The following is a 114002-nucleotide window of genomic DNA, read 5'->3' as shown; positions in this document are numbered from 1 at the left end:
GCGGGCGCCACGCGCGACCCGGCAGCTCACGGTTACGTCGTCGCTGTGGACGCGCAGCCGACCTTCCACATACAGCACGTTGCCGCGGTCGCGATACGAAGCGGCCCATTGATAGGGCGTCATTCCCAGTCCGATATAGCGGGCCTCGGCTTCCCGCCTGCACCACGGCACCAGTTCGCTGGCCTGGTGGAAGACCCGTTCGTCGTCGTGAGCGAGCGCGGCGGGCGCCGGCAGCAGCAGGGCCGCGAGCAGGGCTGGGATTGGCAAGCGTCTCATCGTCGACCTCCATGTGATTCCAGGACATCGGCAATCTAACCGAATCGCCGCGCTTGCCGGCGCCGGACCGCCGCCGTCGTTCAGGCTGGGTAGGCGTCCAGTCGCGGGGCACCGTCGATGCGATCTTCCCAGTCCGCCCGGCTGGCCATGAACAGGTGGGCATCGGGCGTATTGGGGAGCGCAGTGTCGAGGCTGCCGGCCGGTACCACCAGCAGGGTGCCGTCGCCCTGGAGGCTGGGCAGGGCAGAACCGCAGGTCGAACAGAACGCCCGGCCGTGCCGGGTCGAGGGCAGGTTGAAGAACCTCACCCGCTCCTCGCCGCAGCGCCACTTCAATGTCGCCTGCGAGGAGAACAGGTTGGCGGCGTGCGCCGAGCCGGTGTCCTTGCGGCAGTGCTGGCAGTGGCAGAGGTAGAAGCGTTCGAAGTCGCCGATCACCTCGTAGCGCACAGCGCCGCAAAGGCATGAGCCGACGTGGGTCTGGGGCATCCGGGCAGTCCTCCTTGATCGTGGGTCTTGGCCGCGTTTCGCGGTTGCTCGCCGTTTCCGCGGATCCCAATCAATAACAGTTCGATACGCGCCTTGCATCCGCAGGCGATTCGTCCGCGCCGATGCTGCCGTACTCGGCGAGGGCCTGATGGAAAAGGCGGTTCAACACAGCGGTGATGTCCGGCGTCTCGGGCTTGGGTGGGACATCGCCAGGGCCGCCCTCCAGCTCGGCTTCGATGAAGGCGTTGAGCAAGGGCACGGCCGGTGCCAGTCCCAGTTCCGGAGCGTTCCGCTTCTGTTCGAGCAGGTGCCGGATCTCGGCCAGTACCTCGGGCTCGTTCCGAAGCAGCGTGAGCAGGGTCTCGAACTCGATCGGCGCAGCGCCGGCGTTCGCCATGATCCAGCGTGCCGCCAGCAAGGGGCGCAGTACGTAGAAGTACTTCTTCAGGCGCACCATGGGCTCGCGCAGGTATCCGCGATAGTTGGTCTTGGCCATGCTCCGGTAGTGGTAGATGCCTTTCGTCGGCGTGTAGACATGCGGCAGCGCCTCCAGTGCGCTCTGGCGGAACCGGCCCCGGTCAAGATAGGTGATCGGAGACTGTATCCATTCGACGAATGCCGGGTTGGACTTCCAGAACAGGCGCAGCGCCTTTCTGAGGTCCCAACCGTTGAGATCGATCTCGTCGACGATCGGGTACTCGATGACGTCGCGACGTTCCTCCAGATCGACCGCCTGATACCAGCCGGGTTCGCGCATGTAGATGAAGCGGACGTCGTAGTCGCTGTTGGGCGAGGCGAAGCCCCAGGCTCGGCTGCCGGACTCGATCGCGAGCAGTATTCGCACGCCATGCTCGGCTTCGGCGCGGCGCAGGCGCAACAGGATTTCGGAGCGCACGTCTTCGGGGATCACAGGTTCGTTCATGTGGGAGGCTGCCGTACGAGGCTGGGTCGAGGTGACGAGCCGAGGAGTGTCCATGTGCGGTGGGGGTGCGTCCAGCCTGGAGTCAGCTACCGATTACCGCCGGGCGACGGACGATGTGTGCGTGGTGAGCGCGATTGGGGTGGCTGTACTGAGCACCCGGCTTGCCGGGGCGGCGCCTGGCTGCCATCAGCCATCGGCGAAGGAGCCAGCAGCCAACTGCAATCAGACGCGCAGGCCGATGGCGGCGGGCCAGCCAGAATGCACGTGGACGGCCGTGCCGGAAGCTGTTGGCACGATCGCGCATCAGTCGTCCGGTTCATCGCGGTCGACGGGTGAGGGTTGTTGCCGGTGTCTCAGTCGCTGCCGGATCTGGCTCAATGGCGGAGCCTCGTTTGCCGGGACAGGATGCGTTGGGGCGGCGGAGGGGCGACATGTTGTTCGCCATGAGCGGCTGCGGCAATCATGGCCCGGACATCCCGTCCCCGATCAATGCCGCTCCGGCAACGATGGCGGCAACGACCAGCAGCGCGATCAGCAATCTGCGTCGGGCTGCGCGTATTCCTGCCGCATCGATGCTGCGAAGCGCGAACATCGATCCGAGCACACGGCCGCAGATCCATATGCCGACCGGGAACAGAAGCAGGGCCCACCATGACCTGAGGACCAGGGCCACGACGATCGATCCCCAGAACAGCACCTCCCAGGACAGGGCATTGAGCCATTGCGACCATGCGGACGCGTACGAGCGCGTGCCGCATTTCGGGCAGACCGCCGGCGAGATCGGTGTGGCGTTCATTTTCGCCAGCGTGCCGATGGTGTCGCGATCGCAGTTCGGGCATCGGTGCATTGTGGAAACTCTCGTTCTGTGCGCTGCTCGGTGTCGTGTCGGAACACTGACGACTGTGGAGCGCCGCGCCTATTCGCCCGGGAATACCTCGGCCTCGTGGGAGCGTCTGTCGACAACCACGAGGAAGTGGCGACCGTACCCACCGTCCTGTGGACGGGCACGATACAGAAAGCGCCAAGTCTGGCCATCATCGCTGACCGGGTCGCCGAACGTATCCAGTTCGTAGTTGGCCTGGTCATAGCCGTATTGCCGTGCGGCTGTCCGGCTGATCTCCAGCCCTTGGCTTCTGTCGAGGAGGGTGGCTCGATTGAGGGTGTCCGGAGCATCCCGGGGGCAGGCGGGCAACGACAGCAGAGTCGCCGTCACTGTTACGAGCCAGATGGGTCGTACGAGCGGCATCGTTCACGACTTCCATGGGACGGACCGGTCTTTCGATCATAGCTTGTGCCCCGGCTCGGGGGCTTCGTGCACTTCATGGATGGGAGCGGGGCGATTTCGGCTGCAATGGCCATGCGCGTGGGGTCTCGCCGGCTTCGGTACCTGTCCCCGGGATGCTCCACCTCAGCGTCGCGGGACCGGAAGAAAACGGGGCACCTTCCGCTGAAGCAGTTGGATCAACACCGGGTCCATGTAGTCGTAGTCGTCGGGGATGTCCAGGCAGATCAGTCGTTTGCCGTTGAGGTGGGCGCGGAACTTTCTGCGCAGCTTGTTGAGATGACTCTTTTCCATCACGAACACGAGGTCGGCGCGCGCCAGCAGTTCGGGCGACACCGGGGTGTCGGCGCCGTTGCCGATCCCGGCCGACTCGGTCTCGATGCCGGGCCAGTCGGCGAACACCTGCTCGGCGGTGGGGCTGCGAAGCCGGTTCTGCGCGCAGATGAAGAGTACGTGGTGCACCGGGCGGGTTCCCTGTCGGATGTGTTCAGTCGGCGGCCGGGGCCGCCGGGTGTGCATCGGGTGCGACCAGGCCCAGCGCAAAGTCGGCGACGGCCTGGGCGCACGCTGCGGTCGCGGTCTGCAGCAGCAGGTGGGGTCCCTCGATCACCCGCGTGCGGCAATCGCCCCATTGTTCCGTGAGCTGCCGGCCGGCGGAGCGGGTGAGAAGCCGGTCGCGACCGCCGATCAGATTGAGCACCGGCAACGCCATATCGCGCAACGACGGTGTTGCGTCGACACGCAGCGCGGCGATGGCGCGGGCGCGCAGGGTTGCCGGCGCGACCTGGCACAGGGCGTCGCGCAGGACCGCCCGCAGGGAGGGCGTCGTCCAGCGACCGAGCAGCCACCAGGACAACAGGGGCATGGGCGGCCGGCCCGGTGCGAAGCGGACCAGTCCGGCCAGGGATTTCGGCACCAGCACCGGCGAGCGGGCGAAGGTGGTCGAGAGCACCAGTCCGACGAGGTTGGGCGGCGGTACGGCGGCCAGCCGGATCGCGAGCGGCCCGGAGAACGACTCGCCCAGCAGGATGAAGGGCCTGGATGCGGGTAGCTGCGGCCGGACCAGGGCTTCGAGTTCGCGATAGCCCAGCGGCCGATCGGGCGGGTAGGCGATCACGGTCGCGGCCAGGCCCCGCCGTTCGAGCTGGGCCCGGAACCCCTCCAGCAGCCTGCCGGTGCCGTCCAGTCCGGGGAGGATGACGATGGCGGGTGCGGTCATCTGTCCGTTGATTGGCCGATCACATCGGTCATGCCGGCGCCAGCTGGGTTTGGATGACGACCACCACTGCGATCAGCAGCAGCCAGAAAATTATCCCGACCAGTCCACAGATGTCGTCGTCCGGCGTCGCCCTCGGCCTGAACAGCTTGATCAGCACGTAGCCGGGAGCCTTGAGCACCAGTTCGACGATGAGATCGACGACGATATAGCGAGCCAGGCGCAGCGCGCCCCTGAGCATGTCGCCTGCAATATCGTCCAATGGCATGCAGCGGTTCTCCGGATAGGGACGGTCGTTCCACGGAATCGTGGCGAACCAGGCGTCGTCCGCAATGCCTTGTCGGGGGACGTTATCCCGGCGGCGCCGCCGTGGCAGATCAGGGTGACAGGGGGTTGGGTTCGTACGTCACTTTCGAGTATGAGGCACGATCGATGTCCGAAACCTCGGCGCAGAGCTGTACGTGTGGACAGTCGGGCAGGCAGATGTCGCGCAGCACCTCCAGCAGGGCCTGGGACAGTGCCTTCTTGATCTCAGGGGAGCGCCCGTCCAGGATCGCCAGCCTGGCGTGAACGAACCCTCGATCGGCGATTTGCGTGCCGACCGCGAAGGTTCCGATCGGGATCGCACGGCTCTTGATGTCGGATTCCCCGAACTGTCCGGATGCCACCAGCGCTTCGTTGAGGGCGCGCAGCGCAGCGACCGTGCCAACGCCCTGCACGTTGTCCGTGTATTCGATGGTCAGGTGGGGCATGGGGTAGCGATCCGTGTCGACATGCGCAGTGGATACCGCGATCATCGCAGGTCCAGCGATCATTGGGCCAGTCCGTGCGTACGACGGGATGTTCAGTGTCTGGCGTACCTACCATTCCCGCCACGGCTCGGTGATGTCCTCGCCAGACCCCACACCGGACGCGGCCGCCGCCTGGATGATCAGTTCGCAGATCAACTCGCGCTGGTCGGTTTCGATCAGACCGTGGTCGCAACTTTCGTTGAGGGCATTGAACGCCAGGACGGCCTCCTTGACCGCAGCCATCACGGCATCGCTGTCGTTGGCATGGGCCGAAGCGACCTTCGCCAGGAAGACGTTCAGAATCGTCTCGCATCGGAGGATGTCCGTTTCGGCATAGCCCGGGTCGCCGCCGTCGCTGGAAACATCGTGCATGTACGTGCGCATTCCATCGAGTAGCTCCAGTTTGATCTGGGGCAGGTCTGCCTGGACTTCCGGTTCCATTCTTGCTTCCTGTGGGTGTTGCCTGGGTGTGTCCGCATGCCGGACGTCCGGCTCGGAACGCCTCTCGGGTGATCCGGGGCCGCGTGCGCCATCAGCGCATGTCGGGATGATGGCGAAGGTACTCGCGATTGATTTCGGTTACCGGCGCGAGCGTCATGATGAGATTTCTCGCCATGTCGCGAATCGGCTCCCAGGCCGGGTGCCGCATGGCGGCCAGGTTCACCGCCCGCCCCGAGCCGGCTGGCATGTCGTTGACGGGGATGGGGCGCACGGCGGCGAGGAGTTCGAGCACCGCGGACTCCTGGGGTGCGCTGAAGAATCCGGTACCCATCAGGTAGTGGCCTGCCAGTGCATCGTCCCGTATCTCCCAGGCGGTATTGAAGTCGCCCATCAATTCGCACTGCGTCTCGGGGGCGGCCGCGAGCGCTTCGAGCGTATGGAGGAAGGTCCGGTAGGTGATGTGTCGTGCTTCTTCTTCGGAACTGGGGAGCATGTCGGTTGCGGGAATGTTCAATGTGCGTTGCCGGCTGGATGGCCGATGCAGGTGCAGGCTCAGTGCCGGCAGGGTACGGGTGCTTGAGTGTCGCAGGGGGGCGCGACGATCATCACGTCTGAATTCGGCTGCTTCGGAGCTGTTCCGAAAGCCGCACTTTGCAGTAGCGCATCCGGGAGAGGTTACCCCGAGCTTCCAGTACGCCCTTTGCGATGAGTTGATGGACGCGTTCAGCGTAGTAGACATCGGGGATGCCGCGAGCACGGGCCGGGCCGGTCATTGCGTGGGCAACGAGGAAGGCAAGCTTGCGCCAGTCGGCGGAGGCTGCCGCCAGCAGGGCGGCAGCGATGGCCCTGATCCGGGCTTCGCTCAGTGCCGCGATCAGCTTCAGTTCTTCCGCGTCGGGAAGGCGATCCTCATCCGAGTCGATGGTCATCGTGTCATTGCGACCGCTTTGGTCCATGCAGGACGGGTGCCAATCGCGTTCCGCGTCCTGCGTGCTTTTCTCTACCCGTCCTGATCCAGACCGCAGGTGGCCGCTAACGTCGCCTCCAGATCGGGGACGAACTCGTTGTCGGGGGGAATGCGGGCCTGCCAGGCGCGCTCCAGCAATCTGCGGAACAGTGCCTCGTCCGTCAGCGAGCGGACCAGCGAATCGCCGAACAGGGAGACGGAGCCGGTCTCCGGGGTCATCGGAACCTCCGATTGCGGGCTGGAGTTGCGTTGCAGCAAGTCGGCGACCTCGGCGAAGTCGAAGGTGCCCGGCTCGATGTCGATCATGTGGGGGAGGGCGGCAAAGGCGATCGTGCCGCCGCCGCTTTCGCGCACATTCACGCGGCAGTGGCCATGCGGGAAGTCGACCGATACCACGTCGCCGGCGACGTCTCCGCCGGAGGCGAGCATCAGTGATAGCAGCAGTGATGGTACGTCCATGTGCGGATTCATCCCGATTGGAGATCGCCGAGGCGGGGTATGGCGGAGATTGGCAGCGGTGAGCTGCTGGCGACAGGATACCTCCGTATCGTCCGGACATGATGGCGTCGGGCAAGTCAGACGGATTTCGCCGGGGTGGCGACGCTAGCCCGTGATCTTGATTGTCACACTTCTGACACCAAGGTCATGGCGGCTATCTGTGAGGAAGCCTTTCAGGTAGGCGAGGTCCTGAGACAGCACGAACTCGATTCGTGGCGATAGCCGTAGCCATCGCAGTAGCGCATGCCGCTGGGACTGGAGCTTCCCGATGGCATGGAGCAGGAGCGAACACGCTAGTTGCCGATGCCTCTGCGTCTCCGGGGCTGAGTCGAGCGGTGTGTACATCCTATCTGTGGGTGAAGCAGCGCTACTGTCCGTCCCGATGGAGGTGATCGTGTCGTCGTCGTTTACGGTAAGACAGGGGGGAAGCACAAGCTCCTGTCCGTGGCGAGATCCCGGATTTCGAGCCGTTTCCGCGTGAGCCGGATTCTGAAGCTGGGCGCGAACATACGATTCCTTGTATTGGTGGGATAGCCGGCAAGGAGGGCGTGTTGGCTCACCCATCAGGCGCGCCGGCCACGCCGCATCGAAAAAGCCCGCCAGTGGCGGGCTTTCCAGCTGAAGCGGGCGTCGGGCCGTGGCCCGCGACGCCGCTCAGGTGTTGTCTTCGATATCGGTGGTGGTGCCGTTGTTCTTCACCGACTCGATGCCGGCATCGCGCGAGGCGGCGCTGGCGTACATCTGGCTCTGGCCGATGACCTGGTGGTTGCCGGCCTTGAGGGTGAAGTAGTGCTTGCCATTGCTGGACTCGGCCCTCTCGTAGCGGTCGTCGTCGCCGCAGTTCTTCTGCACCGAGGCAATGCCGTTCTTGGCCGAGTCCTTGGACTCGTACATCTCGCTGCTCAGGATGATCTCGCCGTTGCCGGCCTTGAGGTTGAAGTGGAACTGGCCGTTCGTGGCCTTCTTGAGTTCGAACTTGCCTGCCATCGGGCTTCTCCTGTTTTCTTCTCGGTTCTGGCGGATGTACGTCGGTTGATGTACGTCGGCGGATGCGGGTCACCTGCCGGCGGAGGCCGGCGCGGTCCCTCGCTGCCATAACGGCGCGGGGCGTCACCTGTGAACGGAGGCGGGCGGTCAAGCCGGGCCCGCGACCGATCCGGTCCGAGTCTGGTCCGCCGATGTTTCACTTGCAACCCGGCGGCGGTTGCCTGGTGGCCTCCGAGCCGGTTGCCAGCACCATCGCAATGCGGCGAAGTGCGTCCTGGTCCGGGTTCGGCCAGGGGCGAATCGCGATAGAGTGAGCGCCAGTTTTGGAGGGGTACGGGCCTGCATGCAGTCGATCGAGGATGTCCGCCTGGCCGTGGTCGGGCTGGGTTACGTGGGGTTGCCGCTGGCGGTGGCGTTCGGCCGTCATTTCGATACCGTCGGCTACGACATCGATCAGCGCCGCGTCGGGGAGTTGAAGCAGGGCCGCGACCGCACGCTGGAAACCTCGGCGGAGGAGATCGCGGCCGCCGGGCGTCTGTCGTTCGCCTCCGCACCGGCCGATATCGCCGGCTGCAACGTCTACATCGTCACCGTGCCAACCCCGGTCGATGAGGCGAACCGACCGGCGCTGGATGCGGTCGAGGCCGCCAGCCGCATGGTGGGCGGGATGCTGAAGCGCGGCGATACGGTCATCTACGAATCGACCGTCTATCCGGGCACCACCGAGGAGGTCTGCGTGCCGATCCTGGAGCAGGCGTCGGGTCTGCGTTTCAACGAGGACTTCTTCTGCGGCTACAGCCCCGAACGCATCAATCCCGGCGACCGCCAGCGCCGGCTGGAGACGATCACCAAGGTCACCTCGGGTTCGACCGCCGAGGCCGCGGATTTCGTCGACCGCCTGTACGCGAGGATCATCGAGGCCGGCACCCACCGTGCGCCGAGCATCAAGGTGGCCGAGGCCGCCAAGGTCATCGAGAACACCCAGCGCGACGTCAATATCGCTCTGGTCAACGAGCTGGCGATGATCTTCAACATGATGGGGGTCGATACCCGCGACGTGCTCGATGCGGCGGGAACCAAGTGGAACTTCCTGCCGTTCACGCCAGGCCTGGTCGGCGGCCACTGCATCGGCGTCGATCCGTACTACCTGACCCACAAGGCGACCGTGCTCGGTTACCACCCCGAGCTGATCCTGACCGCGCGGCGGATCAACAGCCGGATGGGGCTGCACGTGGCCCATCAGGTGTTGAGGCTGATGGCCGGCAAGCGCATCCACGTGGTCGATTCCAGGATCCTGGTGCTGGGCCTGACCTTCAAGGAGGATTGCCCGGACCTGCGCAACACCCGGGTCGGCGAGATCATCCGCGAACTGCAGGCCTCGCATGCGCATGTCGACGTGTACGATCCGCTCGCCGATGCGGACGAGGCGCAGGCCGAGCTCGGCATCCGCCTGATCGATGCGCCGCGGGCCGGCGACTACGACGCGGTGATCCTCGCCGTGCCGCACCGTGCGTTCGTCGAGGGTGGGATCGGGACGGTGCGCGGTTACGGCAAGCCCGGCTGCGTGGTCTACGACGTGAAGTCGGTGCTGGGCGCGGAGGGCGTCGACGGCCGGCTGTAGGGCGGATACCGGCGGTGTCGTCCGTTTCAAGGGCGCCGTTGCCGGTCTCACGGCCTGCGACCGGGCCCGGGTACAGTACCCGTCTGTGGCCGTCGCATTCCGGGGGCGCTCCGTGGCCGGGATGACCGCGGAGGCGCTTCGATCCGCGCGGTCGGTTTCCATCGCCTGACCCGGTGCACCCTGAATGGCCATCAGCTCGTCCAAACCCGCCCGATCCTCCAAGCCGAAGGCCCGCACCGCCTATGTCTGCGCCGAGTGCGGTGCCGATCACAACAAGTGGCAGGGGCAGTGCGCCGAGTGCGGGGCCTGGAACTCGCTCAGCGAATTCGTCGTCGAGCCGGCGGCGACGGCGGCCAAGGGCGCGGCCTCCCGGCGCAGCGGCTGGGCCGGCAAGGTCGATCCGCCGAAGGTCACCGCGCTCAAGGACGTGACCCATACCGAGGCCGAGCGGGTCTCCACCGGCATCGGCGAGCTCGACCGCGTGCTTGGCGGCGGTCTGGTCCACGGCGCGGTGGTGCTGGTCGGCGGCGATCCGGGCATCGGCAAGTCGACCCTGTTGTTGCAGGCGGTCGCGAAGATGGCCGGCGAGCTGCCTTCGTTGTATGTGACCGGCGAGGAGTCGCTGGCCCAGGTCGCCGGCCGCGGCGCGCGACTCGGACTGCCATTGGATGGCGTGCATGCGCTGGCCGAGACCGGGATCGAGAAGATCCTCGAGCAGGCCGCCGAGATGCGCCCGCGGCTGATCGTCGCCGACTCGGTGCAGACCTTGTGGACCGAGTCGCTGGGGGCCGCGCCGGGCTCGGTCAGCCAGGTACGCGAGAGCGCCGCGCGATTGGTCCGCTACGCCAAGGAGACCGGCACCGCGGTGTTCCTGGTCGGCCACGTGACCAAGGAGGGGGGCATCGCCGGGCCGCGCGTGCTCGAGCACATGGTCGACGCGGTGTTGTATTTCGAAGGCGAGAGCGGCAGCCGGTTCCGGGTACTGCGCGCGTTCAAGAACCGTTTCGGCGCGGTCAACGAGCTGGGCGTGTTCGCGATGGGCGACAAGGGCCTGCGCGAAGTGCCCAACCCCTCGGCGATCTTCCTGTCCGGCAGTCGCGAGCCGCAGCCGGGCAGTTGCGTGATGGTGACCCGCGAGGGGACCCGTCCGCTGCTGGTCGAGGTGCAGGCGCTGGTCGACTCATCGCCGCTGTCGAATCCGCGCCGGGTCGCGGTCGGCATGGAGGGCAACCGTCTGGCGATGTTGCTGGCGGTGCTGCACCGGCACGGCGGCGTGGGTGTCGGCGACCAGGACGTGTTCGTCAACGTGGTCGGCGGCATCCGCGTGCAGGAGACCGCGGCCGACCTGCCGGTGCTGCTGTCGGTGTTGTCCAGCCTGCGCGACGCGCCGTTGGCCGAACGCACGATCGCCTTTGGCGAGGTCGGGCTGTCGGGCGAGATCCGCCCGGTGCCCAATGGTGAGGAGCGGCTGAAGGAGGCCGCCACCCACGGTTTCAAGCGGGCGATCGTGCCCAAGGCCAACGCGCCGCGTTCCGGGCAGGTCGGCGAGATGCAGGTGGTCGCGGTGGAGCGCCTGGCCGATGCGGTGGACGCCGCCATCTGAGCGGCTCCCTGGCCGGGGCGGCGGCGCCCCGGAGCCCGGTTCGATGCGACAGGCCGGGCACGCCCGGCCTCTTGAGTTCGCGAATCGCCCGTTCCGGCGGCGATGGCGCGAAGCGCTGTTTCACTTCAGCGGCACGCAGATCGCGGTCCTCCACTCGGCGGGCGGCAGCGCTTGCGGGTCGTTGAGGTATTCCTCGAACACCGGTGTGTCGGCGGCCTCCTCGCCGCTGGCCGGCAACCATTCGCCGAACAGCCAACGATACGGGCGCTCCAGCTCGGCGTAGGGGCCAGTGTGGACCAGCACCGCATGGCGGCCGCCGGCGATCGTGGCCGTGCGCACGTCGCCGTCCACCGTCTGCTCCGTCGCCACCTCGATGCAGGCATCGGCGACCAGTTCGCCGGCGGGCTTGCTCTCCGGATCGTCGTAGTAGATGCCGAAGCTGCGCTGTTGACCGGGGCGCATGCCCTGGCCGGCGGCCCAGGCGGCGAGCCGGCCGAAGGCGCCGCCGATCTGGTGATAGGGACCGACGTGCCGCAGCGCGGCGACATGGCGGGATGGCAGGGTTTCGATCCGGACCTCGTACATGATGGCGTCCTCGGGAATGGCGTGATCGGGACAGGACGGCGCCTGGATGGCGTGGTCCTGGCGGCGACGGAACGCCCCCGGCGGCATGCCGTAGGCCTGCGCGAACGCGCGGTTGAACGCCGCGCCGCTGCCGTAGCCGCAGCGGTAGGCGATCGTCTCCAGCGTGTGGCGGCCGTGCACGAGTTCGACCGCGGCCCGGTGCAGGCGCATCCGGCGCAGGGTGTCGGCCACGGTCTCGCCCATCAGTCCACGGTAGATGCGATGGAAGTGGAACGGCGAGAAGTGGCCGATCGCGGCGAGCTGCTCCAGGGGCAGCGGCTGGTCGAGGTGGTCGGCCAGGTGCGCGACCACCCTTTCCACGCGGGTCGCATAGCTGCGCCGTGTCGCGGGTCGGTTCATGCGGGTCTCCGTCGTTTCCGCCCGATCATCCTGCCGGGACCGGATTGATGGAGGTTGCTAAGTATCGGACCGCGGCGCAATCGCGGCGGCTCAGTGCCCGCCGGATGCGGCGCCGCCGACCTTGGCCGCGAACGGCGGCCGCGCGAACCAGACGAAGACGATCACCAGCAGGAACAGGATGCCGAGCAGGTGGAATATCTCGTTGAAGCCGATCTGCATCGCCTGTTGCGAGATCATCTGGTTCAGCGCCATTGCCCCGCGCTGCGGATCGCCTTGCCCCAGCGTGCTCACGGTCTGCTGGATCGCCGGGTCGGCGGCCTGGATGTGCTCGGTCAGGCGCGCGTGGTGGATGGTGCCGCGCTGGTTCCAGGCCCAGGTGGTCAGCGAGGCGGCGAAGCTGCCGCCGAGCGTGCGCACGAAGGTGGCCAGGCCGGAGCCGGCGGCGATCTCGTGCGGTTCCAGGTCCGACAGCAGGATCGTCAGCACCGGCATGAAGAACAGCGCCACGCCCAGGCCCTGGATCAACTGCACCATGGCGACCCGCTGGAAGTCGACGTCGAGGTTGAAGCCGGCGCGGATGAAGCTGGTGAAGGCCATCGCGATGAAGGCGAAGGTCGCCAGCCAGCGCAGGTCGAAGCGGGTCGCGTACTTGCCGACCAGCGGGGTCAGCAGCACCGGCAGGATGCCGATCGGCGCGGTCGCGAAGCCGGCCCAGATCGCGGTGTAGCCGAGATTGCGCTGCAGCCACAGCGGCACCAGCAGGCCGACGGCGAAGAATGCCGAGTAGGCCAGCACCATCGCGATCGTGCCGCTGGTGAAGTTGCGGTGGCGGAACAGGCGCAGGTCGACGATCGGGTCCTTCTCGGTCAGTTCCCAGATCACGAACACCGCCAGCGCGATCACCGCGACGATGGTCAGCCACACGATCAGGGTGGAGTTGAACCAGTCCTCGTCGTTGCCCAGGTCGAGCATGATCTGCAGCGCACCGACGCCCAGCACCAGGGTGGCCAGGCCGATGTAGTCCATCTTCGGCTTTTCCAGGCGTTCCGGACGGCCCTTGAGCTGGCGGCCGACGACGATGCTGGAGAAGATGCCGATCGGCACGTTGATGAAGAAGATCCATTCCCAGCTGTAGTTGTCGGTGATCCAGCCGCCGAGGATCGGTCCGGCGATCGGCGCGACCACGGTGACCATCGCCAGCAGCGCGATCGCCTGGCCGCGCTTGTGCGGCGGGTAGATCGAGATCAGCAGCGCCTGGGTGACCGGGTACATCGGGCCGGCGACGAAGCCCTGCAGCGCACGCGCGCCGACCAGGAACTCCATGCTGCCGGCCAGGCCGCACAGCAGCGAGGCGATCACGAACGCCAGCGTCGCCCAGGTGAACAGCTTGCGCTCGCCGAAGCGGCGGGTCATGAAGCCGGTCAGCGGCAGCGCGATCGCGTTGCTGACCGCGAACGAGGTGATCACCCAGGTCGCCTGGTTGGCGCTGGCGCCGAGGTTGCCGGAGATGGTCGGCAGCGAGACGTTGGCGATCGTGGTGTCGAGCACCTGCATGAACGAAGCCAGTGCCAGACCGATCGTGGTCAGCGCCTGGTTCGGCGGCGCGAACGCCTTGGGCGGCGCGGGTGTGGCCGGCAGCCCGTAGCTCTCTTCCTGTTCGACGAGGCTGGACATGGAATTCGATCAGCCCTTGTCGCGGGTGCCGTCGTCGCGACGCGCGCCGGCCGGCAGGTTGTCCTCGATCACCGACTGGATCAGCGCATCGGCCTCGGCCAGTTGCTGGGCGTAGCTGTCGGTCGACAGCACCGGTTCCTCGGCCTGGTCCGGGGCGGCGCCCGGGTCCAGCACCGCGCCGTCCTGATCATGGATGTCGACGTCGACATGGGTGCTCAGGCCCAGTCGCAGCGGGTGCTCGGCCAGCTGCGCGGCGTCGATCTCGATGCGCACCGGTACCCGCTGGACGATCTTGATCCAGTTGCCGCTGGCGTTCTGCGCCGGCAGCAGCGAGAACGCGCTGCCGGTGCCCATGCCGAGGCTGGCGATGCGGCCGTCGTACTCGACGTCGCCGCCGTACAGGTCGGCGTGGACCTTGACCGGCTGGCCGATGCGCATGCCGTCCAGCTGGGTTTCCTTGAAGTTGGCCTCGATCCAGACCTTGTCCAGCGGCACCACGGTCATCAGCGGGGTGCCCGGCTGCACGCGCTGGCCCAGCTGCACGCTGCGCCGGGCGGTGTAGCCGTCGATCGGGGCGAGGATCGCCGAGCGCTGCTTGTCGAGCCAGGCGCGACGCAACTGCGCGGCGGCAGCCTGGACCTGCGGCTGGCTGGCGACCTCGGTGGCGTCGACCAGGGCGCGGTTGCGCGCCAGTTCGCCGTGCGAGGCCGACAACGCCGCCTCGGCGGCGGCGAGCTGGTCGCGGGCGTGGGCGAGTTCCTCGCTGGAGACCGCGCCGCTGGCGACCAGGCCCTGACGGCGGCGGACATCGGCGCGGGCCTTGGCGACCGCGACCTGGCGGGCCTTGAGATCGGCCTGGCCGGCATCGACCGCGCTGTACAGACCGCGCACCTGGCGCACGGTGCCGGCGAGGTTGGCCAGCGCCGCCTGGTAGGCGACATCGGCATCGTTGGGGTCGAGCTGGACCAGCACCTGGCCGGCGGCGACCTTCATGCCCTCGTCGGCGTTGATGCCGATCACCGTGCCGGCGGTCTGCGGGGTGATGCTGACCACGTCGCCCTGGACGTAGGCGTCCTCGGTGCTCTGGTGCCAGCGGGCGACCAGCAGGTACCAGGCGGCCCAGGCGGCGCCGGCGATCAGCGCGGTGGCGGCGAGCGCGGCCAGTGCCTTGCGGCGCCTGCCATTGCCCGATCGCGTGGGAGCGGACGGAGCGGTCGTGGCGGTGGGATTGGGTTCGGTCGTCATGGCGGGGCCTTGTCGTTCGATGTTGCCTGCCGGCACCGGGCCGGCAGCGGGAAAGAGGTCGTGGAGGCGCCGGCTTCAGTCGGCGGTGGCTGCCAGCGGCGTGTCCGGCGACTGCAGTGCCAGGCCGCCGCCCAGGGCGGTGTCCAGGTCGACGCAGGCGATCAGCCGCTGTGCGCGCAGCGCGGCCCGCAGCTGGTCCAGTTGCAGCAGCGGCTGCTGTGCGGCGAGCACGTCGAGCTGGGTGCCGATGCCGGCCCGATAGCGGTCTACCGCGATGCGCCAGGCATCGTCGGCGGCGTCGCGGGCGATGGTCGCGGCGGCGATCCGGGCGTCCAGCGAACGCGCGCCCTGGAGGGCATCGGCGACCTCGCGCAGGCTGGCGACCAGGCGTTCGTTGTAGCCGGCGACGGCGAGGTCGTAGTCGGCGTCGCTGGCATCGAGCTGGCTGCGCAGACGGCCGCCGTCGAAGATCGGCAGGCTGATCGCGGGGCCGCCCTGGACCAGCGCGGCGTCGCTGTCGAACAGGTCCGACAGGCCCGCCGAGGCCAGCCCGACCATCGCCGAGAGGTTCACGGTCGGATAGAACGCGGCGCGGCTGGCGTCGATGCCGTGGCGGGCGGCTTCGACCCGCCAGCGCGCCGCGACCACGTCGGGGCGGTGGCCGAGCAACTCGCTGGGCAGCACGTCGGGAATCGCCGGCGCCGGTGCCTGCAGCAGCGCCGGGCGCCGCACGGCGAGGCCGCGGTCCGGCCCCTGGCCGAGCAGGGCGGCCAGGGCATTGCGCGCGGCGTCGACCTGCTGGCGGGCGGCCTGGGCCTGTTCGTCGGCGGAGGCGACCGCACTCTCGGCGCGGCGCAGCTGCATGCGGTTGTCGAGTCCGGCGGCGACGCGCTGTTCGCCCAGTTCGAGCAGGCGCTCGGCGCGTTCGCGCTCGGCCTCGGCGACATCGAGGGCATCGAAGGCCTGGGCCAGCCCGACATAGGTGCGGGCGACGTTGGCCGACAACATCAATCGCGCCGCCTGCAGGTCGGCCTCGGCGGCGCGGACCTGGCCGATCGCGGCCTGCCACTGGGCGCGCTTGCCGCCCCAGAAGTCGAAGCTGTGGTTGAAGCTCAGATCGATCAGCTCGACCCCGCTGTACTCGCCGCCGAGCGGCTCGGGGGCGACGGTGGAAGGGATCCTCAGCCCGGAATACTGCGCGCCGGCGCCGACGGTGGGCCTGCGCTGGGCGTCGGCCAGGCCGGCACGGGCGCCGGCCTGGCGCAGCCGCGCATTGGCGGTGTCCAGGCCCGGGTTGCCGGCCAGGGCCTCGTCGATCAGCGCATCCAGCTGCGGATCGCCGAGGGCGCTCCACCAGCGCAGCTCGGGAAATCCGGCAGCGGAGCCGGCGAATGCCTCGAACGTGCGGCCGCTGGCCAGCGCATCGGCTTCCAGCGCGGTGCCGGCCGGGGTCAGGCCGCCGGTACTTGCGCAGCCGGCGGCGACCAGCAGGGCGCCGAGCAGGGCGGCGGCGGACAGGGACTTGAGCGGGGGCGTCCGCAGCGGACGCCGGGGGGCGGGGGAGGGAGCCATCGATCAGTTGCCGGGAAAGGAAAGGTTGTCGCGGACCCGCGCCAGCAGCGACAGCAGCTGGTCGCGCTCGTCGTCGCTCATGCCGTCGAGCGCGCGTTCGCGCACCCGCCGGCCGCACTCGTTGATGTCCAGCCACATGCGCTGGCCGAGTCCGGTCAGTTGCACGGTCAGGGCGCGGCGGTCGTCGGGGTCGGTGACCCGTTCGACGAAGCCACGCGCCTGCAGCTTGTCGACCAGGCGGGTCATCGCGCCGGGGTTGAGCTCGGCGGCGCGGGCCAGCTCGGTCGCGCCCCGGGGCCCCTCGGAAAGCTTCTTGAGGGTGATGTACTGGCTGAAGGTCAGGTCGTGGCCGGCCTGGGCCAGTTCGTCGGCCATGCGGGCCCACATCGCATCGCGGACCTGGCGGAACAGCAGGCCGAGACTGGACCCGGTGCAAGCGAGCGAAGGCGGTTGTGCGTTCATGGGGCGCATGTTGATAGCCTCTGCAATATTTGTCAATGCAAATATTGCACGTGAAACAGAGCCCGTTCAGCCGGTTGCCGGCCGAAGGACGCGATCGGGGAAGGGCGCGGTCGGAGGGGAGCGGGTCGCGGCGCGGCGTCGGCCGCGCTCAGACGACCCGGTTCAGGACCAGTTCCAGCACCGTTTTGCTGCCGAAGAAGGCCAGCACCAGCAGGGCCATCGCCACCAGGGTCCAGTGCACCGCCTTGGCGCCGCGCCAGCCGCGGCGCCAGCGCCCGACCAGCAGGCCGCCGAACACCAGCCAGGACAGCACGCTGAGCACGGTCTTGTGGACCAGGTGCTGGGCCAGCAGGTTCTCGACGAACAGCATCCCGGTCAGCAGGGTCGCGCTGAGCAGGACGAAGCCGACGGTGATGCTGCGGAACAACAGGGTTTCCAGTTCGACCAGCGGCGGCAGGGCGCGCAACCAGCCGTGGATGCGGTGACGGCGCAGCGCCCGCTCCTGCAGCCACAGCATCACCGCGAGCAGGGCCGCGATCGCCAGCGTGGCGTAGGCGAGCAGGGCCAGCCAGGCGTGCAGTTGCAGGCGCCAGTCCAGCGCCTCCGGCGTCCGCGGTGTGTGCAGGGCGAACGCCAGCAGGGTCGCGGCGGCGATCGGGAACACGATCACGCCCAGTGCCGCCATCCGACCGCGTGCGCCGAACAGCGTGGTCAGCGCGGCCATTCCCAGTCCGACCAGGGACAGCGCGGCGAACAGGTGCAGGTCGGCGGCGCCGCTGTGCTGCCAGGCGATCAGGTGGCGTCCACCGTGCAGCAGGAACCCGCCCAGCGCCAGCCACCACCACGGACGCAGGCCCGGCGCGCGGTCGCGGCCGAGGTCGGCCGCCAGCCAGATGGCGGCGGCGAGGTAGGCGGCGACGGCGATGAGAACGATTGTCATCGACGCAGTGTCGCACACGCGTGCGGCGCCAGTAAGCGTCCCGGGGTCGCATTCCCGGGCGCCGCTGCCGGCACGCGGGCGGTGGCCGCGTGGGCCGGCGTCGGCGGGAGGCTATAATCCGCGCCCATCTTCCGATTTGGCTGTTCCGCGATGTTCGAATCCCTGACCCAGCGCCTGTCCGGCACCATCGAGCGCCTGCGCGGCCGTGGCCGCCTGACCGAGGAGAACATCCGCGAGTCGTTGCGCGAGGTGCGCATCGCCCTGCTGGAGGCCGACGTCGCCCTGCCGGTGGTGCAGGCGCTGATCGAGCGCATCAAGGTGCGCGCGGTCGGTCAGGAGGTGCTCAAGTCGCTGACCCCGGGCCAGGCCCTGATCAAGGTCGTGCGCGACGAGATGACCACGGTGATGGGCTCGGCCGCGGCCGACCTGGACCTCAACACCTCGCCGCCGGCGGTGATCCTGATGGCCGGCCTGCAGGGCGCCGGCAAGACCACCACCGTCGGCAAGCTCGCCAAGCACCTGAAGGAACGCCGCAAGAAGAAGGTGATGGTGGTGTCGGCCGACGTCTACCGGCCGGCCGCGATCGAACAGCTCAAGACCCTGGCCGAACAGGTCGGCGTGCAGTTCTTCCCGTCCAGCGCCGAACAGAAGCCCGAGGCGATCGTGCGCGCGGCGATCGAGGACGCGAAGAAGTCCTACGTCGACGTGCTGCTGGTCGATACCGCCGGCCGCACCAGCATCGACGACGCGATGATGGCCGAGATCAAGGCCCTGCACGCGGCGGTCGATCCGGTCGAGACCCTGTTCGTGGTCGACTCGATGACCGGCCAGGACGCCGCGGTCACCGCCAAGCATTTCAGCGAGGCGCTGCCGCTGACCGGCGTGGTGCTGACCAAGACCGACGGCGACGCCCGCGGCGGCGCCGCGCTGAGCGTGCGCTACATCACCGGGCGGCCGATCAAGTTCATCGGCGTCGGCGAGAAGCCCGACGGCCTGGACGTGTTCCATCCCGACCGCATCGCCAGCCGCATCCTCGACATGGGCGACGTGCTGTCGCTGGTCGAGCAGGTCGAACAGCAGGTCGATCAGGACAAGGCGCGCAAGCTGGCCGAGAAGGTCGCCAAGGGCAAGCGCTTCGACCTCAACGACATGCGCGAGCAGCTCGAGCAGATGCAGAACATGGGCGGCCTGTCGGGACTGATGGACAAGCTGCCGGGCGTCGGCAGGATTCCCGACCACGTCAAGAACCAGGTCACCGGCAAGGAAGTGCCGCGACTGATCGCGATCATCAATTCGATGACGCTGAAGGAGCGCCGCAACCCGGCCCTGCTCAACGGCTCGCGCCGCAAGCGCATCGCCGCCGGCGCCGGCGTCACCCCGGCCGAGGTCAACAAGCTGATGAAGCAGTATCAGCAGATGGAAAAGATGATGGGCAAGCTCGGCCGCGGCGGCATGAAGGGCATGATGCGCGGCATGCGCGGGATGATGGGCGGCCGCGGCGGCATGCCGTTCGGTTGAGGCCTGCTCGTGGGCGGGCACCGGTCGGACCGGTGCCGCGACGCGTCGACCCGCGTCATTGCGTTCCGCGCGCAAGACCGCTTCGCGATGACGGCTGGAGCGGTCTGGACGGGCGATGGGAACGGTCCGGTACTGCATGCGCCGCCGCATGGTTCGTCGGCATGGAACCGGGCGCGAAGCTGGGGGGCGACAGGCCGGTACGACCGCCCTTGAAACAGTGACTTCAGGTAGTGGTGTTTCCTTTCGGTAGCTGATCGACCGACGGTTGCCGGTGCTGTCCGGCAGAGGCTACATTCGGCATCGTTGCGCGTGCTTCGGCGCAATGCCCCGCGCCGGCCGGCAGGCCGGCGCATGGGCGAACAGACAGGGGAGAAGCGGCAAGTTCGCAGTCCCGCAGGGCGCGCGGAGTTCCGCGCGCGTCCGACCGTCCGTTTGCCACTTGAGGGGATTTCCATGAAGTACTTCGATTCAGGATTCGGGGTCGTGCTCGGCACGGCGCTGGTCGTGGCGGTGTCCGGCGCTTCGGCGCAATCGATGCCGGGAGGCGCCGGAGGCGGGACGCCACCGGGGCTGGCCGAACAGGAGCAGGGGCCGAAGGAGATCTACATCGTCGGCTATGCCGAGCCGGCCCTGGCGAGTTACCAGGGCGACCGGTCCGGGCTGGCCAAGCCGGCCCGCAAGGGCGGCCGGGTCGATGTCGCCAGCGCCGAGGCGCGTGCCTACGTGGCCGATCTCGGCCGTCGCCAGGTCGCCCACGAGGCGCGCGCGGCGCGCGTGCTGGGGCGCCAGCTCAAGGTCCGCCAGCGCATGCAGCATGCGCTCAATGCGGTGGTCACCGAGCTGAGCGACCGCGAGGCCGCGGCGCTGGCCAACATGAGCGATGTCGCCTTCGTCGAGCCCTACCGCGAGTACGAGATCGAGACCGACGCCGGCCCGCAGCGGATCGGCGCCGACACCGTCTGGAACCAGGGCAGCGGCCTGCCGCCGGGTCAGTTGATGGACGGTTCGCCGCTGTCGGCCGGTGCCCGCGGCGAGGGCATCGTGTTCGGCATCATCGATTCGGGCATCAATTTCGGCAGCCCGTCGTTCAGCGCGGTCGCCAGCGACGGCTACCAGCACGTCAATCCGCTGGGCTCGGGCAACTACCTGGGCACCTGCGCGCCGGGCGGTGTCGACGAGGGACGTTGCAACGACAAGCTGATCGGCGGCTACGACTTCGTCTGCGAGGCGCCGGGCAATCGCTGCGGCGTGGCCGGCATCCGCGAGGAGCCCGGTTTCGGTGACACCAGCGGCCATGGCTCGCACACCGCCTCGACCGCCGCCGGCAACCCGCGCACGGTCGAGTTCCGCGGCGCCCAGGTCCATATCTCCGGCGTCGCCCCGCGCGGCAACATCATTGCCTACGACGTCTGTTACACCAATATCAGCGACGGTCGCGGACTGTGTCCGAACGTGTCCTCGGCCGCGGCCGTCGACCAGGCGGTCGCCGACGGCGTCGACGTCATCAACTTCTCGATCGGCGGCGGCAGCAGCCCGTGGAGCGAGGCGGTGTCGCAGGCCTTCCTCGGCGCCTCCGATGCCGGCGTGTTCGTCTCCGCGTCGGCCGGCAACTCCGGTCCCGGTCCGGCCACCCTCGGCCATCACGAGCCGTGGGTGACCACGGTTGCGGCGGCGACCCACGGCCGCCAGGGCTATGAGTTCCTGCTCAGCATGACCGGTCCCGGCACGCCGCCGGATCCGCTGCAGTCGGTGGTGCTGACCCCGGGCAGCAACGGCGTCGAGCACTCCGCCGCGATCGCCGGCACCACCGCGTTCGTGGTCGCGCCCGACTTCGACAGCGGCAGCGATGGCTGCGCGGCCTATCCGGGCGGCACCTTCCAGGGCGCGATCGCCTTCGTCCGTCGCGGCGGCTGTTCGTTCTCGATCAAGACCAACAATGCGACCGCGGCCGGCGCGATCGCGGTGGTGATCGCCAACAATGCCGCCGGCGGGCTGATCCCGTCGGTGCCCGGGACCACGATCCCGGCATTCGCGATCACCCAGTCCGACGGCGATGCGGTGCGCGATTTCGCCGCCGGCGTGTCGGCGACCGCGGCGATCGGCTATCCGGCGGTGCAGGTGGCCAATACCCCCGACGTACTCGGCGACTTCAGTTCGCGCGGGCCGGCCAACTATGAGCTGGTCAAGCCCGACGTCACCGCGCCGGGCGTGGCGGTGCTGGCGGTCGACGCCGGCGACACCATCGAGGGCTTCGAGGAACTGGTGGGCCTGAAGAACGGCACCTCGATGGCGGCGCCGCACGTGGCCGGCGCGGCCGGCCTGCTCAAGCAGTTGCATCCGACCTGGACCCCGGCCCAGGTCAAGTCGGCGCTGATGATGACCGCCGACACCGGCGTATTGATCGAGGATGGCGTGACGCCGGCCGATCCGTTCGCGATGGGCAGCGGCCGCGTCGACGTGCCGGCCGCGGCGCGCGCGGCCCTGGTGATGGACGAAAGCACCGCCAACTACCAGGCCGCCAACCCGGCCGAGGGCGGCGACACCAGCAGCCTGAACCTGGCGAGCATGGCCGAGGGCCGTTGCATCGACACCTGCGTGTTCACCCGCACCCTGCGCAGCGTGCGGCGTCCGAACGTGAAGTGGAACGCGCGACTGGAAGGGCTGCCGGGTGCGGTCTCGCCGGCCAGCTTCAAGGTCAGGGGCGGCGGCGAGGTGACCCTGACGGTGAGCGTCGACGCCGCCAGCCTGCCGGCCGACGGCGGCTGGAGCTTCGGCACGGTGGTGCTGGAGCCGAACACGTCCTCGCCGCACGTCGCCCCGCTGCATCTGCCGGTCGCGGTTTCGGTGCCGGCGCCGCAGGCGTCGCTGGATCCGTCCGACGCCATCGAGGTCAGCCTGCCGGCCGGCGGCAGCGGCCAGGCCTCGGTCGACATCGCCAACGTCGGTGGCGGCGTGCTGGACTGGAGCTACCAGGCCAGCGGCTCGATCAGCGCGGTGGTGTTCGCGTCCAGCAACGGTTCGATCGGCTCGGGCACCCGCAGCGCCTACTTCACCGATCTGGGCACCGGCACCTACACCGCCGACGACTTCGTGATGAACGAAACCGGCACGATCGACTTCCTGGCCGCGCGCGGCTTCGTGGTCGGCGCCAGCGACGCCGATCCGATGAGCATCGCCAGCAGCGTGACCTGGGCGATCTACGCCGACGACGGCGGCAAGCCGGCCGGCTACCCGAACCTGGCGCCGGATACCGCGCTGTGGAGCTACACGGCGACGCCGGGCACCCCGGGGCTGGGCTTCAGCGACCGCTGGGTGCAGTTCGATCCGACCCTGGCCGGCGAGAACGTGGTGCTGCCGCCGGGGACCTATTGGCTGCACGTGCGCTTCGACATCCCGTTCGCCAATCGCTGGGCGTGGTACCAGTCGGCCCAGGGCGTCGGCAGCCAGGCCCAGGTGGTGACCTCGCCGGAGCTGGGCGGGGTCTGGGGCGCGACCTCCTCGAGCAACCCGGGCATGGCCTTCGAGGTCAATGCCGCCAGCAGCTGCGGTGCGGCGTGGATGAGCTCGGCGGCGCCGTCGGCCGGGCAGGTCGATGCCGGTCAGCAGCAGTCGGTCGCGCTCAACCTGAACGCGGCCGGGCTGGCGCCGGGCCAGTATGATGCCCGCGCCTGTTTCGCCAGCAACGACCCGGGTATGCCGGTGTCGAGCGTGCCGGTGAGGCTGACGGTCACGCCCTGAGCGTGCGCTCAGCCTGGGGGCCCGCTGCGGCGGGTACCCGACCGGGCGGCCGGGCCCTGTGAGGGGCCCGGTTCCGGGGCGAGCGGGCAGGGGAGGCGGTCGCAGCGGCCGGGGCGAGACGGATCGGGTCGGGCCCTGCCCGGACTTCCACCGATGCCGCCAAGCGGCTACAATCGCCGGCTTACCCCGCCATTCCGGCGGCTGGGCAACACAGGAAAGCAAGCAATGGTCAAGATCCGTCTGGCACGTGGTGGCGCCAAGAAGCGTCCCTTCTACCACATCATCGTCACCGACAGCCGCAACGCCCGCGACGGCCGCAACATCGAGCGCGTGGGTTACTACAACCCGGTCGCGACCGGCGGCGAGAAGCGCGTCGAGCTCAACACCGAGCGCGTCAAGCACTGGGTCGACAACGGCGCGCAGCTGACCGACAAGGTCGCCGTGCTGTACAAGGACGCGGTGAAGTCGGCCGACGCGCCGGCAGCGGCTTCGGCCTGATCGTCTGCGGTCGCGTCGACGCGCGGCCAGCGGCCGAAACGCCACAGATGAGCGAGCAAGGGCGCCGCATCCTGTTGGGCAGGGTGCTTGGCGCCTTTGGTCTGCGTGGCGAACTGAAATTCGAATCCTGGACCGAGCCGCGCGCGGCGATCTTCCGCTACCAGCCGTGGATCCTGGTCGATCCCGCCGGCGGCGAGCGCGAGCTGCGCGGGGCGAAGGGACGTGAGAGCGGCAAGTACCTGATCGGGCATCTGCCCGAGGTCACCGACCGCGACGCCGCCGAGGCGCTGCGCGGCACCGAGATCCACGTGCCGCGCGAGGTGCTGCCGCCGCCCAAGCCCGGCGAGTACTACTGGGTCGACCTGGAAGGCCTGCGCGTGGTCACCACCGACGGGGTGGCGCTGGGCACGGTCTCGCACCTGTTCTCGACCGGCGCCAACGACGTGCTGGTCGCCCGCGACGACGAGCGCGAGCGGATGATTCCCTTCGTGCAGCCGCAGTACGTGACCGCCGTCGATTTCGACAACGGCGTGGTCACGGTCGACTGGGACTCGGATTTCTAGTCCGCCGGCCGCGGCCGCCAAGGCCGTATCCTGCCGGTCTCGATCCGGCCCCGCTTCCTGGACCCTCCATGCGCATCGACGTCGTCAGCCTGTTTCCGGAATTCATCGACCAGTGCGCCGCGTTCGGCGTCACCGGACGGGCCGGCGAGCGCGGGCTGCTGTCGCTGCACGGCTGGAACCCGCGCGACTACGCCGAGGGCAACTACCGGCGGGTCGACGACCGCCCGTTCGGCGGCGGTCCGGGCATGGTGATGCTGATCGACCCGTTGCGGGCGGCGATCCGTGCCGCCCGCGCCGCCGCGCCGATGCCGGCGCGGGTGATCTACATGAGCCCGCAGGGCGCGCCGCTGACCCAGGCGAAGGTCCGCGAGCTGGCGGCGATGGATCGGCTGATCCTGCTGTGCGGCCGCTACGAGGGCGTCGACGAGCGCCTGATCCGGGCCGAGGTCGACGAGGAGCTGTCGATCGGCGACTACGTGCTGTCCGGCGGTGAGTTGGCCGCGGCGGTGGTGGTCGACGCGGTCGCGCGGCTGCAGGACGGCGCGCTCAACGATGCCGAATCCGCGGCCCAGGACAGCTTCGAGGCCGACGGCCTGCTGGATTGCCCGCATTACACCCGTCCGGTCGAGCACGAGCTGGGCGGGGTGCCGGAGGTGCTGATGTCCGGCAATCACGCCCATATCGCGCGTTGGCGGCGGATGCAGTCGCTGGGCCGGACCTGGCTGCGACGTCCGGACCTGATCGACGAGGCGGCGCTGTCGCCGGCCGATCGCCGGCTGCTGGATGAATGGCGGGCCAGCGACGAGGGCGTGCAGCCCTTGCCGCCGACGGATCCCGGCAGCGACCGCTAGCATCTGCGGCGGAAAGACCGCTATAATGCGCGGCTTAGCTCCACCCATGCCATGACGCGGGTCCACGTGCACTCGCGCAACAACGTGCCTTCCGGCCCGACCGGACGGCCTAGAAAAGCGACATCAACCAGGCTACGACCATGACCCTCAATACGCTCCTGCAGGAATTCGAAGCCGAACAGGTCCAGCGCAAGCTGCCCCAGTTCAGCCCCGGCGACACCGTCGTCGTCAACGTCAAGGTGAAGGAAGGCAACCGCGAGCGCGTCCAGGCCTACGAAGGCGTGGTCATCGCGATCAAGAACGCCGGCCTGAACTCCTCGTTCACCGTCCGCAAGATCTCGCACGGTTACGGCGTCGAGCGCGTGTTCCAGAACCACAGCGCGATCATCGATTCGGTCCAGGTCAAGCGCCGCGGCAAGGTCCGCGCCGGCAAGCTGTACTACCTGCGCGGCCTGGAAGGCAAGAAGGCCCGCATCAAGGAAGATCTGTCGGCCTACGCCAAGTCCGCCGACTGATCCGCCGCATCCTCCGGGATGCTCCGCGACGGCCGCCTCCGGGCGGCCGTTTGCGTTTCCGACGCCCCGCCCGCATGCGCGCCGCGCGCTAGACTGACGCCATGACCCGCAACGCCCGTTCCAATCCGGCCCAGGCCGTCGAGGCCGTTGCCGGCGTGCGCCTGGACCTGTGGTTGTGGGCCGCGCGCTTCTTCAAGACCCGCAGTCTGGCCAAACACGCCATCGAGCACGGTCGGATCGAGGTCGGCGGCCAGCGCGCCAAGGCCTCGCGCACCTTGCGCGAGGGCGACCGGCTGAAGATCGAGCGCGGCGAGGAGGCGTTCGTGGTCGAGGTGCTGGCGCTCAGCGACCAGCGCGGGCCGGCCACGGTCGCACGCACCCTGTATCGGGAGGACGAGGCCTCGCGCGAGGCGCGCGAACGGCAGCGCGCCCTGCGCGCCGCCGCGCGTACCGGTTACCGGCCGCCGTCCAGCAAGCCCGACAAGCGGGCTCGCCGGTTGATCCGCGCCCTGGGCGATATCGACGCGACCTAGGCGCGGCCGCGGCTCAGCGGCCGCCGCCCAGCAGCGAGCCGCCCAGGCGCATCAGGTCGCCCATGTCCAGGTCGCCGTCGCCGTCCTGGTCGAGCACCGCGCCGAGCAGGCCGCCCTGCATGCCGCCGGCCTGGCGCATGTCGCGGCCTTCCTGGCCGAGCACGTCGCCCAGCGACTGCGGGGTCAGCGCACGGGTGCCGGCCGGAGCCGGTTCGGACGAGAACACCCGCCGCGCCAGATAGGCCATCACGATCGGCGCCAGCATCTTCAGCAGGGCGCCGGCGCGGTCGTTGTCCAGCCCGGTCGCCGCGCCCAGGCCGTTGGTGGCGTTGCGTTGCTGGCCGCCAAGCAGGTGGTCGAGGATGCCGCCGCCCTGGCCGCCGCCGCCGAGGACCGCGCCGAGCACGCCGGCCAGGTCGTTGCCGGAATGGTCGCGTTGCAGCGCCCCAAGCAGGGCTTGCGCGCCCTGAGGCTGGCTGGCGTTGCGTCCCATCGCGCCGACCAGCAGGGGCAGGGCGGCGGAGATCGCCGATTCGGTCTGCGCCGCCGGGATGCCCAGCGACTGCGCCATTTCGGCGGCGGGACGGCCCTGCAACTGGGCGAACAGGTCCTGGACGAGAGGTGTGGTCATGACGGGTCCCGCGATCTGTGGAAACGGCCATCCTAGCCGAGAGATGTTTGCAGACGGTGGAGGGGCTCAGCCGGGCGACTGCAGATCGGGTGACTGCAGGTAGACGGGCAATTCGGTGTTGCGGTGGAAGTCGAATATCAGGTGGGTCTGGATATGCGCGACCTCCTCGCGCTCGGTGAACGCGGTCAGCGCGAACTCGCGCAGGTGCGCGCTGTCGCGCACGCCGACATGGACGAGGAAGTCGTCGGCGCCGGCCAGGTGGTAGAACGCCAGCACTTCGCGCAGCCCCTGCAGGTGGTCCAGAAAGCCGTCGACCATCGGCCGCGAATGGCGCGCCAGCCGCACCGCGACCATCGCCTGCAGACCGATCCCGATCGCCGCCGGGGCGACCTCGGCGTGGTAGCCCTGGATCGTGCGCGACTCGTGCAGGCGACGGATCCGCTCCAGCGCGGTCGAGGGGGCGACCCCGGTCTTTTCGGCCAGGGTCTTGTTCGGTAGCCGCGCATTCTTCCGCAACATCCGCAACAGGGCGACGTCGATTCGGTCAAGCATCGGAACTGCGCCTTTAGATGAAATATCCTTCGGATCATAAGTCAGGGGTCGCATGATCTTCTAGCATCGGCAAATATTCCGATCAGGAGCCTGCGGTGACCCGACTCGAAACCCGTCTTGTCCATGCCGGCCGCGATGGCCTGCGCGAGGCCTGTGTGCACGCGCCGCCGATCGATCTGTCGACCACCTATCCGGTCGCCGATCTCGAGGCCGGCACCGCCAGCTTCGATGCCCTGGTCGCCGGCGAGGCCAGTGCGGCCAATCCGATCTATGCGCGCCTGCACAATCCGACCGTGGCACGGACCGAGAGCGCACTGGCGCGCCTGGAAGGCAGCGAGGCCTGCGTGGCCTTCGGTTCCGGCATGGCGGCGCTGACCGCGGTGCTGATGGCGCGACGCGCGCATGGCGGCCATGTGCTGGTGGTACGGCCGCTGTACGGCACCTCCGACCACCTGCTGGCCAGCGGCCTGTGCGGGCTGGAGGCCGAGTTCGTCACCGCCGACCGCATCGCCGCCTCGATCCGTCCCGATACCGCCCTGGTCATCGTCGAGACCCCGGCCAACCCGACCGTCGACCTGGTCGACATCCGCGCCGCGGTGGCCGCCGCCGGCAGCGTGCCGGTACTGGTCGATTCGACCTTCGCCACCCCGGTGCTGCAGAACCCGCTGGCGCTGGGCGCACGCTACGTGTTGCACAGCGCGACCAAGTTCCTCGGCGGCCACGGCGACGTGATCGCCGGCGTGGTCTGCTGCGAGGACGCACTGGCGCAACCGCTGCGCACGGTGCGCGCGGCGACCGGCGGGCTGCTGCATCCGCTGGCCGCCTACCTGCTGCACCGTGGCCTGCCGACGTTGTCGCTGCGGGTCGAGCGCGCGCAGGCCAACGCGCAGACGCTCGCCGAGCGGCTGGCCGCGCATCCGAGGGTCGCGCGGGTGTTCCATCCGGGGCTGGGCACGGTCCGCAACGCGCACCTGGTCGGCAGCCAGATGGCCGGGCCGGGATCGCTGATGGCCTTCGAACTGGCCGGCGGTTACGACGCCGCGGCGGCGGTGATGCGGGCGGTGCGGTTGATGACGCCGGCGGTCAGCCTGGGCTCGGTCGATACCCTGATCCAGCACCCCTCGGGACTGACCCATCGCGTCGTCGGTGCCGCCGACAAGGCCGCCAACGGCATCACCGACGGCCTGCTGCGGCTGTCGGTCGGCATCGAGCACGTCGACGATCTGTGGAGCGATCTGGCGCAGGCGCTGGACGCCGCGGCGACGGTGCCGGCCGCGCAGGCGGCCTGAACCCCGCCGCCACGAACGAAGAAGCCCGGCTTGCGCCGGGCTTCTTCATTGGGGCCGGGAGCCGTTCGCTCAGACCAGGTCGAAGCGGTCCAGGTTCATCACCTTGTTCCAGGCGGCGACGAAATCCTTGACGAACTTGTCCTGGCCGTCGGTGCTGGCGTAGACCTCGGCCAGTGCGCGCAGCACCGAGTTGGAGCCGAACACCAGGTCGACCCGGGTGCCGGTCCACTTCGCCTTGCCGCTGTTGCGGTCGCGACCCTCGAAGGTCTCGGCGGCCTTCGAGGTCGGCTTCCACTCGGTGCCCATGTCGAGCAGGTTGCGGAAGAAGTCGTTGCTCAGCACGCCCGGACGCTCGGTGAACACGCCGTGGCCGGAACCGCCGTGGTTGCCGCCGAGCACGCGCAGGCCGCCGACCAGGGCGGTCATTTCCGGCGCGGTCAGGGTCAGCAACTGCGCGCGGTCGATCAGCAGATGCTCGGCCGGGATCGAGAACGCACCCTGGCTGTAGTTGCGGAAGCCGTCGGCGACCGGCTCCAGCGGCGCGAACGAGTCGACGTCGGTCTGCTCCTGGGAGGCGTCGGTACGCCCCGGCGAGAACGGCACCTGGATCGACACGCCGGCATCGGCCGCCGCCTTCTCGACCGCGGCGCAGCCGCCGAGCACGATCAGGTCGGCGAGCGAGACCCGCTTGCCGTCGGACTGGGCGCCGTTGAAGTCGGACTGGATGCCTTCCAGCGTCTTGAGCACCTTCGCCAGCTGCGCGGGCTGGTTGGCGTCCCAGTCCTTCTGCGGGGCCAGGCGGATGCGCGCGCCATTGGCGCCGCCGCGCTTGTCGCCGCCGCGGAAGGTCGAGGCCGAGGCCCAGGCGGTGGACACCAGCTCGGACACCGTCAGCCCGGAGGCCAGGAGCTTCTTCTTCAGCGCGGCGATGTCGCCGGCGTCGATCGCCGGGTAGTCGGCGGCCGGCACCGGGTCCTGCCAGATCAGCGCCTCGTCCGGGACTTCCGGACCGAGGTAGCGCGCGCGCGGCCCCATGTCGCGGTGGGTGAGCTTGAACCAGGCGCGGGCGAAGGCGTCGGCGAACTGGTCAGGGTGCTCCAGAAAGCGGCGCGAGATCTTCTCGTAGGCCGGATCGAAGCGCAGCGACAGGTCGGTGGTCAGCATCGTCGGCAGGATCTTCTTCGACGCGTCGAACGCGTGCGGGATCGAGGCTTCAGCGTCCTTGGCGACCCACTGGTGGGCACCGGCCGGGCTCTTGGACAGCTCCCACTCATGGCCGAACAGGATCTCGAAGAAGCTGTTGCCCCATTGGGTCGGGGTCTTCGACCAGGTCACCTCCAGGCCGCTGGTGATCGCGTCGGCGCCCTTGCCGCTGCCGAAGCGGTTGTGCCAGCCCAGACCCTGTTCCTCCAGCCCCGCGCCCTCGGGCTCGGTGCCGACATTGTCGGCCGGGCCGGCGCCGTGGGTCTTGCCGAAGCTGTGACCGCCGGCGATCAGGGCCACGGTCTCCTCGTCGTCCATCGCCATGCGGCCGAAGGTGTCGCGGATGTCCTTGGCCGCGGCGAGCGGGTCGGGGTTGCCGTTGGGGCCTTCGGGATTGACGTAGATCAGGCCCATCTGCACCGCCGCCAGCGGGTTCTCGAGATCGCGCTTGCCGCTGTAGCGCTCGTCGCCGAGCCAGGTGGTCTCGTTGCCCCAGTAGACGTCCTGGTCGGGCTCCCAGGTGTCCTCGCGGCCGCCGCCGAAGCCGAAGGTCTCAAAGCCCATCGTCTCCAGCGCGACGTTCCCGGCGAGGATCATCAGGTCGGCCCAGGAGATCTTCTGGCCGTACTTCTGCTTGATCGGCCACAGCAGCCGACGCGCCTTGTCCAGGCTGACGTTGTCGGGCCAGCTGTTGAGCGGGGCGAAGCGCTGCTGGCCGCGGCCGCCGCCGCCACGACCGTCGCCGATGCGGTAGGTGCCGGCGCTGTGCCAGGCCATGCGGATCATCAGGCCGCCGTAGTGGCCGAAGTCGGCCGGCCACCAGTCCTGCGAGTCGGTCATCAGGGCGGCCAGGTCCTGCTTCAGCGCCGCATAGTCGAGGCTGTTGAAGGCGCTGGCGTAGTCGAAGTCGCCGTCCAGCGGGTTGGAGCGGGACGAGTGCTGGTTGAGCAGGTCCAGGCGCAGCCGCTTGGGCCACCAGTCCTGGTTCTGGGTGCCGCCACCGGCGGTGGCGTGGAAGGGGCATTTTGTTTCGTTGCTGGACATCGGCACTCTCCTTGGGCTGCTTGCGCTGGCTGGCTGTGGTGCGGTCCGGACCGGCCGCGGGGGAGCGCGGCGACGCAACGGCGTCGGTGGCGCCGGCACGGACCATTGACGGGGCCGGTCGCGTTCCGCCGTTGCCGATCGCGGGGCCACCGGATCACGGTACGCCCGTGCTATTGATTTCTGAAATCGAATGTTCTGTATGAATCAATAGGTTTTTGCTATTGACTGCGGCGGTCGCCCCGAGCGTGCGGGACCGGGCCATCGGGCGACCCATCATGCGCCGGGGCCGATGACGAAATCGTGGGGGCGGACATCGGGGGCCGGCATCGGGACGCTGCGGTTACCATGAGGCTCCGTCCTCACCCGCCTGTCCGTCCATGAGTACGTCCCAAACGCTCGCCGCCGCGCCTTCCGATCTACTCGGCCAGTGCGCCGGGCACTTCCGCGATCGCGGCTTCAGCGTGCTGCGCGGGGTGCTGGCGCCGGCCGAGGCCGAGTTGTGCGCCAACTACGCGGTGATGCAGACCGGCGTGCCCGGCTACTTCACCCGCGAGGACAGCCTCGGTTCGCAGGGACGCTACGCCGACACCCTCGGCGAGTGCCTGCTGCTGCGCCTGCTGCCGCTGATGGAGCGGGTCGCCGACGGCCCACTGCATCCGTGCTACTCGTATCTGCGCGTCTACATGCCCGGTGCCGAACTGCCGCGCCATCTCGACCGGCCGTCGTGCGAGATCAGCACCTCGTTGACCCTGGGCTTCGACGCCGCGTGTCCGTGGACGCTGGGGATCCAGTCCGAGGGCGAGGACCTCGAACTGCCGCTGGGGCCGGGCGACATGCTGGCCTATCGCGGCGCCGATCTGCCGCACTGGCGCGGGCGTTTCGACGGCCGCTACTGGGTGCAACTGTTCCTGCACTACGTGCGCGCCGACGGCCAGTTCGCCGAATACCGCTTCGACGGCCGCGAGCGGATCGGGCCGTTCGATCCCAGCCGCCAGACCCGCCGTTTCGACGCCGCCCACGCAACCGGTGCCGGTGCGACGGGCGAGGGCGCCTAGGCGCTGTCGCCGAGCTCGCCGTAGCGGCTGGCCAGCACCACCACGTAGCCGTCGGGATCGCGCAACCAGCACTCGCGGTGGTTCGCGCGCGGATTCACCTGCGGCGGTTCGATGATCTCGGCCCGCAGCTGCCGCGCCCGGGCCACCGCGGCATCGAAGTCGTCGACCCGGAACCACAGCAGGGTGCCGTAGCCGTGCGCGGCGGCGTCGGGATCGCCGAGGTTGGCGTGGCCGTGTTCGCCCCAGGCGTGCAACTGCATGAAGAACTCGTCCTCGCCGTGGGCGAGCAGCTGTTCGTAGTGGTCGCCGCCGTGGCCGCTGCGGCAGTCCAGCAGGGTGCGGTACCAGGCGCTGCTGGCGGCGACATCGCGCACCGCGATCAGGGTCTGCATCTTCATGGCCGGCGTCCTTTGCTCTGCATCGTGAAGGGGACTACTCGCGCTGCAGCTGCTTGAGCCGGTACAGCGCTTCCAGCGCCTGCTTGGGCGTCAGTTCGTCCGGGTCGAGCCCGGCCAGTGCCTCCATCGCCGCCGACGGCGCCGAGAACAGACTGGCCTGGCGTGGCGCGTCGAGGGTGTCGGGCACCATCGGCGCTGGCGTCGGCGCATCGTGGCCGCGCTGCTCCAGTTCGGCCAGGCGCGCCTTGGCCTGCTGCACGACCGCTCTCGGCAGTCCGGCCAGCGCCGCGACCTGCAGGCCGAAGCTGCGATTGGCCGGGCCGTCCTTGACCGCGTGCATGAACACCAGGCGGTCGCCATGGACCTTGTCGTGATGCTCGACCGCGTCCAGGTGCACGTTGGCGATGCCGTTGTCCTCGGCCAGCGCGGTCAGCTCGAAGTAGTGGGTCGCGAACAGGGTCCAGGCGCGGTTGTTCGCGGCCAGGTGGCGCGCGCAGGCCTCGGCCAGGGCGAGGCCGTCGTAGGTCGAGGTGCCGCGGCCGATCTCGTCCATCAGCACCAGCGAGCGATCGGTCGCGTGGTGGAGGATGTAGCTGGTCTCGCTCATCTCGACCATGAAGGTCGACTGGCCGCGGGCGAGGTCGTCGCCGGCGCCGATGCGGGTCAGGATGCGGTCGATCGGTCCGATCTGCGCGCGCGCCGCCGGCACGAAGCTGCCGATGTGCGCGAGCAGCACGATCAGCGCGTTCTGCCGCATGTAGGTGCTCTTGCCGCCCATGTTGGGACCGGTGATCACCAGCATCCTGCGACCGTTGCCGTCGGCGCTGTCGTCGAGGATCAGGTCGTTGGGCTCGAACGGGTCCTCGCGCACCGCTTCGACCACCGGGTGGCGGCCGCGCTCGATGCACAGCTTCGGTTCGTCGGTCAGTTCCGGGCGCGACCAGTCCAGCACCTGCGCGCGTTCGGCCAGTCCGGCCAGCACGTCCAGTTCCGACAGCGCGGCGGCGCAGGTCTTCAGCTGCGGCAGGCGCTCGTTGAGCGCGTCCAGCAATTGCTCGTAGAGCAGGCGTTCGCGGGCGAGGGCGCGTTCGCGCGCCGACAGCACCTTGTCCTCGAACGTCTTCAGCTCCTCGGTGATGTAGCGCTCGGCGTTGGTCAGGGTCTGGCGACGGGTGTAGTGGGTCGGCGCCTTGCCGGCCTGCGCTTTGCTGATCTCCAGGTAGTAGCCGTGCACGCGGTTGTAGCCGACCTTGAGGGTCGGAATGCCGGTGGCCTCGCGCTCGCGGGTCTCCAGGTCGACCAGGAACTGGTCGGCGTTCTCCGACAGCCGCCGCAGCTCGTCCAGCTCGGCATCGTGGCCCTCGGCGAACACGCCGCCGTCGCGCGCCAGCACCGGCGGCTGCTCGACGATGGCCGAGGCCAGCAGCGCGGCATGGTCGTCGTGCTGGCCGAGCTCCTCGACCAGGGCGGACAGGCGCGGCGCGTCCAGCGCCTGCAAGCGTTCGCGCACCGCCGGCAGCAGGCCGAGGCCGTCGCGCAGGGTCGACAGGTCGCGCGGGCGCGCGCTGCGCAGGGCGATCCGCGACAGGATGCGCTCGAGGTCGCCGAGCGCGCGGAACTGTTCGCGCAGGTCGTCGCCGGCGCCGGATTCGATCAGGGTCTCGACCGCCTGGTGGCGCAGCCGCAACGGCGCGCGCTCGCGCAGCGGCCGGTGCAGCCAGCGTCGCAGCAGCCGTCCCCCCATCGGGGTGACCGTGCTGTCGAGCACGCCGAGCAGGGTGTGGCGGGTGTCGCCGTCGACCCGGGTATCGAGTTCGAGGTGACGCCGGGTCGCGGCGTTCATCGCGATCGCGCCGTCGCCGGACTCGACCGCGATCGAACTCAGGTGCGGCAGGCGCTGCTTCTGGGTCTCCTCGACATAGCCGAGCAGGGCGGCGGCGGCGGCGATCGACAGCGGTTTGTCGTCGATGCCGAAGCCCGACAGGTCGTGCAGCTTGAAGAAGCGCAGCAGCTGGCGGCGGCCGCTGTCGGCGTCGAACAGCCACGGTGCGCGCCGGCGCAGGCCGCCGCGCTCGAGCACGAAGGCCGGCCAGCCTTCCTCGTCGGCGACCAGGGTCTCGGCCGGCTCCAGGCGGGCCAGCTCGGCTTCCAGCGCGTCCTCGCTGGCGACCTCGTTGACCATGAAGCGGCCGGCGGCGAGGTCGGCCCAGGCCAGACCATAGCGCTCCTTGCCGCGCGCGACCGCCAGCAGCAGGGTGTCGCGGCGCTCGTTGAGCAGCGCTTCGTCGGTGACCGTGCCCGGGGTGATGATCCGCACCACCTTGCGCTCGACCAGGCCCTTGCTCGCGGCCGGGTCGCCGATCTGCTCGCAGATCGCGACCGACTCGCCCAGCGCCACCAGCCGCGCCAGGTAACTCTCGGCCGAGTGGTGCGGCACGCCCGCCATCGGGATCGGCGCGCCGCCGGAGCTGCCGCGCTGGGTCAGGGTGATGTCGAGCAGGCGCGCGGCCTTGCGCGCGTCGTCGTAGAACAGTTCGTAGAAATCGCCCATCCGGAAGAACAGCAGCACGTCCGGATGCTCCGCCTTGGCGGCGAAGAACTGTTTCATCAGGGGGGTGTGTTCGGGCGTCTTGTCGGCGCTCTTGGGCATTCGGTTCGCTGCGGTCGGTCTGTCGGGGGGCGCGGATGGGGCGCGGACGCCGATTGTAGCGGTTGCGGGGTGGGCGCCGTCGTCGTCCGGGATGGGCCACGGCGGCCGGTTCGCCGCCGACGCCCGCGACCGTGGCCGCTCAGCGCAGCAGCAGGACCGGGATCGCGCAGGTGCGCAGGACCTCGGTGGTGGTGCTGCCGACGATCAACTGGCGGATCCGCGAGTGGCCGTAGGCACCCATCACCAACAGGTCGATCCCGCGTTCGGCGACCTGCGCGGCGATGACCGCGTCGGCGGTGCCCGGCACCGTCGCGGTCTCGATCGCGAAACCGGCTTCGCGCAGTTGCGCCGCCGCGTCGTCCATGCCCGCGGCAGCGTCGCCGGCGGCGAGCAATACCCCGGGCAGGCCCTTCAGCAACGGACTGGCGGCGACCATGTCCACGCACTTGCGGGTGGTGGCGCTGCCGTCGAAGGCGATCATGAACCGTTGCACCGGCCGGAACGCCCGCGAGGCCACCAGCACCGGGCGTCGTACCGCGCGGACCACGCGCTCCAGGTTGCTGCCCAGGTGTCCCTTGGCGAAGTCGGCATGCTCGCCGCGCTTGCCGATCACGAACAGCCGCACCTGTTCCTCGGCGTCGAGCAGGTTGTCGACCAGGGCGCCGTGGCGGAGCCGGGTGTCGGCTTCCAGGTCGAAGCGCTCCCTGACCTGCGAGGCCGCGTGTTCGAGCAGGCTCCGGCCCTGTTCCTGGGCCAGCCTCGCGCGCTCGGCATCGAGCGTCGCGAGCTGCTCGAGCAACGCCTCGCGGCTGTCGAGCGCCAGGTTGCCGCTGAGGTCCCGGCTGGACCCGGTGCCGTTGCGGTCCAGCGCGTGCATCAGCGCCAGCGGCGCCCGCATCCGCGATGCGGCCCAGCCGGCGTGATCGGCGACGCTGTCGGCGTAACCGGAGGGGTCGAGTGCGGCGAGCACCTGGCCGTCGTTCCTGATCAATGAATTCATCGCATCGGCTCCTCGGTCAGTGGCCGCCCATCAGGCGTTCGGCATCGGGTTTGTCGTGCACGCCGAGGCGGTCGACGATGGTCCGGCTGGCCTGGTTCAGACCGACGATATCGACCTGGGCGCCCTCGCGCCGGAACCGGATCACCACCTTGTCCAGCGCGCCGACCGCGCTCAGGTCCCAGAAGTGCGCGTCGGAGACGTCGATGACCACCCGGTCCAGCGCCTCCCTGAAATCGAACGAGGCGGCGAAGCGCTCGGCCGAAGCGAAGAATACCTGGCCGGTCACCGTGTAGGTCCGCTCGCGGCCGTCGGCGCTCGCGCTCGAGGCCACGTGCAGGACCTGGCCGACCTTGCGGGCGAAGAACAGCGCCGACAGCAGTACCCCGGTCAGCACGCCCTTGGCCAGGTCGTGGGTGAACACGGTGACCACCACCGTGCCGATCATCACCACGCTGGAGCTGCGCGGGTGGGTGCGCAGGTTCCGGATCGAGCCCCAGCTGAAGGTGCCGATCGAGACCATCACCATGACCGCGACCAGCGCGGCCATCGGAATCTGCTTGACCCAGGGGCCGGCGAACACGACCAGGATCAGCAGCACCACGCCGGCGATCAGGGTCGACAGGCGCCCGCGTCCACCGGACTTCACGTTGATCACCGACTGGCCGATCATCGCGCAGCCGGCCATGCCGCCGATGAAGCCGGTGGCGATGTTGGCCACGCCCTGGCCGGCGCATTCGCGGTTACGGTCGCTGGGCGTGTCGGTCAGCTCGTCGACGATCTGCGCGGTCAGCAGCGATTCCAGCAGGCCGACCACCGCCAGGGTCGCCGAGACCGGCGCGATGATCCGCAGCGTCTCCAGGTTCCACGGCACCTCCGGCAGCAGGAACACCGGCAGGCTGTCGGGCAGTTCGCCCATGTCGCCGACCGTGCGGATGTCCAGCCCCAGCCAGATCGCCACCGCGGTCAGCACCACGATTGCGACCAGCGGCGACGGGATCGCCTTCGTCAGCCGCGGGAACAGGTAGATGATCGCCAGCCCGGCCGCGGTCATCGCGTACACCTGCCAGCTCACCCCGGTCAGTTCCGGCAGCTGGGCCATGAAGATCAGGATCGCCAGCGCATTGACGAAGCCGGTGACCACCGAGCGCGAGACGAAGCGCATCAGCGAGCCGAGTTTCAGCGCCCCGGCGAGGATCTGGAACACGCCGGTCAGCAGGGTCGCGGCGAGCAGATACTGCAGGCCGTGGTCCTTGACCAGGTCGACCATCACCAGCGCCATCGCGCCGGTCGCCGCCGAGATCATGCCCGGGCGGCCGCCGGTGAAGGCGATCACCACCGCGATCGAGAACGAGGCGTACAGGCCGACCTTGGGGTCGACGCCGGCGATGATCGAGAACGCGATCGCCTCGGGGATCAGGGCCAGGGCGACGACGAGTCCGGCAAGGACGTCGCCGCGGATGTTGGAGAACCATTGCTGGCGGAGGGTATGGGACATGAGCGGAGTCCGCCGCACCGAGGCGCAGCATTTGAGAGGCGGAGGGGGTGCGGGGGCCGGTCAGCCGGGAGGACGGCTGGGTGCGCGGAGGTCGGGACGGGGCGACCGGAACACCGTCGGCGAACACGGCGCGCAATGATACCGGAAGCCGGTCACGGCCGGGGCGGGACCGGCGTCTGTTGCGATGCGGCATGCGCGGGCCGGCGGACGTGTTAGTTTCGGCACCGTTCCAGGCCGTACGGAAGGCGTTCGGGGGGTACTGGGGTACCCTGGCGCCGCCGGGGCGATTGCCGCGGCATCGCCGGGCTTGACGCAACGCAAGAGACCACGCTTCTGGTTTCACGCCACGGAAGGGGTGAGTGTTGGCTGACCATCGATCCATGCACTTCAGGGGAGGAGTGTGATGAATGTCCGCAAGCCCGTGACTCGCAAGCCCGCAATTCGCAAGCCCGCAATTCGCAAGCCCGCCCCCCGTCTGCTGGTCCTGTCCATCGCCTGCGCGCTGGCGACGGTGCCGGTGGCGCAGGCGCGCGCGCAGGACGCCGTCGCCACGGATGCCGACCCGCAGGACGAGGCGCGGACGACCACCCTCTCGGGCCTGGTCGTCACCGCGCAGAAGCGCGAGGAGATCCTGCAGGACGTGCCGATCGCGATCACCGCGCTGCCCGAGCAGTTGCTGCAGGACACCGGCGTGCGCGACATCAAGGATGTCCAGTTGCTGGTGCCGGGGCTGACCGTCAGCAGCACCCAGAGCGAGGTGCAGACCGTGGCCCGCATCCGCGGCATCGGCACGGTCGGCGACAACGCCGGCCTGGAGTCGTCGGTCGGTGTGGTGATCGACGGCGTCTACCGGCCGCGCAATGGCGTCGGTTTCGGCGATCTGGGCGAGATCGAGCGGATCGAGGTGCTCAAGGGCCCGCAGGGCACGGTGTTCGGCAAGAACACCTCGGCCGGCGTGATCAATGTCATCACCCGCCGCCCCGACTACAACACCTATGTCGACGGCGAGCTGACTGTCGGCAACTACGGCGCGCTCGGCGTGGCCGGAACCTTCAACAGCGCGCTGGGCGAGAACTCGGCGCTGCGCGTCTACGCCGCCAAGCGTCAACGCGACGGCTGGGTCGACGTGCATACCGGCGGCGGCCCCCGGCGCGAGGACGAGGACTACGACCAGAACTTCCATTCGCTGCGCGGCCAGTTGCTGCTGGAGCCGACCGACACCCTCGACATCAACTTCATCGCCGACTTCACCAGCCGCGAGGAGAACTGCTGCACCGCGGTGACCCTGGTTCGCGGCGCGACCGCCCCGATCATCGACGCGCTGGCGCCGGACGAGGGTGTGATCCCGGTCGCCGATCCGTCCAGGCGCGAGGTCTGGAGCAACCGCAGCACCGAGCAGGACCTGAAGGACAAGGGCCTGTCGATGGAGGTGAACTGGGAGACGCCGTGGTTCGGCGGCGCGACCCTGACCTCGATCACCGCCAGCCGCGACTGGGAGGCGATCAATGGCCTGGATTTCGACTTCAGCACCGCCGACCTGATCTACCGCAATGCCGACCGCGACGAGTCCTTCACCGGCTTCGAGACCCTGACCCAGGAGCTGCGCCTGACCGGATCGACCGACGCCTTCGACTGGATGGTCGGCGCGTTCTATTCCGACGAGGACCTCAAGCGCAACGATTCCTACCGGGTCGGCGCCGGCTACGAGCCCTACGTCTCGACCCTGGTGTTCCAGCGGGTCGCCGCGGGGGTGACCGGCTTGGGCCTGCCGATCGACACCAGCAATCCGGCGGCGTTCTTCTCGCAGGTCACCGGACAGCCGTTCGGCACCGGTTTCTCGGGCCTCGGCGCGCTCGACCGCTATCAGCAGAATGCCAAGAGCTACGCGTTGTTCACCAACAACACCTGGCATGCGACCGATGCGCTCGATCTGACCCTGGGCCTGCGCTACACGCGCGAGGACAAGGAGCTGGATTCGGTCTACAGCAATCCCAACGGCAGCCCCGGCTGCGCGGCGGCGCTGGCCGATCCCGCCGGCGGCGTGGCCCAGGCCCTGCTGGCGCGCGGGGTCCCGCTGGGCGCGCTGACCCCCGAACAGCAGGCCGCGTTGCTGGGCCAGCTGGCGCCGCAGGTGGTGGGGTTCATGTGCCTGCCGTGGGCGAACGCCCTGCACAACGGCCGGAGCAGCCACCAGGAGCGCGAGGAAAAGGAATGGTCGGGCACGCTCAAGGCGGCCTACCGCTGGAACGATTCGGTGATGACCTACGTGTCGGCCGCGCGCGGCTACAAGGCCGGCGGCTTCAACCTTGACCGGGTGCAGTCGGCCGACGGCCAGTCCAGCAGCGGCGCCGGCATCGTTCCGGTCGCCGACACCTCGTTCCCGGGCGAGTTCGTCGACAGCTACGAGCTGGGCGCCAAGACCACCTGGATGGACGGCAACCTGCTGCTCAACGCGACCCTGTTCCACCAGACCTACGAGGACTTCCAGCTCAACAGCTTCCTCGGCACCAGCTTCGTGGTGCGCTCGATCCCCGAGGTCGTCTCGCAGGGCATCGATACCGAGGTGCTGTGGCAGACGCCGATCGAGGGCCTGATGGTGCAGGGCGGCCTGACCTACGCCGACACCCGCTACGGCGACGAGACCCCGACCGCCGAATTCGTGTTCCCGGGGCCGCTTTACAAGCTGCCCGGCAGCCGCGCCAGCTTCGCGCCGCTGTGGTCGGGTTCGGCCTCGGTGACCTACCAGTGGGAGTTCGGCGGCAACCTGATGGGCCGCTTCAACATCGGCGGCAAGTACATGTCCGACTTCAACACCGGCTCGGACCTGGACGCGGAGAAGGTGCAGGAAGGGTACGCGGTGTTCAATGCGCGCCTGGGCATCGGCTCGCGCGACCGCCGCTGGATGGTTGAGTTGTGGGGCCAGAACATTTTCGACGAGGACTACATCCAGGTCGCCTTCGACGCGCCGTTGCAGGCGCCGGGGTCGCCGGCGCCGGGCGATCCGCTCAACTCCTACAACGGCTTCCCGGGCGCGCCGGCGATGTACGGGGTGACCCTGCGCGTCCATTACTGAGTCGCCGCCAACGGTGCGGCGAAGCCCGCGCGGACGGCGCTAGAACCGCCGTCCGCGACCGGTATAGTTGGAGCCATGAACGCAGACATCACCGACATCGCCCTGCGCCAGCTCGCCGAGCAGGTGGCGCAGACCGCGATCGCCCAGCACCACCGACTGGTCAGCGCCGAGAGCTGCACCGGCGGCTGGATCGCCAAGTCGCTGACCGACGTGTCCGGCGCCTCCGACTGGTTCGAATGCGGCATGACCGCCTACAGCTACGAGGCCAAGCAGGCCCTGCTCGGGGTCCAGCCTCACACCCTGGAAGAGCACGGCGCGGTCAGCCGCGAGACGGTGATGGAGATGGTCTCCGGCGCGCTGGTGCATTCCGGTGCCACCGCCGCGGTCGCGGTGACCGGCATCGCCGGACCCACCGGCGGCACCGAGGACAAGCCGGTTGGCACGGTCTGGATCGCCTGGAAGCGTCGCGGCGGCTATCCGACCGCGGTGGTGTTCCACTTCGACGGCGACCGCGACGCGATCCGCCGGCAGACCGTCGCCGCGGCCCTGCACGGCATGATCGAGCTGATGAGCTGAGTGGACTCGGGACTCGGGAGAGGGTCTTCGTAGGAGCGGCGCAAGCCGCGATTCCCAGGCTGCGCCCGGGAATCCCCAAGGTTTGCTGTGCAAACCTCGGGCCCCGCCGTTGCGCTGCCACACCCCCATTCGCATCTGCGATGCGAATCGCCCCCTGACTCAGGGGGGAACGATATCCGGCTGCGCGCGGATATCTCCCAAAGTTTGCTGCGCAAACCTTGGGCCCCGCCGTTGCGCTGCCACACCCCCATTCGCGCTGCGCGCGAATCGCCCCCTGACTCAGGGGGGAACGATATCCGGCTGCGTGCGGATATCTCCCAAAGTTTGCTGCGCAAACCTCGGGCCCCGCCGCTGCGCTGCCACACCCCCATTCACGCTGCGCGCGAATCGCCCCCTGACTCAGGGGGCTGGGTCACCTGCCCTGATATCGTAGGAGCGGCGTAAGCCGCGATGGGCCTTTCGCGTCGGACCCAATCGCGGCCTACGGGAGCCCACGTCCGGCGGCGCTGGGGCGGGGGCTTGACTTGGCGGGAACCGGGTTAGTAGCATTGCTACTAACATGAATGTCACCGACACCCAGCGCGCCATCTGGCAATTGATCGCCGAGCGGATCGAGGCCGAGGGCATGCCGCCCTCGCAGACCGAGATCGCCCGCGCGATGGGCTTCAACAGCGTGCGCGCGGCCCAGTACCACCTGGAGGCGCTGGAGCTGGCCGGGGTGATCGAGCGCGTGCCCGGGCGCGCCCGCGGCATCCGCCTGTGCCGTCTGCCGGAAGGAATGGACGCGGCCTCGCCGGCGCAAGCGGCCGCCAACGACGATGCGCTGCGCCTGCCGGTGCTGGGTCAGGTCGCCGCCGGCGTGCCGATCGGCGCCGACATCGGTTCCGACCAGGTGCTGCTGCTGGACCGCAACTTCTTCTCGCCGGCGCCGGACTACCTGCTGCGGGTCAAGGGCGACTCCATGCGCGACGAGGGCATCTTCGACGGCGACCTGATCGGCGTGCACCGCACCCGCGATGCACGCTCCGGGCAGATCGTGGTCGCCCGGATCGACGACGAGATCACCGTCAAGCTGCTCAAGCTGGGCAAGGAGAAGATCCGGCTGCTGCCGCGCAATCCCGACTTCGCGCCGATCGAGGTCCAGCCCGGCCAGGACTTCGCCATCGAGGGGCTGTACTGCGGGCTGGTGAGGCCGAGCCGCTGATGGCCGTCCTCGCTGCCTGCGCGGCCGGGTCGAGATCGGAAGCTTCCTATCCCTTCGCAGGTCGTGCCCCGATCCGGCGCGGCCGGTTTTACCGAGCGATCCACGGCGGATCGGCGAGCAATCTGATGGCCGGGCGGGGAATCTCAGTCTCTGCGAACGCCGCCCCCTAGACTCATCCCATACCCCTCAGCGACCTACAAGGATTCCACGATGGACGAGAACAAGAAGCGCGCCCTCTCAGCCGCCCTGGGCCAGATCGAAAAGCAGTTCGGCAAAGGCTCGGTCATGCGCATGGGCGACCGGGTGGTCGAGGCGGCCGAGGTGATCGGGACCGGTTCGCTGATGCTGGACATCGCGCTGGGCATCGGTGGCCTGCCCAAGGGTCGCGTGGTCGAGATCTACGGACCGGAGTCCTCCGGCAAGACCACCCTGACCCTGCAGGCGATCGCGCAGTGTCAGAAGGCCGGCGGCACCGCCGCCTTCATCGATGCCGAGCATGCGCTGGACCCGATCTATGCGGCCAAGCTCGGCGTCAACGTCGACGAGCTGCTGCTGTCGCAGCCCGATACCGGCGAGCAGGCGCTGGAGATCGCCGACATGCTGGTGCGCTCGGGCGCGGTCGACATGGTCGTGGTCGACTCGGTCGCCGCGCTGACCCCCAAGGCCGAGATCGAGGGCGAGATGGGCGACCAACTGCCCGGCCTGCAGGCCCGCCTGATGAGCCAGGCGCTGCGCAAGCTGACCGGCAACATCAAGCGCAGCAACTGCCTGGTGATCTTCATCAACCAGCTGCGCATGAAGATCGGCATCATGATGCCCGGCCAGAGCCCCGAGACCACCACCGGCGGCAATGCGCTGAAGTTCTATGCCTCGGTGCGCCTGGACATCCGCCGTATCGGCGCGATCAAGAAGGGCGACGAGATCATCGGCAACCAGACCCGGATCAAGGTGGTCAAGAACAAGATGGCGCCGCCGTTCAAGCAGGTCATCACCGAGATCCTGTACGGCGAAGGCATCTCGCGCGAAGGCGAGCTGATCGACATGGGCGTGAACGCCAAGATCGTCGACAAGGCGGGCGCCTGGTACAGCTACGGTGACGAGCGGATCGGGCAGGGCAAGGAAAACGCCCGCAACTACCTGAAGGAGAACCCCGAGGTCGCGACCAGGCTCGAGAACGCCCTGCGCGAGCAGTTCGTGCCGGCCGAGGCCAACCGCGACGAGGACGGTGGTGACGAGGATTGATTCATGCGTCTGCCGACGGTCACGGCGGCGGACGATGGCATCGGTGCGGTCCGGCGACAGGTGCCGGGCCCAACGGCGCTGAGCGGGATGGACGAGGACAAGGACAATCCGGACCGGGCGAAGGACGCCCATGGGGTCGGGCGGCGCAGGACGCGGCCGCACCGTACCCCGATCCAGCGGGCCCTGGGCCTGCTGGTGCGGCGCGAACACTCGCGGCGCGAGTTGATCGACAAGCTTGCCACGCGCGGGCTGGAGCGCGACGAGGCCGAGGCGGCGGTCGACCGGCTGGCCGAGCAAGGCTGGCAGGACGATGGCCGCTTCGCCGAGCAACTGGTGCGCAGTCGCGCCGGCACCGGCTACGGCCCGATCAGGATCCGTGCCGAGCTGGCGATGCACGGTCTCGACGGCGAGGCGGTCGAGGCCGCGATGGCGACATTCGACGGCGACTGGTACGAGCTTGCCCGGGCCCTGGTCGAGCGTCGCCACGGCGGCGGCGAGGCGCTCAGGGACCTCTCGACCCGGCGCAAGGCCGCCGACATGCTCGCCCGTCGCGGCTTCGCCGGCGACCAGATCCGCGCGGCCACACGTTTCGACCCGGATGAAATGATCTGAGTCCGGTGTCGTCCGCGACCTTGGCCGGCGCGACCGGGAAGGACAGGACGGGAAGGACGCGAGTGCGTCCCGTTGCCGGTGCGGGCGCCGCGCCGTGTCGCCGCGGCAGCGGCTTTGAGGCGGGCCGGACCCGTGTCGGCGGCCGTTCAGCGGCGCGGCCGTGCCGGCCATACGCGAAAGCGCCCTGGCACAGGACACATCGCCCGTGCCGGCCTGTTAGGCTATCGAGCTTTCCGACTGGTTGCCTGACCCGGCCGTCGACCCCATCCTGAGGGCGGCAACGGGGCCCGGCGGCCCCGGCCCAGCCCCCGATAGCGCCAGGCATGAGCACTTCTTCCGACACCGCCCGCAAGATCAGCACCAATCAGGTCCGTAGCGACTTCCTCGAGTTTTTCCGTGGCAAGGCCCACACCATCGTGCCGTCGGCGCCGCTGGTGCCGGCCAACGACCCGACCCTGCTGTTCACCAATTCGGGCATGGTGCAGTTCAAGAACGTGTTCCTCGGCAGCGAGAAGCCCGGCTACGTGCGCGCGGCCGACGTGCAGCGCTGCCTGCGTGCCGGCGGCAAGCACAACGATCTCGACCAGGTCGGCTACACCGCCCGCCACCACACCTTTTTCGAGATGCTGGGCAACTGGTCGTTCGGCGACTATTTCAAGGAAGAGGCGATCCAGTGGTCCTGGGAGCTGCTGACCGGGCTCTGGAAACTAGACGCGCAGCGACTGACTGTCACCGTCTACCACGACGACGACGAAGCCTATGCGATCTGGCACGACCGGATCGGAGTGCCGGCCGAGCGGATCATCCGCATCGGCGACAACAAGGGTGCGCCGTACGCGTCGGACAACTTCTGGCAGATGGCCGACACCGGCCCCTGCGGCCCCTGCACCGAGATCTTCTACGACCACGGCCCGCAGATCCCGGGCGGCCCGCCCGGCTCGCCCGACGAGGACGGCGACCGTTTCATCGAGATCTGGAACCTGGTCTTCATGCAGTTCGACCGCCAGCCCGACGGCACCCTGGTGCCGCTGCCGGCACCCTGCGTCGACACCGGCATGGGCCTGGAGCGGATCGCCGCGGTCCTGCAGGGCGTGCATGGCAACTACGAGATCGACCTGTTCCAGCACCTGATCGCCGCCGCCGGCCGGTTGACGTCCACCGCCGACCTGGACAACAAGTCGCTGCGGGTGATCGCCGACCATATCCGCGCCTGCGCCTTCCTGGTCGTCGACGGCGTGCTGCCCAGCAACGAGGGCCGCGGCTACGTACTGCGCCGGATCATCCGTCGCGCGCTGCGCCACGGCTGGATGCTCGGTCAGAAACAGCCGTTCTTCCACCGCATGCTGACGCCGCTGATCGAGGTGATGGGTTTGGCTTATCCCGAACTGGTCGACAAGCGCGAGCTGATCGAGCGCGCACTGCTGGCCGAGGAGGAGCGCTTCGCCGAAACCCTCGACGCCGGCATGCGCATCTTCGACGAGGTCGCGGCCCGCGCCGACGGCACCATCCCCGGTGCCGACGCGTTCCGCCTCTACGATACCTACGGCTTCCCGGCCGACCTGACCGCCGACATCGCCCGCGAGCGCGGCCTGTCGGTGGACATGGACGGCTTCGAGGCCGCGATGGAGCAGCAGCGCGAGACCGCGCGTGCCGCCGGCAAGTTCGGCAATGCGACCCGTCTGCCGGCCGAGCTGGCGACGCAGCTGCCGGCGACCGCCTTCCTCGGCTACGACCGCCTGACCGAAGGGGGGCTGGAAGTGCTGGCGCTGCTGCGCGACGGCGTTCCGGTCGAGCGCCTGGAGGCGGGCGAGGCCGGGGTGGTGATCCTCGACCGCACCCCGTTCTACGCCGAAAGCGGCGGTCAGGTCGGCGATGCCGGCGAGCTCGACGAGGCCGGGACCCGTTTCGTGGTCGAGGACACGCTGAAGTTCGCCGGCCAGTTCCATGGCCACGTCGGCCGCTTGCTGGCCGGCAGCCTCAAGCGCGGCGATCGCATCCTCGGCGCGGTCGACGCGACGCGCCGCCAGGCCACCGTCCTCAACCATTCCGCGACCCACCTGCTGCACGCCGCGCTGCGTGCAGTGCTGGGCGAGCACGTGACCCAGAAGGGCTCGCTGGTCGCGCCCGACCGCCTGCGCTTCGACTTCGCCCACTTCCAGCCGGTATCGGCCGACGAGCTGGCCGAGATCGAGCGTCGGGTCAATGCCGAGATCCGCGGCAACCATGCCGCCGAGGTCCATCACATGGGCATGCAGGAGGCGTTGGAGTTCGGCGCCCTGGCCCTGTTCGGCGAGAAGTACGGCGACGAGGTGCGGGTGCTGCGCATGGGCGAGGCCTCGACCGAGCTGTGCGGCGGCACCCACGTCGCCCGCACCGGCGATATCGGCTTGTTCAAGATCGTCTCCGAGGGGGGCGTTTCCGCCGGCGTGCGCCGGATCGAGGCCTTGACCGGGCAGGGCGCGCTCGACCATGTCGCCCTCGAGGAGGCGCGGCTGGGCGAGGCGGCCGGCCTGCTTGGCGGCCAGGCGGCCGATGTCGGCGACAAGCTGCGGGCCCTGATCGAGCGCCAGAAGAAGCTCGAGCGCGAGCTGGAAGCCCTCAAGGCCAAGGCGGCGGCGGGTGCGACCTCCGATCTGGCCGGGTCCGCGGTTGAAATCCGTGGAATACGAGTAGTGTCAGAACGTCTGGAAGGATTTGACGCCAAGGCGCTGCGCGAGGCGGTGGACCGCCTCAAGCAGCAGCTCGGAGATGCGGTTATCGTTCTTGCGGGGGCCGCCGGGGGCAAGGCCGCCCTCGTGGCCGGAGTCAGCGGCAGCGCGGCTGGCCGGGTCAAGGCGGGGGAACTGATCGGCTTCGTGGCCGGTCAGATCAACGGCAAGGGCGGTGGTCGTGCCGACATGGCCCAGGGCGGTGGCGACGACGCTCCGCAGCTGGGGGCGGTCCTGGCCGGGGTGCCGGCCTGGGTTGAACAGCGCCTGAGTTGAGTACGGCTGTGAGTGTTTTGCCGCTTGTGGCGAGCTCCGTGCGATAGGATAATTGTGAATTGTGTTTTTCACCGGAAGCGTCACCTGTTCTTGGCGGCAGTGACGCAATCGTCGGCGCGGAAGCGCCGGCATGAGGAGATTTCTCGATGCTAATCCTGACGCGTCGCGTCGGTGAGACCCTGATGATCGGCGACACGGTGACCGTCACCGTGCTCGGCGTGAAGGGCAACCAGGTGCGTATCGGTATCACGGCCCCGAAAGATGTGGCGGTGCACCGCGAAGAGATTTATCAGCGTATCCAGCGCGGCGAAAACGCGCCGGACGATGCTGGCAAGGCGGCAGGCTAAGAAAAAGTTTGCCGTGGGAGAGGTGAGCCGTTATGCTTTCCGCCCCGCACAGGCTTGCGTGTGTCGCGGAGAGTTGCCCGAGAGGCTGAAGGGGCTCCCCTGCTAAGGGAGTATAGGGTCAAAAGCTCTATCGAGGGTTCGAATCCCTCACTCTCCGCCAGTTCTTCCCGCCCGGGATCCATGGCTGCCATGGTCGCCCCCGGGACCGCCATTTCCGGCAAGAGAGGAACACGCGACGGACCCAGGTTCACCGACCTGATCGTCGTGGCGACGGCTTGCCCGGATCGCATCGTTTCACGCGATTCCTTCATCGTTGTCGATGATCGGGCGGGCTTGATGTCGTGTTGGGCATCGCTTGCGACCGGATGAATTTCTTCTGATGGACGCACGACGATGACGGTGAAAAAGTTGGACGAAAATTGTTGACGAAGTGGTTATCTGCAGTCATAATTTTCCGACTACGCGCCCGTAGCTCAGCTGGATAGAGCACCAGGCTACGAACTTGGGGGTCGGAGGTTCGAATCCTTCCGGGCGCGCCATACAAGACGCAAAAGGGCCGACGAGAAAATCGTCGGCCCTTTTGTTTTGCGCGCATGCGCATTGTCATGTCCGCGCTCGCATGCGGCGATGGACGACGGCTGTGCCGCTCAGGTGGAGGGGAACATCTGGGTGCGCAGTCGCGTGTAGCCGCTGCCGAGCGCGCCGAGCACGCGTGCGCAGGCGCGCTTGAGGGCGCCCCCGTAGCGACGCTCGATCTGCACGTGCACCAGGTGCGAAAGCAGCAGTACCAGGGCCAGGGTACCCCAGAACACCAGATGCGGATTGAGGGTGGGGTAGGCGATGTTGAACGCCATGTAGCCGATGTTCTGGTGGATCAGGTACAGCGGGTAGGTCAGCGCGCCGGCGGTCACCCAGCGGCGCCTGCCGAAGCGGCCGGTCCGGCGGGTGGCGATCAGCAGCATCACCACGAAATAGCCGGCGATGATCGCGGCCACCACGATCTCGTTCATGTCGGTATTGAAGTGGCGCTCGAATCCGGCGATGCCGCCGAGCGATTCGCGCATCGCCAGCACGAAACAGATGGCGATCATGCCGTAGCGGAACCACGAGCCGCCGCGCGACCAGATCAGGAAACAAGCCGCGCCGGCGATGAAGTAGGCCGAGTAGTCGGCGATCAGCAAGCGGCGCAGCGGGCCGACCGGGAACAGCTCCAGCACGATCGTCGCCAGCAGCCACAGCGCCAGGAAGATCTGCGCCTGCCCGATCCTGCCCAGCATCAGCACCGCGCCGACCAGGGCATAGAACTGCAGCTCGACGAACAACGACCAGTAGACCCCGTCGATGGACGGCACGCCGACGAAGCCGCTCAGCATCGTCATGTTGACCAGGTACTGGGGCAGCGAAGCCGAGAAGCGGTCGCCTCCGAACAGCAGGATCGCGACGAAGGTCAGCGTGCAGCAGGCCCAGAACGCCGGATACAGGCGGGCGATCCGCGAGGCCACGAACTTGCGCAGGTCGCCGTTCGCGGCGGTCATCAGGATGACGAAGCCGCTGATCATGAAGAACAGCTCGACGCCCTTGAAACCGTATTTTGCGATCGGTTCCAGCAGCGGGTAGGGCATGAGGGTGCGATCGCCGCCGGCGTAGCCGCGGAACGCGTAGTGAAAGAACACCACCGCCAGCGCCGCGATGAAGCGCAGCAGGTCGATCTCGTTGACCCGCTGCCGCGCAGACGCGGACGGGCGCTCGGGCACCGGTCCGGCGAGCGTCGCCGCGGACGTGGATTCGGTGGGGCGCTCGGACTCGGCCATCGGCTGCCTCAACCGGTGGCCTGGAGGCCCTCATCGGGCAGGCTTTCCCCATGCGCGCCCGCCTGCGCCGCCTCTCGCGTCCCTGCCGACACCGCATCGTTGGCCAGCCTGAAGTAGAAGCCGTGGTAACACTCCACGTCGTGTTCGGGCGAGAACGGCACGCGCAGGTTGCGCTCGTGCGATTCCCAATGGTCCTCCAGCCTGTAGCCCAGGCGCTCCATGCTGGACACGAAGTCCGGCACCGCGGAAACCCGGTACGGGCAGATCGCGAATCCGATGTTCTGCAGGGTGAAGTAGTTGAGCCGGCGGTGCATCGGCGTCAGGTTGATCAGCACGTGCGCCGGCCGCTTGCGCAGCGGCTCCAGCAGCTCGGCCAGGGTGTATTCCAGATACTGCAGCGCGCCGCAGGAGATCATCACGTCGTTGCCGTCGACCTGTTCGCGGGCGTCGGTGAAGTGGAGCAGGCCGCGTTCATCGCGGCGTCCGGCCAGGTCGCGGCCGGCGACGACCACCGAATGGACATCGTGGACGGTCCAGCGCATGTCAGGCGGATAGTCGATGTAGCGCGAGAAGCCGTAGTAGCTGATGCCGATATGGCCGCCCAGGTCGAAGACGCTGCGGCTGCCCTGGGCCAGCAGGCGCGAGATCCAGTGGATCATCGGAAAGTCGCTGACCCTGACCTGGTCGAGCCGGTCGTGGTACATGCGTCCGGACGCGTTCACGTCATACGACTTGGGCAGGGTCGCCGGGGCCGCGGCGGCCGCTTCCGCATAGCTGCCGTAGATGCCGTAGTAGCAGGCCTCCTCCTGGAACGGTCGCTGGAACATGCGCCGGTACACCGGTGCGGCCAGCCGCCGCACGCCCGGCAACTGGGCCGCTTCGGCGGCGATCCTGCGCAATCCGCTGCGGGTTTCGGCGAGAGTGTCGTGCGCCACCTTCGGACCTGCCTGTGCTGGGGTTCACTGCCGTGGTGAACGTGACGAGGGGCGCGGCGAGGACAGCTTGTGCCGGCGACGCGACCGGTCCCGGGCGCCGATGCGGTCCGGCGCATGCGCATGGCCGGATCGCCGCCGCATTGCGTTGAACATCCGATGTGGCGTCCGGCGCTGCGAGCCGACGCCCATCGTGAGCGTTGCCGCGAGGACGACAGGGATATCGACGGTGGCGGCCGGCTGGGGCGGGGAAGGCCCGCCGGCGGGCACCGGGATCCCGGCAGCGTCTGACCCGATTGACGACCGTCCGCGGTGGGAGAAGCATCAGGTGACAGCGGTTTCGAAAAGCCGGACCAGCCGGGCGGTGCGCCTGCTGTGGTTGCTGGAGACGCTGGTGATCGTGGCCGCCGGCAAGCTCGCGGTGTGGCTGCGCTTCCACGACGACCCCCAGGGCCTGGGGATATTCCTCGAGCACGCACCGTTCAGACTGTGGCTGGTGGCGGCCTTCGTCGTCCTGGCGATGGCCTGTTTCGGGCTCTACCAGGCCTATCTGCGCCATCGGCGTTCGGAGTTCCTGCTGCGCCTGTTGCTGGCGTTCTCGTTCGCTGGAATCGGCCTGCTGGTCCTGTACTACCTGGTGCCGTCGACCTATGTCGGACGCAGCGTGCTGCTGATGACCATGGGGTTGGGGTTCGTCGGCGTGGTCGTGCTGCGCTCGCTGGCGCGGCGGGTGGTCGGGGCGGATATCTTCAAGAGCCGGGTGCTGGTGTTCGGCGCCGGCGAGAATGCCGCCCAGATCAACAGCAGCCTGCGCCGGGCGGCGGACCGGCAGTCGTTCGTGGTGGCCGGGTTCGTCGCCGTTCCCGGGCAGCCGGTGAAGGTGCCCGATGCATTGTCGGTGCCCGACTCGCGTGGCCTGGTCGAGTTGGCCGAACGCCTTGGCGTCAACGAGATCGTGGTCGCGCCGGACGAGCGGCGTGGCTGCCTGCCGATGGAGGGCATGCTCGCTTGCGCGCAGCGCGGCATCGTGGTCTCCGACCTGTCGACATTCTTCGAGCGCGAGGCGGGCGTAGTGAAGCCGAACGTCGCCGACCCGTCGTGGCTGGTGTTCTCCGGCGGCTTCGACCACTCGCTCGTCCGCCGCCTCAGCAAGCGCCTGTTCGACCTGGTCGCCGCCAGCTCGTTGTTGCTGGTGGCGTGGCCGGCGATGCTGCTGGTGGCCCTGGCGGTGTGGCTGGAGTCGGGTCTGCCGGTGCTCTACCGGCAGACCCGGGTCGGCGAGAACGGCACCACCTTCGAGCTGGTCAAGTTCCGCAGCATGCGGGTCGACGCGGAATCCGACGGCGTCGCCCGCTGGGCCTGCCGCGAGGACGATCGCAGTACCCGGGTCGGCCGCTGGATCCGGATGACCCGTCTGGACGAGCTGCCGCAATTGTTCAATGTCCTGCGCGGGGAGATGAGCTTCGTCGGTCCGCGTCCGGAGCGGCCGCAGTTCGTCGAGATGCTCAATCGCGAGATCCGCTACTACCACCTGCGCCACAGTGTGAAGCCGGGCCTGACCGGTTGGGCGCAGTTGCGCTACCCCTACGGCGCCTCGGTGGCCGATGCCGAGAAGAAGCTCACCTTCGACCTGTTCTATGTCAAGAATCAGGGCCTGCTGTTCGACATGATGATCCTGCTGCAGACGGTCGAGGTGGTGCTGTTCCGACGCGGCGCGAGGTAAGCGCGGCCAGGACCGTGGCGCCGGAATGCAGGTCGGCCGATGCGCCCCTGCCGCTGCCCGCGCGCGAACTCAGCCAGCTCCATGACGCCAGCAGCGCGATCAGCGCGATGAACAATGCAGCCAGGGTCAGTGTGGTGCGCAACGGCCGGGAGCGTTTAGGCGCGCGCTCCTGCTGCGGCCACTCGGGCGCGACGACGACCGGCAACTGTTCGGGCCCGGGCGCGGGCAGCGCGCCGGGCATCCGCCCATGGCGGCGGTGGAAGTCGCAGACGCTGGCATGCAGGGCAATCAGGGTTCCCAGCGTGTCCTGCATCTCGGGCGGCAACTGGCCGCCATGACGGTCCGGATGCAGTTGCGCGACCCGGCGCCGGTACGCGTACTGGAATTCCTCCAGGCTGCAGTCCGGTCGCAGGTCGAGCTGCGCATAGATGTCGGCCAGGTCCGCCTTCATGGACTCCCCTGATCTAGGGCATCGCCACTGGCATTGCATCCACATCCTACTCCGTTGCGGTGCCGCCCCGGAACCGCCGCGACTGGCCGCGTTCGCGGCTGGAGACCGTTGTGGAATAAGAGTCGCCGGATGCGCGACAGCCGCAATGCAGGGCCTGTTCCATGCCAGAAAACGGACGCTTCCGTCATACGCGTGCCCGCTCGACAGGACCGGTGACGGTCCCGTGCGCCGTGTGCATGACCGGCGCACCGGGGAGAGGTTTCGGCCGCCATGAATGAACCCATCGCGCCTGTCGGCGCTTCTCCGGAGGCGTCGACGCTGCTCGAGGTGTTGCCCGGTCGGGCGGGATCCGCGTCGTCGCAACGGCAGCGCATCGAGGTGCCGCTGGCCGACACGTTGCGCGCCGCGCTGGAGTCGATCGACGCCGCCGGCCGTGCCGATCTGCTCGTCGCCGCGCTGGCGCTGTCCGAGTCCCGGTTGACCGGCGCCGACCGGATCCTGGCGACGCGGTTCGATCGCGACGGCGGTCACCAGGGCGACGTCGAGATCGTGGGCGAAGACGATCCCGATGCCTGGTGCCGACGGGTCGCCTCGCAGTTGCAACCGATGGCGCCGGCGCAGATGCGCGACTGCATCTGGGCGGTGGCGACACGCGATTGCGATCGCAGCGCGGCGGCTGCGGCATCGCTCTGGGGCCTGTCCGGGGATGTGCTTGCGGTGCTGGAGGTCGGATTCCAGGCCCCGCTGAGCTCGACGGCCGTCGAGACGATGGCGGTCGCGCTGACGCGGGTGCTGGAAGCCTTGCTTCGCGAGCCTCGTGTCGAGGCCATCGATGTCGCAACGGCCGAGGAATGTCACTGGGCGACGCCGTTGGGGGCCGGCGCCGACCCGGCTGCCGGTGGCCATCGGTCGGTGGTGTCGGCCTTCATGGCGATGGTCGCGCGTTATCCCGATGCGACCGCCGTCGTCGACAGGACTGCGGCCCTGAGCTATGGCCAACTCGACGCACGCGCGAACGCGCTTGCCGCGCGCCTTGGTGACGCCGGCGTCGCCCCGGGCGCGGTGGTGGCGATCGCGATGCGGCGTTCGATCGATGCGATCGTCGCCGTGCTCGGCATACTCAAGTCCGGCGCGGCCTACCTGCCGCTCGACGATGCCTATCCGTCGGAACGGCTGGCCTTCATGCTGGAGGATGCCGCTGCCAGCGCCGTCGTCGTCGACGCGGACGGCGACGGCGGGAGCATCGCCCAGGACCTGCCGCGCGTGGTCTGCGAAGCCTTCGATCCGCCCGCAGAGGGCGCCGCCGTCCCGCTTGAGGCGCCTGTTGCGACGCCCGCTGCCGGGCCGGACGACCGGCGTGATCGCCAGTCGCTGGCCTACGTCATGTACACGTCCGGCTCCACCGGAACGCCGAAGGGCGTGGAGATTCCCGATGGCGCGATCCTGCGCCTGGTCTGCGACGTCGACTACATCGGCCTCGGCCCCAGCACCCGGATGCTGCATGCGGCGCCACTGGGCTTCGACGCTTCGACCCTGGAGATCTGGGGACCGCTGCTCAACGGTGGATGCGTGGTCGTCCACGACGAGCGGATGCCCACCGCCAGCGGTCTGGCCGATGCGATCGAGCGTCATGCGGTCACTACCGCCTGGCTGACCGCGGCGCTGTTCAACACCGTGGTCGACGACGATCCGCGTCACCTGGCCGGCCTGGAGGAACTGTTCACCGGTGGCGAAGCGCTGTCGGTGCCGCACGTGCGGCGGATGCTCGCGGCCGCGCCCGGCACCCGTTTGCGCAACGGTTACGGGCCGACCGAGTGCACCACCTTCGCCTGCACCCACGCGATCGAGCCCGGGCTGGACGCGGATGCGGCATCGATTCCCATCGGCAGGCCCATCGCCGGCACCTGCCTCCGGGTGCTGAGCCGGCAGCGGCGGCCGCTGCCGCTCGGAGTGGTCGGCGAGTTGTACATCGGTGGAGCGGGCCTGGCGAACGGCTATCTGAATCGCGAATCGCTTACCGCCGAGCGCTTCGTCGCGGATCCGTTCGCGGCTCAGCCGGCGCGGCTCTACAGGACCGGCGACCTGGTCCGTGCACGTCCCGACGGCGCGATCGAGTTCGTCGGACGCGCCGATACCCAGGTCAAGATACGCGGCTACCGGATCGAGCTGGGCGAAATCGAGGCGGCGCTGGCGAAGCATCCGGGCGTGCGCGCCTGCGCGGTCGAAGCGCGCGGCGACGGGGCGACGGAAAAGCGTCTGATCGCCTATCTTCAGCCCGCCGCGGCGCCGGTGCCGGCGCCCGAGCTGAGGTGCTTCCTGTCGCGGACCCTGCCGGAGTTCATGCTGCCGGCACGCTTCATCGCCCTCGACACCTGGCCGCTGACGCCCAACGGCAAGCTCGACCGCCGCCGGTTGCCGGAACCCGATGCCAGCCGCCCGGACCTGGCCAATGCCTACGAACCGCCGCTGGGCACGATCGAGACCGCGATCTGCGATGCGTTCGGCACGGTGCTGGGCATCGACGGCGTCGGTCGCCATGACAATTTCTTCGAGCTGGGCGGCAGCTCGTTGTTGGCGGTGCGCCTGGTCGAAGCGCTGTCTGCCGCAGCACCCGCCGAGCTGGCCGCGATCACCACGATCGACCTGTTCCGCCAACCGACGCCGCAACGCTTGGCCGCCGCCCTGGACCGGCGCTGCGTGCGGACGGCGTCGGCCTCCGCCCCGGAAGCACGCGCCGCGCGCCGGTCCCGTCCCGATGACGACGATCCGATCGCCATCGTCGCGATGGCCGGGCGCTTCCCCGGCGCCGCCGACGTGGAGGCGTTCTGGGACAACCTGTGCGAGGGGCGCGACACCATCACATCGTTCGATCCGTCCCAGCTCGATCCGTCGATTCCGCGCGAGGAACGCGAAGATCCCGGTTACGTACCGGCGCGAGGCGTGATCGAGGGCGTCGACCGTTTCGATGCCGCCTTCTTCGGCATCGGTCCCAGGGAGGCGGAGCTGATGGATCCCCAGCAGCGCCTCTTCCTGGAGACCTGCTGGGAGTGCATGGAGCGGGCGGGGTACGTCCCCGACGATGCCGGCGGCCCGGTCGGTGTGTTTGCGGGGATGTACAACGGCAGCTACTTCCAGCGTCACGTGTCGCCGCGCAAGGACCTGATCGGAACCATCGGCGCGTTCCAGGTGATGCTCGGAAACGAGAAGGACTACATCGCCACGCGTACCGCCAACAAGCTCAACCTGACCGGTCCCGCGGTCAGCGTGCATACCGCCTGTTCGACCTCGCTGGTGGCGATCTGCCAGGCGGTGCAGGCGATCCGCTCGGGGCAGTGCGAGATGGCGCTGGCCGGCGGCGCCTCGGTGACCTGTCCGCCGAACAGCGGGTATCTGTACCAGGAAGGCGCGATGCTGTCCCCGGACGGCCACACCCGTACCTTCGACGCCGACGCCCGCGGTACGGTGTTCAGCGACGGCGTCGCGGCGGTGCTGCTGAAGCGGCTGTCGGCGGCGCGCGCGGACGGCAACCGGGTCTATGCGGTGGTGACCGGCATCGGCGTCAACAACGACGGCGGGCACAAGGCGAGCTTCACCGCGCCCAGCAGCGAAGGCCAGGCTGCGGTGATCGCGATGGCGCACGACGATGCCGGCGTCGACGCCCGCAGCATCGGCTACGTCGAGGCGCACGGAACCGCCACGCCGCTCGGCGATCCGATCGAGATCGAGGGCCTGACCCGGGCATTCCGGCGCAGCACCGACGATGTCGGTTTCTGCCGGGTCGGGTCGCTGAAGAGCAATGTCGGCCACATGGTCATCGCCGCCGGCGCGGCGAGCGTCATCAAGACCGCGTTGTCGCTGAGCGAACGCAAGATACCGGCCAGCCTGCACTACCAGCGCGCCAATCCCGACATCGCGTTCGCCGGCTCGCCGTTCGTGGTCAACGACGCACTGCATCCGTGGCAGGGCGATGGCGGGCCGTTGCGCGCCGGGGTCAGCTCGTTCGGCGTCGGCGGCACCAATGCCCATGTCGTTCTGGAACAGGCACCGCCGACGCCGTGCTCGGATCCCGCCAAGGGGCCGCAGACGATCGTGCTTTCGGCACGCAGCGGCGACGCCCTGCAGGCCGCCTGCGTCCGCCTGGCCGGGTTCCTCGAGGCCGCGCCGGACGCCAATCTCGCCGACGTGGCCTGGACCCTGGCCCGCGGCCGCAAGGCGTTCGCGCATCGGGTCGCACTGACCTGCACCGACATCGGCGACGCCATCGCCCAGCTGCGCGGCCGGGAGCTGGAGTCGGCGATCTCGCGCGGCAAACCGGTACGCGAGTCCGGGGTGGTGTTCATGTTCCCGGGGCAGGGGGCCACCTATCCGGGCATGGGCCGCGGCCTGTATGACGCCGAGCCGGAGTTTCGCAAGGCCATCGACCAATGCGCCGAGGTGTTGTCGGAGCCGCTGGGGTTCGATCTGCGCACCCGGTTGTTCTCGGACGAGGCCGATGCCCTGCTGCCGACCGCGATCATGCAGCCGGCGACCTTCGCGATCGAATACGCGCTGGCGCGGGTGTGGATGGCGCAGGGGCTGCGCCCGGTCGCGATGCTCGGGCACAGCGTCGGCGAATTCGTCGCCGCGACCCTGGCCGGAGTGTTCGCGCTGGAGGACGCGCTGCGTCTGGTCGCGCGGCGCGGGGCGCTGATGCAGGCGCAGCCCGCCGGCGGCATGCTGTCGATCAGGATGTCCGCGCAGGATGTCCGCACGCGTATGCCCGACGACCTGCAGGTCGCCGCCGAGAACGCGCCGGGCACCTGCGTGGTCGCCGGTCCCGGCGATTCGATCCGCGGCTTCGCGCAGGCACTCGAGGGCGACGGCGTGGTCTGCCGCGAGCTGCGCACATCGCATGCGTTCCACTCGGCGATGATGGATCCGGTAGTCGCGCCGTTCGAGGCGGAAGTGGCGTCGGTGCCGCTGTCGCCTCCGTCGCTGCCGATCGTTTCCACGGTCTCCGCGGAGCTGCTCGGCGACGCGGAAGCGACCTCGGCGCGCTACTGGTCGCGCCATCTGCGCCAGCCGGTGCGGTTCGCCGCGGCGCTGGAGGCGGTCGCCACCATGAATCCGGCGCAGGTGCTGTTGGAGGTGGGCCCGCGCCGGACCCTGAGCGGGCTGGCGCGGCAGCATCCGGCGATCCGCGAACGCGGCGGACGCGCGCTGGAAAGCCTTGCCGACAGCCCCGGTGCCGAGCTGCACAGCCTGCGCCGCGCCGCCGGCCAGCTATGGGCGGCGGGTGTGGACATCGATGCCGCCGGCTTCGACCGCCGCCAGCGGCGGGCCCGGCTGCGCCTGCCGACCTATCCGTTCCAGCGCCGACGTTTCTGGATCGAAGCGGCGGTTGCCGGAACACCTTCGTCCGATGCCGGCCGGGCATCCGCGCATGACGCAGCCGAGAGCCCGGCCCAGACGCCCCCCACCGCCGCGAGCGCGGCCACGGAGACCCAAGTGCCCAGTCCTTCCGCCCCCCGTCCCCCGACTGCGCCGGCCGCCGCTGCGGCTTCCGCCGTGCCGCGCGCATTGCGGTTGCGTGCCCGCCTGAGCGAACTGATCGAGGATGTCGCCGGCTTCGACCTGTCCGACGCCGACCCCGACGACAACTTCATGGAGCTGGGCCTCGACAGCCTGATGCTGACCCAGATCGCGCTGCAGCTGCAGAAGACCTTCTCGGTGCAGGTCGCGTTCCGCCAACTGATGGGCGAGTGTTCGAGCCTGGCGAGCCTGGCTTCGATGCTGGATGCCGAACTTCCGCCCGAAGCCGAGCCGGCGGTGCCGGCCGAGTCCCCCGACACCGCGATGCCGGCGCCGCCCGCGGCGGCCGCGGCGATGCCCCCAATGCCGGCAGTGCCCGCGCCGATGCCCGATGCGGGCGCACCGGCGGGCGGCGGATTCGTCCGCGAGGTGATCGCCCAACAGATGCAGTTGATGACCCAGCAGTTGGCATTGCTGGGCGGACAGGCGCCAATGGCGGCGTCGGCGGCGGTGGCCGCGCCGGTCGAGGCCGCACCGGCAGCGGACACTACGGCGCCACCGGCGCCTGCGGACGCCGCGGACGAGGAGACCGCGCTCTCGCATACCCGCTACGACGTGAAGAAGGCCTTCGGGGCGATCGCCCGGATCCACAGTTCCGCCGACGAGTTGACCGGCCGGCAACGGGCCCGCCTGGACGCCTTCATCCGCCGCTATACCGCGCGCACCCAGCGCTCCAAGGAATACACCCAGGCGCATCGCTCGCACCTGGCCGACCCGCGGGTGGTCAACGGTTTCCGGCCGTTGCTGAAGGAAATCACCTACCAGATCGTGGTCTGCCGTTCGCAGGGCGCGCGGGTGTGGGACCTGGACGGCAACGAATACGTCGACGTGCTCAATGGCTTCGGCATGAACCTGTTCGGCTGGCAGCCCGACTTCGTGCTCGACGCGGTCCGCCAGCAGCTCGATCTCGGCTACGAGATCGGCCCGCAGCACCCGCTCGCCGGCGAGGTCGCCAAGCTGGTCTGCGAGGTCACCGGCTCGGCCCGCGCGGCGTTGTGCAACACCGGTTCGGAGGCGGTGATGGGCACCATCCGCATCGCCCGCACCGTGACCGGTCGCAACACCCTGGTGATCTTCACCGGCTCCTACCACGGCATCTTCGACGAGGTCATCGTCCGCGGCACCAGGAAGCTCAAGTCGATACCGGCGGCGCCGGGCATCCTGCGCAACACCGCCGAGAACGTGCTCGTGCTCGACTACGGCACCCCCGAAACCCTGGACATCATCCGCGAGCGCGCCGACGACATCGCCGCGGTGCTGGTCGAACCGGTGCAGAGCCGTCGTCCCGACTTCCAGCCGGGCGAGTTCCTCAAGGAGCTGCGCGAGGTCACCGCGCAGGCGGGTTCGCTGCTGATCTTCGACGAGGTGGTGACCGGGTTCCGTGCGCACGCCCGTGGCGCGCAGGAACTGTTCGGCATCGATGCCGACCTGGTCAGCTACGGCAAGGTGGTCGGCGGCGGCTTCCCGATCGGCGTGATCGCCGGCAAGCGCGAATACATGGACGCGCTCGACGGCGGCTACTGGCAGTTCGGCGACGACTCGATCCCGACCGTGGGGGTGACCTATTTCGCCGGCACCTTCGTCCGCCATCCGCTGGCCCTGGCCGCGGCCAAGGCCGTGCTCGAGCACGTGCGCGATGCCGGGCCCTCGCTGCAGCAGTTGCTCAACGCCCGCACCACGGCGATGGCGGAGGAAATGAACGCCTTCTGCGAGGAGGTCGGGGCACCGATCTCGATCAAGCACTACACCTCGTTCTGGAAGGTCGCCTTCACCGAGGACCACCCGCTGCAGGACCTGCTGTTCGCGATGATGCGCAGCCGCGGTGTCCACATTCTCGACAACTTTCCGTGTTTCTTCACGACGGCGCACTCGGAGGCCGACTTCGCCCATGTCGTGGACGCCTTCAGGGAGTCCGTCCTTGAACTGCAGGAGGCGGAGTTCGTTCCGCGACACCGTGAGACGGAGCCTGCCTTCGACGCCAACAATCCACCCATACCGGGCGCGCGGCTGGGCCGCGACCCGGATGGGAAGCCGGCCTGGTTCGTGCCCGACCCCGGCACGCCGGGCAAGTTCTTGAAGGTGAGCGCATGAACAGCCAGGAATCGGCGAACTTCGAAACCATCGACTACGATCCGTTCGCCCAGGCTGCGCTCGAACGGGTGGTGCCGATCACCGAACCGCAGCGCGAGGTGTGGCTGGCGGACAAGTTGGGGCGCGAGGGTTCGCTGGCCTACAACGAGTCGGTGTCGCTGCGCCTGCGCGGGGCTCTGGATGTGGACGCGTTGCGCCGGGCGGTCGCCGACCTCGGCGCGCGCCACGAATCGTTGCGGGCGACGGTGGGCGCCGATGGCGACGAGCTCTACATCGCCGAGCGGGCGGATGTCGACGTCGGCGTGCACGACCTGGCCGGGATGGACGCGGCGACGCGCGACCGCGAGGTGGCCGACTATCTGCGCAACGCCGTCGAGACCCCCTTCGATCTCGAACAGGGGCCGTTGTTCCGCGCCGATCTGTTCACGCTCGCTGCGCAGGATCACCTGCTGGTCCTGACCGCGCATCACATCGTCTGCGACGGTTGGTCGTTCGGCGTGATCGCGCGCGACATCGCCGCCGGCTACCGGCGGCACGCGACCGGTGGCGAAGGCGCTGCCGCCCCGGCCCGGTCCTTCGCCGAGTATGCCGCCGAGCAGGCCGCCTGGGCGCAATCCGAGCAGGCCCGGCAGGACGAGCACTACTGGCTGGAGTTGCTGTCCGATCCGTTGCCGACCCTCGACCTGCCGCTGGACCGTCCGCGGCCGCGTCATCGCACCTTCAACGCCGCCCGCGAGGATGTCGTCCTCGACGCCGAACTGGTCGCGGCGGTACGCAAGCTCGGCGCCCGCAACGGTGCGAGCCTGTTCTCGACCCTGCTGGGTGGCTTCGCCTCGGTGCTGAGGCGGCTCAGCGGGCAGACCGACCTGGTGATCGGGATCGCTGCCGCCGGACAGGCCAGTGGCGGCCACGACGCGCTGGTCGGACACTGCGTCAACATCCTGCCGTTGCGCACCGACGTGGCGCACGGCGAGGACTTCGTGTCGGTGCTGGGCAAGACCGCGTCGTCGCTGCTGGATGCGTTCGAACACCAGCGCTACACCTTCGGTACGCTGCTGAGGAAGCTGGCGATACCGCGCGATCCGAGCCGCCTGCCGCTGGTCAGCGTGCTGTTCAACCTCGATCAGAAGGTCGACGACGATGGCTTCGGAGTCGACGGCCTGAGCTGCGAGTTCAGCGCCAACGCGCGCAGCTACGAGAACTTCGAGCTGTTCGTCAATGCGGTACCGACCGCCGCCGGCATCCGGCTGGAGTGCCAGTACAACACCGATCTTTACGATGCGGCGACGATCCGCCGCTGGATGGACGCCTATGCCGAGCTGTTGCGCAGCGCGGTCGCCGATCCTTCCTGCGCCTGGGACCGGTTGGCCTGGCTCGATGCCGGGCAGCTGGCGGCACTGGCTTCGCTGCAACCGGCGCCGACCGCCTACGCGCCGGAGCGCCTCGTGCATGCGCGGTTCGCCGACATCGCCGCGGCCTCGCCCGATCGCGTCGCGATCGCCTACGGGCACCTGGACGCGCCGGACGGCGCCGCCCGGACCATCAGCTACGGCGAGCTGGACCGGCGCTCGAATGCGCTCGCCCACGCGCTGCGCGCGCGCGGACTGGGCCCCGGCGACCGGGTCGGCATCTGCATGCGCCGCGGTCCCGAGCTCTATACCGCGGTGCTGGGCGTGCTCAAGGCCGGTGCCGCCTACGTCCCGCTGGATCCGGACTACCCCTGCGAACGGCTCAGGTTCATGGTCGAGGATGCCGGCCTGGCCTGCGTGATCGAGCGAGACGGCGCCGCGCAGGCGCTGGGTCTTGCGGACGCGCAACGGCTCGACCTGGAGGCCGGCGCCGGCGCACCGGACTGGAGCCGCACCGATCCGCTGGCGGCCGACGCGGTCGGCATCGGGCCGCAATCCGCCGCCTATGTGATCTACACCTCCGGCTCGACCGGCAAGCCCAAGGGCGTGATGGTGCCGCACCGTTCGCTGGTGAACCTGCTTTCGAGCATGAGCCGCGAGCCGGGCCTGGAGGCGGACGATCGCCTGTTGGCGGTGACCACCACGTCGTTCGACATGTCGGTGCCGGAACTGTTCCTGCCCCTGGTCACCGGAGCGAGCCTGGTGATGGCCGGCGAGGAGGTGCGCGACAGCGGCAAGTTGCGAAGGCTGCTCGAGGTCAGCGGTGCGACCGTGATGCAGGCGACGCCGTCGGGATGGCGCCTGCTGCTGGAGTCGGGCTGGAGCGGCGGCCCCGGCTTCAAGGCGTTGATCGGCGGCGAGAGCGTGCCGCAGGAACTCGCCGTGCAGCTGCGCGGACGCTGCGGGAGCCTGTGGAACATGTACGGCCCGACCGAGACCACGGTGTGGTCGACCTGCGCCCGCCTGGATCATCCCGAGCGCGGCATCAGCATCGGACGCCCGATCGCCAATACCTCGGTCTGGGTGCTCGACGAACATGCGCAACCGTGTCCGATCGGCGTGCCCGGCGAGATCCATATCGGCGGCGAGGGCGTGACCCTGGGCTATCTGAACCGCCCGGAGCTGACCCGCGAGCGGTTCCTGCCCGATCCGCATTCCGACGTCGAAGGCGCCTGCATCTACCGCACCGGCGACCGCGGCCGCTGGCGCAACGACGGCACCCTAGAACATCTGGGCCGGCTCGACTTCCAGGTCAAGGTCCGCGGCTACCGGATCGAACTGGGCGAGATCGAGGCCAACCTGGCCGGGCACCCGGACGTCGCCCATTGCGCGGTGGTCGCGCGCGAGGACCAGCCGGGCGATGTCCGCTTGGTCGCCTACGTGGTGCCGCGGGTCGCCGGCAAGGCCGACGAGGAAAGCTTGCTGGATCATTTGCGCAGGGCCTTGCCCGGCTACATGGTGCCGCAACACGTGGTGTTCCTGTCGGCGATCCCGTTGTCGCCGAACGGCAAGGTCGATCGCAAGGCGCTGCCGGCGCCGTCGTTGGAGGCGCGCCGTGCGCCGGACCGGGTGGCGCCGCGCACCGATACCGAGCGCGCGGTGGCGAAGCTGATGGAGCAGGTGCTCGCCCTGCCGGGGATCGGTGTCGACGACGACTTCTTCTCGCTTGGCGGGCACTCCCTGCTGGCCGCGCAGCTGACCGCGCGGATCAACAAGCAGCTGGGCGTCAATCTGTCGATGCGGACCCTGTTCGACGCGCCCACCGTGGCCGGTCTGGCCGCACTGCTGGACGGCGGAGAGGGGCGGGGTGGCGCGCCGGCTCAGACGGCGGTGCCGCGACGGCCAGATCGCCGCCGGGCGCCGCTGTCGCTGATGCAGGAGCGACTGTTCCGGCTGGAGCGGTTCAACCCCGGCCAGGTCACCTACAACACACCGTCCGCCCACCGGCTGACCGGACCGATGGACGTGGCCGCGCTGGAGGATGCGTTGCAGGCGCTGGCGCAGCGGCAGACCGTGCTGCGCACCGGCTTCGCTGTCGTCGACGGCGAGGAGGTCCAGATCGTCCACGACGACATCGGCCCGGTGATCGGCGAGGTCGAGGACCTGTCGGCGTTGCCGCCGGACGAGCGCGAGGCGACCCTGCGACGCAGGATCGACGAGTTGATCCGGGTGCCGTTCGCCCGCCTCGACCGTGCGCCGTTGTTCGTCGCGCACCTGTTCCGGTTGCGCGAGGACGAGCATGTGCTGTTCTTCATGCCGCACCATCTGATCTGGGACGGCTGGTCGTTCGACGTGCTCTACGCCGAACTGTCCGAACTCTACGCTGCACGCTGTCAGGGGCGCGAACCGGCGCTTCCGGAGCTTGCCGTCGGCTATGGCGACTTCGCCGCCTGGCATCGCCAGTGGGTCGCTGGCGAGGAGTACGCGCGGCAGCTGGCGTTCTGGCGCGAGCGGATTTCCGCGTACTCGAATGGTGGGCACGCGCCCCGGGCGTTGCCGACCGACCATCCGCGCCGGCGCGGCATGTCGGGCGCGGGGCGCAGCATCACCACCAGCGTGCCCGGCGAGCTGACCGGTCGCCTGCACCGGGCCGGGCTGGAGATCGATGCGACCTTGTCCATGGTGCTGCTGACGGCCTATTGCGTGACCCTGGCGAGAATGAGCGGCTGTTACGATCAGGTCGTCGGTACTCCGGTGCGCGGTCGCAACGCGGCCGAGCTCGAGCACCTGATGGGCTACTTCACGACCCTGCTGCCGTTGCACATCGCGATCGACCCGGAAGGCTCGTTCGCCGATGCGGTGGCGCGGGTCAAGTCCGAGGTGCTCGACAGCTTCGCCAACCCCGATGTGCGCCTGGAGGATCTGGCCGATGCCTTGAGCCTGCGCGGCGACGCCGGTGGCAGCGCGATGTACCAGTCGCTGTTCTCGTTCCAGGATGCGCGCGGCCGGCCGGTGATGTGGGGACCGCTCAGTCATTCGCGGGTGCCGGTGCTGCAGCCGGGCGCGACCGAGGACATCGGCCTGTGGTTCGTGGAGAACGCGCAGGGCCTGATCGGCGGCCTGGTCTACAACGCCGAACTCTACGAGACCGCGACCGCGGAACGGATCCATCGCCGTTTCATGACGACGCTCGATGAGATCGCGCGCGATCCCAGGCAGGCGCTGAGCGAGCTGACGCGCTTCGACGACGGCGCGCCGCTGATGATCGGTGCCGCCGCGGCTGCGCCCCCGGCGCCGACGACCGGCGGCCCGGCGTGTTCGGACACCCCGGTCGATCCGCAACCCGTCCGGGCCGGAGGCGAGGCGATGAACCTGGACACAAAGGAACGGTACCTGGCGGCGATCTGGGAGGAGTTGCTCGGAGTCCCGGCGGGACCCGACGACAACTTCTTCGATCTGGGCGGCAACTCGATGCAGGGCATGCAGATGGCGGAACGCGTCGCACGCGAGACCGGCTTGCAGATCAAGCTGGTACGCCTGGCGTCGCAGGGACTTTCGGAAATCGCCGTCGACCTGCCCGAGGCCCCGGGCAGCGGCAACAGGATCGGATTCGGCGCGCGGCTGAAGCGACTGTTCGGTGGCGCGTCGGCTTAGCCGTCGGCGCCTGGACGGGTTGCGAAATGCGGCGATCGGCGAGGGAAGGAACCGCAACAGCTGGAGAGGTCAGTCAAGTGGATGCGCATGCGATCCAACCCGCGGACATGCCCCCGGCCGGGCATGGCGATGTCAACGACGCACGGACCGCGCCGCGCGGCGCCGCTGACGCCGCATCGCGTTGGGATGCGGGATGGAGCGGCGATCCCGGCCGCCGGATCTACACGGCGATGCACCTCCCGGAGGGCCGCCGGCAGGCGAGCGCGATCCTGCTGGTGGCGCCGCTGTTCCACGAGCTGCCACGTAGCCGGCGACTGTTGACCGAGATGGCCAGCCACCTCGCCTCGCTGGGGTTCCCGGCGATGCAGTTCGACTTCTATGGCATGGGCGATTCGATGGGGTTGGGCGAGGACACCGACTTCGATTCCATGCGACGCGATCTGCGGGTGGCCGAGGCGAGCTTGCGCGAGCGCATCCACGCGGATTCCCGCGATCGCCTGATCGTGATCGCCTTCCGCGGCGGCGCGCTGCCGGTGATGTCGTGGATCGCGGCGGGCGCGCGCCCCGACCTGGTGGTGTTGTGGGAGCCCATTCTCGATGGACTCAACTGGTTGCAGGAACTGGAGCGCGAGGATGCGGCCGAGCGGCGTTCGCCTGGACGCTATTCGTCGATCCGCACCGGTCGCCAGCGCGATTCCGATGACGATGCCGGTGATGACCTCCAGTTGATGGGAGTCGCGGCATCGCGGAAGTTGCGCGAAGACCTGGCGGAATTCGGAATGCCGCCTCCCGAGGCGCGCGAGCATGTCGCGTTCTGGGCGGTGACCCGTCCGCACATGCGGGCGCTGGAGCTGGATCCGGAGTTCGGCCTGGCGCTGGACGCCGACGCGCCCGAATTCGGCGGCGGCACACGGATGGAGTCGGCGTTGTTCCTGTCGCCGGGCGTGCGCGCGATCGTCGACGCGCTCGGCCAGGCGATGCTGGCCTGGAGCGGGGCCGCGGCCCGTGCCGACGGCGGCGCGGGGAGCTAGGGTATGGATACGATCCTGAGATTCGGACCGCGGTCGCGACTGTCCGGCGTGCTGACCGGCAGCGCGCGGTCGGACGCCCCCATACTGGTCCTGCCCAGTGCGGGGCTGATTCCGCGCGCCGGCCCGTTCCGTCTGCATGTGGAGCTGGCGCACCGGCTCGCACGCCACGGCATGCGGACATTCCGCTACGAGTCGCCCGGGGTCGGCGAGACGCCACGCCTGAAGGGCTGCGGGGTGCGCGAGGCGGCGGTCGAGGCGATCGAGGCGCTGAGCCGGGAAACCGGACAGCGGAGGTTCGTCGTCGGTGGCGTGTGCAGTGCCGCCGACGCGGCGTGGGCGGCGGCATGCGACGACACCCGTGTCGCCGGGTTGATCATGATCGACGGCGTCACCTTCACCGGGCCGTGGTTCCACCTCGCGCGCGCCGGCGACGTGTTGCGGCGCGGACCGCGCGCCTGGCCGGGGGTCGCCGCGCGGCTGATGCATCGGTTGCCTCAGGGGGGACGGGCCGGAGGCGACAGCAGCATGTACCGCGAGTGGCCTTCGCAGAGCGAGGCCCGGCACCAGTTCTCGGGTTTCGTCGAACGTGGGGTGCGGTCGCTGTGGATCTTCACCGGCGGCTACACCGACCGCTTCCTGCACCCGCGCCAGTTCCGCTGGAGCCTTGGCGCCGGCACCCGCGATCCACGTGTATCGATGCATTACTGGCCCGATTGCGATCACACCTTCTACGCGCGCCGGCACCGCGATCGCCTGCTCGACACGGTCGAGACCTGGCTGGTGGGCGAGGAGGCGATGGAGGCGGCGGCATGAACGGCGTGGCGCGACTGCCGGGCCGGGGGGCGGCATCGTCGCTGTACCCGTCGCCGTCGCGACCGTTGCGTGTGGTCCTGCTGGCCGGGGCCAAGGTCCCCGGTTGGATCAATGGATTCCTGCGGCTTGCCGGCGATACGCCCTGGCTCGACGTGCGGGTGTTTCTCGTCCACGACGCCCGCGCATCCGCCCACGTCCCCGGCAGGACCGTGCTGCGCCTGGCGCTGGCGCTCGAACGGCGTCGCGCGCGCGGTCGCGAGCGGTTCCTGGAGCCGCTTTCGCAGGACGGGCGAACGCTTCCGGGCGAGTCCGGCCGCAGCCGCGACGAGGTGCTGGCCAGACTCGCGGCGCTGCGGCCGGAGCTGGTCGTGGCGGCGGTGGACGGCGGATGGATCGAGGACGCCGCCGCCACCGCGACCGGCGGATGCTGGTGCCTGGAGCCGTCCCTGCGTCGCGAGCTCGACCTGCTCTCGAGCCTGCTGCCGCCGATGCTGCAGCCGGGCGCGGCGACGTCGGTGGCGCTGCAACTGCAATCGCGGAAAGACGGCTGGCGACGCTTGTCAGGTGGCCGGATGGCGACCTGCCGCGCAGCGCTGGACGGTCAGTTGAAGCGGGCCTGCGACAAACTGCCGTCGCTGATGCTCAGGGCATTGCTGGCACACGCGCGTGAGCGGACGTCCTCCTGCGGTGGCGATCGCCGCGTCCGCCGCCTGAGGCTGGCGCCGTTGGCCCCCACGACCGCACCGCTGGCGGTGGGTCGGGCCTTTCTCGCCGCGATCGGCGTGCGGATGCATGAGCGCTGGCAGCGGGTGCGCCGTCGTCAGGGCCGTTGGTCGGTGCTGGTGCGTCGACAGACCCGGTCGCTGGACCCGGCGCACCCGGACGCGGCCGGCTGCATCGAACTGGCGGCGCCGGACGGCTGGTACTGGGCCGACCCATGCGTGATCGGCGGCCCGGAGGACGAGCTGGTGTATGTCGAGGAGTGTCCGGACGACGTCAACGCAGGGGTGATCGCCTGTCTGCGCATCGATGCCGGCGGCACGGCCGAGCGGATCGGTGTCGCCCTGCGGCGGCCGTTCCATCTCTCGTTCCCGCAATTGTTCGATTGGTGGGGGGAGCGGTTCATGACCGTGGAGTCCGGCCAGGATCGCCGCGTCACCCTGTACCGGCGCGGCGCCACCGCGCTGGACTGGCAACCGTACTCGGAGCTGCTGCGGGGCTGGCCAGTGGTCGATCCGGTGCTGCACTTCCACGACGGGCACTGGTACCTGTTCGCCAATGTCGCCGAGGGCGGCGCCAGTTCCTGCGACAGTCTGTTCCTGTTCGTCGCCGAGGCGTTGACCGGGCCGTATCGGCCGCATCCCGCCAATCCGATCGTCGACGATGCCGGCCGCGCGCGCATGGCCGGGCGTCTGTTCGTCGACCGCGGACGTCTGGTGCGACCGTCGCAGGACTGTGTCGAAGCCTACGGCGCCGCCGTCGTGTTTCACGAGATCCTGGAGCTGGGGCCGGAGCGCTATCGCGAGCGGAGGCTCGGCAGGCTCGATGCCGCGACCGCGGGTGCCCGCGACGGATGCCACACCTACAGCCGCTCGGGATGCATGGAAACCATCGACGTGCGCGGCTTCGCCTACGGCGGCACGCATCGCGCGGAGCCGGCGGCCGGCGCCGGCGGGCTGGGCGCGTCGGCAGGAGCGGCCGCGGGCGGGTGATCCAAACCGCGGTGTCGCGCGGACAAAAAAAGATCGGGCGAGTTGCCTCGCCCGATCCGAATGCCAGGTTCCGGACCGCGCCGGCGCCCGCCCCGGGCGCGGGGTGGGGAGCCGGCCTGTGGCCGGGTCTAGCGGGCCACGGTGAAGCTCGCCGTGGCAGTGGCGTCGTCGCCGTTGGCGCTGACCGTCGAACTGACGGTGTAGTCGCCCGCTTCCTTCTTGTTGTAGCCGATCGAATGGATGGCCTCGAAGCGGCCGTCCGCGTCGGTGTAGGCGCGCAGCTTCTGGATGCTGCCATTGGGGCGGTAGACACGCAGGTCGACGCGGGCGCCGGTCACCGCCTCGCCGTCGCCGAGCACGCGGCCGGAGATGCGGACATCGTCGCCAAGGCCGTACAGACCCTTGTTGACTTCGATCTCCTGGACCAGGCCTTCACCTTCGGGCGGCACCACGACCACCGGCGGATCGGTCGGCTCGGGCTCGACCGGATCGGGCTCGACCGGCTCGGTCGCGCCGCTGCCGTCGTTGACGGTGAAGCTGGCGGTCGAGGTCACCGTCTTGTCGCCGACGCTGGCGACCGCATTGAGGCCGTAGCTGCCGATCGAGCTGGGGCCGGTGCCGCTGACGAAGCTGGCGCGGGCATAGCCCTGGGCGTCGGTGGTCGCGCTCATCACGATCTCGATGCCGTTGGGCTTGACCGCGGTGAAGCGGACCGTGCTGCCGGCCACGGGCTCTCCGTCCATCTTGACCAGGGCGCTCACGTAGACGGTCTCGCCGCCGATGTAGGCACTCTTGTCGGTGCCCAGGGCCTGGGTCACCTGGCCGCCGGAGGTGTTGACCTCCTTGACGTTGAAGACCGCGCTGGCGCTGGCCGTATGGGTGCTGCCCACCGCGCTGCTGGTGGCCGCGCCGATGTTGTAGGCGCCGGCACTGGTGCCGTTGCCGGCGGCCACGCTGAGGGTGGTGGTGGAACTGGCGCCCGGGGCCAGGGTCACGTTGCTGGCCGAGAGCGTGCCGGTCCAGCCGCTGGGCACCGAGCGCGCCAGCGCGAAGCTGGTGTTGCCGCAGCCCGAGCTGTCCTTGTTGGTGACCTTGAGGGTGTAGTTGACGCTCAGGCCGACCGCGATGGCGTCGGTCGGACCGGTCAACGAGACCGTCGGCTTGGCGCGGGTGCAGGTCGGCGTCGGGTCGGGCGTGCTGCCGCCAGCCTGGACCTCGACCGCGCCGATGTCCGACTTGCTGCCCGACGGACGCGGGGCCTCGTAGAAGTCGGTGGTCACGCCGGAGAGCACCGATACCGCATCGACCACGGGGCTGCCCGACAGCGGCATCGCGTCGAAGTTGTCCAGGCTCAGGTTGGTCAGCTTCGGGTTCTGGCCGCAGATGCTGCCGGACGGGCACTGGTTGTTCTTGACGTTCCAGATCAGATTTCCGGCGTAGACCGACCTGGCCGAGCTGTTGTAGACGATATGGGCCACCGCCAGCTGCGGACTGCCGGCCAGCGTGGCCAGGTAGTCGTTGGCGCCGATCAGCACGTTGTTCTGGATCGTGGTGGTCGCGCTGGAATCGCCTTCGGTGGTCATGATCAGGCCGTCGCCCTCACCGGTGATGGTGTTGTGGCGGATGTAGGCCTTGTCGTTGGACGACAGGCTCACCGAGATCGCGTTGCCGGAGGCGCGGCACATGTCGCCGGACTGCATGTAGTACTTGCCGGCGAAGTAGGCGCAGTTGCCGACCACGACCGAGTTCTCGATGGTGCTGTTGCCCTTGACCTTGAGCTGGTTGCCGGCGTTGTCGACCGCGTACACGCGACGCATCGTCACCGAGCTGCCGTCGGCGCCGTCCATGTACAGCATGTCGAGGCCGTCGGAGGTGTTGTGGTGGACGAACATGTCCTCGAACAGCCACTGGCCGCCGGTCAGGTAGGTGCCCAGGCCGTCGCCGTAGCCGCCGGCCTTCTGGCCCCAGCAGTTGACCGGCGCGCCGGTGCTCGGGTTCTCGCCGCAGCCGTTCCAGGCGATCTCGCCGTCGCGGAAGATGATGCTGCCGGAATTGGAGCTGTTGGAGCCGACGTTGCCGTCCCAGCCGGCCCAGCCGTTGGCGTTGATCTTGACCCGCTCCAGCGTCCAGTTGCTGATCCGGCCGGCGTTCACGCCCTGCAGGGCCATGCCGTGGATGTCGACGTCGTGGATGTGGACGTTGCCCGAGTCGCTGGCGGAAATGCCGATCGAAGCCCAGTTGCCGTACGGCGTCGAGCTGCGATTGCAGGCCGCGCTGGAAACGCTGTGCGCGGACACGCACTGGTCCTTGTCGGTGATTTCCAGGTAGCCCAGCTCGACGTTGGAGCTGCCGTTGAGGTTGATCACGCTCCAGCTGCGCTCGGCGCCCCACAGCTTCGGCGGCGACTTGCTGTTGCCGAGGATGCGGGTCTTCTGGCTGCTGCTGGGGCCGCTGGGAACCTTGCCCAGCGAGCACGCGCTGCGGTCGCCGGCCGCGCAGTTGCCGGCCATGCCCTCGGCGCCGTAGCCGATCTTGTATTCGCCGGAGCCGATCATCAGGGTGTCGCCGCCGGCGATGCGCGGGGTCCCGCTGCTGGGCAGGGCGTAGTAGGGGTGCTTCCAGGCACAGGACTGATTGCTGCCGCTGCCCGGGTAGGGGCTGTTGGCGCGGCCGTTGCACTGGGTGGCGTTACCGCCGTCGGTCCGTACGTAGTAGGTGGTGGCCGCCTGCGCCGAGCCAATCACGGCCAGGCCAAGCGGTGCGAGTAGAAAACAGAGAGCGCGTCGGCTCAGGTTCGATCTGATCATTTTTTTCGACAAACTCCGACGCCAAAGACGCCATTCACTGAGACTGCAAGTGGAAGAAGCGGCCTCCCCGAAGCCGGAAGCGATGCTAGGGGCGCACCGGCGGGCCTTTTGTGCACTGCGTCGCGCAAACAGCGACAAAAAACGGAACTGCGTCATAGACTTAGGGCGACGGGGGTTTGATTCACACAACAGCAAGCCGTCGCTTCCGACAGGGCCGGATGAACAGGCGAGGTGAGGTCTCGACGCGGCCCGGGGGCTCGGCCGAATCCGCGACGGCGCCGTTGTCCTCGCCGTGATGCCGGTCGCGTTAGAAGGGGTGGCGCGGGCCGTTGCGCGGATTTGCGCGGTGCCTCCGTGGCGGCATGGAGGCGGTCCCGCCGTCAGCGATGGCGCCCTCGAGCGCCGCAGTCACCACCAGCGCAAGGGCCATGGAAATGCGACGACGTTGCAGGGGGACCGCCCCCGAGCGGACGCCCCGGTCGGGCCGCGTGTCACCGGGCGCCGGCGGGGGCTAGATGGGCGCGCAGGCGAACGTCAGCCTGGGCCGGCACTACCTGCGCTATTCCAGCGCGACGGTCCTGATCATGGCCGCCGGGTTCGTGTCGTTCCCGGCACTCACCCGCATGCTCGACAACACCCAGTACGGAATACTGGGCTACTTCGATACCTGGCTGATGCTGGCCATCGCCGTGGTCAAGCTCGGCGGACAGCACGCGATCCTGCGCCTGTATCCGTTCGGCGGCGACGAGGCGCGGCTGCGGCACTTCGCGACCAACCTGGTGCTGGTGCCGATGGTGGTGTCCCTGCTGTTGTGGGGCGCACTGGCCCTGGTCGCGATGGGCGTGGTGGGCTTCGGCGGAGTCAAGGTGTCGCCGGTGTTCTGGGGCGCGCTGGTGCTGATGCCGCTGCTGGTGTTCATCAGCCACGTCGAGATGACCCTGCGGGTCAGCGAGCGCTCGGGGCTGCTCAATGCCAGCCGGGTCTCGTGGCGATGGGTAGAACTGGTGCTGATCCTGTCGTTCGTCTACTGGATCCAGCGCAGCGCGATGTCGGTCTATGCCGGCAAGATCGCCGCTGCGCTGCTGCTGGCGGCGGGCTACGCGTGGTGGGTGTTCCGCAACCTGTCGTTCTCGCGCGGATCGCTGGACGTGTCCGCGTACCGGGCGTCGCTCGCCTACAGCCTGCCGCTGGTGGTGAACGAGATGGTCGGCATGATGCTGGTCTCGATCGACCGGATCATGCTCAAGGGCATGCTCGGCGACTACGCCTCGGTCGGCGTCTACACGATCGGCAGCGCGCTGGCGATGCAGGTGTCGGTGATCATGAGCGACCCGCTGTGGGGCGCGTTCAACCCGGTCGCCAATCGTGTGCACGGCACCTCGGGCGCGGATGAGGTCAGGGCGCTGAAGCTGCGGGTCCTGCTGCCGGTCACCTACGTTTCGATCGGCGTGGGGGCGGCGATATGGGTGGTGGGCGCCGATGTGCTGGAAGTGATGACCGGGCCGAGCAAGCGCGCGTCCGGACCGGTGTTCATGTGGCTGGGGGCGCTGTTCGCGCTGTTGCCGATGCTCGATGTCAGCGGCTACGGGCTGCTGCTCAAGAAGCGGACCAAGACGGTGATGCTGCTGACCCTCGCGGCGACCGCCGTCAACATCCTGCTCAACCTGGTCTGGATTCCGCGTTTCGGGGTGATGGGCTCGGTCTATGCCACCGTCGCGAGCTACCTGATGCTGGCGACCTCGCGGTGCGTGTTCTGTCCGCGCGAGCTGCTGCAGTTCCCGGAGCGCAGGCGCCTGCTGGTCGCGCTGGGGGCGGCGGCCATGTTCATCGCGGCGGCCGGCTTCGCGCGGGATCTGCTGGGTGACGCGCCGCTGAGGCAGGTGATCGCCGGCGGCGTGGCGTGGGGCTTGTTCTATCTGTTGCCGGTGCTGGCGCTGGACAGGAAGCTGCGCGAGGCGGTATTCAGGTTCAAGTCCCTGGGTCTGGCCTGACCCGGGCTCCTTCGATACCGGGGCCGATCGCCGCATGTGGATTCTGTCGCCGTTGAGCTGGTTGTTGCTGGCCCTGGTCGGCGTCTGCCTGTGCGCGCGTTCGCGGGGACGGCGCGCCCGCGCGCTGTCGTGGGCCTGCGCGATGGCGGCGGTGTTGGCGGTGCTGGCGATGACGCCGATGGTCGCCAACCTGCTGGTGGCGATGCTGGAGAAACCGGTACCCGTCTCCGGGGCAGGCTGCGGCGACGGTGAGGTCGACGTCGCCGTGGTCCTGGCCGGCGCGATCGACGACACGCCCGTCGATGCCGGCGACTTCCGGGTACTGAGCCTGAGCAGTCGGCGCCGTGTCGAAGCCGGTGTCGCCTGGTGGTCCGCGGGTCCCGGTCGCGTGCTGGTGATGTCGGGCGGACCGCAGCCCGGGCTTGGCGCCACGCCCGACGGCGACACGGTCGCGACCGCGTCGCTGATGGCCGCCTATGCACAGCGCCTGGGCGTCGACACCGCCGCGCTGAGGATGGAGGCGGGGTCGAGCACGACCTGGGAGAACGCCCAGGGTCTGCGCCGCCAACGGCCAGCGCTGCCGCCGCGGGTGGTGCTGGTGACCTCGGCGATGCATATGCCGCGGGCGCGCTTCGCATTGACCCGCGCAGGCTTCCAGGTGTGCCCGCTGGCGACCGACCGCCGACAACTGCCGTTCGGACTGCCCGGGTCGCTGGTGCCGGGCAGCAGTGCGCTGGAGAAGACCGAAGCGGCGGTGCATGAGCTGGTCGGACTGGCCCACTACCGCGTGCGGGCCTGGCGCGGCTCCGACGGGGAGTGAGCGGAGCGTTCAGTCGCTGGCGGCCTGGTCCGTCCCCGCTTCGATCGCGCCGATGTCCGGGCGGCCGTCGCGGGACCTGCCGAAGTAGTCGCGGTCCAGGCCTTCCAGGCGGATTCCGCCGTCTATCAGCGGACTGCCCGCGGCCGGCGTCCAGCGTCGCGCCTCGTCGCCGGAATCGAGCAGATGCGGCGGGCGGTCGCAGCGGTTGCCGTCCGGGCAGCGTCCTGGTTTCACCCGCCAGAACAGATTGCGCTCGAACGTCACCGTCGCGTCGCCGTCGACGGCGTAGTGGGCGCAGGTGGTGTCCCGCGCCGCGGTATCGCCCGGCTGCCACTGCGCCGCGCCGACCAGCAGATTGTTCCGGACCTGCGCGCGCGCGCCGGATGTGCCGCCGGTGGTCACCAGCAGGCAGTCGCCCTGGCCGGAGATCGTGTTGTTGCGGATCAGCGCCTGCGAATCGCCGGTGAAGGAGACCGACAGGGTGTTGCCCATCGCCCTGCAATGGTCGCGGGCGGCCATGATCGCGCGTGTCGGCGATGCCCGCTGCAGGTCGGCGAAATAGGCGCAGGAACCGTCCAGGATCGAATTCTCGATCCGCATCGGTCCGGAGGTCTTGACCTGGTTGCCGGCGTTGGCGAAGGCCAGCACCCGGCTCAGGGTGACACTGCCGCTGCCGTCCAGGTAGAGCAGGTCGAGGCCGTCGGAGGTGTTGTGGTGCACGCGCACGTTGTCGAACAGCCAGTCGCCGCCGCTGCGCGCGGTGCCCAGACCGTCGCCGTAGCCGCCCTGTTGCTGCGCCCAGCAGCCGGTCAGGTCGCGGTCGGGATGGCGCTCGGCGCAGCCGTTCCAGGAGATCTCGCTGTCGCGGAAGCGGATGTCGCCGCGGTTGCCCGACTCGGGATTGGAGGCGTCGCCGACGTTGCCGTCCCAGCCGGCCCAGCCGTTGGCATGCAGCCGCACCCGCAGCAAGGTCCAGTCGCGCAGGCGCCCGGCGCGGATGCCGTTGCCGGCCATGCCGTGGATGTCGACATCGCGCAGGGTCACGTTGCCGGCGTCGCGGGCGAGAATGCCATCGCGGCCCCAGTCGTTGCCGGGGTCGCCGGGGCTGCCGCAGCGCAGGTCCTCGAGCGCGCCATCGCCGCGGCGCGGATAGCCGACGATGCAGGCGCTGCGGTCGGTGATTTCAAGGCAGCCGATCTCGATGTTGTCGCTGCCGTCCAGTCGGATCACCGCACGGTTGCCGGCGCCGGCCCATAACTGCGGAGGCGCGTCGCAGGCGGTGCCGGGAGGCGCGCCCAGCAACCGGGTCGGCCGTTGCGGCGAGGGCCCGTCGGGCGGGGGCCCCAGGCTGCAGGTCGGGGCCGCGTCGCCGGTGCAGGCGTCGGCGCCGGGAACGCCGGGGCCGATGCGGTACGCGCCGGGTCCGATCAGCAGGGTGTCGCCGCCGCGGATGCGCGCCGGACCCGATGGCGGCAGGGCGATGAACGGGTGGCTCCACGCACAGGGCTGCGCGCGGCCGTGGCCGGGGTAGGGGGCGTCCGCCAGTCCGGTGCACTGGTCGCCGTCGCCGCCGTCGTCGCGGACGTGGAAGGTTTCCGCCGTTGCCGCCGTGCATGTGCAGCACAGGCATGCCACGGCCAGCGTCGCGCGCAGGCGGGCGCGTTTCATGGCGGCGCGCGCCGGCCCGGCAGCCGGGGTTCGACGGGGGGGCCGTCGGAGGCGTAGCGGCCTGGCATGGCTCGGGCCGACAGCGGGAAGCAGGCGCCGATCGCCTGCCGTTCCGGCAACTCGTCCTCCGCCGGGGGCGCCCCCTGCACGGCTTCCAGCTTGAGTGCGGCATAGTGCTCGACCAGACCGCACAGCGCCCAGAAGTTGCCCATGACCAGGCCGTCGAAGAAGGGCGTCCCGTAGACGTTGCCCAGGGCCATGGCCAGGATGGCGCCCAGGAAGCCGAGGTAGAGGGCGCGGGTTTCGTGGTCGTCCGGCAGCGCGACCTCGCGCAGTGTCAGGCCGAGCTTGAGCAGGCGCCACAGCAGCCAGAGCATCGCGATCACGCCCAGAACGCCGCACTCGGCGAGCATCAGCACGAAGGCATTGTGGGCATCGCGCGACTCGTAGGTGTGCGAGTAGTCGCCCAGGTAGTGCGGGAAGCGGTTGATCCCCACGCCGGCCGGGTGGTCCTGCCACATCTTCCACGCGCCCGACCAGATCTCGAAGCGGCTGGCGGTGCTGCTGTCGAGCTGGACCGCGCCGACCGCGTCGTACTGCTGGGTCGCCGATATCCGTTCGTTGACCGCGTCCGGGAGCAGCGCGATCGAGGGAATCATGACCAGTGCCAGCATCGCCGCCAGCAGCACGCTGCGTCGCAGCAGCAACAGGGCGAAGATCACCATCGCGATCAGGTAGGCCTGGCGGGAGAACGTCGCCATGATCGCGATCGCCAGGATCGCGCATCCCAGCAGCGCCGCCAGCCTCAGCCACGGTCGGCCCCGGCCGAACAGGACGACCGCCAGCGGCAGCGGCAGGAACATCGCGTAGAACACGCCGGCGCGGTTGGACGCGTTCACGCCGCCGAAGGGTCCCGCGCTGCGCTGCGCGTCGGAGTACTGGTTGATGTCGAAGGAGGCCGCATCGATCGCCGCGTCCAGCCCGGCCACCACCGCGACCGCCATCGACAGGTATATCAGCCGGCGGGTCCAGCGCAGGTCGAGGCCGCAACGGCGGTAGACGAAATACAGCAGCGGGAAGAACACCAGGTTCTTCAGATAGGTCAGGTCCTCGACGAAGCTCATCGGCGAGGTCGTGATCGATATGACGAAGCCGATCGTCAGCGCCCCGACCCACAACAGCAGCGGCGGCGTCATGACGCCCGGGGCGATCGGCGCCTGGCGGCGGTCCGACAGCAGCAATGCGCCGACCAGGAGCAGCAGCAACAGGTTGGCCGGGTTCAGGCCCGGGATCGCCGCGCCGAACTTCAGGTACAGCAGGTTCGGCATCAACACGATCGCGAGGGCGAGGGTCAGGCGCAGCAGCATGAGGGCTCCTCCTGCGCCGTCGTGTCCAGGAAACGCCTGGCCCACAGTTCGAGGCAGGTCACCTGCCACAACGCCTGATCGCGGTTGCCCCGGCCAGCGACATGGTCGTCCAGCAGGGCCCGGGCGGCCTTCGGGTCGCACAGCCCGCGTTCGCGGAATGCGCGACTGGCCAGGGTATCGGCGACCAATGGCAGCAGCGGTCCGCGGAACCAGTCCGCCAGCGGTACCGCGAAGCCCTGCTTGGGTTTCGAGATTGCCGGCGGCGGCAGCCATCGCGACGCGACCCGTCGCAGCAGCACCTTGGTGTCGGCGCCGGATACCCGCAGCGACTCGGGCAGGGAAAGCGCGAACTCGGCCAGTTCCGGATGCAGGAACGGCGAGCGCCCTTCCAGCGAGTTGGCCATCGCCATCCGGTCGAGCTTCACCAGGATGTCGTCGGGCAGGTAGCTCTGCAGGTCCATCGCGACCGCGCGGTCCAGCGCCGAGCCGCCGGCGCCCAGATCGGCGCCGGGCGCGTCGAGCATGGGCAGCCGATAGTGCCCCGGGCCGCCGGCAGCGGGGTTGAGCGCGGCCGCGGTATCGGCGCGCATCAGCGCCACCGCGCTGAGGTAGCGCTGCCGGAACGGCAGGCGCAGGCGCTCGCCGATCCGTTGCAGGCGGCCGCCGAGCGGATCGGGCAGGATCGCGCCGGCCAGGTGCAGCGTCGAACCCGCCGGCGCGCGCAGCGGCCCCAGTCGCTCCATCGCCAGCAGCCGGCGGTAGCGGTCGTAACCGCCGAACAGTTCGTCGCCGCCATCGCCGGTCAGGGCCATCTTCACGTGCTGCCGCGCCAGTTGCGACACCAGGAACGTCGGCACCGCCGAGGAGTCGGCGAAGGGTTCGTCGAAATGCCAGACCAGGCGTTCCAGCAGGGCGACCGCGTCGGGTTCGACCACCAGTTCATGGTGTTCGGTGCCCAGGTGCCGCGCGACCCGGCGCGCGTCGGCCAGTTCGTTGAAGGCGGCTTCCTTGAAGCCGATGCTGAAGGTCTTGACCGGTCGGCTCAGGTGGCGGGTCATCAGTGCGACCACCGTGCTGGAGTCCAGTCCGCCGCTGAGGAAGGCGCCGAACGGCACGTCGGAGACCAGTCGGCTGGAGACCGCGCGATCGAGCAGCTCGACGAGCTTCTCGCCGGCCTCGCCCGCGTCCAGGGCGGTGCGCGTGGCCAGGCTGGGACGCCAGTAGCGGCGCAGCTCGACGCCGCCGTTGCGGTAGCGCAGCAGGTGACCGGGCGGCAGTTTGCTGACGCCGGCGAAGATGCTCAGTGGGCACGGCACGTAGCCGTAGGCGAGGTAGGCCGACAGCGCGTCGGGGTCGATGTCGCGCGGGCAGTCGGGAGACTGCAGCAGCGACTTGAGCTCGGAACCGAACAGCAGTCCGAACGGGCCATGGGCGTAGTAGAGCGGCTTCTCGCCGAAACGGTCGCGGGCGAGCAGCAGTTCGTTGCTGCGCTGGTCGCGTATCGCGATGGCGAACATGCCGTCCAGCATCGCGATCGCGTCGGCGCCGTGGCGCAGGTAGGCCTGCAGGATCACCTCGGCCTCGCCGCGGGTACGGAAGCGCGCGCCCTGCCTTTCGAAGTCGCGGCGCAGCTCGCAGAAGTTGTAGATCTCGCCGTTGAACACCATGCAGACCCGGTCCTGGGCGGCATAGGCGGGCTGGTGTCCGCCGGCGACATCGATGATCGACAACCGGCTCATTCCCAGCACCGCCTGTCCGTCGCAGTGCAGGCCGTTGTCGTCCGGACCGCGGTGGCGGATGACATCGATCATCCGCCGTCCGAGTGCGGCCGACGGCGCGGGTCGCCCCTGGGCGGCGACGATGCCGGCGATCCCGCACATCGCTCAGTGGCTCCTTTCGATGGCGCCGGGCACGGGGGCGTCCGCCTGCCGGCCCTCGTAGACGCTGCGCAGCCGGCGCAGCACCGCGTCGACCCCGGCCTGGCGGATCACGGTCTCGCGCGCGCTGGCTCCCATCGCCGCGCGCGTCGCCGCATCGGTGGCGGCCGCGGCGCGCAGGACGGCGGTCAGACCGGCGCGATCGCCGGGTTCGAACAGCCAACCGTTCTCGCCGTGGCGGACGAAATCCTCGTTGCCGCTGATCCGGCTCGCGATCATCGGCAGGCGTGCGGCCATGCACTCCAGCAGCGAGTTGGACAGGCCCTCGAAGCGCGACGGCAGCACGCCGATGTCGGCGTTGGCGAGCACGGGCCGGACCTCGTCCAGGTGACCGGTGAAGCTCACCCGCGCGCCAAGCGCAAGCTCGTCGGCGAGCGCGATGAGTGCGTCCTCCAGCGGCCCGCTGCCGACGATGGTCAGTTGCAGCCGCGGCGCGGTGGCGACCACGTCGGAGAAGGCGCGAAGCAGGGTCGGCAGATCCTTTTCTTCGACCAGGCGGCCGACGAAGACCAGTCGGATCCGGTCGTCGTCGCGGACGTGGCGGGGACCGGCCCCGGTCGCGTCGCTGTCCACGGCGTTGGGAATCTCGGCGATGCGCTCGCCGGGCATGCCGCGCCGGGCTAGGGTCGCCGCGATGCGCCGGCTGATCGCCTGCCACGCGTCGGCGCGCCGCAGGCAGCGGCGGACGATACGTCCGGACAGCGAGGGATCGGCCGCGAGCGCGCCCTGTTCCAGATCCCAGGAGCCGGATACCTTGATCACCACGCGCTTGCCGAGCAGCGGACCGAGCAGGGCGCAGACGGTGGCCAGGCTGCGCGCGACATGCACGTGCCACACGTCGTAGTGACGGCGTCGGGCGTGCAGGAACATGGCCAGGACCAGCCACAGGCAGGGGCCGCCCAGCCACCTGATCCTCGGGTAGCGGAGACGGCAGACCGGCACGCCCGCGACCCGCGACACCGGTGCCATCGGGCCGCCGATGGTCATCGGCGTCACCACGGTCACGGCCTGTCCGCGCGTGCGCATGGCCGCCGAGAGCAGGCCGACCTGGGCTTCGGCGCCACCACCGCGGTCGGACGGATAGGGGCCGTCCAGCACCATCAGCACGCGGGCGGCGCGATCGCGGACCTGGCGGCGCGCCGTCATGCGTCCCCCTCGACGGTGGAACCGGACGCGTTGCCGGCCGATGCCGGCGCCAGCCGGATACCGCGCTCGTAGATCTGCGCCGTCGCCGCGACCATCCGCGCCAGCGAATGGCCGTCGCGCATGCGTTCGCGAGCCGCTTCGGCCAGCCGCCGCCGCAGGCCCGGGTCGTCGGCCAGCCGCTGCATGCAGACGGCGAGCTCCTCGTCGTCGTCGCTGGCGAACAGCAGTCCGGTCCGTTCCGGATCGATCAGTTCGAGATTGCCGCCGACCGCCGAGGCGACGACCGGGCAACCGGCAGCCATGGCTTCCATCAACGCGTTGGACATGCCTTCCTGTCGCGAGGGCAGCACCAGCAGATCGGCCGCCTGCATCAGCGCCGCGGTGTCGTCGCGCTCCCCGAGCAGGCGGACGTCGTCGCCGAGGCCGGCATCCAGGATCTGCCGCTGCAGCGACGGTGCGAGCGGGCCGTCGCCGGCCAGCGCCAGCCACGGGCGCCGCTGATGCGGCAGCCGGGCCAGGGCGCGGATCAGGCAGGGCAGGTTCTTGACCGCGACCAGACGCCCGACGAACAACGCGAGCGGGCGCCCGGGAGGATGGCCGATGGCGGCGGCGAGGCGTTCGCGCTGCGCCTCGGTGATCGCCGGCTCGGCGGCGATGGCGTTGGGCACGACGTCGAAGCGCTCGCGTCCCAGCCCGGTGCCCGAGGCCGCGGCGTCGGCGCAGGCGTGTGCGTTGGCGATGATCGCGTTGCTGTGACGGACGATGAGGCGCTTGATCCGCCAGAACGTGCGCGATGCGTCCAGGTACAGGCCGCGCACGGAGGCGACCAGCGCCGGTCGTCGCGCGAACGGAAACGCCAGCGTTGTCGCGATCAGGGTCCACAGTTCGGCGGTCAGCGAGAACGCATGCACCAGCGCGAAGCGACGCCTGCGCAGGAACGCGACGTAGGCGCAGAGGAAGCGGATGTCGACCCGGCCGCGCTTGGGCAGATGATGGACGGCGACGCCGTGCGCGCGGATCGTGTCGACCAGGTGCGAGGGATTCCTGAAATACAGCAGTTCCGGTTGCCAGCGCGCGCGGTCCAGTCCGCCCAGCAGGTGGGTGATCTGGCGCTGACTGCCGCCGACCTCCATCTCGTCGATGACGATGAGTATCCGTTCAGGCGGCATCGGCGGCCTCCTGCATCAGCGCGTGCAGTCGACCGGCCTCCTTGCGCGCGTCGAACTGCGCTTCGATGTGGCGGCGCGCCTGCAGTGCGAGCCGCGAGCGCAGCGCCGGGTCCGCCATCAGCGACCGGATCGCGTCGGCGAGGGCGGCCGGATCGCGCGGCTCGACCAGCAGGCCGTTGCGATCGTGCTCGATCAGCTCGGGAATGCCCGATACCCGGGTGCTGATCACCGGGCAGCCGCTGGCCATGGCTTCCATCAGCGCGACCGGGATGCCGTCGCGGTTGCCGTCGGCGGCGACCTGGGACGGCAGCGCGAACATGGTCGCCGAGCGCATCCAGTCGCGGATGCGCTCCTGCGGCTGGGCACCGGTGAACTCGATCCGGTCGGCGACACCGCGTTCGCCGGCCCTTCGCCTCAGGACCTGTTCCAGCGGGCCGGTGCCGACCAGGCGGCAATCGACGTCGATGCCCTGTTGCGCCAGCAAGGCGATCGCATCGACCAGGGTCTCGAAGCCCTTGACCGGATCCAGGCGGCCGACCGCGAGGATGGAGCGGGCATCGCGGGCTCCGGCCTGCCAGGGCGAGTTCTCCATGTCGACGCCGCAATGGACGATCCTGAGCTTGTCGCGTGCCGCCGGCGTCGCGCGCGCGCTCAGCCAGTCGACATTGAAGCGCGATATCGTCACCGCCAGCGCCGCGTCGGTGATCTTGTGCGCCAGCAACTGGTTCTCCACGTAGATGTCGTGCGCGTGCGAGGTGAAGCTGAAGGGGCGGTCGGTCAGCCGTGCCAGCGCCCAGGCCGCGGTGGACGGGTAGGTGGCCCAGTGCGCGTGGATCACCTGCGGATCGAAGTCGCGGAGCCAGCGGGCATGCTGGAGCGCGCGGAACAGCGCCGCCAGCGACTTGAGCGCGACCATCGGCCGACGCCAGCCGTCGATCACCACCAGGCCGGCCGCGCGCAGGACGGTGGCCGGCGCGCGGACGCACTCCCGGGCCACGCCGGCCACCGCGGCGGGCCAGGGCAGCGGATGACGGACGCGGTCGAGCAGGGCCGCCGAGTCGGTCTGCACCAGATCCTTCGACGGCTTCTTCAAGGAGATGATCCTGACGTCGACGCCGCGGGCGATCAGGGCACCGATCTCGCGCACGATGAAGGTCTCCGATACGCACGGAAACAGCGACACCACGTAGACCACACGGGTCAGAGGGCGGGTCCGGTTCATCGGCCGCTCTCCTGGTAGCGGGTGGTCCGCCACAGGTGCGGGCTCGGGTTGCGCAGGTAGTCGCCGAGGGCGAGCAGCGCACTGGCGTTCAGGCTCAGGAACGCCGCCGCCAGACGGGCCGGCGGGACGCGCCGTGCCAGCCAGCGCGAGTGTCGGCCGAGCACGGCCAGGGCGTAGGCGGCGACCTGCAGGAGGAACAGCCACAGGTAGGGCCGGCTGCCGCCGGCGGCGAGCGTCGCGCTGCAGGCGAACGCGGCGATCAGCAGCCACGGCGCCAGCAGCCGCGACCACTTGTGTCCCCACAGCCGTGCTGCCATCGGGTGCAGGCCGGGCAGCGCCAGCTTCGGAAACCGGTGCAGCAACTGGTAGTTGCCGCTCAGGGTCCTGCGCTTGCGTCGTTCCTCGGACTGCGGATCCGGACTCGCCACATCGAACGCGATCGCATCCTCGACTGCGACGATGCGGTAGCCGGCCTCGGCGATCGACAGCGGAATCCACATGTCGTCGAGGATCAGGCCCGGCGGTACCGGTCCGATCAGGCGTCGGCGCGCGGCGTAGATGGCGCCGGTGGCGCCGACCATCGAGCCGGTGGCGCTCTCCAGTCGGCGGATGGCCTTCTCGTAGCGCCAGTAGGCATCGATTCCGGCCGCGAATCCCGCGCTGTCGAGGACCACCAGTTCGCCGCTGGCGGCGCCGACCGACGGGTCGGCGAGTGCCGCGGTCAGCGCCTGCAGCGCGCCGGCATCGAGGGTCTGCCTGACGTCGACGAACAGCACCACTTCCGCGACCAGGGTCGGCAGCACATCGCCGATGCAGGCGGATTTGCCGCGCCGTTCGGAGAACACCACCACGCGCAGGTCGTCCGCGGCCAGGCGCCCGGCAACCGCCACGGTGGCGTCGGTGCAGCCATCGCAGACGATGCAGATATCGAGCCGCCACGACGGATAGTCGAGCTGGCGCAGGTTCGCGACCTTGGCCGCGAGCGCGTCGGCGGCGTTGTGCACGACCAGCAGCACCTCGACCGAGGGCTCCTGGGGATGGGTGACCAGCGGCCGGGGGCGGATCAGTCTGCGCAGGGCCAGGTAGGCCGGATAGCCGGCGTAGCCGAGCGCGACGCCCGCCACCGCGAGCCAGAACGCCAGCGCGATCATGGCGTCACCGTTGCGCGCGGCGGGACCGGAGTGCGGAGCCCGCGATCATGGCCGTGTGTCGCCCTCATCGTCCTCTCAACGCCTGTAGCTCACGCTGACCAGGACCGAGTTGCTGTCGAAGCTGCGTCGGGCGATGTTGCTGTCGCGCTCCTGGTGCAGGAAGTCGATGCGTCCGGTCCAGTGACGGGTGAAACGGTTGGCCAGGCCGACGCTGTAGGTCAGGTCGCGGTCCTCGCGATCGATGTCGACGAACTCCCGGTTTTCCCTGAGCGCGTAGAACGACGCGGTCAGGCGCGGACGCAGCCGGTAGGAGGCGGACACGATGATGCCGCGCCGGTTCTCGTCCTCCAGGGTGCTGTCCAGATAGCGCACGCGCCGTCCGTAGGGCACCGCCTGCAGGGTCAGCCGCTCGCCGCGGTAGCGATAGCGGACCCGGACCTGGCGCTCCTTGAACACGCTGGGTTCGACCAGATAGGGCACGTTGAAGTCGTTGAAGCGGATCTGCTCCAGCTCCAGCGGACGGGTCATGTCCTCGCCGCTGTCGGTAAACTGCTGTCGCGCGGATATTCCCAGCAGGCTGCGCGCGGACAGGTTCCAGTCAACCGAGGCGCGCAGCAGCAGGGTCGAGTCCTTGCGGCCGCTGCCGTCGAGCTCGACCCGCGAATGGCCGAGGTCGATGTCGGTGTCCAGATGGGCATGGCGGCTGGTCAGGTTGAGGAAGCCGTCCTCGCGGCGGTAGTCGCGGCGATCGCCGGCCTGGTCGAAATCGGCTTCGACCACCGCCAGGTTGAGGGAGAGTTCCCTGTTCGGATCCAGGTCGCGGACCAGGCGGCCGGCAATGCTGTAGCGGTTGCCGTTGAAGCTCTCGGTCTCCTCGGCATGGTTGTCGGCGTAGCGCAGGTCCAGTTGGCCGCGCATGGCCGGTCCGAAGCGCGCTTTCAGGGTCGGGCCGGCGACGAAGACGTTGATCTGCTGGGTGTTGTCGGGCGCATAGGCGGCCAGCCGGTCGACCGGCTGCTGGCTCAGATAGTCGCGGAACACGAAGTCCAGGCGGTCGGGAATGGCGGTGATGTCGAGCTGCCCGTTGAAGCGCGCGCGGGTTTCGTCGGAAAAGGTGTCGTCGAGGTAGTCGTAGTATTCGAGCGCGCCCTGCGCCTTGAACCTGATGCGCGGGCCGTCCTGGGTGGCCTCGAAGTACGCGCGCGGGGATACCACCGTTTCCGATACCGGGTCGCGCCCGGATGCGGTCAGGGCGATGTTGTCCTGGCGCTTGACCGCGACGCCGATCTCGTAGTCGACGTCGACCGCCTGCGCCTGCCGGGACAGTGGCAGGCAGGCGAGCAGGGCGAGCACGAGCGCCGGACGGCAGCGGGGCCGTGGGCCTGGGCCGACGGACGCGCATGACATCGGACGATGGCGTTTGCGGTATGCGGATGATGGGTTCGCCGTCATGGTTTCCCCCTGGCGTTGACGGACCGGGTGTTCGCGGGCCCGGTACTCATGGGCCTAGACCCCTTCGTTGAACACGACGCCGGCGAACTTGGCCGGATCGAAATTGGCGGCGGCCTCGGCGATGGCCTCGGGCGTGTCGCGGCCGTATCCGGCAACCAGCACCACCACGTCGGCCAGATGCGAGAGCAGGCGCGCGTCGGGCGCGCCCAGCACCGGCGGGCTGTCCAGGAACAGATAGCGGTCCGGGTAGCGGTAGCTCAGCGAGTCGATCAGCAGCCGCATCTTGAAACGGGTGAAGTACTCGTTGTCCGGTCGCGGTGCGGTCCCCGCCGGGATCAGCCTGAAGCGGGCGATGCCGGTCTCGTAGAGGATGTCCTCGACCTCGACGGCCGGGCTGTCGAGATAATCGGTCAGTCCGCCGTTGTCGGTGTTGATGCGCATGGTGGTGTGCTGCGACGGTTCCAGCAGATCGCAATCGACCAGCAGTGCGTTGCGGCCCTCCTCGAACGCCATCGCGGCGGCCAGGTTGCGGGCGATGAAGCTGCCGCCGCTGCCCTTGCTGACCGGTGCGACCACGGTGGTGATCGACTGTCCGCCGGCAATCGCCAGCAGGCGGGTGCGAAGGTTGCGGAATGCGTTGACCTGCGCCCTTGACGCGGTCGATGCGCTGATGATCGATATCTCCCGACGCTGTTCCGGGCTCAGCAGCGAGGTTTCGGCGGGATGGCCGACCGGCTTGTCCGCGAGCTGCAACTGCTCGCGAAGCTCCCGTTCCACCGATGCGATTCCTGGATCGTTCATTGCTCAGTCCTATCTGAGGATCATCGCGAGTGCGAACGCCAGCGGGACCGACGCCACCAGGGCGGCGGCGACCATCATGTGCTTGCGAATGGCGGCAACGCGTGAAGGCGTGTAGCTCGCCGGGACCGAGCCGAGCACAGGCAGGCCGGCCGAGCTCTCGATCTGGGTGGCGGTGCGGACCCTGGGGTCGAGCTTGATCCAGGCCAGCAGTGCCAATGCCGGAAGTGCGACGGCTATCACAAGACCGCCCAGGGCCACGTACATCAGGCGCAGCCCGGTCGCTTGCAGCGGCAGCGCCGCCGCCTCCTGGATGCGGAAGCTCAACTCGCCGTGCTCGGCATCGAGCAGCATCGACATGCGCGCGTTCTCGCGCCGCTCGACCATGTCGTTGTACAGCGACTTGCTGGTGTCGTAGTCGCGCTGCAGCTGGGCCAGTTCGCCTTCCATCGTCGCCAGTTGCTCGTTGCGCAGGCGCTCTTCGGCGATCAGGCGTTCGGCGGTGGCGACGCGTTCGGCAGAGGCACGGCTGCGGCCGCGCGCATCGGCCAGCCTGGCGCGCAGGTCGCTGTAGGCCGGCGTCGCGGTTGCGGCGACCGCGCTCAATGCCGGGCTGGGATTGCGACGCTCGCGTTGCAGTTCGTTCCGCAGGTCGCCCATCTGGCTGCGAATGCGCCGGACGTCGGGGTGCTGCTCGGTGTAGTTCAGGCTCAGTGTGTCCAGCTCCTTCTGCAGGTTGGCCAACTGTTGCTGGATCTGGATCGCGCGGGCGCCGGTGTTGCCGATCGAGTTCTCGCGGCTGAGGTGCGACTGCAGTGCGCTGGCCTGGGCGCGCTGGTCGATCGCGTCCATGCGGGCGCGATCGGTCTCGCGCTGCAGTTCGCTGATCCGGCGGCTGGAGCTTTCGCTGGTGCCGGGAAGGGCGTCGGGATGCTCGCGATAGTAGCCGGCCAGCGCGCTCTCGGCTTCGCCGAGGTCCTTTTCGTACTGGCGTGTCTGCGCGTCGATGAATTCGTAGGCGGTGCGACTTTCGGCGGCCTTGCTCTTGAGGTTGACCGCGATGATCGAGTCGGCGAACTGCTGGGCCACCCGCCGTGCGCGCTGCGGGTCGCCGTCGGCATAGCTGATCTTGATCAGGTTGTTGTTCTGGCGCGGGTTGTAGATCTCGGTGCGGGCGGCGATCTGGTCGCGCAGCCGCTCGATCTCCACCGCCGTCATCGCGTCGCGCGGCCAACCGCCGGCGCGGATGACGGCGTCCAGCACCTGCTGGCCGAACGCGATCTCGCGGGCGATGCCGGCATGATCGACGACCGTGGTCGACATCGCCCGGCCCTTCATCAGCGGTTGGATGATGCTCTCTTCCTGCACCCGCACGGAGGCGGTCGAGGTGTATTTCTTGGGCGCCGACAGACCGAGCATGAGCGCGGCGAACGCGATCGCCGCGAATGCGGCGGCCAGCAGCACCGGATGCCTGCGTCCCTCCCTGAACGCCATTCCGGCCAGCGGAATGGCGGGGGACACGCGTGCGATCGGGCGCAGGACCGGACGCGGAGAGCCGCCGCCGTTCCATTCGGACAGTTCGTTGCTCACAGCGCGCGCTCGGCTACGGTGATGACGTCACCGGGGGCGACCGGGTAGTTGGTGCTCAGGTCGGAGCCGTCGAGGATCTTCTGCAGCTGCACGTCGTAGGCGCGGTAGGCGTCGTAGGCGCTGCTCTTGCCCTTCTTGCGGTGCAGGCTGCTGCGGTTGCCGGCGGCGAACTCGGTCACTCCGCCGGCGGCGAGCACCGCGTCGAGGACGGTCATGCCCGGGCGGTAGGGGATCGAGACCGGCTGGCGCACCGCCCCGGTGACCCGCACCCGCGACAGGTACTCGTGGCTGCGCAGGTCGGTCAGGATCACCGCGACCTGGGGATCGCGGACATAGGCCGACAGCTTCTGGCCGATGTCGGCGGCGACCGTGCTGGGGGTCAGCCCGCCGGCCTGGACGTCGCCGATCAGCGGCACCGAAATCATGCCGTCCGGGCGCACCGGCGCGGTGATGCCCAGGTCCGGGTTGCGCCAGACCGTGACCTGGACGATGTCGTCGACGCCGATCTGGTACTCGTCGACGGCGGTCACGGCATGGCTGGGTGGCGGCCCGTTGCCTGAGGTCGGCGCGCTGGCGCAGGCGCTCAGCAGCAGGGCGAGGGCGGCGAAGAACAGTACGGTTATCTGGCGCATGACAGCGGTCCCCTTGTTCAGCAGTAGACAACGCAGCGGGAAGTCCGGCCCGGCCAGTCGCGGCGGGGACGGCTCAGTCGCCGTAGTACTCGCGGAACCACTCGACGAAGCGGCGTATGCCGACCTCGACCGGGGTGGTCGGCGCGTAGCCGACGTCGCGACGCAGGGCTTCGACGTCGGCATGCGAATCGGGCACGTCGCCCGGTTGCAATGGCAGCAGGTTGCAGTCGGCCTCGCGGCCCAGGCACTCCTCGATCAGGCGGATGTAGGTCATCAGTTCGACCGGGCGGTCGCTGCCGATGTTGTAGAGCCGGTACGGCGCCGAGGAGGCGGCCGGGCTGCCGTTGCCGAAGTCGTAGTCCGGGTCGGCGGCCGGCACCCTGTCCAGGGCGCGGACCACGCCCTCGACGATGTCGTCGATGTAGGTGAAGTCGCGACGGTGATGGCCGTGGTTGAACACGTCGATCGGCCTGCCGGCGAGGATGTTGCGGGTGAACAGGAACAGGGCCATGTCCGGCCGGCCCCACGGACCGTACACGGTGAAGAAGCGCAGCCCCGTGGTCGGCAGGCCGTACAGATGGCTGTAGGTGTGCGCCATCAGTTCGTTGGACTTCTTGGTCGCCGCGTACAGGCTGACCGGGTGGTCGACCTCGTCGTCGACCGAGAACGGCAGCTTGGTGTTGGCGCCGTAGACCGAGCTGGACGAGGCGTAGACCAGATGCCCGATACGGTGATGGCGGCAGGCTTCGAGGATGTTGAGGAAGCCGACGATGTTGCTGTCGATGTAGGCGCGCGGGTTCTCGATCGAGTAACGCACGCCGGCCTGCGCGGCGAGGTTGACCACGCGGTCGGGACGGAACCTGACGAAGGCGTCCTCGACCGCGTCGCGGTCCTCCAGCGAGGCGCGCACGAAGTCGAAGCCCGTTCGCGCGTGCAACTGGGCCAGCCGCGCCTCCTTCAGGCGCGGGTCGTAGTAGTCGTTGACGTTGTCGAAGCCCAGCACCTCGTCGCCCCGCGCCAGCAGCGCCCGGGCGAGGTGGAAGCCGATGAATCCGGCGGTGCCGGTGACCAGGATCCGCATGCCGTGGCGCCTCCCGCTCACAACCGGCCGTCGACTTCGGCGCCGGGCAGCACGCCCTTGACGTCGAACAGCGGCGTTCCCGGCTTTCCGAATCGGCGCAGGCCGGTCGTGCCCATCTCGACGAACTGGCGATGCGCGACCGCCAGCACCACCGCGTCGTAGCGGGCCGCCTCGGGCGTCTCCACCAGCGCCAGCCCGTACGCCTCGCGCGCCTGCGCCGCGTCGACCCAGGGGTCGTGCACGTCCACCGCGATGCCGTATTCGGCGAGCTCGTCGACGATGTCGGTGACCCGGGTGTTGCGCAGGTCCGGACAGTTCTCCTTGAAGGTGAGGCCCAGCAGCAGCACCCGGCAGTTGGCAGGATGACCGTCGTGCTTCTGGATCAGCCGCACCACGCGACGGGCGACGTGCTGGCCCATGCCGTCGTTGGTGCGTCGTCCTGCCAGGATCACGTCGGTGTGGAAGCCGACCTGCTGCGCCTTGTGGGTCAGGTAGTAGGGGTCCACGCCGATGCAGTGGCCGCCGACCAGACCGGGCTGGAACGGCAGGAAGTTCCACTTGGTGCCGGCGGCGGCCAGTACCTCCTGGGTGTCGATCCCGAGCCGGTCGAACAACTGCGCGAGTTCGTTGATCAGGGCGATGTTGACGTCGCGCTGGATGTTCTCGATCACCTTGGCGCCTTCGGCGACGCGGATGCTGGAGGCGCGATGGGTGCCGGCCGAGACGATCCTCGCGTACAGCGCGTCGACGAATCGGGCCGCGTCCTCGGTGGAGCCGGAGGTGACCTTGGTGATGGTTTCCAGGCGGTGTTCCTGGTCGCCGGGGTTGATCCGCTCCGGGCTGTAGCCGACATAGAAGTCGCGGTTGAACACCAGTCCCGACTCGCGTTCCAGGATCGGCACGCAGACCTCCTCGGTCGCACCGGGGTAGACGGTGGACTCGTAGATCACCACGTCGCCGCGCGAAAGCGCCTCGCCGACGGTGCGGCTGGCCGCTTCCAGGGGGCGCAGGTCGGGGCGCTTGTAGGCGTCGATCGGGGTCGGCACGGTGACCACGTAGACGTTGCATTCGTGCAGACGTCCGGCGTCGGCGCTGAAGCGCAGTTGCGAGGCTTCGCGCAGCGCCGCCTCGGGCACTTCCAGCGTATGGTCGTGATGGCGTTCCAGCTCGTTGATCCGGGCCAGGTTCACGTCGAAGCCGAGGGTCGGCAGGCGGCGGCCGAAGGCCACGGCCAGCGGCAGCCCGACGTATCCCAGTCCCACGACGGCCAGCCGGATCTGCTCCGGTTTCGGCAGCGGGGCGTCCATAGGTGCTCGGGGTCTCCAGAAGTTCTCAGGCGGCGGATGGTCGTGCCGGTGCCACGACGGCAGCGGCGGCGGATGTTTGCTGGCTTGCGGTTCGACCCCCTGCGGCCGGATGGCGCTCGGTAATCACCGCTCTGCCCGGACTGAACGGGGAACCGGCGGATTTCCGGCAACGTTTCCGGTCACGCGCGCGTTTCGCGTTGTCCCGGACAGGCAAGCACGGCGACGAGGCCCCGATGCGAGTTCTGGTTACCGGTGGAGCGGGCTACATAGGCGCCCATGCCTGCATGGTCCTGATCGAGCGCGGCCACGAGGTCGTGGTCGTCGACAACTTCCGCAACAGTTCTCCGGAAGCGATCACCCGGCTGGAGTCGCTGCTGGGGCTTCCGATCGCGGTCGACCGGCTCGACCTGCGCGACCGCGCGCGCCTGGCCCGGGTGTTCGCGCGCCACCGCTTCGATGCCGTGGTCCATTTCGCCGCGCTCAAGGCGGTGGGCGAGTCGTGCCAGTGTCCGCTGGAGTACTTCGACAACAACATCGGAGGCTCGATCGCGCTGCTGCAGGAGATGGCGGCGGCGGGGGTCAAGCGCCTGGTGTTCAGCTCCTCGGCGACGGTGTACGGGATGCCCGAGTCGGTGCCGGTGCGCGAGGACGCCGAACTGAAGGTCACCAATCCCTACGGACGCACCAAGCTGGTGGTCGAGCAGCTGCTGGCCGACGTGGCGGCCAGCGATCCCGCGTTCCAGGTCGCCGACCTGCGCTATTTCAATCCGGTCGGCGCGCACCCGTCGGGGCTGATCGGCGAAGCCCCGGACGGCCCGCCCAACAACCTGATGCCCTACGTGTGCCAGGTCGCGGCCGGGCGCCGGGAGCGCCTGCAGGTGTTCGGCGGCGACTATCCGACCCGCGACGGCACCGGCGTGCGCGATTACCTGCACGTGGTCGACCTGGCCCGCGCGCACGCCGATGCGCTCGACTACCTGGTCCGCGATCGCGGGGGGCTGACCGTCAACCTCGGCACCGGCAGCGGGATCAGCGTGCTGGAACTGGTCCGTGCGTTCGAGGCCGCCAGCGAGCGGCCGGTGCCCTACGAGATCGTCGCCCGGCGTCCGGGCGATGTCGCCGAGGTGTTCGCCGACCCGTCGCTGGCCTACGAACGGCTGGGCTGGCGTGCCGAGTTCGGCGTCGAGGCGATGTGTCGAGATGCCTGGCGTTGGCAGGCGCTCAATCCCGACGGCTACCGCACCCGCCTGGCCGAGGCGATGCGCGCACGCGCGGTCGCCTGAGCGCGGGGATGCTGGGCTATTGGTCGGCGCCGCTCAGCGCGTCGGCCACCGCGTCGGGTCGTTTCATCCAGGCGAAGTGGTCGGCGCGGATGCCCAGCGTGTCGGCATCGAGCAGCCGGTGCCCGACCCGGGCACGATCGAACTTCGACAGCAGGAATTCGAGCGCGGACTCCGGCGCCAGCCAGTCGTGGGTGAAGGCGACGCTGCGGACCCGCGGGGTCAGGGCCGCCATCCTCGCTTCCAGATCGACGTCGAGTCCGCGCGCGCGGTAGCGCCCGCTGAGCGCGCTGCGTGCCCAGTCGCCGATCAGGCCCCGGGCCTCCTCGCCGCCGAAACCGATCCTGCGGCCGGGCAGCGCACCGCGCGCATTGGCCAGCCAGGGCAGGAACCGATAGGCCAGCGGCAGCCACCATCGGGTCGGGGCGGGGAAGGCCCGCCAGTACGGCGAGCCGCTGGCGACCAGCCACAGCCGCTCGGCGCAGGCCGGCGTCATCCCCAGACGGCAGCAGGCCAGTTGTCCGCCGAGGCTGTGTCCGCCGAGGATCCGCTCGCTGCCGGGAAAGGCCTGCGCCACCGCCGCCTCGGTGGCCGGCAGGTCGTTGACGAGCAGTTGCGCATAACCCCAGTCGGTGTTCCGGTCCGGTCGCAGCGAACTGCTGCCGTAGCCGCGCCACTCGTGGATCACCGTGGCGATGCCGCGCGCGGCCAGCGCTTCGGCGAACGGCAGGTAGTGGCGTGCGGCCACGCCCAGCGCCGGCAGCCAGGTCACAACCGCCGCCGGTGCCGGCGGACGCCGGACCAGCAGCGACCAGCGATGCCCGTCGCTGCTTTCGCAAGGCAGCTCGGAGGCGTCCGCCACAGCCCCGGTCGCCGCGTTCATGCCGCCCTCGCCGCGCCGAAGTGGTCCAGCACCAGCACCTCGCCGCGCCCGGGACGATAGCCCCCGAGCAGGGCCTGGTTCACGTAGTGGGCAGCCCGTTCGCAGGCCTCCGGCAGCGGGTGCCCGAGCGCCAGCCGCGCGGCAATCGCCGAGGCCAGCGTGCAGCCGGTGCCGTGCGCCTCCAGATCCAGTCTGGGGTGGCCGTACTGGGCGACACAGTCGCCATCCCAGTAGCGGTCGATCACCCACTCGTCGCGGCCCAGGTGTCCGCCCTTGAGCAGTACCGCGGCGACGCCCAGGTCGTCGACGAACTCGGCCAGCGCCGATTCGGCCGTGGCCGCGTCGACGACCGGATGGCCGAGCAACAGTTCGGCCTCGGGAATATTGGGGGTGACCACACTGGCCAGCGGCAGCAGGCGGTCCCGCAGCGCGCCGAGGGCGTCGTCGGCCAGCAGCTTGGCGCCGGAGGTGGCGACCATCACCGGATCGAGCACGACATGGGGCGGGCGATGGGCTTGCAGGGCGTCGGCGACGGCGTGGATGACCTCGGCATTGGCCAGCATGCCGAGCTTGACTGCGCCGATGCGGAAGTCCTCGAAGCAGGCTTCGATCTGCGCACGCAGGAACGCGGTTGGCGGCACCTCCACCGCGGTGACCCCACGGGTGTGCTGGGCGGTCAGCGCGGCGATCGCGCTCAGGCCGTGCACGCGGTGCGCGGCGAAGGTCTTCAGATCGGCCTGGATGCCGGCGCCACCGCCGGAGTCGGAACCGGCGATGGTAAGGACGGAAATGGGCTGGGACGCGGTCATGCCGACATTGTGCCCCGAACGCGCCGCTGGAGCGGGGTGCGCGCGCTCAGTGGGCCTGACGTTCCAGGATCGTTTCCGCCAGCCTGACCGCACGCTCGAAGTTGGAGACGAAATGCAGTTCGCCATCGCGCTCCTGCAACTGCATGTTCGAGATCACCCGGTTCGGCTGCTCCTGCAGTCCGGAAATCACCAGCACGATGCCGAGGCGCTGGCAGCGCCGGGCGAGGTTGCGCAGCGCATGCACGCCGCTGGCGTCGATCACCGGCACCAGCCGCATTCGCAGGATGAATACCTTCGGCGGCTCGAAGAACTGGTCGAGCAGGCTGTCGAGGCGGTTGCTGCTGCCGAAGAACAACGGGCCGCTGATCTGGAAGGCCTCCACGCCCTTCGGCAGCCGGGCGCGCTGGTTTTCATCGTCGCGAGCCTCGTCGTCCCGGACATCGCTTTGCGGTGCAAGGTCGTCGTCGGTCGGCCGGATGCCGGCGCTGATTTCCATCGATTCGGACATGCGGAACATGAAGACGAAGGCCGCGACCACGATGCCGGCCTGGATTGCCACGGTCAGGTCGACCAGCGCGGTCAGGACGAAGGTCAGCAGCAGCACGATGCGGTCGCCGATGGGCGCCGACAGGGTGTTGCGGAAGTGCTCGACCTCGCTCATGTTCCAGGCCACCACCAGCAGGACCGCGGCCAGGGCGGCCAGCGGCACATAGCCCATCAGCGGCGCCAGCAGCAGCATGAAGGCGAGCAGGAACACCGCGTGCAGCATGCCGGCGACGGGGCTGCGTCCGCCGGAGCGGATATTGGTCGCGGTGCGCGCGATCGCGCCGGTCGCCGGCAGGCCGCCGAACAGCGCCGAGCCGACGTTGGCCACGCCCTGCGCGACCAGTTCGCCGTTGGAACGGTGACGGCCGCCGATCATGCCGTCGGCGACCACCGCCGACAGCAGCGATTCCACCCCGGCCAGGAACGCGATGGTGAACGAGCTGGGCAGCAGTTCCAGGGTGCGCTCGAACGGAATGTGCGGGATCGCGAAGTCCGGCAGGCTCAGCGGCAGCCCGCCGAACCGGCTGCCGATGGTTTCCACCGGCATCGCGAACGCGGCGGCGGCGGTCGAACAGGCCAGCAACGCGATCAGGAATCCGGGCCAGTTGGGCTTCCAGCGGCGCAGCCCGACGATCACCGCCAGCCCCAGCACGGCCAGCGCGATGGTCGCCGGCTGGGCGGTGGCGATGTGGCGGGCATAGGCGGCCCAGCGCGGGATGAACTCGGCGGGCACCGTGTCCATCTGCAGGCCCAGCGCGTCCTTGACCTGGCTGGAGAAGATGCTGACCGCGATGCCGGCGGTGAAGCCGGTGATCACCGGCTGCGGCATGTATTTCATCAGCGTGCCCAGGCGCAGCAGGCCGGCGGCGATCAGCATCAGCCCGGCCAGCAGGGTGCACAGGATCAGTCCGCCGTAGCCGAACTTCTGGATCACCATGAACACGACCGGGATGAACGCCGCGGTCGGCCCGCCGATCTGCACCCGCGAGCCGCTCAGCATCGAGATCAGGAAGCCGGCGATGATCGCCGTGTGCAGTCCCTTCTCCGGTCCGGTCCCCGACGCGATCGCCAGGGCCATCGCCAGCGGCAGTGCGACCACCGCGACGGTCAGGCCGGCGACCAGGTCGCGGCGGAAGTCGCCGAAGCGATAGCCCTCGCGCAGCACCGTCAGCAGCTTGGGTTCGAACATGCGCAGGTACCGCGCGCGGTCGGCTCGCAGGCGATCGAAGGCCATCACTCCCGCTCCTTCAGTCGCACCCCGCGTCCACGCGCCTGGCTCGGCTGCTCGGGGCCGATCAGTTCGATGCCGGCCGCGTCCAGCGCATCGATCACCTTCATCAGGGTGCCGACCACCGCCCGCACGGTGCCGTCGCTGGCCTCCATGCGCTGGATGGTCGGAAGCGAAACACCGGCCATCGCGGCCAACTGGCGCTGGTCGATGCCCAGCAGGGCGCGTGCGGCCCGCATCTGTGCGGCGGTGATCATCGAGGGATCAGGGGAGGGGGGAGTGATCCGGAGTTTCGATGCTCACTCATCTGAATGCAAGTTCCATCTATTTATTTTGATGTTTTATACATCATATCGGTGGACGCAACCGCTACCTGATGCCTTCCGCGACGGCGGCGATGGGCCGCTCCCGTTCCTCTGGCACTGGCCGGCGTCGGGTATCGCCGTCTTTGTCTTTGTTGCTGGCCGCCCGCTGGCGGCGGCGGGCTCGTCGATATCAGAACGGGGCGTTCATTACTTTTTGAAGCGGGACCACTTGGCCAGTGATCCGCTCCTGATTTCGGTTCTGAATGTCATCAAAATGTGATGTGCATCACATAAATTACATGGGGCTTGATATCCGTCGAGGAATTTGACGCGGACCTCACGCCCCTGTGACTTTGATGAACGCAGCTTCAGGGAAGGAGGCGACCACAAGTCCGGCTCAACAGGACTCGGAGGGCGGGGAACCCTTCGCTACCCAGACATACGACGAACAGGCCTGGCCAGGGGGGCCGGGAGCAACGCGTGGGATGCGCAGTTGACGTTCGTGCTGGCGACATCTTCCAGCCACTGTGCTCCGACGTACATAGGATCGGTCCGATGCGGCCGATGGTCCCGCATGGGGGCTCTGCAGTGCTCACGGGAAGAAAACCGCTCAACTATCAGAAGGGGTATTCGATATGGCTCGCAGAATTGCTCGGATCGCCGCAGTCGCTCTGGTTGCGACGCTTCCGTTGACCGCGGCTGGAGTCGTGTGGCTCAACCAGTACAACGACGGGCGGGCGCCCGAATCGATGCGCGACGAGCTGGCCGGCGACATCGTCACGCGCTGGTCGGTCGAAGGGGCGCGGAGCCAGAACGTGACTCCGGCGCAGTGGGAGCAACAGATCAGCTCGACCCTGCAGAGCGCGGACATGTCCAATCTGGAACGCGCCGCCAGTTCGACCAGCTACGACGGCATGAGCGCCGCGCTGCTGGGGAACCCGACGGTGATGGCCGCAGGCGGCGATGTCGGAACCATGGCACTGGGTTCGACCGACGCGGACCTGGTCTACACACCGATCACCACCTGTCGTATCGCCGATAGCCGGATCGTCGGTGGCCCGATCGCGACCAACGGTTACCGCGACCTGCTGGGCACCACCGCCACCGACTTCACCGCGCAGGGTGGTTCCGGCACCGATTGCGGCATCCCGGCCAACGTGGCTGCGCTGTCGATGCGGGTCACCGCGGTCAACCAGGTCAACTACGGCTACTTCACCCTGTACCCGGCGGACGAGGGCAAGCCGCTGATCTCGTCGCTGAACTTCACGACCGGCAGACCGGTATCGAACCACGGCATCGTCCGCCTGTGCCGGCCCGGTTGCGCGAGCCAGATCAAGGCGTATGCCAATACCCAGGCCGATATCGTGATCGACGTCGACGGCTACTTCACCGAACCCGAGGCGACCGCGCTGGACTGCACGGTCGCGCAGCAGACCGGCAACCTGGATCTTCTGAGTGGGCTGCAGACCCGCTCGGTCAGCTGTCCGGCGGGCTACACCGCCACCGGCGGCGGGTGCGGTGGTCCCTTGGGCATCGGCATCAGCGATTCCCAGCCGCTGGTCACGTCCGGCCAGCCGACCGGATGGAGCTGCGGCCTGGTCGGTTCGCTGTTGAGCGTGATCTCCTATGAGGTCAACGCGACCTGCTGCAGAACGCCCGGCCGCTGACCGGAGTGGTGCGACGAAAGGCGGCCGTTCCGCGGCCGCCTTTCGCATGTGCGCTCAAAGCACCTCGGAGGCGTAGTCGGCCAGGCGCGAGCGCTCGCCGCGGCGCAGGGTCACGCTGGCGCTGTGTTCCCAGTGCTTGAAGCGGTCGACCGCGTAGGTCAGGCCGGACGTGGTCTCGGTCAGGTAGGGCGTGTCGATCTGCTCGACATTGCCGAGGCAGACGATCTTGGTGCCCGGGCCGGCGCGGGTGATCAGCGTCTTCATCTGCTTCGGGGTCAGGTTCTGCGCCTCGTCCAGGATCAGCCAGCGGCTGAGGAAGGTGCGGCCGCGCATGAAGTTCAGCGAGCGGATCTTGATCCTGGAAGCGAGCAGGTCGTTGGTCGCCGCGCGCCCCCAGCTGCCGCCGTCCTGGTTGTGGGTGAGTACTTCCAGGTTGTCCGTCAGCGCGCCCATCCACGGGGTCATCTTCTCCTCCTCGGTGCCGGGCAGGAAGCCGATGTCCTCGCCGACGCTGACCGTCGCGCGGGTCATGATGATCTCGCGGTAGCGCTGCTGGTCCATCGTCTGCGCCAGGCCCGCCGCCAGGGCCAGCAGGGTCTTGCCGGTGCCGGCGGTGCCGAGCAGGGTGACGAAGTCGATTTCCGGATCCATCAGCGCATTGAGGGCGAAGTTCTGTTCGCGATTGCGCGCGGTGATACCCCAGACCGCGTGCTGGCTGTGGCGGAAGTCGTCGACGATCTGCATCACCACCTTGTCGTCGGTGATGCGCACGACCTTCATCTCCGACTGGTCGTCGCCGGGCAGGTACAGGAACTGGTTCGGATACCACGCCTCCTCGCCCTCGCCGGGTTCGCCGCGGGCGATCTCGTAGAAGGTGCGGCCCTTGTCGGTCCAGGACTTCAGGTCCTTGCCGTTGCGCTGCCAGAAGTCCTCCGGCAGCGCGGTGGCGCCGGCGTAGAGCAGGCTGAAGTCGTCCAGCGCGCGGTCGTTCTCGTAGTCCTCCGACACGATGCCGGCGATCGAGGCCTTGATCCGCAGGTTGATGTCCTTGGAGACGAACACCACCGGCACCGACGGCTCGGCTTCCTTCAGCGCCAGGATCGCGCCGAGGATCGCATTGTCCGGGACCACCGCGCCGAAGCGCTTGCCGGCGTCGAAGTTGTCGGTCTGGAACAGCAGCCGCCCGCTGCTGTGCTCGCCGCGCAGCTGCAGGCCATTGGGGCGGCTGAGGACGATGCCCTCATGGATGTTGCCCTTGCCGCCCTGGGCCTCGATCAGCTCGTTGAGGAAGCGGCTGACCTGGCGGGCGTTGCGGCTGGCCTCGGTATTGCCTTTCTTGCCGTTGTCGAGCTCCTCGATGACCTGCATCGGCAGGAACACGTCGTGCTCCTCGAACTTGAACAGGGCGGTCGGGTCGTGCATCAGCACGTTGGTGTCGAGCACGTAGATGCGCTTGCTTCGCGTCATTCGGACTTCCTGGCGGTTGTACGGGCGGCGGCGGCCGTGCCGGGCGACGGGCAGGGCAAAGCCGCCGTGGCCCGCGGGGCGGGACGGCGTCGGATCGGGCGGGCGGGGTGGGTCACTGCGTCTGGGCAGCCTTGAGTGCGTCGAGGACGGCCTGGGCATGGCCGGGGACTTTCACCTTCCGCCATGACTGGGCGATGACGCCCTCCGGAGAGATCAGAAAGGTGCTGCGTTCCACGCCGATGTATTCGCGCCCGTACAGCTTCTTGGGCTTGATCACGTCGAAGGCCTTGCACAGCGCCTCGTCGGCGTCGCTGACCAGCGGGAAGCGGAAGCCCTGCTTGGCGCAGAAGTTGTCGTGCGAGCGCACCGAGTCGCGCGACACGCCGAGTACGGCGGCGTTCAACTTCTTCAGCTTTGGCAGCAGCGCATTGAAGTCCAGGCCCTCGGTGGTGCAGCCGGGGGTGCTGTCCTTGGGATAGAAGTACAGCACCAGCCACTGGCCGGCGTAGTCGCCGAGGGTGGCGCTGTCGCCGCCGGACAGGGCCAGCGGCAGCTTGAGGGTCTTGGCGGGGAGTTTCTTTCCGTCTTCGGCCATGGGTCGGGTCGCCTCGTTCAGAACTTCATCGGATCCATGATGGCATCGAGGTTCAGGTGATCGCAGAACTCCAGGAAATCGTCGCGCAGGGCGGCGATGTGCATGTTCGCCGGCACGCCGATGGTGACCTGGGCGGAGAACATGTCGGCGCCGGTCTGCATCGCCCGGTAGCGCGAGCAGTGCAGGCTCTCGATGGTGATGCCCTGGCGGTCGAAGAAGTCGGCCAGCTGGAACAGGATGCCGGGCTTGTCCGCGGCGACCACCTCGACCACGTAGGGCAGCAGGTTCGACTGCACCTGCTTGGCGCCGGTGCGGTACCAGACCAGCTTCAGGCCTTCCTCGCGTTCCAGCCGGGTGAGCATGGCCTCGAGCTTGGCCACCGAATCCCACGAGCCCACCGCCAGCGCGGTCACCGACACGTCGCGGCCGACCGTCGCCAGGCGAGCGTCGACCAGGTTGCAGCCGCTGTCGCTGATCCGGCGCGTCACCGACAGCAGCGGCGACTCCGGATGCGTCGTGTAGGCGTTGATCAGCAGATGGTTTTCGGTCGGCGACGGCCGGGAAGCGGAATCGGTCAAGGCGGCGCCTGCACGGGAAACTGGAAGGGGTGTGGCGGATGATGCGTGTCGCGATCGGCGCGTGTTCCGGCCCGGTTAACAGCCCGGTGAACGGCGCGACCGCCTGCCGGCAGCATACTTGCCCGCGCTTTCGCGCCGCAAGTAACATCGGTGCCGTGCCCGTGTCAGCGCGCACCCCCCACCGTCAGCGACGCCGCGTCCGTCATTCCCATAAGGTTTTCCCTTGCAACTATCCGGCAGCATCACCGCACTGGCGACGCCCTTCGACGCCGCCCGCGAACTCGACCTCGACGCCTGGCACCGGCTGCTGGCCATGCAGCTGGAGCGGGGCACCCAGGGCCTCGTGGTCGCCGGTTCGACCGGCGAGGCGGCGGCCCTGTACGACGCCGAGTACGACCTGCTGCTGCGCAGCGCGGTCGAGTTCGTCGCCGGGCGCGTGCCGGTGCTGGCCGGAACCGGACACTCCAACACCGCCAAGACCGTCGAGCAGACCCGCCGCGCGGCGGCGCTGGGGGCCGACGCGGCGCTGGTGGTCACGCCGCCCTACGTGCGTCCGACCCAGGCCGGACTGGTGGCCCACTACCGCGCCATCGCCGACGACGGCGCGCTGCCGGTCGTGCTCTACAACGTGCCGCCACGGACCGGTGGCGACATGCTGCCGGAGACGGTCGCCGAACTGGCCGGGCATCCGCGCATCGTCGCGATCAAGGAAGCGCGCAGCGAGCCGGAGCGGATGCAGGCGCTGCTGGAGCTGCAGGATCGCGATTTCTCGGTGCTCAGCGGCGACGACCCGACCGCCTGCCGGGCAATGCTGGCCGGCGCGCGCGGGGTGATCTCGGTCGCCTCCAACGTGGTGCCGGCGGCGTTCCGCCTGCTGTGCAACCTGGCCCTGGCCGGGAAGGCCGAGCAGGCCGGCGCCTGGGATGCGCGCCTGCAGGGGCTCTATGCCTTCCTTGGCGTGGAACCCAACCCGACCCCGGTCAAGGCGCTGCTGACGCTGCAGGGGATCGGTCACGACCTGCGCCTGCCGTTGCAGGCGCTGTCCGAGCGTCACCGCGACGCGGCGACCACCATGCTGGCCACGATCCGCGCGATCGAGGACGAATGCCGCAACTCGCTCGCGGCCTGACCCGGTCGTCGCCGACGGCCTTTCCGGAGATTTCCATGACCCCAAGCCTTCCCATGATCCCCCGCGCGATCCCCCGCGCCGCGTTGGCCGCGACCCTGGCCGCCGCCCTGGTCGCGACCGCCGGCTGCGGCTGGTTCCGCAAGGGCAAAGACCTGTACGCCGCCGATCCGGCCGACCGTCCGCTGGAAGTGCCGCCGCCGCTGCCGGCCAGCGATGCGCCGCAGGCCACCGGCAGCGTGACCGCCAGTTCCGTGGTCGAGGCCCGCCGTACCGCGTCCGCGGCGCTGGGGTTCAACCTCCAGGGCAGCCGCGACGAGGTGTTCGCGCGGGTCGGGCAGGCGCTGGAGGCGAGCGAGGGCCTCACCATCGTCAGCCGCGCGCAGCTGCTGGGCGCCTACGACGTCAACTACCGGGACAGCAATTTCCTGGTCCGGGTCAGCGAAGTCGAGGGCGGCGCCTACGTGTCGGCGGTCGACCCGCGCGGCGTGCCGGCTTCAGGAGAGGCTCCGGCCCAACTGATCCGCGCGCTGCAGACGGCCCTGGGCGGGCAGTGAGCCGGACGCCAGGCCGGCGGCCTGGCGCATGAACGGAAAGGGGCGTCGATCGACGCCCCTTTTTCGTGCCGCGATGCGCGCGATGCGGTCGCGCGGATGGGGCGATGCGCTCAGCGTTCCAGCAGCGGCAGCTTGTCGGTCTTGCCTTCCCAGTCCTTGGCGTCCGGCAGCGGGTCCTTGCGCGCGGTGATCACCGGCCAGGCCTGCGAGAGTTCGGCATTGAGGGCGACGAAAGTCTCCTGTCCTGCCGGTACGTCGTCCTCGGGATAGATCGCGTTGATCGGGCATTCCGGCTCGCACAGGGTGCAGTCGATGCACTCGTCCGGGTCGATCACCAGGAAGTTCGGGCCCTCGTGGAAACAGTCGACCGGGCACACCTCGACGCAGTCGGTGTACTTGCACTTGATGCAGTTCTCGGTGACGACGAAGGGCATGGCGGATTCCTTGAAGGTGCGCCGGCCATTCTATCGGCCGGGGCGGAGGAAGCCCATAGCGGCGGGGCGGGAGGCCGGAAGCTCCGGCACCGCGATCGTGCCGGCCGGACGGCGCCCACGGCGTCGCATGCGCCACAAATTGCGACACGGGCTCTCGGAACTGGCGCTCCCTGGAGGATCGACGCGGCGCATCCCGGTGCCGCGCCCTGCGGGCAGCCTGCGGCTGTCCGGATTCGTTCCCGACGAATCCGTCGAACCGTTCAAATCCCCCGGGAGCGACGGATATGAGAAAGCCCGTGCCTTGCGGCACGGGCTTTCGGGATATGGCGCTCCCTAGGGGATTCGAACCCCTGTTTTAGCCTTGAGAGGGCCACGTCCTAGGCCTCTAGACGAAGGGAGCTGGGATCCGCCGTGGCGCTCAGCACCAGGGCGGCCTGCTAGTATAGTGGGCTGTTGCCGCCATTGGCAACGATTTTCTGCGCCTCTTTTACATTCCATTGAGCTGCGGCAAAGTCCGCCCGAATGCCAGCCGATCACCACACCGAAAATTCCACGCCCGCCGTCTCGCTGCGGACCGTTCCCCGTGACCAGCACTGCGTCTCGCGCAAGGAGATCAGCTCCAACGCGTTGCGGGTGCTGTATCGCCTGCGCGATGCCGGCTTTGCCGGCTATCTGGTCGGCGGAGCGGTACGCGACCTGCTGGTCGGCGGACATCCCAAGGACTTCGACGTCGCCACCGATGCGACCCCGGAGCAGGTCAAGCAGTTGTTCCGCAACTGTCGCCTGATCGGGCGTCGCTTCCGTCTGGCCCACGTCGTGTTCGGCCGCGAGATCATCGAGGTCGCCACCTTCCGTGCCAACAGCGACGACGGCAGCGGCGACCGCGAGGTCGACGGCGGCCGCCTGGTCCGCGACAACGTCTACGGCACCATCGAGGAAGACGCGATCCGTCGCGACTTCACCGCCAACGCGCTGTACTACTCGATCGAGGACTTCTCGGTTCGCGACTACGTCGGCGGCTTCGATGACGTGCGCAACCGGGTGATGCGCCTGATCGGCGACCCGGAGACGCGCTATCGCGAGGACCCGGTGCGGATGCTGCGGGCGATCCGGCTGGCGGCCAAGCTTGGTTTCGAGATCGAGCCGGCGACCGCCGCGCCGATCCGCACCCTGGCGCCGCTGCTGGCCGAGTCGGCGCCGGCGCGGCTGTTCGAGGAATGCCTGAAGCTGTTCCTGTCCGGGCATGCGGTCGAGAGCTTCCTCGGTCTGGAGCGCCACGGTCTGCTGCCGGTGCTGCTGCCGGAGAGCGCCGCGGCACTGGCCTCCAACCGCAGCGGCGCGCTGCGCCGGATGCTGCTGGAAGGTCTGCGCAACACCGATCAGCGGGTCGCCAACGAGGAGCCGGTGTCGCCCGCGTTCCTGTTCGCGCTGCTGTTGTGGCCGGCGTATTGCCGGACCCTGGCGCAGCTCCAGGCCCAGCAGGTGCATGCGGCCGAGGCGCAACGGCGCGCCGCCGACCGGGTCACCGTGCACCAGTTGGACACGGTCGCGTTGCCGCGCCGGTTCTCGCAGCCGATGCAGGAGATCTGGCTGCTGCAGTCGCGCTTCGGCGGCCGCCAGCGCAAGCGGGTGTTCCGTCTGCTCGCGCATCCGCGTTTCCGCGCCGCCTTCGATTTCCTCAGCCTGCGCCTGACCGCCTCGCCCGAGCATGCCGACGACGTGGCCTTCTGGCGCGAAGCCCAGGCCAAGCCTGGCGACGTGCTCGCCGCGCAGTTGGAGGCGGCACGGCACGCCGAGGACGACATCGAGACGGCGTCGCCGCCGCGCCGCCGTCGCCGCCGCCGTCGCAAACCCGTATCGGGGTGAGCCGGCGGCAATCGGCGGGCGACGGCAATGGGCAATGAAGCGAAGCGGCCGGTGGTCGCCTACCTCGGCCTCGGCGGCAACCTGGGCGACGTGCCGGCGACCCTGCGCGCCGCGGTCGATGCGCTTGCCGCGCTGCCGGGCTCGCGCCTGCGCGCGGTCTCCCGTTTCTACCGGACCCCGGCCTGGGGCATGACCGCGCAGCCGGACTTCATCAATGCGGTGGCGGCGCTGGAGACCACGCTGGCGCCCGAGGCGCTGCTGGCGGCGATGCTGGAGATCGAGCGCGACGCCGGTCGCGACCGCGGCGGCGATGCGCCGCGCTGGGGCCCGCGCACGCTCGACCTGGATCTGCTGCTGTACGGCGACGCGGCGATCGACCTGCCGGGTCTGCAGGTCCCGCATCCGCGCCTGCACGAGCGCGCGTTCGCGCTGCTGCCGCTGGTCGAGATCGCGCCCGAGGCGGTCATTCCCGGCGTCGGTCCGGCGCGCGCGCAACTGGAAGCGATGGCGATCACCGGCATCGAAGCGCTACGCTAGGGCAGATCCGCGCAAACAGGCTCCAGGCACATGTACGCCCCCACTTCCAAACAGACCCGCGCCGCAGGCGCCAAGCCGTGGACCGTGCCGGAGCTGCGCCAGGCCAAGCGCGACGGCAACAAGCTGGTGATGCTGACCTGCTACGACGCCGGATTCGCGCGCACGATGGACGCCGCCGGCGTCGACCTGGTGCTGGTCGGCGACTCGCTGGGCATGGTCGTGCAGGGGCACGACAGCACCCTGCCGGTCAGCGTCGACGACATCGCCTACCACACCGCCTGCGTCGCCCGCGGGCTGTCCCGTGCGCTGCTGATCGCCGATCTGCCGTTCGCCGCCGACGCCGATCCGGCGCGCGCGCTGGAGGCTTCGGTGGCGCTGCTGCGGGCCGGGGCGGGGATGGTCAAGCTGGAGGGCGCCGGCCACAAGCTGGAGGTGATCCGCTACCTGGTCGAACGCGAGATTCCGGTCTGCGCCCACCTCGGTCTGACGCCGCAGTCGGTGCTGCGGCTGGGCGGCTACAAGGTGCAGGGACGCGACGAGGCCGCGGCGGCGCGATTGCGCGAGGACGCGCGCGCGGTCGAGGCGGCCGGCGCCAGCCTGCTGGTGCTGGAATGCGTGCCGACCCCGGTCGCCACCGCGATCAGCGGCGAACTGGAGATCCCGACCGTCGGCATCGGCGCCGGCCCCGGCTGCGACGGCCAGGTGCTGGTCCTGCACGACATGCTCGGTCTCAACAGCGGTCATCGCCGGCCGCGCTTCGTCAAGGACTTCCTCGCCGAGGGCGGCTCGGTCGCCGGCGCCTGCGCGGCCTTCGCCGACGCGGTGCGCGAAGGCCGCTTCCCCGACGCGGACCATTCCTACGCCTGAGCGTCGCCGCCGCGACCGTCTCCCACCGAAAGATCCCGACGACATGCTCGAAACCCTTACCGATCCGGGCGCGCTGCGCGCGCGCGTCGCCGACTGGAAGCGCGCCGGCCTGCGCGTGGCGCTGGTGCCGACCATGGGCAACCTCCACGCCGGCCATTTCTCGCTGGTCGAGCTGGCGCTGCGCCACGCCGACCGGGTGGTCGCCAGCGTGTTCGTCAACCCGACCCAGTTCGGTCCCAACGAAGATTTCGCCCGCTACCCGCGCACGCCCGAGGCCGACGCGGCCGGGCTGGAAGCGGCCGGCTGTCACGCGCTGTGGCTGCCGTCGGTGGAGACGATGTACCCGTACGGGGTCGACGCCAGCGTGCAGGTGCGCGTGCCCGGCGTCACCGGCGTGCTCGAAGGGGCGCATCGTCCGGGCCATTTCGACGGCGTCGCCACCGTCGTCGCGCGGCTGTTCAACCAGGTCCAGCCCGATGTCGCGGTGTTCGGCCGCAAGGACTACCAGCAACTGGCGGTGATCCGCTATCTGGTCCGCGAGCTGTCGTTCCCGCTGGAGATCGCCGCCGCGCCGATCCTGCGCGAGCCCGACGGCCTGGCGATGAGTTCGCGCAACCAGTACCTGTCGGCCGCCGAGCGCCCGCTCGCCGCCCGTATCCACGCCACCTTGCTGGAGATGCGCGACGGCGTGCGTGCCGGGCGGCCCTGGGCGCAGGTCGAGGCCGATGCGGCCGAGCGCCTGGGGGCGGAGGGCTTCGCGGTCGACTACGCCGCGATCCGGCGCCCGGACCTGTCCGAGCCGGCGCCGGCCGATGCCGACGGCGCCTGGGTGGCGCTGATCGCGGCCCGGCTCGGTCGCACCCGGCTGATCGACAACCTCGAATTCGAGCGCTGAGCGCAACGCCGTGTTGCGCGGCCGGGCAGGGGGGGATGCGGTCGCGTCAGGCGCGGTTATGTTGCATCGCGCCATCGACTGCTAAACTCGGGAGCCCAGGCAGGAGGACCCGGCGGACTGCCCGCCGCGCCGCCCGCCATCTTCCACGCTCCAGTCCCCGCCGAGCCGTCCCGCGACGGAGAACCGACATGCTGCTGAACCTGCTCAAGGCCAAGATCCACCGCGCCACCGTCACCCACGCCGAGCTGCACTACGAGGGCTCGTGCGCGATAGACGGCCGCCTGCTCGACATCTCGGGCATCCGCGAATACGAGCAGGTGCACATCTTCAACATCAACAATGGCCAGCGCTTCGTGACCTACGCGATCCGCGGCGAGGAAGGCAGCGGGGTGATCTCGGTCAACGGCGCCGCCGCGCATCTGGCCCAGCCCGGCGACTTGGTCATCATCTGCGCCTATGGCCAGTGCGACGAAGCCGAGGCGGCCAAGTTCAAGCCGACCCTGGTCTATGTCGACCGCGAGAACCGGTTGACCCATACCAACCATTCCATTCCCGCCCAGGCCGCCTGACGGTCCGCACCAAAGGCCTTCGATGACCGCCACGGACAGGATCGACGCCGCTCTCCAGCCCCATGTGGCGCGCCTGAAGGACCGGCGCACCTCCGACCTGGTCGGTGCCGACCCCGGCCGCGCCCGCGAGCTGGCGCTGCGGGTCGGCCCCGTCTACGCCAACTTCGCCCGCCAGGGCTACGACCGCGACGCGCTCGAAGCGCTGTTTGCGGTCCTGCGCGAGGCCGACGCCTCCGGCCGCATCCGCGCCCAGTTCGATGGCGAGAAGATCAACCTGACCGAGGACCGCGCGGTGCTGCATACCGCGTTGCGCGGCGACCTGTCCGAGGCGCCGGTGGCGAAGGCCGCCCACGCCCAGGCGCTGCAGGCGCGCGCGCGGATGCGCGAGCTGGTCGCGGCGCTGGAGGCGGAGGCGGTCACCGACGTGGTCAGCGTCGGCATCGGCGGTTCCGACCTCGGTCCGCGGCTCGCGGTCGATGCGCTGGCCGACCCGGCCGCGCGCGGCCTGCGCGTGCACTTCCTTTCCAACGTCGACGGCCACGCGGCCCAGCGGGTGCTGGCCGGCCTGGACCCGGCGCGGACCGCCGGCATCCTGATCTCCAAGACCTTCGGCACCCAGGAGACCCTGCTCAACGGCCGGGTGCTGCGCGACTGGCTGGGCGAGGGCGCGGCACGGCGGCTGTACGCGGTGTCGGCCAACGTCGAACGGCCGGCCGAGGCCTTCGGCATTCCGGCCGAGCGCATCCTGCCGATGTGGGACTGGGTCGGCGGCCGCTATTCGCTGTGGTCGGCGGTCGGTTTCCCGATTGCGTTGGCGATCGGCATGGACGCGTTCGAGGCCTTCCTCGCCGGCGCCGCCGAGATGGACGCGCACGTGCTGGGCTCGCCGCTGGAGCGTAATCTGGCGGCCTGGCATGCGGCGACCGCGCTGTGGAACCGCAACGCGCTCGGTCATGCGACCCACGCGGTGCTGCCCTACGACGAGCGCCTGAGGCTGCTGTCGAACTACCTGCAACAACTGGTGATGGAGAGCCTCGGCAAGTCGGTGCGCCGCGACGGTTCGCCGGTGGCCGGCGACACCGTGCCGGTGTGGTGGGGCGGGGTCGGCACCGATACCCAGCACAGCTTCTTCCAGGCCCTGCACCAGGGCACGTCGATCGTGCCGGCGGACTTCATCGGCGTGGTCCGTGCCGACGCGCCGTACGCCGAGAACCATCGCGCGCTGCATGCGAACCTGCTGGCCCAGACCGAGGCGTTCGCCAACGGCCAGGGCAGCGACGATCCGCACCGCGCCTACGCCGGCGGACGTCCGACCACCACGATCCTGCTCGATGCGCTGACCCCGCGCGCGCTCGGCGCGCTGCTGGCGCTGTACGAGCACAGCGTCTACCTGCAATCGGTGGCCTGGGGCATCAACGCCTTCGACCAGTTCGGCGTCGAGCTCGGCAAGCAGGTCGCCAGCCGCCTGCTGCCGGCGCTGGCCGGCGAGGCCGAGGCCGACGACCCGGTGACCCGGGTCCTGCTCGAAGAGCTGCGACGGAGCTGACATGATCCGCCTCGATCACTTCGTGCTCACCGTCCGATCGATCGAGGCCAGCTGCGCGTTCTACCGCGACGTGCTCGGAATGGAGATCGTGGTGTTCGGCGAGGGCCGCCACGCGCTGCGTTTCGGCGCGCACAAGATCAACCTGCACCAGGCGGGCCGCGAGCTGCAGCCGCATGCCGCCGCCCCGACCCGCGGCAGCGGCGACTTCTGTCTGCTGACCACTGAACCGCTGGATGCGGTGATCGCGCGCCTGCGCCGGCTCGAGGTCGCGATCGAGGCCGGCCCGGTGCCGCGCACCGGCGCAACCGGGCCGATCACGTCGGTGTATTTCCGCGACCCCGACGGCAACCTGATCGAGATCGCCAACCCGGCCTGAGTCTTCACGACCTTTGACCCGTAGGAGCGGCGTTCCCATGAATGCTTCATCGCGGCTCACACCGCTCCTACAGGAAATCCTTGCCCCAAGGACATCGCCAGCCCCCTGAGTCAGGGGGGACGATATCCGGCTGCGCCCGGATATCTCCCAATGTTCGCTACTCAAACCTCGGGCCCCGCCGTCGCGCTGCCACACCCCCATTCGCATCTGCGATGCGAATCGCCCCCTGACTCAGGGGGCTGGGCTCATGAGGTAGACGGACGCTCTTCGTAGGAGCGGCGTAAGCCGCGAGGGGCGTTCCATGAATGCTTCATCGCGGCTCACACCGCTCCTACGGCCGCCCCTGCGGGAGATCGGCTTCCTTCGCGTGCCGGGCCAGCGCCCATTCGACGTGTTCGCGGACCAGCGCGCTGGGGTGGTCGCGACGCGACGCCAGCGCGGCCAGCACTTCCGGCGTGGTCGGTGCGTTGCCCAGGGCGACGGCGATGTTGCGCAGCCAGCGCTCGTGGCCGCTGCGGCGGATCGCCGAGCCCTCGGTGCGGCGCAGGAACTCGTCCTCGTCCCAGGCGAACAGTTCGGCCAGGCTCGCGCGGTCGAGGTCGTTGCGGGCGCGGAAGTCGGGTTCGTCGGTGCGGCGCGCGAACTTGTTCCAGGGGCAGACCAGCTGGCAATCGTCGCAACCGAAGATGCGGTTGCCGATCGGCTCGCGCAGCGGCTCGGGGATCGCGCCTTCGTGCTCGATCGTCAGATAGGCGATGCAGCGGCGCGCGTCGAGCCGGTTCGGCGCGACGATCGCGCGGGTCGGACAGATGTCGATGCAGCGGGTGCAGGTGCCGCAGTGCGCGCTGGCCGGCGGATCGATCGGCAACGGCAGGTCGACATAGATCTCGCCGAGGAAGAACCACGAGCCGCCGTCCTTGTCGATCAGGCAGGTGTGCTTGCCGATCCAGCCCAGGCCGGCGTTGCGCGCGAGTGCGCGTTCCAGCACCGGCGCGGAATCGACGAACACGCGATGGCCGAACGCGCCGACCTCGATCGCCAGACGCTCGGCCATCCTTTGCAGGCGCTGGCGCATCAGCTTGTGGTAGTCGCGGCCCAGCGCGTAGCGGGCGACATAGGCGCGCTCGCCGTCGGCGAGGGTGTCCCAGGCCTCCTCGCCATCGTTGCGGCCGTAGTCCAGGCCGACCGAGATCACCCGCAGCGTGCCCGGGATCAGCGCCGACGGGCGCGAGCGCTTGTCGCCGTGGCGGGCCATCCAGTCCATCGAGCCGTACAGGCCCTCGGCCAGCCAGCTGCGCAGATGCGTCTCGTCCTCGCCCAGCTCGATGCCGGCGATGCCGCAGCGCTGGAAGCCGAACTCGCGCGCCAGCTCGCGCACGCGCTCGGCCAGCGCGGCGTAATCGACATCCGGGGCGGCGGCGGTGTTCACGACAGTGCAAGTATAGAATCGCCCGATGCATGCCGAGTCCTTTCCGGGCGGATCGCCATCCGTTGCCGCGCCATCCGGCGTCGGCCTGTTCGATGTGGCCGCATTGCGCGCGATCGAGACGCGGGCCGCGCAGCGCCTGGGCGATGCCGCCGAACTGATGCGTCGCGCCGGCCAATCGGCGTGGCGCGAGCTGCTTGCGCACTGGCCCGATGCGCACAGGATCGTGGTGGTCTGCGGACCCGGCAACAACGGTGGCGATGGTTATGAACTGGCCCGCCATGCGCTGGGCTCGGGGCGCGAGGTGGTCGTCGTGCGGTTGCCCGCGCATGCGCCGCGCGGGGATCTGGCGGTTGCCGCGGCAGAGCGTTACCGCGCCGACGGTGGCCGCGAGCAGACGTTCGCCGGAGGACTGCCGGACTGCGAACTGGTTGTCGACGCGCTGTTCGGAATCGGGCTGGCGCGGGCGCCGGAGGGCGAGGCGGCCGCGCTGATCGAGGCGATCAATGCCGCGGCGTTGCCGGTGCTGGCGCTGGACGTACCCAGCGGCGTCGATGCCGCGACCGGCTCGGTCGCGGGCGCGGCGGTGGTTGCCCAACGCACCCTGGAGTTCATCGCCGCCAAGGCCGGCCTGGTCACCGGCGCGGCACTGGACCATGTCGGCATCCGTGCTTTGGCCGATCTCGGCCTGGCGACCGAGGACCGCGCCGGGCTCGAGCCGGTTGCGGAGCTGCTGACGTCGGCCGATCTCGGCCGCTGGCTGCGGCCACGCCGTCGCGACAGCCACAAGGGCCGCAACGGTCGGGTGCTCTGCGTCGGCGGCGATCTGGGACACGGCGGCGCGATCCTGCTTGCCGCCGAAGCCGCGCTGCGCAGCGGCGCCGGACTGGTCGACGTGGTTACCCGCAGCGCGCACCTGGCGGCCATGCTGGCACGACGTCCGGAGGCGATGGTGCACGCTGTCGATGCGCTCGGCGACGCTTCGCTCGAGCCGATGCTGGCGGCGGCCGAGGTACTGGCGATCGGTCCCGGCCTGGGGCAGGGAACGTGGGGGCGGGGGCTGTTCGAGGCCTTGGGCGCCGCCCGCTGCGCGGTGCTGGACGCCGACGCGCTGAACCTGCTCGCACAGGGGGCGGCGGTACCTTCCGGCCATGCCGTGCTGACGCCGCACCCGGGCGAGGCCGCACGTCTGCTCGGCCGCTCGACCGCCGATGTGCAGGGCGATCGTCTCGGCGCCGCAGCGGACCTGGTCGCGCGTCACGGCGGCGTGGTCGTGCTCAAGGGCGCCGGCACCGTGATCGCCGCCCGCGGCCGGCGCCCGTGCGTGCTTGCCGCCGGCAATCCGGGCATGGCCGTCGGCGGCATGGGCGATGTGCTGTGCGGCGTGATCGCGGCGATGCTCGCGCAGGGGCTGCCTGCCTTCGAGGCCGCCTGCTGCGGCGCGCTGCTGCATTCGCTGGCGGCCGACGCCGCCGCCGCCGAGGCCGGCGAGCGCGGCCTGCTGCCCTCGGACCTGATGCCCTGGCTGCGCCGTCTGGGCAATCCGCCATCCCGTTCCTTCCCGGAGTCCGCGCGAAATGAGTGATGCGGTGATGGAGCTGCAACTGGCCGATCCCGAGGCGACCGCCGCGCTCGGGCAACGGATGGCCGCGACCCGGCCGCCGCAGGCGGTGGTCTACCTGCGCGGCGACCTGGGCGCCGGCAAGTCGACCCTGGCGCGGGCGTTGCTGCGGGCGTTGGGGGTCGGCGGCACCATCCGCAGCCCGACCTACACCCTGGTCGAGCGCTATCCGCTGGCCGACGGCAGCGAGGCCTGGCATCTGGATCTGTATCGCATCGCCGATGCCGGCGAGCTGGAGTACCTGGGCCTGGATGCCGACGAGGTGGGCCTGTGGCTGGTCGAGTGGGCCGAACGTGGCGCTGGCGCCTTGCCGCGCGCGGACCTGGTGGTCGAACTGGCGGTCGAAGGCGATGGCCGGCGCGCGCACCTGGTGCCGGCGTCGGCGGTCGGAGCGGCCTGGCTGGGGGCATTGCATCCCCGGGCCTGAGGCCGGCAGGAAAACCTGAAGTTGTCGGCTACTCCTGAACGGAAATGAAGGAAGTGGCGGCAGGTATCGGATTCATAAGGAAAAAAGACTTGCAAATGCATGTCTGTGGTGCTTGACTAGCGTCCATGCGTGCAAGGGGAGCCACCGTTCAGAAACTCCTGATGGCCATGGCGCTGCTCGGCGCCCTGGCCTGGAACCTTGCGCATGCCTCCAAAATCAACGACTTGCGCCTGAGTTCTGGGGCGACCGGCACCCGCGCCGAGATCGTCCTCGACGGCGAGGCGGAAGTCCGGACCCTGAGTCTGTCGGGGCCCGATCGCCTGGTCGTCGATCTTCCCGGCTCGGAACTGGCGGCGAATCTGAAGGTTCCCGGCGGCGCCGGAATCGTCAAGGCGGTGCGTACCGGTCATCCGGTCGCCGGCACCACCCGCATCGTGTTCGACCTGGCCCAGCCGGTGGCGGTGCTCAAGCCGCGTATGGAATCCGGTGCCGCCGGCCCGAGTCTGGTGCTGGAGTGGCCGGGCGATGGCGCCGGCGCCTCGACCGCGGCCGTCGCCGCTGCAACCCCGGCCGCCGCGGGTGCGGTGACCGTGCCGGCGTCCGCGCCGGCGACCGTGTCGGGTTCGATCCCGGCCCGGCAGCCGTCTCCGGCGGGCGCCGAAGCGGCCGCTCCCGATAGCGCCGCCTCAGCGGCCGCGACCACCCGCCTGATCACCGAACTGGCGGCGCGCGCCGCCCAGCAATCGCCGTCGCAGGCCTCGCCCGCACCGGCCGGGGCGACCGTGGCCAGTGCCGCCGCGCCGCGCAATGCCGCGCCCGCGCTTGCCGCCGATCCGGCGCCGCGCGGCCGTACCCTGCAGGACATGGGCCGCGGTGCCGGCATGCGGCCGCTGATCATTGCCATCGACGCCGGCCACGGCGGCCAGGACCCGGGCGCCATCGGCCCCAACGGCAAGCGCGAGAAGGACGTGACCCTGGCGGTCGCGCGCGAACTCGCCCGTCAGGTCAACGCCACCCCCGGGCTGAAGGCCTACCTGACCCGCGATACCGACGTGTTCATTCCGTTGAACCGGCGTGCGGTGCTCGCGCGCCAGGCCAAGGCCGACATGTTCGTTTCCATCCATGCCGACGCGGCGCACAACCACAGTGCGCGCGGCGCCTCGGTCTACGTGCTGTCGCTGCGCGGCGCGACCTCGCAGCGTGCGCGCTGGCTGGCCGACAAGGAAAACGCCTCCGACATGATCGGTGGCGTGCGCCTGCAGGAGACCAGCAACACCCTCGCCAACGTGCTGATCGACCTGACCCAGAGCGGACAGATGAAGGCGTCCGAGGAAGCGGCCGTGCACGTGCTCGACAGCCTTGGCCGGATCGGCCACAAGCGTCGGGTCGAGAAGGCCAACTTCGCGGTCCTGCGCACCTCCGACATGCCGGCGATGCTGGTCGAGACCGGCTTCATCTCCAACCCGGAGGAGGAGCGCCTGCTGACCAGTCCGGGGCATCAGCGCAAGCTCGCCGCCGCGGTGCTGGAGGGCGTCAACGCCTACTTCGTGCGGCAGCCGCCGCCGGGCACCCTGTACGCGG

The 114002-nt window shown here is 69.5% G+C and carries 94 protein-coding genes and 3 tRNA genes (2 of these 97 only partly in view); 43 read left to right on the top strand and 54 right to left on the bottom strand.

What is annotated here, in order from left to right:
- The 14 genes from C9I47_RS11430 to C9I47_RS11365 form a co-directional block, all read right to left on the bottom strand.
- A protein-coding gene (locus C9I47_RS11430; RefSeq protein WP_190238492.1) for a hypothetical protein crosses the window boundary here: on the bottom strand, nt 1–276 show its 5' portion. 108 nt of this gene lie to the left of the window's left edge; 276 of the gene's 384 nt are visible here — the first part of the coding sequence; it begins with the start codon at nt 274–276; its stop codon lies beyond the left edge, outside the window.
- 80 nt (nt 277–356) lie between these two features.
- Nucleotides 357–764, bottom strand: a complete 408-nt coding sequence (locus C9I47_RS11425; RefSeq protein ID WP_111266854.1) for a GFA family protein — start codon at nt 762–764, stop codon at nt 357–359.
- Between the two features lie 70 nt (nt 765–834).
- A complete protein-coding gene (locus tag C9I47_RS11420; RefSeq protein ID WP_223250109.1) occupies nt 835–1740 on the bottom strand; it encodes a nucleotidyltransferase domain-containing protein in 906 nt (301 codons plus the stop codon).
- A gap of 406 nt (nt 1741–2146) precedes the next feature.
- Entirely contained in the window at nt 2147–2482 is a 336-nt protein-coding gene (locus tag C9I47_RS11415) for a hypothetical protein (RefSeq protein WP_145985506.1), read from the bottom strand.
- Nucleotides 2483–2602: 120 nt separating this feature from the next.
- The gene (locus C9I47_RS11410) at nt 2603–2932 is read right to left on the bottom strand and encodes a hypothetical protein (RefSeq protein WP_111266851.1); all 330 of its coding nucleotides are present in this window, start codon (nt 2930–2932) and stop codon (nt 2603–2605) included.
- 162 nt (nt 2933–3094) lie between these two features.
- On the bottom strand, nt 3095–3430 hold the full coding sequence (locus C9I47_RS11405; protein WP_111266850.1) for a low molecular weight protein tyrosine phosphatase family protein: 336 nt from the start codon (nt 3428–3430) through the stop codon (nt 3095–3097).
- A gap of 25 nt (nt 3431–3455) precedes the next feature.
- Complete coding sequence (locus C9I47_RS11400; RefSeq protein WP_111266849.1) at nt 3456–4187, bottom strand: alpha/beta fold hydrolase; 732 nt, start codon at nt 4185–4187, stop codon at nt 3456–3458.
- 28 nt (nt 4188–4215) lie between these two features.
- On the bottom strand, nt 4216–4452 hold the full coding sequence (locus tag C9I47_RS11395; RefSeq protein ID WP_145985505.1) for a hypothetical protein: 237 nt from the start codon (nt 4450–4452) through the stop codon (nt 4216–4218).
- 109 nt (nt 4453–4561) lie between these two features.
- Nucleotides 4562–4981, bottom strand: coding sequence for a 5-carboxymethyl-2-hydroxymuconate Delta-isomerase (locus C9I47_RS11390; RefSeq protein ID WP_223250108.1), 420 nt, complete (start codon nt 4979–4981; stop codon nt 4562–4564).
- A 63-nt stretch (nt 4982–5044) separates the two neighbouring features.
- On the bottom strand, nt 5045–5416 hold the full coding sequence (locus tag C9I47_RS11385) for a hypothetical protein (protein ID WP_145985504.1): 372 nt from the start codon (nt 5414–5416) through the stop codon (nt 5045–5047).
- A 91-nt stretch (nt 5417–5507) separates the two neighbouring features.
- Nucleotides 5508–5930, bottom strand: a complete 423-nt coding sequence (locus C9I47_RS11380; RefSeq protein WP_145985503.1) for a hypothetical protein — start codon at nt 5928–5930, stop codon at nt 5508–5510.
- 91 nt (nt 5931–6021) lie between these two features.
- Entirely contained in the window at nt 6022–6345 is a 324-nt protein-coding gene (locus tag C9I47_RS11375) for a DUF3658 domain-containing protein (RefSeq protein ID WP_190238491.1), read from the bottom strand.
- Between the two features lie 71 nt (nt 6346–6416).
- A complete protein-coding gene (locus C9I47_RS11370; RefSeq protein WP_145985502.1) occupies nt 6417–6842 on the bottom strand; it encodes a hypothetical protein in 426 nt (141 codons plus the stop codon).
- Between the two features lie 693 nt (nt 6843–7535).
- Nucleotides 7536–7868: a YegP family protein gene (locus tag C9I47_RS11365; protein WP_111266843.1), complete on the bottom strand. Its 333-nt coding sequence runs from the start codon at nt 7866–7868 to the stop codon at nt 7536–7538.
- 343 nt (nt 7869–8211) lie between these two features.
- Between C9I47_RS11365 and C9I47_RS11360 the strand changes: the two genes are divergently transcribed.
- Entirely contained in the window at nt 8212–9489 is a 1278-nt protein-coding gene (locus C9I47_RS11360) for a nucleotide sugar dehydrogenase (protein WP_111266842.1), read from the top strand.
- Nucleotides 9490–9673: 184 nt separating this feature from the next.
- Complete coding sequence (radA, locus tag C9I47_RS11355; RefSeq protein ID WP_111266841.1) at nt 9674–11092, top strand: DNA repair protein RadA; 1419 nt, start codon at nt 9674–9676, stop codon at nt 11090–11092.
- A 120-nt stretch (nt 11093–11212) separates the two neighbouring features.
- Here the strand turns inward: radA and C9I47_RS11350 are convergent, their stop codons facing one another.
- The 6 genes from C9I47_RS11350 to C9I47_RS11325 all read right to left on the bottom strand — a co-directional run bounded on the left by C9I47_RS11350 (nt 11213) and on the right by C9I47_RS11325 (nt 17969).
- Nucleotides 11213–12076: an AraC family transcriptional regulator gene (locus tag C9I47_RS11350; protein WP_111266840.1), complete on the bottom strand. Its 864-nt coding sequence runs from the start codon at nt 12074–12076 to the stop codon at nt 11213–11215.
- A gap of 90 nt (nt 12077–12166) precedes the next feature.
- Complete coding sequence (locus C9I47_RS11345) at nt 12167–13750, bottom strand: DHA2 family efflux MFS transporter permease subunit (protein ID WP_111266839.1); 1584 nt, start codon at nt 13748–13750, stop codon at nt 12167–12169.
- Nucleotides 13751–13759: 9 nt separating this feature from the next.
- Nucleotides 13760–14995, bottom strand: a complete 1236-nt coding sequence (locus C9I47_RS11340) for an HlyD family secretion protein (protein WP_111266838.1) — start codon at nt 14993–14995, stop codon at nt 13760–13762.
- 75 nt (nt 14996–15070) lie between these two features.
- The gene (locus C9I47_RS11335; RefSeq protein WP_111266837.1) at nt 15071–16567 is read right to left on the bottom strand and encodes an efflux transporter outer membrane subunit; all 1497 of its coding nucleotides are present in this window, start codon (nt 16565–16567) and stop codon (nt 15071–15073) included.
- A 3-nt stretch (nt 16568–16570) separates the two neighbouring features.
- Nucleotides 16571–17029 carry a MarR family winged helix-turn-helix transcriptional regulator gene (locus C9I47_RS11330; protein ID WP_223250107.1) on the bottom strand — a complete coding sequence of 153 codons (459 nt, stop codon included), beginning with the start codon at nt 17027–17029 and terminating at the stop codon, nt 16571–16573.
- A gap of 148 nt (nt 17030–17177) precedes the next feature.
- Nucleotides 17178–17969, bottom strand: a complete 792-nt coding sequence (locus C9I47_RS11325; protein WP_111268103.1) for a cytochrome C assembly family protein — start codon at nt 17967–17969, stop codon at nt 17178–17180.
- Between the two features lie 150 nt (nt 17970–18119).
- Between C9I47_RS11325 and ffh the strand changes: the two genes are divergently transcribed.
- The 7 genes from ffh (at nt 18120) to C9I47_RS11290 (ending at nt 26185) form a co-directional block, all read left to right on the top strand.
- On the top strand, nt 18120–19487 hold the full coding sequence (gene ffh / locus C9I47_RS11320) for a signal recognition particle protein (protein WP_111266835.1): 1368 nt from the start codon (nt 18120–18122) through the stop codon (nt 19485–19487).
- 453 nt (nt 19488–19940) lie between these two features.
- Nucleotides 19941–23225 (top strand): S8 family serine peptidase, encoded by a 3285-nt coding sequence (locus tag C9I47_RS18080; RefSeq protein WP_190238490.1) that lies wholly within the window; start codon nt 19941–19943, stop codon nt 23223–23225.
- 225 nt (nt 23226–23450) lie between these two features.
- The gene (gene rpsP / locus C9I47_RS11310; protein WP_111266833.1) at nt 23451–23723 is read left to right on the top strand and encodes a 30S ribosomal protein S16; all 273 of its coding nucleotides are present in this window, start codon (nt 23451–23453) and stop codon (nt 23721–23723) included.
- A 47-nt stretch (nt 23724–23770) separates the two neighbouring features.
- Nucleotides 23771–24286, top strand: coding sequence for a ribosome maturation factor RimM (gene rimM / locus C9I47_RS11305; RefSeq protein ID WP_111266832.1), 516 nt, complete (start codon nt 23771–23773; stop codon nt 24284–24286).
- Between the two features lie 68 nt (nt 24287–24354).
- Nucleotides 24355–25137 carry a tRNA (guanosine(37)-N1)-methyltransferase TrmD gene (gene trmD / locus C9I47_RS11300; protein ID WP_111266831.1) on the top strand — a complete coding sequence of 261 codons (783 nt, stop codon included), beginning with the start codon at nt 24355–24357 and terminating at the stop codon, nt 25135–25137.
- A 140-nt stretch (nt 25138–25277) separates the two neighbouring features.
- On the top strand, nt 25278–25652 hold the full coding sequence (gene rplS / locus C9I47_RS11295; protein ID WP_111266830.1) for a 50S ribosomal protein L19: 375 nt from the start codon (nt 25278–25280) through the stop codon (nt 25650–25652).
- Nucleotides 25653–25753: 101 nt separating this feature from the next.
- Nucleotides 25754–26185, top strand: coding sequence for an RNA-binding S4 domain-containing protein (locus C9I47_RS11290; RefSeq protein WP_111266829.1), 432 nt, complete (start codon nt 25754–25756; stop codon nt 26183–26185).
- Between the two features lie 13 nt (nt 26186–26198).
- Here C9I47_RS11290 and C9I47_RS11285 read toward each other — a convergent pair whose 3' ends face one another.
- Nucleotides 26199–26816, bottom strand: a complete 618-nt coding sequence (locus C9I47_RS11285; RefSeq protein WP_111266828.1) for a DUF937 domain-containing protein — start codon at nt 26814–26816, stop codon at nt 26199–26201.
- Nucleotides 26817–26882: 66 nt separating this feature from the next.
- Nucleotides 26883–27368, bottom strand: a complete 486-nt coding sequence (locus C9I47_RS11280) for an Lrp/AsnC family transcriptional regulator (RefSeq protein WP_111266827.1) — start codon at nt 27366–27368, stop codon at nt 26883–26885.
- Between the two features lie 95 nt (nt 27369–27463).
- On the opposite strand from C9I47_RS11280, the gene C9I47_RS11275 reads away from it, so the two are divergent.
- Nucleotides 27464–28657, top strand: coding sequence for a trans-sulfuration enzyme family protein (locus tag C9I47_RS11275; protein ID WP_111266826.1), 1194 nt, complete (start codon nt 27464–27466; stop codon nt 28655–28657).
- A 69-nt stretch (nt 28658–28726) separates the two neighbouring features.
- Here the strand turns inward: C9I47_RS11275 and katG are convergent, their stop codons facing one another.
- On the bottom strand, nt 28727–30904 hold the full coding sequence (katG, locus tag C9I47_RS11270; RefSeq protein ID WP_111266825.1) for a catalase/peroxidase HPI: 2178 nt from the start codon (nt 30902–30904) through the stop codon (nt 28727–28729).
- A gap of 377 nt (nt 30905–31281) precedes the next feature.
- Here katG and C9I47_RS11265 point away from each other — a divergent pair, with 377 nt between their 5' ends.
- The gene (locus tag C9I47_RS11265) at nt 31282–31959 is read left to right on the top strand and encodes a hypothetical protein (protein WP_145985501.1); all 678 of its coding nucleotides are present in this window, start codon (nt 31282–31284) and stop codon (nt 31957–31959) included.
- On the opposite strand, the gene C9I47_RS11260 is transcribed toward C9I47_RS11265, so the two are convergent.
- The 4 genes from C9I47_RS11260 to C9I47_RS11245 form a co-directional block, all read right to left on the bottom strand.
- On the bottom strand, nt 31956–32357 hold the full coding sequence (locus C9I47_RS11260; protein ID WP_111266823.1) for a VOC family protein: 402 nt from the start codon (nt 32355–32357) through the stop codon (nt 31956–31958). The genes C9I47_RS11265 and C9I47_RS11260 overlap by 4 nt on opposite strands.
- A gap of 34 nt (nt 32358–32391) precedes the next feature.
- Nucleotides 32392–35007 (bottom strand): DNA mismatch repair protein MutS, encoded by a 2616-nt coding sequence (gene mutS, locus C9I47_RS11255; protein ID WP_111266822.1) that lies wholly within the window; start codon nt 35005–35007, stop codon nt 32392–32394.
- Nucleotides 35008–35146: 139 nt separating this feature from the next.
- The gene (locus C9I47_RS11250) at nt 35147–36007 is read right to left on the bottom strand and encodes a universal stress protein (RefSeq protein WP_111266821.1); all 861 of its coding nucleotides are present in this window, start codon (nt 36005–36007) and stop codon (nt 35147–35149) included.
- A 16-nt stretch (nt 36008–36023) separates the two neighbouring features.
- Nucleotides 36024–37502: a SulP family inorganic anion transporter gene (locus tag C9I47_RS11245; protein ID WP_111266820.1), complete on the bottom strand. Its 1479-nt coding sequence runs from the start codon at nt 37500–37502 to the stop codon at nt 36024–36026.
- A 403-nt stretch (nt 37503–37905) separates the two neighbouring features.
- On the opposite strand from C9I47_RS11245, the gene C9I47_RS11240 reads away from it, so the two are divergent.
- The 9 genes from C9I47_RS11240 to C9I47_RS11200 all read left to right on the top strand — a co-directional run bounded on the left by C9I47_RS11240 (nt 37906) and on the right by C9I47_RS11200 (nt 48079).
- Complete coding sequence (locus C9I47_RS11240) at nt 37906–40575, top strand: TonB-dependent receptor (protein ID WP_111266819.1); 2670 nt, start codon at nt 37906–37908, stop codon at nt 40573–40575.
- A 75-nt stretch (nt 40576–40650) separates the two neighbouring features.
- On the top strand, nt 40651–41151 hold the full coding sequence (locus C9I47_RS11235) for a CinA family protein (RefSeq protein ID WP_111266818.1): 501 nt from the start codon (nt 40651–40653) through the stop codon (nt 41149–41151).
- Nucleotides 41152–41710: 559 nt separating this feature from the next.
- A complete protein-coding gene (gene lexA / locus C9I47_RS11230) occupies nt 41711–42355 on the top strand; it encodes a transcriptional repressor LexA (protein ID WP_111266817.1) in 645 nt (214 codons plus the stop codon).
- Nucleotides 42356–42565: 210 nt separating this feature from the next.
- On the top strand, nt 42566–43597 hold the full coding sequence (gene recA / locus C9I47_RS11225) for a recombinase RecA (RefSeq protein ID WP_111266816.1): 1032 nt from the start codon (nt 42566–42568) through the stop codon (nt 43595–43597).
- Between the two features lie 87 nt (nt 43598–43684).
- The gene (gene recX, locus C9I47_RS11220; protein ID WP_111268102.1) at nt 43685–44209 is read left to right on the top strand and encodes a recombination regulator RecX; all 525 of its coding nucleotides are present in this window, start codon (nt 43685–43687) and stop codon (nt 44207–44209) included.
- Nucleotides 44210–44532: 323 nt separating this feature from the next.
- Nucleotides 44533–47193, top strand: a complete 2661-nt coding sequence (alaS, locus tag C9I47_RS11215) for an alanine--tRNA ligase (RefSeq protein WP_111266815.1) — start codon at nt 44533–44535, stop codon at nt 47191–47193.
- A 146-nt stretch (nt 47194–47339) separates the two neighbouring features.
- Nucleotides 47340–47540 carry a carbon storage regulator CsrA gene (gene csrA / locus C9I47_RS11210; protein ID WP_111266814.1) on the top strand — a complete coding sequence of 67 codons (201 nt, stop codon included), beginning with the start codon at nt 47340–47342 and terminating at the stop codon, nt 47538–47540.
- Between the two features lie 67 nt (nt 47541–47607).
- Nucleotides 47608–47700: transfer RNA gene (locus tag C9I47_RS11205), tRNA-Ser, on the top strand.
- A gap of 302 nt (nt 47701–48002) precedes the next feature.
- A tRNA-Arg gene (locus tag C9I47_RS11200) sits at nt 48003–48079 on the top strand.
- 108 nt (nt 48080–48187) lie between these two features.
- On the opposite strand, the gene C9I47_RS11195 is transcribed toward C9I47_RS11200, so the two are convergent.
- On the bottom strand, nt 48188–49351 hold the full coding sequence (locus tag C9I47_RS11195) for an acyltransferase family protein (protein WP_111266813.1): 1164 nt from the start codon (nt 49349–49351) through the stop codon (nt 48188–48190).
- Nucleotides 49352–49359: 8 nt separating this feature from the next.
- Nucleotides 49360–50286 (bottom strand): methyltransferase, TIGR04325 family, encoded by a 927-nt coding sequence (locus tag C9I47_RS11190; RefSeq protein WP_111266812.1) that lies wholly within the window; start codon nt 50284–50286, stop codon nt 49360–49362.
- Between the two features lie 325 nt (nt 50287–50611).
- Between C9I47_RS11190 and C9I47_RS11185 the strand changes: the two genes are divergently transcribed.
- Nucleotides 50612–52006, top strand: a complete 1395-nt coding sequence (locus C9I47_RS11185; protein WP_223250106.1) for a TIGR03013 family XrtA/PEP-CTERM system glycosyltransferase — start codon at nt 50612–50614, stop codon at nt 52004–52006.
- Here the strand turns inward: C9I47_RS11185 and C9I47_RS17615 are convergent.
- Complete coding sequence (locus tag C9I47_RS17615; RefSeq protein ID WP_145985500.1) at nt 51924–52457, bottom strand: J domain-containing protein; 534 nt, start codon at nt 52455–52457, stop codon at nt 51924–51926. The two genes, C9I47_RS11185 and C9I47_RS17615, sit on opposite strands and share 83 nt — an antisense overlap.
- 270 nt (nt 52458–52727) lie before the next feature.
- Between C9I47_RS17615 and C9I47_RS11175 the strand changes: the two genes are divergently transcribed.
- The 5 genes from C9I47_RS11175 (at nt 52728) to C9I47_RS11155 (ending at nt 68678) form a co-directional block, all read left to right on the top strand.
- Nucleotides 52728–60119 carry a polyketide synthase gene (locus C9I47_RS11175; protein WP_111266809.1) on the top strand — a complete coding sequence of 2464 codons (7392 nt, stop codon included), beginning with the start codon at nt 52728–52730 and terminating at the stop codon, nt 60117–60119.
- Nucleotides 60116–65122 (top strand): non-ribosomal peptide synthetase, encoded by a 5007-nt coding sequence (locus C9I47_RS11170; RefSeq protein ID WP_111266808.1) that lies wholly within the window; start codon nt 60116–60118, stop codon nt 65120–65122. Before C9I47_RS11175 ends, C9I47_RS11170 begins: the two co-directional genes overlap by 4 nt.
- 230 nt (nt 65123–65352) lie before the next feature.
- The gene (locus C9I47_RS11165; protein WP_145985499.1) at nt 65353–66153 is read left to right on the top strand and encodes an alpha/beta hydrolase family protein; all 801 of its coding nucleotides are present in this window, start codon (nt 65353–65355) and stop codon (nt 66151–66153) included.
- A gap of 3 nt (nt 66154–66156) precedes the next feature.
- Complete coding sequence (locus C9I47_RS11160; RefSeq protein ID WP_145985498.1) at nt 66157–66966, top strand: alpha/beta fold hydrolase; 810 nt, start codon at nt 66157–66159, stop codon at nt 66964–66966.
- Nucleotides 66963–68678, top strand: coding sequence for a glucosamine inositolphosphorylceramide transferase family protein (locus tag C9I47_RS11155; RefSeq protein WP_111266805.1), 1716 nt, complete (start codon nt 66963–66965; stop codon nt 68676–68678). The genes C9I47_RS11160 and C9I47_RS11155 overlap by 4 nt, the downstream gene beginning before the upstream one ends.
- A gap of 128 nt (nt 68679–68806) precedes the next feature.
- Here the strand turns inward: C9I47_RS11155 and C9I47_RS11150 are convergent, their stop codons facing one another.
- A complete protein-coding gene (locus C9I47_RS11150) occupies nt 68807–71422 on the bottom strand; it encodes a choice-of-anchor Q domain-containing protein (RefSeq protein ID WP_190238489.1) in 2616 nt (871 codons plus the stop codon).
- Nucleotides 71423–72000: 578 nt separating this feature from the next.
- Between C9I47_RS11150 and C9I47_RS11145 the strand changes: the two genes are divergently transcribed.
- Entirely contained in the window at nt 72001–73476 is a 1476-nt protein-coding gene (locus C9I47_RS11145) for an oligosaccharide flippase family protein (protein ID WP_111266803.1), read from the top strand.
- A gap of 34 nt (nt 73477–73510) precedes the next feature.
- Complete coding sequence (locus C9I47_RS11140) at nt 73511–74296, top strand: YdcF family protein (protein ID WP_111266802.1); 786 nt, start codon at nt 73511–73513, stop codon at nt 74294–74296.
- A gap of 9 nt (nt 74297–74305) precedes the next feature.
- On the opposite strand, the gene C9I47_RS11135 is transcribed toward C9I47_RS11140, so the two are convergent.
- From C9I47_RS11135 to C9I47_RS11075, 13 genes are all read right to left on the bottom strand, one after another.
- Nucleotides 74306–75964: a right-handed parallel beta-helix repeat-containing protein gene (locus C9I47_RS11135; protein ID WP_111266801.1), complete on the bottom strand. Its 1659-nt coding sequence runs from the start codon at nt 75962–75964 to the stop codon at nt 74306–74308.
- Nucleotides 75961–77331 (bottom strand): O-antigen ligase family protein, encoded by a 1371-nt coding sequence (locus C9I47_RS11130; protein WP_111266800.1) that lies wholly within the window; start codon nt 77329–77331, stop codon nt 75961–75963. Before C9I47_RS11130 ends, C9I47_RS11135 begins: the two co-directional genes overlap by 4 nt.
- On the bottom strand, nt 77316–79211 hold the full coding sequence (asnB, locus tag C9I47_RS11125; protein ID WP_111266799.1) for an asparagine synthase (glutamine-hydrolyzing): 1896 nt from the start codon (nt 79209–79211) through the stop codon (nt 77316–77318). Before asnB ends, C9I47_RS11130 begins: the two co-directional genes overlap by 16 nt.
- 3 nt (nt 79212–79214) lie before the next feature.
- A complete protein-coding gene (locus C9I47_RS11120) occupies nt 79215–80414 on the bottom strand; it encodes a glycosyltransferase family 4 protein (RefSeq protein WP_111266798.1) in 1200 nt (399 codons plus the stop codon).
- Nucleotides 80411–81583 carry a glycosyltransferase gene (locus C9I47_RS11115; protein WP_111266797.1) on the bottom strand — a complete coding sequence of 391 codons (1173 nt, stop codon included), beginning with the start codon at nt 81581–81583 and terminating at the stop codon, nt 80411–80413. Before C9I47_RS11115 ends, C9I47_RS11120 begins: the two co-directional genes overlap by 4 nt.
- Nucleotides 81573–82805: a glycosyltransferase gene (locus C9I47_RS11110; RefSeq protein ID WP_111266796.1), complete on the bottom strand. Its 1233-nt coding sequence runs from the start codon at nt 82803–82805 to the stop codon at nt 81573–81575. Before C9I47_RS11110 ends, C9I47_RS11115 begins: the two co-directional genes overlap by 11 nt.
- Nucleotides 82802–83956, bottom strand: a complete 1155-nt coding sequence (locus tag C9I47_RS11105) for a glycosyltransferase family 2 protein (RefSeq protein ID WP_111266795.1) — start codon at nt 83954–83956, stop codon at nt 82802–82804. The genes C9I47_RS11110 and C9I47_RS11105 overlap by 4 nt, the downstream gene beginning before the upstream one ends.
- A gap of 75 nt (nt 83957–84031) precedes the next feature.
- Nucleotides 84032–85309 carry an outer membrane beta-barrel protein gene (locus C9I47_RS11100; protein WP_190238488.1) on the bottom strand — a complete coding sequence of 426 codons (1278 nt, stop codon included), beginning with the start codon at nt 85307–85309 and terminating at the stop codon, nt 84032–84034.
- A gap of 153 nt (nt 85310–85462) precedes the next feature.
- Nucleotides 85463–86209, bottom strand: coding sequence for a P-loop NTPase family protein (locus C9I47_RS11095; RefSeq protein WP_111266793.1), 747 nt, complete (start codon nt 86207–86209; stop codon nt 85463–85465).
- Between the two features lie 9 nt (nt 86210–86218).
- A complete protein-coding gene (locus tag C9I47_RS11090; RefSeq protein ID WP_111266792.1) occupies nt 86219–87796 on the bottom strand; it encodes an XrtA system polysaccharide chain length determinant in 1578 nt (525 codons plus the stop codon).
- On the bottom strand, nt 87793–88428 hold the full coding sequence (locus C9I47_RS11085; RefSeq protein ID WP_111266791.1) for an XrtA/PEP-CTERM system exopolysaccharide export protein: 636 nt from the start codon (nt 88426–88428) through the stop codon (nt 87793–87795). The genes C9I47_RS11090 and C9I47_RS11085 overlap by 4 nt, the downstream gene beginning before the upstream one ends.
- A 73-nt stretch (nt 88429–88501) precedes the next feature.
- The gene (locus C9I47_RS11080; RefSeq protein WP_111266790.1) at nt 88502–89509 is read right to left on the bottom strand and encodes an NAD-dependent epimerase; all 1008 of its coding nucleotides are present in this window, start codon (nt 89507–89509) and stop codon (nt 88502–88504) included.
- Between the two features lie 17 nt (nt 89510–89526).
- Entirely contained in the window at nt 89527–90816 is a 1290-nt protein-coding gene (locus C9I47_RS11075; RefSeq protein WP_317616520.1) for a nucleotide sugar dehydrogenase, read from the bottom strand.
- A gap of 233 nt (nt 90817–91049) precedes the next feature.
- On the opposite strand from C9I47_RS11075, the gene galE reads away from it, so the two are divergent.
- Nucleotides 91050–92099, top strand: coding sequence for a UDP-glucose 4-epimerase GalE (gene galE, locus C9I47_RS11070; protein ID WP_111266789.1), 1050 nt, complete (start codon nt 91050–91052; stop codon nt 92097–92099).
- A gap of 16 nt (nt 92100–92115) precedes the next feature.
- Here the strand turns inward: galE and C9I47_RS11065 are convergent, their stop codons facing one another.
- From C9I47_RS11065 to C9I47_RS11050, 4 genes are read right to left on the bottom strand one after another with little or no spacing between them, the layout of a single operon-like run.
- Complete coding sequence (locus tag C9I47_RS11065) at nt 92116–92979, bottom strand: alpha/beta hydrolase family protein (protein ID WP_111266788.1); 864 nt, start codon at nt 92977–92979, stop codon at nt 92116–92118.
- Nucleotides 92976–93788: a bifunctional hydroxymethylpyrimidine kinase/phosphomethylpyrimidine kinase gene (gene thiD, locus C9I47_RS11060; protein ID WP_111266787.1), complete on the bottom strand. Its 813-nt coding sequence runs from the start codon at nt 93786–93788 to the stop codon at nt 92976–92978. Before thiD ends, C9I47_RS11065 begins: the two co-directional genes overlap by 4 nt.
- Before the next feature lie 46 nt (nt 93789–93834).
- Nucleotides 93835–95568, bottom strand: a complete 1734-nt coding sequence (locus C9I47_RS11055; protein WP_190238487.1) for a SulP family inorganic anion transporter — start codon at nt 95566–95568, stop codon at nt 93835–93837.
- The gene (locus C9I47_RS11050; protein WP_111266786.1) at nt 95568–95819 is read right to left on the bottom strand and encodes a helix-turn-helix domain-containing protein; all 252 of its coding nucleotides are present in this window, start codon (nt 95817–95819) and stop codon (nt 95568–95570) included. The genes C9I47_RS11055 and C9I47_RS11050 overlap by 1 nt, the downstream gene beginning before the upstream one ends.
- A gap of 22 nt (nt 95820–95841) precedes the next feature.
- On the opposite strand from C9I47_RS11050, the gene C9I47_RS17610 reads away from it, so the two are divergent.
- Together C9I47_RS17610 and C9I47_RS11045 are read left to right on the top strand one after the other, a co-directional pair.
- The gene (locus C9I47_RS17610) at nt 95842–96147 is read left to right on the top strand and encodes a hypothetical protein (protein ID WP_145985497.1); all 306 of its coding nucleotides are present in this window, start codon (nt 95842–95844) and stop codon (nt 96145–96147) included.
- Between the two features lie 409 nt (nt 96148–96556).
- On the top strand, nt 96557–97534 hold the full coding sequence (locus C9I47_RS11045) for a hypothetical protein (protein WP_141482525.1): 978 nt from the start codon (nt 96557–96559) through the stop codon (nt 97532–97534).
- A 54-nt stretch (nt 97535–97588) separates the two neighbouring features.
- Here C9I47_RS11045 and C9I47_RS11040 read toward each other — a convergent pair whose 3' ends face one another.
- From C9I47_RS11040 to C9I47_RS11030, 3 genes are all read right to left on the bottom strand, one after another.
- A complete protein-coding gene (locus C9I47_RS11040) occupies nt 97589–99001 on the bottom strand; it encodes a PhoH family protein (protein ID WP_111266784.1) in 1413 nt (470 codons plus the stop codon).
- 112 nt (nt 99002–99113) lie between these two features.
- Nucleotides 99114–99596 carry a peroxiredoxin gene (locus C9I47_RS11035; RefSeq protein ID WP_111266783.1) on the bottom strand — a complete coding sequence of 161 codons (483 nt, stop codon included), beginning with the start codon at nt 99594–99596 and terminating at the stop codon, nt 99114–99116.
- Nucleotides 99597–99613: 17 nt separating this feature from the next.
- Nucleotides 99614–100174, bottom strand: a complete 561-nt coding sequence (locus C9I47_RS11030; protein ID WP_111266782.1) for a glycine cleavage system protein R — start codon at nt 100172–100174, stop codon at nt 99614–99616.
- 223 nt (nt 100175–100397) lie between these two features.
- Between C9I47_RS11030 and dapA the strand changes: the two genes are divergently transcribed.
- A complete protein-coding gene (gene dapA / locus C9I47_RS11025) occupies nt 100398–101303 on the top strand; it encodes a 4-hydroxy-tetrahydrodipicolinate synthase (protein ID WP_111266781.1) in 906 nt (301 codons plus the stop codon).
- A 35-nt stretch (nt 101304–101338) separates the two neighbouring features.
- Nucleotides 101339–101857, top strand: a complete 519-nt coding sequence (locus tag C9I47_RS11020) for a hypothetical protein (protein ID WP_111268099.1) — start codon at nt 101339–101341, stop codon at nt 101855–101857.
- Between the two features lie 110 nt (nt 101858–101967).
- Here the strand turns inward: C9I47_RS11020 and fdxA are convergent, their stop codons facing one another.
- Nucleotides 101968–102291, bottom strand: a complete 324-nt coding sequence (gene fdxA, locus C9I47_RS11015; protein WP_111266780.1) for a ferredoxin FdxA — start codon at nt 102289–102291, stop codon at nt 101968–101970.
- 324 nt (nt 102292–102615) lie between these two features.
- Nucleotides 102616–102691, bottom strand: a tRNA-Glu gene (locus C9I47_RS11010).
- Nucleotides 102692–102813: 122 nt separating this feature from the next.
- Here C9I47_RS11010 and pcnB point away from each other — a divergent pair.
- The 7 genes from pcnB to C9I47_RS10975 all read left to right on the top strand — a co-directional run bounded on the left by pcnB (nt 102814) and on the right by C9I47_RS10975 (nt 108947).
- Nucleotides 102814–104157 (top strand): polynucleotide adenylyltransferase PcnB, encoded by a 1344-nt coding sequence (gene pcnB / locus C9I47_RS11005; protein WP_111266779.1) that lies wholly within the window; start codon nt 102814–102816, stop codon nt 104155–104157.
- Between the two features lie 27 nt (nt 104158–104184).
- Entirely contained in the window at nt 104185–104694 is a 510-nt protein-coding gene (gene folK / locus C9I47_RS11000) for a 2-amino-4-hydroxy-6-hydroxymethyldihydropteridine diphosphokinase (protein ID WP_111266778.1), read from the top strand.
- Nucleotides 104695–104724: 30 nt separating this feature from the next.
- Complete coding sequence (panB, locus tag C9I47_RS10995) at nt 104725–105561, top strand: 3-methyl-2-oxobutanoate hydroxymethyltransferase (RefSeq protein WP_111266777.1); 837 nt, start codon at nt 104725–104727, stop codon at nt 105559–105561.
- Nucleotides 105562–105604: 43 nt separating this feature from the next.
- Nucleotides 105605–106456, top strand: coding sequence for a pantoate--beta-alanine ligase (panC, locus tag C9I47_RS10990; RefSeq protein ID WP_111266776.1), 852 nt, complete (start codon nt 105605–105607; stop codon nt 106454–106456).
- A 188-nt stretch (nt 106457–106644) separates the two neighbouring features.
- Nucleotides 106645–107025 (top strand): aspartate 1-decarboxylase, encoded by a 381-nt coding sequence (panD, locus tag C9I47_RS10985; protein WP_111266775.1) that lies wholly within the window; start codon nt 106645–106647, stop codon nt 107023–107025.
- A 22-nt stretch (nt 107026–107047) separates the two neighbouring features.
- Complete coding sequence (pgi, locus tag C9I47_RS10980; protein WP_111266774.1) at nt 107048–108571, top strand: glucose-6-phosphate isomerase; 1524 nt, start codon at nt 107048–107050, stop codon at nt 108569–108571.
- 1 nt (nt 108572) lies between these two features.
- Nucleotides 108573–108947 carry a VOC family protein gene (locus C9I47_RS10975; RefSeq protein ID WP_111266773.1) on the top strand — a complete coding sequence of 125 codons (375 nt, stop codon included), beginning with the start codon at nt 108573–108575 and terminating at the stop codon, nt 108945–108947.
- 331 nt (nt 108948–109278) lie between these two features.
- Here the strand turns inward: C9I47_RS10975 and queG are convergent, their stop codons facing one another.
- On the bottom strand, nt 109279–110376 hold the full coding sequence (gene queG, locus C9I47_RS10970; protein WP_190238486.1) for a tRNA epoxyqueuosine(34) reductase QueG: 1098 nt from the start codon (nt 110374–110376) through the stop codon (nt 109279–109281).
- A gap of 25 nt (nt 110377–110401) precedes the next feature.
- Between queG and C9I47_RS10965 the strand changes: the two genes are divergently transcribed.
- The 3 genes from C9I47_RS10965 to C9I47_RS10955 all read left to right on the top strand — a co-directional run.
- A complete protein-coding gene (locus C9I47_RS10965) occupies nt 110402–111958 on the top strand; it encodes an NAD(P)H-hydrate dehydratase (protein ID WP_111266772.1) in 1557 nt (518 codons plus the stop codon).
- Nucleotides 111951–112421, top strand: coding sequence for a tRNA (adenosine(37)-N6)-threonylcarbamoyltransferase complex ATPase subunit type 1 TsaE (tsaE, locus tag C9I47_RS10960; RefSeq protein ID WP_407067477.1), 471 nt, complete (start codon nt 111951–111953; stop codon nt 112419–112421). Before C9I47_RS10965 ends, tsaE begins: the two co-directional genes overlap by 8 nt.
- A gap of 161 nt (nt 112422–112582) precedes the next feature.
- On the top strand, nt 112583–114002 hold the 5' portion of the coding sequence (locus C9I47_RS10955) for an N-acetylmuramoyl-L-alanine amidase (protein ID WP_111266771.1). 53 nt of this gene lie beyond the right edge of the window; only the first 1420 of its 1473 coding nucleotides appear in the window; it begins with the start codon at nt 112583–112585; its stop codon lies beyond the right edge, outside the window.

This window comes from Marilutibacter maris (assembly GCF_003233695.1).
GTDB lineage: Bacteria > Pseudomonadota > Gammaproteobacteria > Xanthomonadales > Xanthomonadaceae > Marilutibacter > Marilutibacter maris.
The sequence above is the reverse complement of the archived record's forward strand: the minus strand, read 5'-3'. Positions and strand labels throughout refer to the sequence as shown.

What these genes read in the sequence shown, in the direction of transcription:
- C9I47_RS11055 (WP_190238487.1), bottom strand. Translation starts at nt 95,568, where the DNA reads ATGGCCTTCGATCGCCTGCGAGCCGACCGCGCGCGGTACCTGCGCATG.
- panD (WP_111266775.1), top strand. Translation starts at nt 106,645, where the DNA reads ATGCTGCTGAACCTGCTCAAGGCCAAGATCCACCGCGCCACCGTCACC.
- C9I47_RS11325 (WP_111268103.1), bottom strand. Translation starts at nt 17,969, where the DNA reads ATGACAATCGTTCTCATCGCCGTCGCCGCCTACCTCGCCGCCGCCATC.
- C9I47_RS11110 (WP_111266796.1), bottom strand. Translation starts at nt 82,805, where the DNA reads ATGAACCGGACCCGCCCTCTGACCCGTGTGGTCTACGTGGTGTCGCTG.
- rpsP (WP_111266833.1), top strand. Translation starts at nt 23,451, where the DNA reads ATGGTCAAGATCCGTCTGGCACGTGGTGGCGCCAAGAAGCGTCCCTTC.
- asnB (WP_111266799.1), bottom strand. Translation starts at nt 79,211, where the DNA reads ATGTGCGGGATCGCCGGCATCGTCGCCGCCCAGGGGCGACCCGCGCCG.
- C9I47_RS11135 (WP_111266801.1), bottom strand. Translation starts at nt 75,964, where the DNA reads ATGAAACGCGCCCGCCTGCGCGCGACGCTGGCCGTGGCATGCCTGTGC.
- fdxA (WP_111266780.1), bottom strand. Translation starts at nt 102,291, where the DNA reads ATGCCCTTCGTCGTCACCGAGAACTGCATCAAGTGCAAGTACACCGAC.
- C9I47_RS11280 (WP_111266827.1), bottom strand. Translation starts at nt 27,368, where the DNA reads ATGCTTGACCGAATCGACGTCGCCCTGTTGCGGATGTTGCGGAAGAAT.
- C9I47_RS11395 (WP_145985505.1), bottom strand. Translation starts at nt 4,452, where the DNA reads ATGCCATTGGACGATATTGCAGGCGACATGCTCAGGGGCGCGCTGCGC.
- folK (WP_111266778.1), top strand. Translation starts at nt 104,185, where the DNA reads ATGGGCAATGAAGCGAAGCGGCCGGTGGTCGCCTACCTCGGCCTCGGC.
- C9I47_RS11365 (WP_111266843.1), bottom strand. Translation starts at nt 7,868, where the DNA reads ATGGCAGGCAAGTTCGAACTCAAGAAGGCCACGAACGGCCAGTTCCAC.
- C9I47_RS11345 (WP_111266839.1), bottom strand. Translation starts at nt 13,750, where the DNA reads ATGTCCAGCCTCGTCGAACAGGAAGAGAGCTACGGGCTGCCGGCCACA.
- C9I47_RS11260 (WP_111266823.1), bottom strand. Translation starts at nt 32,357, where the DNA reads ATGAAGATGCAGACCCTGATCGCGGTGCGCGATGTCGCCGCCAGCAGC.
- pgi (WP_111266774.1), top strand. Translation starts at nt 107,048, where the DNA reads ATGACCGCCACGGACAGGATCGACGCCGCTCTCCAGCCCCATGTGGCG.
- C9I47_RS11330 (WP_223250107.1), bottom strand. Translation starts at nt 17,029, where the DNA reads ATGAACGCACAACCGCCTTCGCTCGCTTGCACCGGGTCCAGTCTCGGC.
- C9I47_RS11115 (WP_111266797.1), bottom strand. Translation starts at nt 81,583, where the DNA reads ATGCCGCCTGAACGGATACTCATCGTCATCGACGAGATGGAGGTCGGC.
- C9I47_RS11285 (WP_111266828.1), bottom strand. Translation starts at nt 26,816, where the DNA reads ATGACCACACCTCTCGTCCAGGACCTGTTCGCCCAGTTGCAGGGCCGT.
- C9I47_RS11085 (WP_111266791.1), bottom strand. Translation starts at nt 88,428, where the DNA reads ATGCGCCAGATAACCGTACTGTTCTTCGCCGCCCTCGCCCTGCTGCTG.
- C9I47_RS11375 (WP_190238491.1), bottom strand. Translation starts at nt 6,345, where the DNA reads ATGACCATCGACTCGGATGAGGATCGCCTTCCCGACGCGGAAGAACTG.
- alaS (WP_111266815.1), top strand. Translation starts at nt 44,533, where the DNA reads ATGAGCACTTCTTCCGACACCGCCCGCAAGATCAGCACCAATCAGGTC.
- C9I47_RS11290 (WP_111266829.1), top strand. Translation starts at nt 25,754, where the DNA reads ATGACCCGCAACGCCCGTTCCAATCCGGCCCAGGCCGTCGAGGCCGTT.
- C9I47_RS11400 (WP_111266849.1), bottom strand. Translation starts at nt 4,187, where the DNA reads ATGACCGCACCCGCCATCGTCATCCTCCCCGGACTGGACGGCACCGGC.
- C9I47_RS11360 (WP_111266842.1), top strand. Translation starts at nt 8,212, where the DNA reads ATGCAGTCGATCGAGGATGTCCGCCTGGCCGTGGTCGGGCTGGGTTAC.
- C9I47_RS11425 (WP_111266854.1), bottom strand. Translation starts at nt 764, where the DNA reads ATGCCCCAGACCCACGTCGGCTCATGCCTTTGCGGCGCTGTGCGCTAC.
- thiD (WP_111266787.1), bottom strand. Translation starts at nt 93,788, where the DNA reads ATGACCGCGTCCCAGCCCATTTCCGTCCTTACCATCGCCGGTTCCGAC.
- C9I47_RS11245 (WP_111266820.1), bottom strand. Translation starts at nt 37,502, where the DNA reads ATGTCCCATACCCTCCGCCAGCAATGGTTCTCCAACATCCGCGGCGAC.
- pcnB (WP_111266779.1), top strand. Translation starts at nt 102,814, where the DNA reads ATGCCAGCCGATCACCACACCGAAAATTCCACGCCCGCCGTCTCGCTG.
- C9I47_RS11120 (WP_111266798.1), bottom strand. Translation starts at nt 80,414, where the DNA reads ATGACGGCGCGCCGCCAGGTCCGCGATCGCGCCGCCCGCGTGCTGATG.
- C9I47_RS11265 (WP_145985501.1), top strand. Translation starts at nt 31,282, where the DNA reads ATGAGTACGTCCCAAACGCTCGCCGCCGCGCCTTCCGATCTACTCGGC.
- recX (WP_111268102.1), top strand. Translation starts at nt 43,685, where the DNA reads ATGGACGAGGACAAGGACAATCCGGACCGGGCGAAGGACGCCCATGGG.
- tsaE (WP_407067477.1), top strand. Translation starts at nt 111,951, where the DNA reads ATGAGTGATGCGGTGATGGAGCTGCAACTGGCCGATCCCGAGGCGACC.
- C9I47_RS11035 (WP_111266783.1), bottom strand. Translation starts at nt 99,596, where the DNA reads ATGGCCGAAGACGGAAAGAAACTCCCCGCCAAGACCCTCAAGCTGCCG.
- C9I47_RS11130 (WP_111266800.1), bottom strand. Translation starts at nt 77,331, where the DNA reads ATGCTGCTGCGCCTGACCCTCGCCCTCGCGATCGTGTTGATGCCGAAC.
- C9I47_RS11175 (WP_111266809.1), top strand. Translation starts at nt 52,728, where the DNA reads ATGAATGAACCCATCGCGCCTGTCGGCGCTTCTCCGGAGGCGTCGACG.
- C9I47_RS11065 (WP_111266788.1), bottom strand. Translation starts at nt 92,979, where the DNA reads ATGAACGCGGCGACCGGGGCTGTGGCGGACGCCTCCGAGCTGCCTTGC.
- C9I47_RS11050 (WP_111266786.1), bottom strand. Translation starts at nt 95,819, where the DNA reads ATGATCACCGCCGCACAGATGCGGGCCGCACGCGCCCTGCTGGGCATC.
- ffh (WP_111266835.1), top strand. Translation starts at nt 18,120, where the DNA reads ATGTTCGAATCCCTGACCCAGCGCCTGTCCGGCACCATCGAGCGCCTG.
- C9I47_RS11350 (WP_111266840.1), bottom strand. Translation starts at nt 12,076, where the DNA reads ATGAACCGACCCGCGACACGGCGCAGCTATGCGACCCGCGTGGAAAGG.
- C9I47_RS11170 (WP_111266808.1), top strand. Translation starts at nt 60,116, where the DNA reads ATGAACAGCCAGGAATCGGCGAACTTCGAAACCATCGACTACGATCCG.
- C9I47_RS11195 (WP_111266813.1), bottom strand. Translation starts at nt 49,351, where the DNA reads ATGGCCGAGTCCGAGCGCCCCACCGAATCCACGTCCGCGGCGACGCTC.
- C9I47_RS10975 (WP_111266773.1), top strand. Translation starts at nt 108,573, where the DNA reads ATGATCCGCCTCGATCACTTCGTGCTCACCGTCCGATCGATCGAGGCC.
- lexA (WP_111266817.1), top strand. Translation starts at nt 41,711, where the DNA reads ATGAATGTCACCGACACCCAGCGCGCCATCTGGCAATTGATCGCCGAG.
- panC (WP_111266776.1), top strand. Translation starts at nt 105,605, where the DNA reads ATGCTCGAAACCCTTACCGATCCGGGCGCGCTGCGCGCGCGCGTCGCC.
- C9I47_RS11240 (WP_111266819.1), top strand. Translation starts at nt 37,906, where the DNA reads ATGAATGTCCGCAAGCCCGTGACTCGCAAGCCCGCAATTCGCAAGCCC.
- C9I47_RS11145 (WP_111266803.1), top strand. Translation starts at nt 72,001, where the DNA reads ATGGGCGCGCAGGCGAACGTCAGCCTGGGCCGGCACTACCTGCGCTAT.
- C9I47_RS11235 (WP_111266818.1), top strand. Translation starts at nt 40,651, where the DNA reads ATGAACGCAGACATCACCGACATCGCCCTGCGCCAGCTCGCCGAGCAG.
- rplS (WP_111266830.1), top strand. Translation starts at nt 25,278, where the DNA reads ATGACCCTCAATACGCTCCTGCAGGAATTCGAAGCCGAACAGGTCCAG.
- C9I47_RS11335 (WP_111266837.1), bottom strand. Translation starts at nt 16,567, where the DNA reads ATGGCTCCCTCCCCCGCCCCCCGGCGTCCGCTGCGGACGCCCCCGCTC.
- C9I47_RS11160 (WP_145985498.1), top strand. Translation starts at nt 66,157, where the DNA reads ATGGATACGATCCTGAGATTCGGACCGCGGTCGCGACTGTCCGGCGTG.
- C9I47_RS11410 (WP_111266851.1), bottom strand. Translation starts at nt 2,932, where the DNA reads ATGCCGCTCGTACGACCCATCTGGCTCGTAACAGTGACGGCGACTCTG.
- C9I47_RS11140 (WP_111266802.1), top strand. Translation starts at nt 73,511, where the DNA reads ATGTGGATTCTGTCGCCGTTGAGCTGGTTGTTGCTGGCCCTGGTCGGC.
- C9I47_RS11390 (WP_223250108.1), bottom strand. Translation starts at nt 4,981, where the DNA reads ATGATCGCGGTATCCACTGCGCATGTCGACACGGATCGCTACCCCATG.
- csrA (WP_111266814.1), top strand. Translation starts at nt 47,340, where the DNA reads ATGCTAATCCTGACGCGTCGCGTCGGTGAGACCCTGATGATCGGCGAC.
- galE (WP_111266789.1), top strand. Translation starts at nt 91,050, where the DNA reads ATGCGAGTTCTGGTTACCGGTGGAGCGGGCTACATAGGCGCCCATGCC.
- C9I47_RS11420 (WP_223250109.1), bottom strand. Translation starts at nt 1,740, where the DNA reads ATGGACACTCCTCGGCTCGTCACCTCGACCCAGCCTCGTACGGCAGCC.
- C9I47_RS11080 (WP_111266790.1), bottom strand. Translation starts at nt 89,509, where the DNA reads ATGCGGATCCTGGTCACCGGCACCGCCGGATTCATCGGCTTCCACCTC.
- C9I47_RS17615 (WP_145985500.1), bottom strand. Translation starts at nt 52,457, where the DNA reads ATGAAGGCGGACCTGGCCGACATCTATGCGCAGCTCGACCTGCGACCG.
- C9I47_RS11040 (WP_111266784.1), bottom strand. Translation starts at nt 99,001, where the DNA reads ATGACGCGAAGCAAGCGCATCTACGTGCTCGACACCAACGTGCTGATG.
- C9I47_RS11155 (WP_111266805.1), top strand. Translation starts at nt 66,963, where the DNA reads ATGAACGGCGTGGCGCGACTGCCGGGCCGGGGGGCGGCATCGTCGCTG.
- C9I47_RS11095 (WP_111266793.1), bottom strand. Translation starts at nt 86,209, where the DNA reads ATGAACGATCCAGGAATCGCATCGGTGGAACGGGAGCTTCGCGAGCAG.
- C9I47_RS11105 (WP_111266795.1), bottom strand. Translation starts at nt 83,956, where the DNA reads ATGATCGCGCTGGCGTTCTGGCTCGCGGTGGCGGGCGTCGCGCTCGGC.
- trmD (WP_111266831.1), top strand. Translation starts at nt 24,355, where the DNA reads ATGCGCATCGACGTCGTCAGCCTGTTTCCGGAATTCATCGACCAGTGC.
- panB (WP_111266777.1), top strand. Translation starts at nt 104,725, where the DNA reads ATGTACGCCCCCACTTCCAAACAGACCCGCGCCGCAGGCGCCAAGCCG.
- recA (WP_111266816.1), top strand. Translation starts at nt 42,566, where the DNA reads ATGGACGAGAACAAGAAGCGCGCCCTCTCAGCCGCCCTGGGCCAGATC.
- C9I47_RS11340 (WP_111266838.1), bottom strand. Translation starts at nt 14,995, where the DNA reads ATGACGACCGAACCCAATCCCACCGCCACGACCGCTCCGTCCGCTCCC.
- C9I47_RS11250 (WP_111266821.1), bottom strand. Translation starts at nt 36,007, where the DNA reads ATGAATTCATTGATCAGGAACGACGGCCAGGTGCTCGCCGCACTCGAC.
- rimM (WP_111266832.1), top strand. Translation starts at nt 23,771, where the DNA reads ATGAGCGAGCAAGGGCGCCGCATCCTGTTGGGCAGGGTGCTTGGCGCC.
- katG (WP_111266825.1), bottom strand. Translation starts at nt 30,904, where the DNA reads ATGTCCAGCAACGAAACAAAATGCCCCTTCCACGCCACCGCCGGTGGC.
- C9I47_RS11415 (WP_145985506.1), bottom strand. Translation starts at nt 2,482, where the DNA reads ATGAACGCCACACCGATCTCGCCGGCGGTCTGCCCGAAATGCGGCACG.
- mutS (WP_111266822.1), bottom strand. Translation starts at nt 35,007, where the DNA reads ATGCCCAAGAGCGCCGACAAGACGCCCGAACACACCCCCCTGATGAAA.
- C9I47_RS11385 (WP_145985504.1), bottom strand. Translation starts at nt 5,416, where the DNA reads ATGGAACCGGAAGTCCAGGCAGACCTGCCCCAGATCAAACTGGAGCTA.
- radA (WP_111266841.1), top strand. Translation starts at nt 9,674, where the DNA reads ATGGCCATCAGCTCGTCCAAACCCGCCCGATCCTCCAAGCCGAAGGCC.
- C9I47_RS18080 (WP_190238490.1), top strand. Translation starts at nt 19,941, where the DNA reads ATGAAGTACTTCGATTCAGGATTCGGGGTCGTGCTCGGCACGGCGCTG.
- C9I47_RS10965 (WP_111266772.1), top strand. Translation starts at nt 110,402, where the DNA reads ATGCATGCCGAGTCCTTTCCGGGCGGATCGCCATCCGTTGCCGCGCCA.
- C9I47_RS11165 (WP_145985499.1), top strand. Translation starts at nt 65,353, where the DNA reads ATGCACCTCCCGGAGGGCCGCCGGCAGGCGAGCGCGATCCTGCTGGTG.
- C9I47_RS11370 (WP_145985502.1), bottom strand. Translation starts at nt 6,842, where the DNA reads ATGGACGTACCATCACTGCTGCTATCACTGATGCTCGCCTCCGGCGGA.
- C9I47_RS11020 (WP_111268099.1), top strand. Translation starts at nt 101,339, where the DNA reads ATGACCCCAAGCCTTCCCATGATCCCCCGCGCGATCCCCCGCGCCGCG.
- C9I47_RS11075 (WP_317616520.1), bottom strand. Translation starts at nt 90,816, where the DNA reads ATGGACGCCCCGCTGCCGAAACCGGAGCAGATCCGGCTGGCCGTCGTG.